Here is a 113,297-nt window from a genome sequence, read left to right as displayed (position 1 = left end):
CCACGGCATCGTGCTGGGCTCGGACGGACAGAAGATGTCCAAGTCCTTGCGCAACTACCCGGATGTCACCGAGGTCCTGGACCGCGACGGCTCCGATGCCATGCGCTGGTTCCTGATGGCCTCGCCGATCCTGCGCGGCGGCAACCTGGTCGTGACCGAACAGGGCATCCGCGATGGCGTGCGCCAGGTGCTGCTGCCGCTGTGGAACGTCTGGCACTTCTTCAACCTCTACACCAACTCCGCCAACAACGGGGCCGGCTACGAGGCCAAGCGCTCGATGGACTCCACCGACCCGCTGGACCAGTACATGCTGGCTGCCACGGGCCAGCTGGTGCGCGAAGTCACCGAGGCACTGGATTCCTACGAGGTCTCCGATGCTACCGAGGCCGTACGCCAGTACATGGACACCCTGACCAACTGGTACGTGCGCCGTAGCCGCCAGCGTTTCTTCGATGAAGACACCCAGGCCTTCGACACCCTGTACACCGCGCTGGAAACCCTGGTGAAGGTCACCGCTTCGCTGCTGCCGCTGGCCAGCGAAGAGATCTTCCGCGGGCTGACTGGCAAGCGCTCGGTGCACCTGGAGGACTGGCCGGACGCCAGCGAATTCCCAACCGATGCCGCGTTGCTGGAAACTATGGAAACCACCCGCAAGATCTGTTCCGTGGGCTCCTCGCTGCGCAAGGCCAAGAACCTGCGCGTGCGCCTGCCGCTGGCCGAGCTGAAGGTCGTGCTCACCGGCGCTGCCCGCCTGGAAGGCACCTACGCGTCGATCATCAAGGACGAGCTGAACCTGAAGGCCGTCACCCTGATCGATGCCGAAGGCGTCGACGCCGCCAGCTACGGCATCAGCCAGCAGCTGGTAGTGAACGCCCGTGCGGCCGGTCCGCGCCTGGGCAAGAACGTGCAGCAGGCGATCAAGGGCGCCAAGTCCGGGGACTGGTCGGTCACCGACGGGGTGGTCACCGCGGGCGGACTGGAACTGGCCGAGGGCGAATACACCCTGGACACCGTGGTGGATGCAGCAGGCGAAATTGCCGCGGCAGTCATCGACGGCGGCTTCCTGGTGCTGGATACCGAGGTCACCGAGGCACTGGCTGCCGAAGGCACCGCACGCGACATGATCCGCTCCATCCAGTCCGCCCGCAAGGACGCGGACCTGCAGGTATCGGATCGCATCCACACCGTGGTCACCGCCAACACGGCCGCCATCGCGGCACTGGAAGCGAACCGCGAGCTGGTGGCAGCTGAAACCCTGACCGCGCAGCTGGAACTTGTCGCCGATGATTCGGTAGATGGCGAGCAGGTCACCGTGGCCAAGCTGGATTCTGGCAAAGTCGAGGCCAACTAGTGAGCGAATTGGACCGCGTCTACGCGCAACTTCTCTCCCGTGCGCCGGAAAACAAGATGGAACCGCGCATGGATCCGATGTTCCGCGCGATGGAGATCCTCGGCGAGCCGAACAAGGCTTGCCCGGTCATCCACATCACCGGCACCAACGGCAAGACCTCGACCGCACGCATGATCGAGTCGCTGCTGATGGCGCACGACTTGCGCACCGGCCGCTACTCCTCGCCGCACCTGATCTCGGTCACCGAGCGCATCGCCATTGACGGTGCCCCGGTAGACGACGGGACCTTCGTGCGCGTGTGGGATGAAATCAGCCCGTTCCTTCAGATCGTGGACACCGAGCTCGTCGAGCGCGGCGAAAACAAGCTGACCTACTTCGAAGCTGTCACCATCCTGGCCTTCGCGGTTTTCGCCGAGGTTCCGGTGGATGTCGTGGTGCTCGAAGTCGGCCTGGGCGGCATCACCGACGCCACCAACGTGGCAGATGCCGACGTTTCGGTGATCACCCCGATCTCCTTGGACCACACCGATCTGCTGGGGGATACCCCGGGCGAGATTGCCGAAGAAAAGGTCGGCATCCTCAAGCCCGGCGGCTACCTGGTCTCTTCGGTGCAACCGGTGGATGCCGCCGACGTGCTGCTGGCTCGCGCCCGCGAGCTTGAGGTGCCGGCAGCTTTCGACAGCCTGGACTTCAAGCTCCTGGAACGCCAGCATGGCGTGGGCGGGCAGCTGCTGTCCATCCAGGGCCAAGCGGCGCGCTACGACGAGATCTTCCTGCCATTGTTCGGTGCCCACCAGGCGCAGAACGCCACCGTGGCCTTGGCTGCGGTGGAGGCCTTCCTGGGCGGCGGCCAGCGCGAGCTGAATGCCGATCTGGTCCGCGACGGCTTCGCGGCCGCCACCAGCCCGGGCCGCCTGGAACTGGTCCGCGCGGCACCGAGCATCCTGGTGGATGCCGGCCACAACCCGGATGGCATCCGCGTCACCGCAGAGGCGATCAAGGAATCCTTCGGCTTCACCCGCCTGGTGCTGATGGTTGGCATCTTGCAGGAGAAGGACGCCGAAGCAATGCTTTACACCATGCGCGAGCAGTACGGTGACATGGTTGAGGACATTTGCATCACCCAGTCGTCCTCGCCGCGGGCCATCCCGGCCGGCGAACTGTCCACCATGGCGATCGACGCTGGCTGGCCGGAAGAGGACATCCACGTCACCGAGGACCTGGAAGATGCCATCGAATGGTCGGTGGGCCGCGCCGAGGCAGGCAACGACTTGTCCGGCGGCGTGCTGGTGACCGGTTCGATTACACTGGTGGGCGAGATTTCACTGTTGCTCAAGGGAGGCGAATCCTGATGGCTAAACTCACCCGTGCCCAGCGCGAGTGGCGTCCTGGGATGAAGAAGAAGCAGCGCTCCACGAAAATGATGTTCGCATCAACAGTGCTGGTCTGCGAGGCGCTGCTGGCGGTGTTCGTCACCCTCGCGGCCTTCGGGCTCAAGCGTGGCGGAGAACCGGTGGTCGTGCTCAGCCTCGGCGCTGCCGTGGCGCTGCTGTGCATCTTCAACTGCGCCCTGCTGGGCAAGAAGATCGGCTACATCATCGGCTGGATCCTGCAGGTAGTGTTCTTCCTGTGCGGCTTCATCCTGCCGGACATGTTCTACCTCGCAGCGGCCTTCGCCCTGTGCTGGTGGTATGCGCTGAACAAGGGCGGCGAAATCGACGCAGTGAACAAGCGCCGCGCCGCCGCCCAAGAAGCCTGGGAAAAGGCGAACCCCGAGCAAGCCTGAGAACCTAAGAAGTACATCAACGATACGAAGAGGTAGTCACATGACTGAACGTACCCTGATCCTGGTCAAGCCAGATGGCGTCAAGCGCGGTCTGACCGGACAGATCCTTGGCCGCATTGAAGCCAAGGGTTACACCATTGCCAAGCTGCAGCAGCTGGAAGCTACTCGCGAGCTGCTCGCCGAGCACTATGCAGAGCACGAAGGCAAGCCATTCTACGAGCCGCTGGTTGAGTTCATGCTCTCCGGTCCGGTGGTGGCGATCGTGGCTGAAGGCCAGGGCGTTATCCCCGGCTTCCGTTCGCTGGCTGGCACCACCGACCCGACCACCGCGGCTCCAGGCACCATCCGTGGCGACTTCGGCCGCGACTGGGGCCTGAAGGTCCAGCAGAACCTGGTCCACGGTTCGGACTCCGTCGAGTCCGCCGAGCGCGAGATCGGCATCTGGTTCGGCAAGTAGATCGAAACGCGAAAATCCCGGCAGTTGGAAACTGCCGGGATTTTTCATGCCTGGAAGCGGGTCCTAGAACCAGTCATCCAAACTGTCCCGGGCGAGCATAGCTCCTTGCGGGCTAGCTGCCTGCTGCACCGAACTTCCGAGCGCCTGTGCGGTCGAGTCCAGCGGCAGCTGCTCTGCAGCGCCGATCCTGACCACCTGGTGGTGGTCGGTGATAGGGCCGACTATGTGCGAAAGATACTTATCTGCTCCGTCATTGCTGAATTCCAGCACGTGGATACCTCCCAGTCTTCAGTGCGCGTTAGCACATTGATTGCGGGCGAAGCGTGGCGCGGGTTTTCCCTGTTGGGGAAAACGAAGACATGCAGCAAAACTTCTCAAGGCGATTGCGCATCCCGCGTCGCTCCACTTCCATCACTTCAGTCACATTAAACACACAAACCACATCCACGGCAACGCGGGATCGGGTCCACCGGTCTTGTCCCCAGCGCGAAAACCCCGGGAAGCCGGGGCTGGATGAGGGTGTGAACTCTTTGAGAATTAATCGGAAATAATTCGATCAAGAGCATTTAAGTGGCAAAAGGAAGGACGCCCCTGACGTGCAGGAGCGCCCCAGCCGCAACAGCTACTCGGAATCCTTCAGGGATTCCTGGTGCTGTTCCTTCGCTTCGAGTTTGTCGAAAGCCGCTTGCTCTTCGCTGATCTCGACTTCAGACTTGATGTCCTCGCTGGCTTCAGCCACCGCATCGGATTTGTCGCGCCCGGTCCATACCTTGATCACCGCCCATGAAGCGGCCACCAGTGGCACCGCCAGGACGGCGCCAACGATGCCTGCCAGGACGGTGCCTGCGGTCAGTGCCATCAGCACGACCAGTGCATGCAGGCTCAGGGCGTTGGCCATGACGACCGGCTGCAGGAAGTTGCCCTCCAGCTGGTTCACCAGGATCACCGCAGCCAGCACGATCAGCGCCACCACAGGTCCGTTGGTAACCAATGCAATCAGCGTGGCCAGGATGCCGGCAACGGTGGCACCTACCATCGGCACGAAGGAACCGAGGAAGACAATGACGCCTAGCGGGATGGCCAATGGAACCTGCACGATCAGCAGCGTCGCGGTGATGCCCAAAGCATCCACCGCGGCCACGGTGGCAGTACCGCGGATGTAGCCGCCGAAGGTGCGCAGCGCGCGGTCGCCGGAAAGAATCCACTTGTTGCGGTAGTGGCGTGGAGTCCACGACACGGCAAAGGCCCAGATCTTGTCGCCGTCCTTCAGGAAGAAGAACAGGATCACCAGCAGCAGGACCAGGCCGGTCACGAAGCTGCCTGCTGCGCTCAGCGTGTTCAAAGCGCCGGTGCCGAACTGGGAACTGGTCAAGAAGCCGGTTACCGTTTCGACAACATTATCGATCTGGCTCTGGTCGACGCTGAAAGGCATCGTGCCGATGAAGCCCTGAACCATGTCGTTGAGCTGGTTGAAGCCCTCAACAGCTTGGTCAACGAGCTTTGGCCATTCCTTGATGACCGAGAAGACCAGGCCGGTGCCAATGCCTCCGAGGACCAATAGGGATCCGAGAAAAACGATCCATGCTGCCAGCATCGGGGAAACAAACTTGCGCAGCTTGACCACCAGGGGCCACAACGCACAGGAAATGATGACGGCCAGCAACGTCGGGATCACGATCATGGTCAAGCGGAGCATGCCGATGATGAGGAATGTTGCCAGCGCGCCAACTACCAGCAGCTGGGCGCTTCGAATGCCTAGGCGTCCTAGCAAGTCGGTCCACAGGCTGGTGACCGTGAAATCTGGTTTGGCGTCCCTGGCCGGAACACGGTGGTGCTCGGCAGGTGTCGGCTTGTCGTCCGGAGGTTGCTTTTTCAACAACGCGGCGGGCCTGACCTTACGGAAAAAAGCCATAGTCGCTCCTTGTAGCTGGTTCTGATAGCTCTAACAATAGGCTAACGACTTGACAAGGTCCCAAGGCAACACCGAAATGCTGATTTTTTGGCGTTCACACTGGCCACTAACCCGTTTTCGTGCCCGAATGCATCGATTCGTGCACCCACGGGCTGATTTCCCCGGCATTCCTGCGGCGTCGTCTCTGCAATGATGCTGGGCTTGAACTAGCGGGGGATCAATGCCGACGGGCATCGAAACCCGGTGGTCTTCTTTGAAACCAGTGGAAATAGCAGTGACGGAAGCCTCGGGCAGAAGTCCCGCGGCAAGTTGATTCGCCAAAATGTTCTTGCGCTCAAGGAATTGCTGCTCGGAATGGCATCGGGCGAAGTCCAACAAGAAGATCCAGAACGCTGGGAGGAAATCCCTCACCAGCCGGTGACGGGCTATCAGACCGATTATGCGGGTCTGGTCCAGAAGTGAACTGACGCAGCAGAGCTGGGGCCGCGCAATGCGCGGCCCCAGCTCTGTTAAGGTCTCGTTCTCTGCCTGTGCGGACTACTTGGCGTTGAAGTACTCCTTGGCCAGCAGGCCCATGATGATCTTGTCGTGGAACGACCCATCGTGGAATCCAGCCTGGCGCACTCGGCCCTCTTCGCGGAACCCTGCGCGGTTGAAGGTGCGCAGTGCGCGCTCGTTGTACGCCCAGGCGTTCAAGCCGATGCGGTTCAAGCCCATCTCGCGGAAGCCGTAGTCGATGATCATCTTGGTGGCCATGGTGCCATAGCCTTGGCCCACATTTGAACCACCGATCATGATCATCAATTCGGCGGAACGGGCCGGCGCGTTGTAGTCGTACAAAGCGGTGTGCCCGATCAGCGTGTCGTCGGGAAGCGTGATGGAAAGTCCCACGCCGTCGGTAGTGCCACGGTTGACGCTGCGCGACTTGAAGAGTTCTGCGGCTTCGGTGATCGGGTGGGGAAGTACCAGGTTGCCCTGCAGGGCCATGAATTCTGGGCTATTCCACCATTGGGTGAGGAACGCAAGATCTTCCTCTTGTAGTTCACGGAGCCGAAGGTGTTCGGAAATCAGCAGGTTGATTCCGTAGTCCTGGGCATTTTCTGTGTTCCATATGTCACTTGCCATGCTTCTAATCTACCGGGTCTAGCTGGACAGTATCCGGAAGATCGTTGACGGCGAACCCTTTCCGGCCTTGCCGATGGACGTTTTGACGCGGATCGGAGGCCGAAGCGGGATGTCTTGGCACCGGTGGCGCGCCGGGGTGCAACAAGCAGTGACACAAGGCCGGCCGACCTGGTTGGCGGCGGGGTGGGGGAGCGCCAGGAACAGCACTGCGGGGCCGCTACCGAAGTAGCGGCCCCGCAGGTGGGCATGGAAGCCGGGCTCTAGCCGAAGAAGGCGAGCGGGAAACGCAGGACGACCGATGCGGCAACGAGCGCCCAGATGACGGCGGTAATGATCCAGCTCCACTCGGCGAAGAACTTTTTCACGCCGGCTCCAGCAGGAATCACGCCGGTAAGCACATTGCGTGCGGTCGTGAACACGAACAAGGGAATCGTCATGGCCCACACGACCATGCAGTAAGGGCACAGGGCGTTGATTTCATACAGGGCCTGGGACCAGAACCAGATCACCACGCCCATAGCGGCGGTGATGCCCAGCTGGAAGCACAGCCAGAACCAGCGCTTCAGGTTTGTTGCGCCGGCCAGCAGGGCGAAGCCGATGGCGATAACAACAGCGAAGCAAACGATCCCGAAGAAGGGATTGGGGAATCCGAAGATTCCTGCCTGCTCGGATTTCATCACGGTGCCACAGGAGATCCAGGGATTGACGTCGCAACTGGTGATGTAGTCGGGGTTCTTGTACAACTCCAAGCGTTCCAGGACCAGGATTCCGGCGGCGAGCCAAGAGATCAATCCCGTAACGATGATGAACAGCCCGAAGCCGCGTTCCTTAGCCCACCAGGGCAACACGCCCGAGCCGTGGCTATTTTCTTGTGATGAAACCATGTTTTGACTATTCCATAAGTTCATAGGAAAGCGGGTTATTCCGCCAAGGCCTTTTTCATCCTAGGAAGCATTTCTGTGCATCTGGTGAGAAGCAATGAACAAGGCGTGAACGAAATATGAGAGAATGGGAGTGGTTGTTCGCGGATCCACAGTCTGCTTTCAACCCGACGATAGACTTTTGAAACAACAGATCGACAGGCGATGCATCGCTTCGGTTGAGTGCCCAATATGTGCGCCTCCCGGGGGAATACCGCGGATCGTAGGGCTGCAAAGGAAAGCAGCCGGTTTTCTTAGGCCACGTTGATCCGCAGGATTTGCGCCTGGTTCAGAAATTTGGACCAGCGTCGAACCCGCGGAAAATAGCGAGCTTTTGTGTCCGGACTACTGGAAGATAAGTAGGCCAAGCGACACGTGATGATTGTAGTTTCAGCAACGGCGCCGTCTGTGGAGGATGCCCGAGCGGGACATAGTAGGAGTACGCGAATTTAAATGAGCGCAGCAAATCAACGAAAGGGCGGAACGCAAGGTAATAAGCGGGGCAACCGTTCAACACGAGCCCGCCGTACCAGTGTTTCAACCACACCCGCGCGACCACTGCGTCGCGCCATGACCTTGGCCGAACTCAATGCCGCTGCCGGCGTCGAGGAAAGCCCATACCGCTGGCGGGCCACCCGCCGCACCCAGATTTCCACCCCTGATTCCACCAAGCGGGCCAGCCGCCAGGCCGAACGCCGGGCGCAGGCAGTGCGCAATACCGCGAATGACGAGGCCGTAGAGGTCGCCGCGGCCAAGCAGGAAGACGTCCAGGACAAGCAGGAAGACGTCCAGGAGCAGAGCGCTGAAATCGCTGCCCCGGCCGAGCAGGAAGTTGCACCGGTTGAGGAAGCGAACGACGTTGACCAGACCGGCATGCTGCTGGCCGAACACGGCAGCACCATGATCTTGAATCCTTTCGCCGTGCCGGAAACAGCTCAGGCTGTTCTGGCCCAGGCTGTTGCGAAGAAGCAGGAACCTGCTCGCCGCGCAGCTGCCGCAGATCCCGAGGCAGACGCCGATGCCGACGACGTGACTTCGCGCCGCCGCCGCCGCCGTCGCCGCGGGGAAGTGGATCTGGAACTTGAGGGCGGCTCGCAGGATGATCCGCCGAACACCGTTACCCGTGTGCGCGCCCCGCGTGGCAGTATCGAAAGCCACAGCTCGGTCAACGACAAGGTCGCTTCGGTGCGCGGTTCCACCCGATTGGAAGCCAAGCGCCAGCGCCGCCGCGAATCACGCGAAACCGGTCGCCGCCGCCAGGTGATCACCGAGGCCGAGTTCCTGGCCCGCCGCGAATCCGTCGAGCGCAAGATGATCGTGCGCCAGCGCGAGGACCGCATCCAGATCGGCGTACTGGAAGATGGAGTGCTTGCAGAGCACTTCGTCTCCAAGACCCAGCAGGATTCGCTGATCGGCAACGTGTACGTCGGCAAGGTGCAGAATGTGCTGCCATCCATGGAAGCTGCTTTCGTGGATATCGGCCGCGGCCGCAACGCCGTGCTGTACGCAGGCGAAGTGAACTGGGACGTAGCGGCTCTCGAAGGCGCGCCGCGCCGTATCGAGAACGCCCTGAAGGCTGGCGACTCGGTCCTGGTGCAGGTCACCAAGGACCCGGTAGGCCATAAGGGCGCCCGGCTGACCAGCCAGATCTCCCTGCCTGGCCGCTACCTGGTCTACGTGCCAGGTGGTTCGATGACCGGCATCTCGCGCAAGCTCCCTGATGTCGAACGCCAGCGCCTGAAGAAGATCCTGAAGGACCACCTGCCGGAAAACGCGGGCGTCATCGTGCGCACCGCCGCCGAAGGCGCTTCCGAGGAGGAACTGACCAACGATATCAACCGGCTGCGTGCGCAGTGGGAAGGCATCGAAGAGCAGGCCAACTCCACCAAGACCCTGGCTCCGGAACTGCTGTACTCGGAGCCCGATCTGACCATCAAGGTGGTCCGCGACGTCTTCAACGAGGACTTCACCAAGCTGATCGTCTCCGGTGACCACGCCTGGGACACCATCGAGGCCTACGTCATGTACGTGGCGCCGGATCTGATGGGCCGCCTGGAGAAGTGGGAAGCCGAAGAGGACATCTTCGCCAACTTCCGTGTGGACGAGCAGATCGCCAAGGCGCTGGACCGCAAGGTCTTCCTGCCTTCGGGTGGTTCGCTGGTCATCGACCGCACCGAAGCGATGACCGTCATCGACGTGAACACCGGCAAATTCACCGGTTCGGGCGGCAACCTCGAAGAGACCGTGACCAAGAACAACCTGGAAGCGGCCGAAGAAGTGGTCCGCCAGCTGCGCCTGCGTGACATCGGCGGCATCATCGTCATCGACTTCATCGACATGGTCCTGGAATCCAACCGCGATCTGGTGCTGCGCCGCCTGGTGGAGTGCCTGGGCCGCGACCGGACCAAGCACCAGGTTGCTGAAGTGACCTCGCTGGGTCTGGTCCAGATGACGCGCAAGCGCATGGGCACCGGCCTGCTCGAAGTCTTCGGTGAAGAGTGCGAGCACTGTGCAGGTGCTGGCTTCATCACCCACGAAGAGCCAGTTGAATCGCGCAAGACCTTCAACTCGCAGGGCGAAGCGCACAGCAAGAAGTTCAACGACAAGCCAAGCCGCAACTCCCGCCGCCGTCGTGGCGGCGAGAAGGACGAGCAGAAGCCAGTTGAGAAGCAGGAGCCGGCAGCAGGGGAGAAGGACGAAGCCACGCGCAACGCCCTGGCCAGCATTGCCGCCGCTTCGCACCTGGATGCCGCTGCTGAAAACGCAGTGAGCATCGAGGGCGAACAGATTCCTGTGGCCAAGTCCGCGGCGTCTGCGCAGGGCACCGAGGCCTCGGTTACCCTGGAAGCGCTGGAAGCAGCGTTGCCGGGCCAGGATGAGTCCAGCGACGAGCAGGACGGCAGCCGCAAGCCGCGCCGCCGTTCACGCTCCCGTGGACGCGGACGCAACCAGTCCGAGGAAAACGCTTCGGGCAACGAGGAAGCTCAGGCCAACCAGGAGCAGCAGGCTGCTCCTGAACCTGTTGCCGCCTCGACGTCCCAGGAGCAGCCGCGCAAGCGTTCACGCCGTGCTTCGCGTCCGCAGGAAGCGGCACAGCAGGACCAGCCGGTGCTCACCGGCCTGGCCATGCCTGCTGCCAGCGCCCCTGCTGAGTCCAGCAGCCCCGCGGCTTCCGTCCCAGTTGCCGCCACCGCGGCAGCCCCACAGAATTCCACGAAGCCAAAGCGTCGCAGTCGTCGGGCCACCTCGGTCCAGGGCGATGCGACTGCAGAGGTTCTCGTGGCAGAGGTATCCGCCGCTACCGGTTCGGTAGTTCAGATGGATGCCTCCGGTTCGCAGAAAGATAAGCCAGCTGAGCCTGCCGGGCAACCGGTAATGCTCGGTGTGGGTGTTCCAGTACGCGAACTGAAATAGATGAACTTGATCACGCTTCCCTCGCTGGGGCAGTTTGTATTTGCTCCAGCGGTGTGGACTAGCGTAATCTAGTTGATCGGTGCTAAACGCCAAGATCACGGACTTTTGGTCCGCTCGGCGTCAAGGCACAAGCGCATGAGATCCCCGGGATCGCATCCACTTTGTGGGTGTTCGGGTCGATATCTGCGCCGGTAAGACAATAAACGTCGAGTAGAAGTGAGTACCCACGTGGTGTACGCAATTGTCCGCGCAGGCGGCCACCAGGAGAAGGTTTCCGTTGGAGACCTCATCACCGTTGACCGTCTTCAGGCTGCCCCAGGCAGCTCCATCGAGCTTCCAGCTTTGCTGTTGGTAGATGGCGAGAAGGTAACTTCCGCAGCTGCCGATCTGGCTAAGGTCACGGTCACCGCTGAGGTTGTAGAAAACCTTCGCGGCGAGAAGATCGTAATCCAGAAGTACAAGAACAAGACCGGTTACAAGAAGCGCCAGGGCTTCCGTGCCGCTCTGACCAAGGTCAAGGTCACCTCGATCGCCTAATTCAGGCAATCGTAGAATCCATTTTTGTAGCGAAAGAGGCTAAAAGGCATGGCACATAAGAAAGGTGCGAGTTCCACTCGCAACGGTCGCGATTCCAACGCACAGTACCTAGGCGTAAAGCGCTATGGTGGACAGGAAGTCAAGGCAGGCGAAATCATCGTTCGCCAGCGTGGCACCCACTTCCACCCAGGCGCCGGCGTAGGCCGTGGCAAGGATGACACCCTGTTCGCATTGGCTGCTGGCGCAGTCGAGTTCGGCACCCGTCGTGGTCGCCGCGTGGTGAACATTGTGGCTGCTGCCTAATTCAGGCAACAGGCAAATTTTTTAGTACACAAGGGGTGGGCCGATTTCGGTCCGCCCCTTGCGTGCATAGTTAGACTTTTAAGCGAGTATCCCTCGCAACCCCGTACTAGGAGAAGATGGCCCCGTGGCTGCATTCGTTGATCGCGTAACCCTTCATGTCACCGCAGGTAATGGTGGCCACGGTTGTGTGTCCATCAAGCGTGAGAAATTCAAGCCGCTTGGCGGTCCCGACGGCGGCAACGGCGGCAAGGGCGGAGACATCATCCTGCGCGTCGACCCCCAGGTCACCACGCTGCTGGACTTCCACCACCTGCCGCACCGCAAGGCTGGCAACGGCGAGCCGGGCAAGGGCGGTCTGCACCCGGGCAAGAGCGGCGAGGACCTGGTCCTGGGCGTACCTGCCGGCACCGTCATCAAGACCAAGGACGGCGACATCCTCGGCGACCTGGTCAAGCCGGGCGATGAATACATCGCCGCAATAGGCGGCATGGGCGGCCTGGGCAATGCGTCCATCGCCTCGGACAAGCGCAAGGCCCCGGGCTTCGCGTTGCTGGGCATTCCCGGAACCGGCCAGGATATTGTCCTGGAACTGAAGTCCATGGCGGATATCGCGCTGGTGGGCTACCCATCGGCCGGCAAATCCTCGCTGATCGCCGCCCTGTCCGCGGCACGCCCGAAGATCGCCGACTACCCGTTCACCACCCTGGTGCCCAACCTGGGTGTCGTCGAAGCAGGCGAAACCCGCTTCACTGTCGCCGACGTGCCTGGCCTGATCCCTGGAGCCTCCGAAGGCAAGGGGCTGGGCCACGAGTTCCTGCGCCACGTTGAGCGCTGTGCCGCCATCGTGCACGTGCTGGACTGCGCCTCGCTGGAAGCGGACCGCGACCCAATCAGCGACCTGGACATCATCGAAGCAGAGCTGGCCAACTACGAAGCCGACTCCACCTTCGCCGGTACCGACGGCACCATCGTGCCGCTGATCGAGCGCCCGAAGCTGATCGCACTTAATAAGGTTGACATGCCAGACGGTGCCGACATGGCTGAATTCGTGCGCCCTGAGTTGGAAAAACGCGGTTACCGCGTCTTCGAGATCTCCGCGCTCTCGCGTAACGGATTGCGTGATCTGTCCTTCGCTATGGCTGAATTGGTAGAGCAGGCACGCGCTGAACAGGTTGTTGAAGCCCCAGTAGTCGAGGTGCCTGTGATTCGTCCACGTACCACCAAGCGTGCCGAGTTCACCATCCGCCGCGAGGAGCAGAACTTTGAGCCAATGTGGCGAGTTATCGGTGAAAAGCCGGAACGCTGGATTATGCAGACCGATTTCCGCAACGATGAAGCTGTCGGCTACCTGGCTGACCGCCTGGCCAAGCTGGGCGTCGAAAACCAGCTGTTCAAGGCCGGTGCCAAGCCAGGGGACGCGGTAATCATCGGCGCCGAGGACAACGCAGTGGTCTTCGATTGGGAGCCAACTATGGCAGCTGGCGCCGAACTGCTCGGCGGCAGCCGACGCGGCGAGGACATCCGCCTCGAGGATCGCGGCGATCGCAAGACCCGCGAGGAAAAGCGTGCCGAGCACGAAGAGCGCCGGGCGGCCAAGGCGTCGGCTCGCGCCGAACTGGAAGCCGAACGCAAGGCCGGCGTCTGGACCGAATCGGTTGACTCCAAGTACGGACGAAAGACTGCGGAACCAAAGGCAACCCAGGAGGAAAATTAAAGTATGAGTGAAAGTGCCACCAAAACAATTTCAGCCATTACCTCGCCCCACCAACTGCCTCAAGCCAAGCGCTTAGTGGTCAAAGTTGGATCCAGCTCGCTGACCACGGTCAGCGGCGGGATATCCCACGAGCGGTTGAAGTTCCTGGTGGACACTCTCGCTGAAACTGTCGACAACGGTACCGAGGTCATTCTTGTATCCTCAGGTGCCATTGCCGCCGGTCTGGCCCCGCTCGGGTTGGCCAAGCGTCCCAAGGACCTTGCCACCCAGCAGGCCGCGGCGGCCGTAGGCCAGGGTCTGCTGCTGGCGCAGTACACCCAGCTTTTCGATGAGTACGACCAGCGCGTAGGCCAGGTGCTGCTCACCGCCGACGACCTGATGCGCCGCTCTTCCTACACCAACGCGCTGCGCTCCCTGGTTCGCTTGCTGAACCTGGGCGTGCTGCCCATCGTGAACGAAAATGACGCGGTCGCCACCCGCGAAATCCGCTTCGGCGACAACGACCGCCTCGCCTCGCTTGTGGCCCACCTGGTCAAGGCCGACGCGCTGCTGCTCTTCTCCGACGTGGACTCGGTCTACGACGCGCACCCTGATGACGGCGGCAGCCGCATCACCACCATCGAGCACCCCGACGAACTCGAAGCGGTGGACCTGGGCACCCCGGGGGCAGCCGGAGTCGGCACCGGCGGCATGATCACCAAGGTCGATGCCGCGACCCTGAGCTCCTCGGCGGGCATTCCTACCCTGGTGACCAGCACCGACAATGCCGCCAAGGCGCTGCGCGGACAGGATGTGGGCACCTGGTTCGCCGCCCGCAACTCCCGCCGTTCGGCCCGCGACGTCTGGCTGGCCTACCTGGCTTCCATCGAAGGCAAGCTGATCCTGGATGCCGGCGCAGTCAAGGCCATCGAAAAGGGAACCAACTCGCTGCTGGCAGCCGGCATTACCGCCGTCCGCGGGGAATTCGAGGCTGGTGACGCCGTAGAGATCTGCGACGCGGAAGGAACCCCCTTCGCTCGCGGGCTGGTGAACTTCAGCTCCCTTGAACTGCCCGAGATGCTCGGACACAACACCACGGATCTGGTTGAAGAGCTGGGCGAAGGTTACGACAGATCAGTAGTGCATGTTGACGACCTAGCTTTGATCGAACCCATTTTCTAGAATGAGGAGCATGAGTATGGATGCCGTAAACACCGAAGAAACGACCACCGACGTCACCACCTCGGTCCACCAGCTGGCCGACCGTGCACGCCGCGCCGCACGGATCCTCAAGCGCGCCAACCGCGACTGGAAGGACCGCGCCCTCGCGGCCATGGCTTCGCGCATCGACCAGAACCGTGCGATGATCCTGCGCGCCAACGAGAAGGATCTGGCTGCCGGCCGCGCCAATGGCACCTCCGAGGCCCTGCTGGACCGGTTGAAGCTCGATGGCAAGCGCATCGACGGCCTGATTTCCGCGCTGCATGAACTCGCTGGCCTGCCCGACCCGGTCGGTCGCGTGGTGCGCGGGGAAACCCTGCCCAACGGCCTGCGCATGCGCCAGGTCAACGTCCCGCTGGGCGTTATCGGCACCATCTACGAAGCGCGTCCGAACGTCACCGTGGACATCGCCGGTCTGGCGCTCAAGAGCGGCAACTCGGTGCTGCTGCGTGGCGGTTCGGCGGCGCTGAACTCCAACCAGGCGCTGGTCGCGGTGATCCGCGACGCGCTGGAGTCCGTCTCCCTGCCCCGCGACATCGTGATCTCGGTCGACGAATTCGGCCGCGCCGGTGCCGACGCCATGATGGGCGCGCGTGGAAAGATCGACGTGCTCATCCCGCGTGGCGGCCGCGAGCTGATCCAGCGCGTGGTCACCACCGCCAAGGTCCCGGTAATCGAAACCGGCGAAGGCAATGTGCACATCTTCCTCGACGCGAGCGCCGACGAGGAAATGGCCGTCGATATCCTGCTCAACGCGAAAACCCACCGCCCCAGCGTCTGCAACACCGTGGAGACCCTGCTGGTCCACAAGGATGCCGCTGTGGCCCCGGCAGTGCTGCAGGCCCTGGCCGCAGCCGGCGTGAGATTGCACACGGACGACCGAGCCGCCGCGCTGGTTCCGCAGCTGCCGACCATCCCGGCGGGGGAGGATGACTGGCGCAACGAGTACCTGGACTTGGATATCGCGGTGAAGGTCGTCGATGGCATGGACCAGGCCCTGGAGCACATCCGCGCCTACTCCACCGGCCATACCGAGGCGATCATCACCTCCACGCTGGCTGCTTCCGAGCGGTTCGTGGCGGAGATCGACTCGGCTGCGGTGATTGTCAACGCCTCGACCCGGTTCACCGACGGCGGGCAGCTGGGCCTGGGCGCAGAAGTGGGCATCTCGACCCAGAAGATGCACGCTCGCGGCCCGATGGGCCTGGCCGAACTGACCACGACCAAGTGGATCGTCCAGGGCGACGGGCACATTCGCAAATAGTTTCTGACCGCCCTTTTCGGTACGATGTAGAAGAAACGTACCGTTACTTTTCGAGCTACTGATCCAGCCGCCCAGGTTGCTGGCTTAGCGAACTCGTGAAAACGACTGGAGAATTATCTTGAACGCGCTGATTTTGGCTTCGGAAGCCGCTTCCACCGGCATGGATCCTCACACTTTCGCTGTGATCGTCGGTGGTGGCATTTTCGCAGCACTGATGGTCCTGCTGCTGATTACCGTTTCCTACACCAACGTAGGCAACCGCCACGAGGCAAAGCCTGAACCAGAGGACACCCACCGCCAGTTCAAGACTCACGTACCACATAGCCACTAGTCTTGGCAGAGCAAAAGCCTCAAGACCGCCCATTGCGCCTCGGCGTGATGGGCGGTACTTTTGACCCCATCCACAATGGCCACTTGGTCGCTGCCAGCGAGGTAGCCGCCGAGTACGGCCTGGATGAGGTCGTTTTCGTGCCCACCGGCCAGCCTTGGCAGAAGGCCGATCGCCAGGTCACCAGCGCTGAGCACCGCTACCTGATGACCGTGATCGCCACCGCGTCGAACCCGCGCTTCACCGTAAGCCGGGTCGACGTCGACCGCGAAGGCGCCACCTACACGCGTGACACCTTGCTCGATCTGCGCGCCTTGCGCCCGGATGCGGAGCTCTTCTTCATTACCGGTGCCGACGCGATGAGCCAGATCATGAGCTGGCGCGACATCGACCAGGTCTTCGACCTCGCCCACTTCGTTGGCGTGAGCCGCCCTGGCTATGTCATCGCGGATGTGGGTCGCGACAATGTCTCGCAATTGGAAATTCCGGCACTGGCAATTTCCTCTACCGATTGCCGGGAGCGTGTCGCCACCGACAAGCCGGTTTGGTATCTTGTGCCGGACGGTGTGGTGCAGTACATTGCAAAATATGGGCTGTATACCGAGTCGTAACCTCACATAAGGTGGGGTAGCACGGCATAATCTCTAGGTAAGGGTGACGGTATTTGTCTATGCGGTCGGGAGAAGTATCAGGATGAGCGATAACTCGCAGCCGGTTTCAAGCAGGCGAGCTCTGCGCGAAAAACGACGTGCTGAGATGGAAGCTTTGCTGGCCAACAGCAAGGCCGAGCAGGCAGCCAAGGAGCACGCGTCGAAAAGCGCGGAAAAGGCCGAGGATTCGACGAAGCCAGCGAAATCTGACGCGACCCCAAAGGCCAAGCCGGCACCCAAGGCAGAGCCAGCCAAACCAGCTCCAGCCAAGCCGCAGCCGGCCAAGCCTGCACCCAAGCCAGAGCCGGCAAAACCAGCTCCAGCCAAGCCGCAGCCGGCCAAGCCAGCCGCCAAGGCCGCAGGTGCCAAGCCAGAAACGGCCAAGCCGGCTGGAGCCCCAGCCAAGGCTCCCAGCGCAAAGCCTGCAGCTGAGCCAGCTAGCGCACCACAGTCCGGAGAGTCCCTGGGTGAACGGGCGTCGTTGCGCCGTGCCCGTGACCGCGAGGCCTTGCGCGAGCGTCGTCGACTGGAAGAAGAGGTCGGCGCGCTGACCACTAATATTCCAACGGTCGCCCCCGCGGAGGAACCTAAGCCGCTGACCCGCCGTCAACTGCGCCTCCAGGCGCTGGCAGACCAGGGCAAGGCCGAGCCGAAGGCCCCGGCCGCCAAGAAGCCTGCGCCCAAGGAAGACGCCCCGGAGACTACAGTCATGAGCGTTGAGCAGGCGCTAGCCGCCCGCCGTGCCCACGCGCCGAAGACCCCGGTCGATCCAAACCTGCTGGGGGAGGACGACTCCGAGATCGATCTCGAAGTGCTCGCCCACCAGCGTGAAATGGCAGCCCGCGCGGCCATCATTTCCCGCCGTGCCGCGGAACGTGAACGCCTGCGCATCCAGAATGCCAACCAGGGCAAGGACGACAAGGCCTCCGATCCTTTCACCGGCGCCATGGGCAACATTCGCGAGGTCGAGGACCGCATCGCCAAAACCGGCGTGCAAGGGCCCAAGACCCAGAGTGTTTCGCTGGACTTCAACGCCGGCGGCAAGCTCAGCTCCAAGAAGGACGAAGCGGCACCAGCAGCCAAGAAGCCTATGGCCAAGCCGGCGCCCAAACCCGCAGCGAAGGCCCCCGCCAAGCCTGCGGCCAAGGCACCGGCCAAGCCTGCAGCCAAGCCAGTTGCAAAACCAGCCGCTAAGCCTGCGCCAAAGGCGCCGGCGGATCAGAAGGCTGAAACCAATACGGCCCAACCGGCCCCGGACGTTGACATGCCACGTATCGATGCGGTCAATGCACAGGGCTTGCAGCCACTTGACGTGCAGGCGCACGGCCTCCGCCGCGCCAATAACATGCTGATCGCGATGATCGTCGCCCTCAGCGTGGGCGGTGCAGCATTGATTGCTGGCTTGATCATGTTGCTTGGCAACTAGTTTTCGTAGGACAATTAGGTTCTCGATCTACACCTCTATAAGGAGACACTCCACTCTATGGGAGCACACGCAGAATCAATCGCCCTCGTGAAAGTTGCCGCGCACGCGGCTTCCGAGAAGATGGCAGAAAACATGGTCGCGCTGGACGTTGCCGACCGCTTGGGCGTCACCGACGCTTTCTTGATTGTCTCTGGTGGATCAGAACCTCAGGTGAACGCAATCGTCGATGAAATCGTCGCTGAGGTGCTCGACGAGTACAGCATGCGTCCGATTCGCCGTGAAGGCTTCGGCCAGGGCCGCTGGGTCCTGCTGGACTACGGCGACGTAGTCGTCCACGTTCAGCACCAGGAAGACCGCATCTTCTACGCGCTCGAACGCCTGTGGGCCGACTGCCCAGTCATCGAGCTGCCTGAGGAACTTTCTGAAAACCAGAAGTAACCCTCAATTTGCATCCTGATCAGGTAGTCATCTATGATTATGGAGTTGCCTGATCAGGGCAGCAATCCTTTTGGGGGTATGGCGCAGTTGGTAGCGCGTCTGCATGGCATGCAGAAGGTCAGGGGTTCGAATCCCCTTACCTCCACAAATTAAAATCCTGAAATTTCGGTTTATCCGAGATTTCAGGATTTTTTGTTTTCCACAAACCGTGTTGCCCACCGCCGGTGCCCGCGATGCCCACGGCATGCTGTATCCCATGAGCACAGTGACGGCACAAGCACTATCGAATCTGGTCGAGGCGGGCAAGCTAATCGCCTTGGCTACTTCGATCCTGTCCGGCGACGTACCGGCCGGCCACGCTGCGATATTCGCGCTGTATGTCGAGGAAATCAACCAAAAGCTCAGTCGGGCACAGATCCACGCAGCTCATGCCCTACGCCGCACCGGTGCACACAAACTTGATCAGGCCTCCTTCCAAGCGATCAGCGATGCTGGTGTCGATCCCACGCTGGAACAACTTGAAGCCGCCGAAGGACATGCCACTACCGGGCGCACCCATTTCAAAGACGCCAAAGGCATGATGACCGACTGGCTGAATATTCCGCGCGGCACTGCAGGAACTCGGCTAGTCCAAGCCGACTGCCTGCTAGGTGGTGTCGATCAAGCAGGGCAACCGGTAGAGCCGTGGCTCCCGGAGCTAGCCGCGCAATTCGAAGCCCCGAATGTGGACCCGCGATTGGTAGCTTCTACGGCCTTGAAGCTGCATTCGGCACGTAATGATTTCGGCGGCGATGAAACCGGCCAGGCGGAGAAAGCGCGATTGGAAGCAGAATCAGTCGCTTTCCTGCGCTCAGAACCCAAATCGGCTCGTAAGCACATCAATGACTTGGTGGCTCAGGTGAAAGCCGGCAAACGCCCGCTGAAAGCTCTGCTGGAGCGCATTGGCATCTTCAAGAAGGGCATGCGCCAGGGCCTGATCGAGTATACGCTTCGTGTGTTGCCCTCCCAGGCGGCGTATATCGAGGCCTACTTCGCGCAACTGGACAATCCTGCCACCGTGGCCGGGAACGGGGACGGCTTGAAAGACGCCGAGGCTCAATTCACGGGCCAGCAGGACTCCGGTTGGGACGATGCGGAGTCCAAACCGGACTGGGCAAAAGACGATCCGGTGGCGGACGAAGAAACCGAAGACGATAGTCCGCCGGCAGACAACAACGAACAAGTTTCGGAGACCTCGGATGACGAGGAAGAATGTTGCCGGCCGGGGGATCCTGAAGAACGTAATACTGAATCAGCTACCAATGGTGCAGTCACTCCATGGGAGGATTTGAAGCCCGAGCGACGCCGTTTAGTTGGATTCATGGCAATGCTGATGAGTGACAGGACGAGCACCAGTGACCCGCCGGGTCAACGTGCTGGGTTGGTCGCACCGCAGGTGAGCATCATTCTGAATTGGGACAAGATGCAAGAGCAAGCACAAGACTTCGCGGTCACCAGCAGTGGGATGTCCTTGTCTGCTGGCGAAGTCAGAACTGCGCTGTGCAATGCCGGAGTGTATCCGGTAGTGCTCAATGGCCAGAGCCTGCCCCTCGATTTAGGCCGGACGCAACGACTGTATTCGAAGTCCCAGCGCCGTGCGATCCGAGCCGCCTACCGGGGCTGTTCCTATCCTGGATGCAGCATGCCCGTAGAACGGTGCGAAATTGATCATCTGGACGCGTGGGAAAAGGGTGGACGAACGGATATCAAGTCTGCCGGGTTGAATTGCCTGATACACCACACTGCCCGGCATTGCGGGTTGTTCCACGCGGTGAAGATTCCGGAGAGCAGGCCGATGGTATTGCTTTCACCAGAATTGGATCCGGAACAGAAATTGCGGATCAATACGTATTTCATGACTCCCGCAGAGGCATTGGAAGCTGAAGCGTTGGCGGATGAAACGACAGCGAAGTGGCGCGCGGGGGAGCTGGACGTAGAAATCGTCGAACCTTGAGATCCCCCTAGCAAGATTCAGCCGCCGACGAGCGGAGGACCGTTTCAGCGCCGATATTCTCGCCGGAGTTGCGATACTTGAATGAACGAAGATCATTCAGGAGCAATATGTCACGTGTTCAACGCCGGGCTGCGAATTCCCGACCATTTTTCGGTACCCAGAATTCGTCGCATACCTCGATGGCTGTTCGCTATATTGATGATGGCAACGTGGAATCCGCTCCGGAAGGCACGAGCGCGGCCGATGCGCTGGCGTTCGGCCAGACTGGTGATCAGCGCATTGCTTTGTCCTTGTATCCCACACCAGATGAAGCTGACATCCACGATCTCACCGAGGCGTGGGAACTGCATCCAGTGCTGGCCGAAGACCTCGTGCACGCCCGCCAGCGGCCTAAACTCGAACGCTACGGCGAGGTGCTCCTACTGGTAGTTCGCTCAGCGTTGTACCTCGATGAATCCGAAGAAGTCGAGCTGTCCGAGTTCCACATCCTGATGCGCAAAGGCGCTGTGGCGGTGCTCTGCCAGGACCACCGGTGGATCGACGGCACAGACGGCGAGGAATTCGTCGAGTCAATCAGGAACGGCAAGCTTCGCAAGGACCAGGTGCTGCTCAAAGACCCGGAGCTGCTCCGGTTGGGCGCTGAAGCAGTGCTGTACCGGATACTTGATGCGATTGTTGATGGATACGCCCCCGTGCTCCACGGCCTGGGGATCGACAAGGAGCAGATCGAACGGCAAGTCTTCAGTGGCGATGCCGCAGTCACCGAACGCATTTATCGCCTCAGCCAAGAAGTGATCGACATGCAGCATGCGACCGCGTCATTGCTGGAGGTCGTGCAATCGCTCGACGACGGGTTCAAGAAGTACCCGGTGCCCGCTGAGCTGGAAACCTACCTGCAGGATGTCACTGACCACCTCACCCGCGCGCATACCCAAGCCGTGGAATACCGGGATGCGCTATCGCAGATCTTGAGCGTCAATTCCACCCTCGTAGCCCAGCGCCAAAACGAGGACATGAAGAAGATTTCCGGTTGGGCAGCGATCCTCTTCGCCCCGACCTTGATTGCAGCGATTTACGGGATGAACTTCGAGAACATGCCAGAACTGCATTGGACCTTCGGCTACCCGATTGCGGCCGGCCTCATGCTGGGATTTGCTGCCGCACTATATGGTGTATTCAAATGGCGCAAGTGGTTCTGAGCGGAAAGATTCCAGGGGAGACATTGACGGCGAAAATCGACTTCAAGAAGTCGCTGGACAGCTATCGGTCCGTGGCCGGGCAGTTCCGTGTCCTGCAGCTGCCAGCGATGCACTACCTGATGTTCGATGGATCAGGTGACCCGAATACCAGCAACTTGTACCAGCAAGCCCTGCAAACCTTGTATCCGGTGGCCTACAAACTCAAATTCGCGAGCAAGGCGCAGGGCAAGGACTATGTCGTCCCGCCGCTGGAAGGCTTGTGGTGGGCCGAGGACATGGCGGTCTTTACCGAACGGAGAGACAAGGAACAGTGGAGCTGGACCATGATGCTGATGGTCCCGGCGTGGATCAACGAGGACGACTACGCGACGGCTCTGGAAACCGCCCAGGCGAAGAAGCCGTTGCCTTGCCCTGGGCGCATCCGGTTCCAGTCGCTTGCTGAAGGCCAATGCGTGCAGACGCTGCACATTGGCCCCTACGATGCAGAAGCCGAAATCCTGGCCGCGATGCACCACGAATTCATACCCGGCCAGGGACTGCGCATGACTGGCAAGCACCACGAGATCTACCTCGGCGACCCTCGTAAGGTGGCACCGGAAAAGCTTCGCACGATCCTGCGCCAACCCGTTGAGCCCAACTAGCGAGAGGAAAATAGATGGAACTGGCACCCCAGAGCACAGTTGCCCAAGTGCAACAGGCACTGGCCGAGCTCGAAGACCCCAAGTACCGCGCGGTCAATGAGAAGCACGGCGATGATTTCGGCGTGAATCTAGGCAAGCTCCGCGCCTTGGCCAAGTCGTTGAAGAGCAACCAGGAGCTTGCCGAGGAACTCTGGGCCACCGGCGAAACCGCAACCCGGCTGGTCGCGCTGCTGATCGCCAAACCACGGAGCTTTACCTTGGAGCAGCTGCAGGTGTGGAGCCAAGGCGCCAGCACTCCCAAGGTCCAAGCATGGTTCCTGAGCTACATCGTCAAGAAATCCAAGCTGCTCGAGGAGCTCCGCCTGCTGCTCATGAGCCAGAGCGACCCGGTACAGCTGGCTGCCGGCTGGGAGCTGACTGCCCACCAGGTAGTCAAGGCCCCGGAACTGCTGGACCTGGAACAGCTGCTTGACACGATCGAAGCCCGAATGAGCGCCGCACCGGATCGCCTGCAGTGGGCGATGAATACGACCCTGGCGCACATCGGCATCGAGCATGAGCATTTGCGCCGACGTGCCCTGGCCATCGGCGAGACCTTGCAGGTGCTGGCGGACTACCCGACCTCCGCCGGGTGCATTTCACCATTCGCTCCCATATGGATCACCGAAATGGCCAAAAGAAAAGCCTAGGTCCAGCAATCGCTGGACCTAGGCTTCCGGGAGCTAGGCGTCCGCCGGTTCCTCGCGCTTATCGCGCAGCGCGATCTTGGAGATCACCCAGATCACGGCGGTCAGCCCGCCGGTGAGCAGCAGCTGGGTGCGCGCCGCGGGATCAGTCATCGCGATGGCGACAATCGCCGCAAGGACGATGATCGTAGCGATCGACAGGCCCGGGAAACCCCACAGCCGCAACGGCAGATGCCCGCCATCGCGGTCCGCGCGGCGACGCAGGATCAGCTGCGTCACGGCAATGAACGCCCAGATGAAGATGATGGTCGAACCCACCACGTTCAGCAAGATCGGCATCACAGCCTCGGGCCAGATCCAGTTCAGGCCCACGGCCAGGAAGGAGAAGGCCACGGAGGCGATCACGGCCTTCGACGGCACGCCCTTGCCGGTCACGTGGGTGACGGCGCTCGGGGCGAGCTTGCGCTGGCCCAGCGAGTACAGCATGCGCGAGGAACCGTAGATATTCGCGTTCATCGCCGAAAGCAAGGCGACCACGACCACGGCGTTCATCAAGAAGCCCACGCCTGGAATGTGCATGACATCCAGTGCAGCCGCAAATGGGCCGTCCACGATCGCCGGATCATTCCAGGGCACCAGGGCGACAATGACCAGGATCGAGCCGAGGTAGAAGAACAGGATACGCATCATCACGGACTTGACCACGCGCTTGATGTTGCCGGCCGGGTCCTTGGACTCGGCGGCCGCGATGGACACCACCTCGGTACCGCCGAAGGAGAAGATGACGATCAGGACTGCGGCGGCGATGCCGGCCATGCCACCGGGGGCGAAGCCGCCATGGGCGGCCAGATTGGCGAAGCCAACTGGTTCCGGCGTCGGGATCACCCGGGTCAGCACCAAGGCGCCGAAGACCAGGAACGCGATGATCGCAGCCACCTTGATCACGGCAAACCAGTATTCGAAACGGCCGTAATTCCTTACGCCGAGCAGATTCGCTCCGGTCAGGACCACCACGAAGCCGAGCACCCATGCCCACTGCGGGAAGGCCGGAACCCAGCCGGCAGTAATAGCCGCGGCCCCGGTAGCCTCGGCAGCGATCACCACGACCAGCTGGATCCAGTAGAGCCAGCCCAGGGTGGACCCTGCGCTGCGCCCCATGGCTTGGCCAGCGAAGGTGGAGAACGCGCCGGAGGACGGATTGGCGGCTACCATCTCCGCGAGCATGGCCATGATCACGATGATCACGGTTCCAGCGATCAGGTAGGAGACCAGCACTGCCGGACCAGCGATGGAAATGGCCTGGCCGGAGCCGACGAACAGGCCAGCGCCGATCGCGCCGCCCAGGCCCATCATGGAGATCTGGCGCCGGGTCAGCCCGGTATGCAGCTGCTCGGGGGCTTTGACTGCGCTCACGCGGTGGCCTCCTGGACGGACAGGGCCGCGAGCACGCGATCGACGTCGTGTGCGGTACCGGAGGAAATCCTCAACCCGTCTCCGGGGAAGGCGCGAACCACTACACCGCCGGCGGCGAGCTTGGCTTCAAGCTGTTCGGTTGACTCTCCGGCATCCACCCAGACGAAGTTCGCCTGCGACTTCACGACCGGGTACCCGGCAGCGGCCAGGCCCTCGTACATCCGCTCGCGCTGGGTGACGACTTCCTCGATGCGCAGCGACAGCTCGCCGATGGCGGCCAGCGAGGCCACCGCCGCGCGCTGTGCCAAGTCGGAGACGCCAAATGGCACGGCCACCTTGCGCAGGTTCCCGGCAACTTCCAGCGGGCTGATGGCGTACCCGACGCGCAGGCCAGCCAGGCCGTAGGCCTTGGAGAAGGTGTGCAGCACGGCCACATGCGGGTACTTGCGGAACAGCTCGATGCCATCGGCCCGCACGGCCGAGCGGTCGAAGTGCACGTAGGCTTCGTCGACGACGACCAGCACGTTGCGCGGCACGGCATTGATGAACTCATCCAGCGCGCGGGCCTCCACCACCGTGCCGGTCGGGTTGTTCGGGTTGCAGATGAAGACCAATCGGGTCTTATCGGTGATCGCGGCCAGCATGGCGGGCAGATCGTGGCGGCTATCGGCATCCAGGGGCACCTCGACCGGGGTTGCGCCGGCGATCCGCACCAGCGAAGGATACGCCTCGAAGGAGCGCCACGCGTAGATGACTTCGTCGCCCTCGGCGGCAACCGCATGGATGATCTGGGCCGCGACCTCGACCGAGCCCGCGCCCAGGGTGATGTGCTCCGCCGGGACGCCGAACTGCGAGCTGAGGGCGCCGGTCAATTCGGGCGCCGCGATGCTCGGGTAGCGGTGGATCGTGGCCAGGCCCTCCTGGATGCTGGACAGCACCGAGGGCAGCGGGCTATGCGGGGATTCGTTGGATGAGAGCTTGGAGGCTCCAGCGGCTGCGGGCTTGCCCTGCTTGTAAGCGGGCACTTCCTGCAAGGAGGGGCGCTGGTGAAGGGTCATGAGTTTCCTCTCTGACTGCCAGAGCTGCACGAGGTTGGCAATCGTTCGTATGACAAAGCCGTGGTGCGTGGTCAGCGGTGGCCCTGCTCATATCCTCGCGTGTCGCGATTCACAAGCATCGACTGTAGGTTGAATGAATCTGCCGGCGCAATCGCAAACTCTGTTTCTATGCAGGCTGCATAGCAATCGCCGCCAATCAACCCATTTTACTAGTCAATCTGCCCAGTGTTTTCCACTTCTGCCTCGGCCCTAGCGCACGCTGCGACCAGTGGCAGTGTCCTTCCCTGGAAATGCTCGTGCAGGGCGAAGGAGGATGAGGTCCTTGCCACACCCGGCACCTTGTTGATGCGGTTGAAAATCGCCTGCAGGTCCTCGGGGGTCCGGGCCACAACGCGCAGCTGCAAGTCCGAACTGCCGGTCACGGTGTACATGTCGAGGATTTCCGGGATGGATTCCTCCAATGCGCTCGCGACCGGATCGTGCCCGTAGCGCTGGATGATCTCCACCTGGCAGAACGCGACCAGCGTGTACCCGAACCCCGCAGGCTTGACCCGCGGGACGATGCCCTGGATGACGCCGGCCTCGTGGAGCCGGGCCAGCCGGCTGCTGATCGTGCCGCGGGCAACACCCAAGCGCCGGGCGCACTCCATCACCGGAAGCATCGGCGATTCGGTGAGCAGTTCGATCAAATCCGCGTCCAGGCGGTCAATGCGCACGGTCGTCCTTTCGACGAGTCGGTCCAATGATCCAAGGCTAGCGGTGTTTGCTGGGCGAGCTCGATGAAAATGAGCCAAGTGTAATCCGCGCCACAGGCTAGGCTGTTGCCATACTGATCCTCAAGGAGTTCACTGATGGGCAAGACACCTCTCCAGTCGGTAGCCGGTTTGCACGTCCTTGTCACCGGGGCCGCGCAGGGCATGGGTTTGCTTTTCGCCAGGCAGGCTTGCCTCGAGGGCGCGGCACGGGTGGTCATCTGGGACATCGACGCGGCCAAGCTCGACGCGGCTGCCGAGGAGCTGCGCCAGCTCGGCGGCACTGTCGAGACCCATGTGGTGGACCTTGCCGACCAGAGCCAAATCCAGCGCTACGCCGCCACGGCGGTGGAGGGCGGGGGAATCGACGTGCTGGTCAACAACGCCGGGGTGGTCACCGGCACCTCCTTCGCGAAGCACAGCACCGCGCAGATCACCGCGGCCATGCAGGTGAACGCACTCGCCCCGATGTACTTGACCCACGCCCTGCTTCCGCAGCTGGGCCGACGGGGCAAGGGCCGGGTGCTGACCATCGCCTCGGCGGCCGCGCTGGTGTCCAACCCGAATATGAGCGTCTACGCGGCCTCCAAGGCCGCGGCCCTGTCCTTCAGCGATTCGCTGCGGCTGGAGCTGGAAGGCAACGACCAGATCGCCGTGAGCACCATTTGCCCGACCTATATCAGCACCGGCATGTTCGCGGGCGCCAAGCCGATGCTGCTGACCCCGATCCTGGAGCCGGAAGTCGTGGTGGACCGGGCGTGGCGGGCGATGCTTGCCGGCACGCCGCTGGTGCTGATGCCGTGGACCAGCAAGCTGGGCCAGCTGCTGCGCGGCGTGCTGCCGCGACCGGCCTGGGATTTCGTGGCCGGTAAGGTTATCGGCGTATACCGCTCGATGGACGAGTTTACCGGGCGAACAACGCGGGACGAGCAGATGAATCGGGGCTGAAAGTTCGCTGGCCCATCTGTTGCTGGAGGGCCCTGCGGGGTAGCTTTGGAGCATCGCCCAGCTAGGAGGACCGTCATGCAAAAGCTCACCGTCAATCTATGGATGCAAGGCACTGCAGAGGAAGCGGGGGAATTCTATGCCCGCGCCCTGCCGGAGGCAAAAACCGAAGTCGAATCGCGCTATCCCACCGAGGGCCTGCTGGAATTCCAGGAACCCTTCGCCGGCAAGGCGCTGACCGTTTCGCTGTGGGTGCGGGGAACCAAGATCACGCTGATCAACGCGGGCCAGGAATTCATGCCCAATCCGGCGATCTCGATCATCGTGGTCTTCAACGCCGGCCAGCGCGAGTCCCTCGATGCCACCTGGGCCGCGCTGCTGGAGGGCGGCACGGCGCTGATGCCGCTGGACACCTACCCGTTCAGCGCGCGCTACGGCTGGGTGAACGACAAGTACGGCGTCTCCTGGCAGCTGATGGAGTCCGATGAGCCCGTTGAGCCGCGCGCCTCGGTCTTTCCTGCGCTGATGTTCGGCGGTGCGGCCCAGAACCGCGCGGTCGAGGCCATCGAGTACTACAGCCAGGTGCTCGGCGCGAAACTGGACAGCGCCTTCCCGTACGGGGAGCCGACCGAAGCCGCTACCGCCGAAGCGCTGATGTACGCCCAATTCACGCTCGGCGAGGATTGCGTTGCGGCCATGGATTCGGCCGTGCCGCAGGACTTCACCTTCACTCCCGGCGTCTCGCTGGAATGGCCATGCGATGGCCAGGCGGAGATCGACCGCGTCTGGGAGGCGCTGTCCGCGGTGCCTGAAGCCGAGGCCTGCGGCTGGCTGACCGACAAATTCGGGGTGAGCTGGCAGATCGTGCCCTCGAACATGGGCGAGCTGATGGAGCGACCCGGCGCATTCGAGCATATGCTGAAGATGAAGAAACTGGTGATCAACGACTTCTGAGCGGGGAACGATGCAGAGCGCTGCACGGCGGGCGGTAGTGGCAGGAGCCAGCGGGTTCATTGGCGAACGGCTGATCGCGCAGCTGCGCGGGGCTGGATACCAGGTGGCGGTCATCGGTCGCGGCCGTACAGCGGATGCGCAGTGGGGCGATGGCCCGGCGCTGGCGGCACTCATCGATGGTGCAGAACTGCTGGTCAATCTGGCCGGGAAGAATGTCGGCTGCCGCTATCACGAGGCGGCGCGCAACGAGATCCTCGCCTCGCGCGTGGACACGACCCGCGCGCTGCACGAGGCAGTGTCCCAGGCAGCTGATCCGCCGGCGCTGTGGCTGAACGCGTCCACCGCGACCATCTACGGGCACAGCATGGACGCGCCGAACACCGAGGACGGCCGGATCGGCGAAGGGTTCTCGGTGGATGTGGCGCGCAACTGGGAACGCGAGTTCTTCCGCGGCGAGCTGCCCACGCGCCGGGTCGCCCTGCGCATGGCCATCGTGCTCGGCGACGGCCCGGCTACGCGCAAGCTGCTTGCCGTCGCGCGGCTGGGGCTGGGCGGGGCGCAGCACGATAGCTGGTGGCCAGCGCATCGGCGCTACCGCGGCATCGGCCCGGATCCGAGCGGATCCGAACGCAGCGGCTGGCACCGCACGCGCGGGAACCAGCGCTTCAGCTGGATCCACGTGGATGATGCGATCGGCGCGATCGGGCATATCATGGATCACCCCGAAATCACCGGCCCGGTCAACCTCAGCTCGCCGAACCCGGTTGCCAACCGGGCGCTGATGGCCTCGCTGCGCCGCGCCACCGGCGCGAAATTCGGGCTGCCCGCGTATCGTTGGATGCTGGAGCCGGCCATGTTCGTGCTGCGCGTGGAACCGGAAATGCTGCTCAAGTCCCGCTGGGCGCTGCCCGGGGTGCTGCAGGGGACCGGGTACGAGTTCCGCTGGCCGCACCTGGATGCGGCGCTGGATGACGTGGCCGGGAACCCGGCTGCGAAGCAAGCACTTTAAGGACGCGCATTGGCACCGAGAATCCGCCGCTTCACCCTGCCCGAACTGGCCCCTGGCTACCGCGGGGATCTGGGCGATGACTACGTTGAACTGCTGCACTTCAGGGATTTCGATGAGCCGCTGGCGGCCGATGGCGCGCGGCTGGAGGAATGCCGTTTCAGCTCCGTGCAGATCGAGGCCTTGCGCAATGCCCGGCTGATCCAGTGCGAACTGGACCAATCCGGGGCTCCCGCCCTGCAAGCCGCTGGTGCGTTCCTCAACGATGTGCGGGTGACCCACAGCCGCTTCGGGTCTGCGGATTTCGCCGAGGCCCAGCTCGATGGCGTGGTATTCGAGAACTGCAAATTCGGCTGGCTGAATTTCCGCGGTGCAACGGTGCGCGATGTGCTCTTCGTCAATTGCCAATTCGAGGAGATCGACCTGGGCGGGCAGATCCAGCGCCTGGGCTTCGTCGATTCGCGGGCCGGGCAAATTACCGCTGCCGGGGCGCAATTGCGCGAGGTCGACCTGCAAGGGCTGGACTTCGCCCAGGTTGAGGGGGTCGATGGGTTGCGCGGCGCGCGGATCAGCTCACTGCAGCTGGGCCTGCTGGCAGAGGCGATGGCCAGCCACCTGGGGATCAAGCTAGGGAGTTGATTTGCCCGTGGCCGGCGGCCAGCTGCTGCGCGGTTTCGGCCAGCAGCTGCGCCATGGCCGCGGCGGCTCGGGTCAATGAGACATCGCGCCGGTGCGCCAGCCCGATTGTGCGGGCCAGCGGTTCGCGCAAGGCAATGGAGTGCACTCCCGGAGCGTCCAGCGCCACCGTCGCCGGAACCACGGCGACTCCGAGCCCGCGCTGCACGAAGCGCAGCACCGCGTCCATCTCCCCGCCTTCCACGACGATATTGGGCACCAGGCCGGCGTTCTTGTAGGCCAGGGCGGTGCTGGCGCGCAGATCGTAGCTGTGCGAGAAGGCCAGCTGGGGCACCGGAGCCAACGCGCGCAAATCAAGCTCCTGGCCAGCCAGGTGCGGGTGCTCCAGTGCGTCGATGACCACCAATTCCTCTTCGAGCAGCGGCAGGTTCTCCAGATGGTTGTCGTTCACCGCATGCTCCGAGGTCACGATGAGCGCCAGATCCAGTGCGCCGCCGTCCAGCTGCTCCAGCAGCTTGTGCGAGCCCGCTTCGAAAATCTGCAGTTGCACCCCGGGGTAGCGGGTGCGGAAGATGGACAGCGCCTCGGTGACCAGCGACACGCACAGGGTAGGCGGGGCGCCCAGGCGCACCCGCCCGCGATGCAGCCCGGCCAGGTCGGCCATTTCGGTGCGGATGGACTCCTCGTCGGCCAGCATCCGGCGCGCACGGGGCAGCAATGCCTGCCCGGCGGCGGTGAGCGTGATGTTGCCGCGGGCCCGGTGGAACAGCTCGGAGCCCAGTTCCTGTTCCAGCGTGGCGATCTGCCGGCTGAGCGATGGCTGGGCCAGGTGCAGCTGCTCGGCGGCCCGGGTGAAGTGCCCCACTTCGGCGATGGCGGTGAAGCCGCGCAATTGCTCCAAGTTCATGGTGCATAGCCTACTGCTATCAACATCATGCCAATAATTCATTGGACGTATTCTGGGCGCGGGGTGATGCTGGAAACCATGAGAAACGAACAGCAGATATCCACCTCCGTACTGGTCATCGGCACCGGTGGTTCAGGCTTGCGCGCGGCCATCGAGCTGGCAGAATCGGGCACCGACGTGCTGGCCGTGGGCAAGCGCCCGCGCCATGACGCGCACACCGCGCTGGCCGCCGGCGGCATCAACGCCGCACTGGGCACGATGGACGCCGAGGACAGCTGGCAGCAGCACGCGGCGGACACCATCAAGGAAAGCTACTACCTGGCCGATCCGCGCACCGTGCAGGTGGTCGCGCAAGGCGCGGCCCGCGGCATCGAGGACCTGGAACGCTACGGCATGAACTTCGCCCGCGAAACCGACGGCCGGATCTCCCAGCGCTTCTTCGGTGCCCACAAATTCCGGCGCACCGCCTTCGCCGGGGACTACACCGGGCTGGAAATCCAGCGCACCCTGGTCCGCCGTGCGCAGCAGCTGCAGGTCCCGATCCTGGATTCGGTCTATATCACCGAGCTGCTGGTCGCCGAGGGGCGGATCTTCGGCGCCTACGGCTTCGACGTCAACGACGGCACCGGGTACCTGATCCATGCCGACGCGGTCATCCTGGCCGCCGGCGGCCACACCCGCATCTGGCGGCGCAGCAGCTCGCGGCGCGACGAGAACACCGGCGACGCCTTCCGCCTGGCCGTGGAGGCCGGTGCCCGGCTGCGCGATGCCGAGCTCGTACAATTCCACCCCTCGGGCATCATCGAACCCGAATCGGTGGCCGGGACCCTGGTCTCCGAGGCGGCACGCGGCGAAGGCGGGATCCTGACCAACGCCCTGGGCGAACGCTTCATGGAGCGCTACGATCCCCAGCGCATGGAATTGTCCACCCGCGACCGGGTCGCCCTGGCCGCCTACACCGAGATCGCCGCCGGGCGCGGCACCGCCAAGGGCGGGGTCTGGCTGGATGTCTCGCACCTGCCCCGGGCCACCATCATGGAACGGCTGCCCCGGGTCTACCAGACGCTGCTCGAAGAGCAGATGCTGGACATCACCGAGCAGAAGATCGAGATCGCCCCGACGGCGCACTATTCCATGGGCGGGGTGCAGGTGGACCCGCTCACCCACGAGACGGCGGTCCCCGGCCTGTACGCGATCGGCGAAGCCTCCTCGGGCCTGCACGGGGCCAACCGGCTGGGCGGCAACTCGCTGATCGAGCTGCTGGTCTTCGGCCGGATCGTCGGGCAGGGAGCTGCCCGGTATTCGCGTGCGCTCACTGCCCAGCCGCGTTCGCAGGCGGCCATCGAGAAGGCGCGCGGGGAAGTGGACCGGCTGCTGGCCGCCGATGGGCAGGAAAATGTCCGGTCCCTGCAGCGGGCGATCCGCGACATCATGACCCAGCACGCCGGAGTCGTGCGCGAGGAGGCGGGGCTGAAGCTGGGGCTGGAGAAGCTGGCAGAGGTCGAAGCGCGGATGGCGCGGGTGGGCATCCACCCGGACATCGCCGGCTACCAGGACCTGTGCCACGCCTTCGACCTGAAGTCCTCGGCTCTGGCCGCGCGCGCCACCTTGGAGTCGGCGCTGGAGCGCCGGGAAACCCGCGGCTGCCATAACCGCAGCGACTATCCGCACACCGATCCGCAGCTACAGGTGAACCTCATCTGGTCGCCTGAGGGCATCACCCGTGAGCCGATCCCCGAAGTGCCTGCGGAAGTGGCCGCGCTGATCACCGAGGTATCGCAGGCAGGCAAGCTCGTGGAGTAATGAACCGGTGCGAACTTGCCAAAGCCCGGCGGCTGCGCTGAAACTGAGCTCAGTGGGCGACCGGCCAGGCGTGGGTGCCCTTCGCGAGTGGAGGATGAGATGGCCCATGTGGGGCTCGTATTCGTAGGACTGATTCTGAGTGTGAATGCGTTGGTGGGGCTGGGCCGGATTCCGGCCCGCTCGGCGGCGGTGCTCAACCTGATGGTCGGCGCGCTGCAGATCATGTTGCCGACCTTGATACTCAGCCAGGCAGGCAGCGATATCGCACTGGTCAATGCCACCTGGCCCAGCTACCTGTTCGGGATGACCTATCTGCTGGTCGGGTTCAACACCCTGTCCGGTTTCGACCCGGCCACGCTGGGCTGGTTCAGCGCGTTCGTAGCCGCGATCGCGCTCTACAAGAGCGTGCTGTCCATCGGCCCGGACCCGCTGTTCGCGGTCATCTGGCTGGCCTGGGCGCTGATGTGGCTGGGCCTGTTCCTCTCCGACGGGCTGGGGCTGCGCCGGCTCGGCCCGGTCCAGGTGCCCGTGGCCACCGCATGGTTGATGCTCAGCGCCGGCATCCCGAGCAGCACCATCCCGGCGCTGTTCGCGCAGAACGAGCGGTGGTCCACGTCGCCGGCTGCGGGTTGGACCGCCCTCTGCGTGCTGGCCGCGGCCGCCGGATTCAGCTGCTGGAAAGCCCGCAGCACCTGGCGCTCCATGCAGGAGGCAGCCTAGCGCTTGCGCTGCACCCGGGCCTCGTCCCAGACCGGCTCGTCGGACTCGTAGACGGTGCCGTCGGAGCCGAAGACCAGGAAGCGGTCGAAGCCGCGGGCGAACCAGCGGTCGTGGGTCACCGCCAGCACGGTGCCTTCGAAGGCATCGATGGCCCGTTCCAGCGCTTCGCCCGAATGCAGATCCAAGTTATCGGTGGGCTCATCGAGCAGCAGCAGGGTTGCCCCCGAGAGCTGCAGCAGCAGGATCTGGAAGCGCGCCTGCTGGCCGCCGGAAAGCGATTCGAACTTCTGCTCGGACTGCGCTGCCAGCCCGTAGCCATCCAGCGCTCCGGCCGCTGCCTCGCGCGGCATTCCGGAGCGGTGCTCGTCGCCGCGGTGCAGGATTTCGAGCAGGGTGCGGCCAAACAGGTCCGGGCGGCTGTGGGTCTGGGCGAAGTAGCCCGGGCGGATGCGCGCTCCCAGCTTCACCGTGCCGGCATGCGCCACCGGGGCGATCACCACATCGGAGACCGGCAGGTGCTCGCGCTCCGGATCGGATCCGCCGGAGGCCAGCAGGCGCAGGAAGTGCGACTTGCCCGAGCCGTTCGAACCCAGCACGCCCACCCGGTCGCCGAACCAGATTTCGGTATTGAAGGGCTTCATCAGGCCGGTCAGCTCGAGCTTTTCGGCCACGACCGCGCGCTTGGCGGTGCGCCCGCCCTTCAGCCGCATCTGCACGTTCTGCTCCAGCGGGATCGCCTGCGGCGGGCCGGCCTCCAGGAACTTCTCCAGCCGGGTGGTGGCCGCCTGGTAGCGGTTGGCCATGTCGGAGCGGAACGCGGCCTTGGTCTTGTACATGTTGACCAGTTCCTTGAGCTTGGCGTGCTCCTCGTCCCAGCGCTTGCGAAGCTCCTCGAAGCGCTCGTTGCGCTCCTTGCGGGCTTCCACATAGGAGCCGAACGCGCCGCCGTGCACCCAGGCGGTGGCCCCGCCGTGGCCCGGTTCCAGGGTCACGATGCGGGTGGCGGCGTTGTCCAGCAGCTCGCGGTCGTGGCTGATGAACAGCACGGTCTTGTTGGAGCGGGACATGATCTCTTCCAGCCAGCGCTTGCCGGGCACGTCAAGGTAGTTATCCGGCTCGTCGAGCAGCAGCAGTTCGTCGTTGCCTTCGAAGAGCGCTTCGAGGACCAGGCGCTTCTGCTCGCCGCCGGACAGGGTGCGCGCCAGCCGGTCCCGGGCCTTGTCGAACCCGATGCCCAAGGCGGCCATGCAGACCTTGTCCCAGGTGGTTTCCAGCTCGTAGCCGCCGGCGTCGCCCCACTCGATGATCGCCTCGGCGTAGCGCATGTGGACTTTCTCGTCCTCGCTGGTGAGCATCTTGGCTTCGTACTCGGCGACCTTGGCGGCGGCCTGGGCCAAAGCCGGTGCGGCGGTGGACAGCAGCAGGTCCTTCACCGTGGAGTCGTCGCGCACCTGCCCGACGAATTGGCGCATGATGCCCAGGGTGCCGGTGCGGTTGATGGAGCCTTCGTCGGCCTTCAGGTCTCCTGCGATGATCTTGAACAGGGTTGTCTTGCCGGTGCCGTTGGGTCCGATCAGCGCGGTCTTGGAGCCGGCGGTGACCTTGAAGGCCGCACCGCCCAGAAGCTGGGTGCCGTCGGAAAGGAAATACTGGATGTCTGTCACGTCTATATGGGCCACCTGGCAATCCTATCGGGTAGATTGCCGAACATGCAGATCACAGTAGAAATCTACGGAGCGCTCCATGCCTGCTGCCATTCAGCGTTTTCGGTAGGCGATCACGTGCGCTGGCAGCTGGCCCAGGTGCGCAATGGGCGCGGGGAAATTTCCTTCGAGCTCGATGACCACGGCACCTTCGATGGCACGGGGGTGCCCGTGGCAGCAGTCGCCGCCCGGGTGGTGCGCATCCAGTACCGGGATCATGAACGTGCGGCGAAGGCCGGGGGACTGGCAGGTGGCCCTGTCCCGGTGGTCGATACCCTGCATGTTCCCGAAGGCACGGATTTCGACCACGACTGGATCGTGGTGGGACTGGAAGTAGCGGATCCGAAGAGCCTTCCGCCGCTGGCCGACTGGGATGAGGGCGCGCCCCTGCCTGGTGGCGCGCCGCGCGGCGGCTAGTTGTACTTGTAGAACCCTTCGCCGGCCGCCGCGCCGAGCTTGCCCTGGTCGATGTACTGGGTCTTGAGCAGCTCGGCGAACTTCTGGCTGGTTGCATCGCCTGCACGGGAAATGTTGTAGGCGGTGTTCAGCCCCACGATGTCGTAGATCTCGAACGGCCCATGCGGTGCCCCGGTGCCCAGCTTCCAGGTCTTGTCGATGGTCTGCGCATCGGCGACCCCGTTGACCAGCAGGTGGCTGGCGGACTGCAGGAAGGGGACCAGCAGCGAGTTCAGCACGTAGCCCGGCTGCTCCTTGAGCACCCGGATCGCGACCAGCCCGGTACGCTCGGCGAAATCGACCACTGCTTCGTAGGCTTCGGGGGAGGTTGCTGGTGTGCCCATGACTTCGCCGGTGTTGTTGGACCAGATGTGGTTGGCATAGTGCAGGGCGAGGAATTGTCCGGGGCGGCCAGTGAATTCGGCGATATCCGAGGGCAGCAGGGTCGATGAATTGGTGGCGAATATGGCCTGTTCGGGGGCCAGCACGGCCAGCTTCCGGTAGGTCTGCGCCTTGATCTCCAGATTCTCGGGCACCGCCTCGATGACCAGGTCGGCCTCCCGCACCGCGTCGGCCAGATCGCTGGTCAGTTCGATGGACTCGCGGGCGGATTGGGCCTTCTGCGGGTTCCCGAAGTACTGGGCGTACTGCGCAACCAGGGCATCCAGCCGCTGGTTTGCGGCGGCCAGCGCTTGCTCGCTGATGTCGTAGCCGATGACAGGCAAGCCGTGGTAGGCGGTTTGGAAGATGATTTGTGCGCCGAGCACGCCAGTGCCCAGAACGGTGATGCGTTGCAGTTCCATGATTCTCCTTGGGGTATAGCTTCACTCTCCGCTTTTAGTTGCGCAATTTCAACTAAATGTGAGCGGGAGAACGCCCGACACCTGCTGGTTGGCTGCCAGTTGCCGAAGATTCACTTTCTGGCTAGGTGGTGCTGGAACTCTTGGGGAGTCATCCGCAACCAGCATGGGGGAGAATTACGTGCACCGCATATCCAAGAAGGCCCCGGGAGTCCTGGCCGCCGCCGTCATCGCCGCGAGCCTGTCGCCGCTAGCCGCCGCCGCGGACCCGCGTGAGTACTTCGAACGCGAGGCCACCTACCCGGTCTACCAGAACCATCCCGAGGGCGCCGCGGCCCAGACCGCCGCAGAAATCTCCACCGTATCGGCGGACGGTAACACGCTGATCTACTCCGATGCGCTCTCGCGCAGCGTCGGCTTCCTGGACATTTCCAACCCTGCCGCACCGAAGGGCCTGGGCCTGCTGGGCCTGCACCAGCTGGGCAGCGCCGAGGACGAGCCCACCAGCGTGGCCGCCTACGGCGACTACGTGTTCGTGGTGGTGAACACCTCGGCCAGCTACAGCGACCCCTCGGGACGGGTGGATGTGGTGCGGATTGCCGACCGCACGCTGGTGCACAGTTTTGCGCTGCCAGGCCAGCCCGATTCCATCGCGCTGTCTGCCGACGGTGCCTACGCGGGCATCGCCATCGAGAATGAACGCGACGAGGATGCCGGCGAAGGCGCGCTGCCGCAAGCCCCGGCCGGATCGATCGCCATCATGGACTTGCAAGGCGCGGACCCGGCCGGCTGGAAGCTGCGCGAAGTCCCGCTCACCTCCGGTTCGCGCACCGAACCGATTGCGCTGCCGCTGCTGGCCGCGGCCGGTCTCGACACCCCGCAAGACCCCGAGCCCGAGTACGTCACGATCAACGAGAAGAACCAGCTGGCGGCAACCCTCCAGGAAAACAACGGCGTGGTGCTGGTGGACCTGGCCTCGGGCGGGATTACCGGCGCCTTCAGCACCGGGACCGTGGATCTGGCGGGGATCGACACCGAAAAGGACGGCGTGCTCGATCCCAGCGGGGAGCTGAAGGGCGTGCCGCGCGAGCCCGATGCCATCGGCTGGATCCAGGACGGCTATCTGGCCACGGCCAATGAGGGCGACTGGAAGGGCGGCAGCCGCGGATTCACGATCTTCGATTCCGCCACCGGCGACGTGGTGTGGGATGCCGGCAATAGCTTCGAGCACCTCGCGCTATCCCAGGGCTTGTTCCCGGAGCAGCGCGCAGGGAAGAAGGGCGTTGAGCCCGAAGGGCTGGCCACCGCCGAATTCGGCGGCGTGGACTACGGATTCATCGCGGCCGAACGCGGGAACTTCGTGGCCGTGTACGACCTGTCCGAGCCATCCAGCCCGCGCTATCTGCAAAGCTTGCCGACTACCAACGGCCCGGAAGGGATCTTGCCGATCCCCGGGCGCAACCTGCTGGCCATCGCCTCGGAAACCGATGAGGGCCAGGTGCGCTCGGCGGTGTCCCTGTACTCCTTCGGTGCCGCCGCGCCGCAGTTCCCGCAGCTGTCCTCGGATGCCGCCGATCCGGTGCCTTTCGGTGCGCTCAGCGGCCTGTCGGCCAACCCGGCCGATGCTTCGCAGCTCTTCGCGGTCAGCGACAACGCGTACCAGCCGCGCATCTACACCCTGGAAACCGGGACCCCGGCCACCGTTGAATCCTCGATGGCGGTCACCTCGGCCAGCGTCGAACTGGATCTGGAAGGCATTGCCGCGCGCGCGGACGGCGGATTCTGGGCCGCCCATGAAGGGGAAACCGGGGCGGACAACCTGCTGGTGCTCATCGACGCGGCCGGTGCGGTGCAGGAAGAAATCGCGCTGCCTGCACTTTCAGGGCTGGGCAAGCACGGGCTGGAAGGCATCGCCGCGACCGGGTCCGGGAAGCAGGAAGAAGTGGTGTTCGCGGTGCAGCGCGAACTGCCCGGCGAGGACGTCGTCCGCCTGGGCAAATACCTCCCGTCCACCGGCGAGTTCAGCTGGTACGGCTACCAGCTGGACCCGGCAGCCGAAGGCGCATGGCATGGCCTGTCGGAAATCACCGCGCTGCCCGATGGCTCCTACGCGGTGATCGAGCGCGATAACCAGGTGGGGCCGGACGCCAAGCACAAGGCGGTCTACCAGTTCCGGCTTCCGCAGGCCCAGGCAGGAGAAGTGCCGCTGGTGCAGAAGAAGCTGGCGGCCGATGCGCTGCCGGTCCTGCAGGAAACCAGCGGCTGGACCCAGGAGAAGCTGGAGGGGCTGGCGGTAGCCGATGGCCAGGTCTACGTGGTGACCGATAACGATGCGGTGGATGAGGCCACCGGCGAGACCGTCTTCGCGAACCTCGGTGCGGCGGATGAAGTGTTCGATCTGGCCGGCCAGGCACCCAGCGAGGAGCCCGGCGAAGAAGAGGGCAAGGACCAGGACGAAGAGCTAGCCGCGGAACCAACCCGGAACCCGTCGCCGCAGCCGAGCGGGGAATTCCCTGCACAGGTCCCGGAGCCGACCCGGGAAGCCGGCCAGTCCCAGGCGCCCCAGGCGCCGCAGGAGACGCGGCCAGCCCAGCCGGAAGCCGGCGAAGAGCTCGCAGCCACCGGTGCGAACAGCTTCTGGCTGATTCCGGTGGGTGCAGTGATCGCGCTGCTCGGCGCGGCGGCGGCCCTCAAGACCGCACGGGCCCGCGCGAAGTAGGCCGCACGGAAGGTACCGGGAAAACAGCGAAGGCGTGGCACCTATGCAGGTGCCACGCCTTCGGGATTGACAGCTAGTTCTTCTTCTGCGAAATCACGACCGCGGCCACGACGGCGATGATCAGCGAGATGACCAGGAACTTGCCGCCATTGCCGGACTTCTTGTCCTGGGCGGCGAGGTTCTTCTGCGCGGCCTGCACAGCGCTCTCCACCGAGGCGCGGGCACGCTTGGCGGCCTTGGAATTCCCGCCGACATTCTCGATCAGGTTGGCGCCGGCCTTGCTGATGGCTTCAGTGTTGACACCGGAGACGGCCTCGTTCCAGCCGCCACGGATTTCCTTCGGCAGCTCTTCCTTGGCAGCCTTGGCGAGTTTCGCCAGCGACTTTTCAACTTGCTTCAAGCTCTTGGCAGTCTTCGACATGTTGTTCCTCTCTGATGGACCTTGAGTCTGGTGGACCTTGAGGTCTCAGCTCCCAGCCTAGCCATCCGGGGGTGGGCACTCAAGGCCGCGCCGTTGCGCTGACTGCGAACTGGGAATTTACTGGGAGGCTGCGGGCGGGCGCAGCTTGCGAATGCGGGTCCGCAGCGCGCTGAGCAGGCACAGCAGCATCAGGATCGCCGCGATCGAAAGCACCGTGGCAAACCCGGGAGAGGTGGCGTGGCCGGTGTAGCGGTCCACGATGATCCAGCCGATCACCCACAGCGCGCCGGCGTTCAGGTAGATCCCCATGGGATTCTTGAAGCTCACCGCGCTGAGGAACAGCGCCAGGAGCAGCACCGACAGGGCGCAGGCGCCCTTGAACATCAGGGAGCTGGCGTCGGCCCCGGACAGGGCGGCGAAGGCGACGGTTTCGGCCAGCACGATCACCGAAAGCCACCCGGTGAACAGCCCGAAACTGGCGCGGGTAATCCACCGGTCCACTTGCTGCAGGGCAGGGGTCTTGCCGATCATCACCACGATGCGGATCAGCAATGCCAGCAGGAGCAGGCCGAACACCAGCGAAGTGCCGATGCGGTCGCGCTCCAAGAACGCCACCCACAGCGCATTGCACAGCACCGCGCCGAGCACCCAGGGGCGCAGCCGCCGATGGAACCCGGTGCGTTCTTGCGGCAGGCATTGCCAAATCGCATAGAACGCCACTGCGGCCATCAGGCCGAACCAGGGCAGCTGCCCGATGCGCGGCACCGAGGTGACGGTGGCGTCCTGCCCCATCCACCCGCCGGCGAGTGTTTCCAGCCCGGCGGCGGAAAGCACCGCCCACGCCGCCCAGCCCAAGCCGAGCAGGATGATGGCGGCATAACCGCCGGTAACCAGCCTTCTTTTCACGATTCCGAAGGTACCACGCCGCAAGGGTTAAAACCGTTCGCCACGGTTAGAGTGGAGCCATGACAGATCTTTGGGTACGCCGTGCCATTTCCCTGCTCGACGCTGACGCGAACCGCAGCGCCGACACCCACCTGCATCGCTTCGAACTTCCCGCCCACTGGGGGATCGAGCTTTATTTGAAGGATGAGTCGGTGCACCCCACCGGTTCGCTCAAGCACCGGCTGGCACGCTCGCTGATCCTCTACGGGCTGGTCAACGGGAAGATCGGCGAAGGCACCACGCTGGTGGAGGCCTCCAGCGGATCCACGGCCGTTTCCGAAGCGTACTTCGCGCGGATGCTGGGGCTGGACTTCATCGCGGTGGTGCCCAAATCCACCAGCGGCGAGAAGATCGAGCTGATCGAGTTCTACGGCGGGCGCTGCCACCTGGTGGACGCGGCCGGCCAGGTCGATGAGGCGGCCCGCGCGCTGGCGGCCGAAACCGGCGGCTACTACCTGGACCAGTTCACCTATGCCGAGCGGGCGACGGATTGGCGCGGGAACAATAACATTGCCGAGTCGGTGTACGCGCAGATGGCCGCCGAAGCCCACCCGATACCCAGCTGGATCGTGGTCGGCGCCGGGACCGGCGGCACCAGCGCCACCTTCGGGCGCTATGCGCGCTACAAGCGGCACGAAACCAGGATCTGCGTGGGCGATCCGGAAGGCTCCTCCTTCTACGGGGGATGGCGCACCGGGGACATGGGCTACGCGACGGGGCAGGGATCGCGCATCGAGGGGATCGGCCGGCCCAGCGTGGAACCGAGCTTCGTGCCAGGGGTAATCGACCAGATGGTGCAGGTGCCCGATGCCGCCTCGCTGGCAGCCATGCATTTCCTGCGCGCCAAGACCCGCTACTTTGCCGGCGGCTCCACCGGGACCAACCTCTATGCGGCGTTCGGGATCATCGCCCAGATGCTCGAACGCGGCGAGCAGGGCTCGGTGGTGACGCTGATCTGCGACTCCGGCGAGCGCTACGCGAACACCTACTACAACGAGCAGTGGGTGGCCGAGCAGGGCCTGGACCTGGAGCCCTACGCCGCGCAGCTGGAGCGCTTCATCCAGACCGGGGCCTGGAGCTAGCTGCCACGCAGTGCGGGCATGAGCCCGGCCCGCTTCTTGCGCTGGTGCACCGAGAAGTAGCCCAGGCCCGCTTCGCCGGCCACGAAGCGCCGTTGGGAGCGGGCGGGCAGGTAGATGATGTCGCCGATGGCCAGCTCGATGGATCCGCTGGCGGTATGCAGCACCCCGGAGCCGGCGAAGACGTGCAGCACCACGTCCAGCTCCGGGCCCTGGTGCTCCCCGATCTCTCTGGACGGGGCCAGCGAGATCACGTTGGCGTCGAGGTCGCGCTGCCCGGGTTCCAGCTTCCAGATCGCTCCGTTGGTTTTTCCTGCGGCCAGCTCGGTGGTATTGGCCATGCGGCGCGGTTCGGGCATCGTCTCTCCTTGAAGTTCTCTGCTGCAGCTTCCAGCCTATCCAATGGCGGGCAGCGCCCCGGTCCACCCGGCGGTGACGCGGTGCGTGCCGAACTGAGCCAGTTGGCCACGCGGCCGCTCATCCTGGCCATGGCACTGGGAGCGCGGGTCAACGGGGGCACCTTCGCGGCGTTCACCTTCATTGCGCCGGTTGCGGCTATCACCGCCGGCGTGGCCGAGGGATGGGTTTGGGCCGCGCTGGTCCTGTTCGGGCTCGGATCCTTCCTCGGCGTAACCAGCGCAGGGCGCCTATCGGATCGGCGACCGGGCCTGGTGCTCTTCTCCGGAGGACCGCTGCTGCTGGCCGGTTGGGTCGTGTTGGCTTGGACCGCGTCGCATCCCATGGCGCTGCTCTGCCTTGTCTTCATCCAGGGTTTCCTGATTTTCGGCGTCGGCAGCACCGTGATTGCGCGGGTGCTCTACGCGGCCTCGGCATTGTCGGCGGCCGCTCCCTTGGCCATGCTGCTGAGCCGGCGCATGCTGTTGGATACCACGGCAGGCTCCCATCGATGATCCGCCGCGGGGTGCACCGGTGCGGGGTAGCCGGCGTTGCCCCGTAATTTGCGCTCGTTGCGTGCGCCACCTGCCGGTGTGTTGGGAGGAACCTGCGGCAGCGTCAAAAACCCATGACACAAGGTGGCTGGCGCAGTAGGGTGAAGAATAGACCCACTGGAAAATTGTGTGCAGGAGGAATGTTTTGCCTACCGTAGCCGACCACCTGATTGAACAGCTCGATACCCAGGGAGTGCGCCGGATTTACGGCCTTCCGGGGGATTCCCTGAACGGCTTGACCGATTCATTGCGGGAGAACGGGCGGATCGAATGGGTCCACCACCGCCATGAGGAAGCCGCTGCCTTTGCCGCGGCGGCCGAAGCCGGAATCACCGGAGAGCTGACGGTATGCGTCGGCTCTTGCGGACCGGGGAACCTGCACCTGATCAACGGGCTGTACGACGCGAACCGCTCGCGCGTGCCGGTGCTGGCGATTGCAGCGCACATCCCTACCGAGGAGATCGGTTCCAACTACTTCCAGGAGACCCACCCGGTGGAAGTCTTCCGTGGCTGCTCGGTCTATGCCGAACAGGTTTCCGACCCCAAGCAGATGCCGCGCATGCTGCGCATTGCGATGCGCGAGGCCATCGAGAAGCGCGGCGTGGCAGTACTGGTGATTTCCGGCGATGTCGCGTTGGCGGAGATGGAACGCACGCCCACCCAGGAAATCACCAAGACCAACCCGCGGGTGCTGCCCAATGAAGACGAGCTGGAGCGTACCGCAGAGATCCTCGAAGGCTCGCGCAAGGTCACCATTCTGGCCGGTGCGGGCGTGGCAGGAGCTCATGACGAGGTGATCGCGCTGGCTGGCAAGCTCGGGGCGCCGATCGTGCATGCGATGCGAGGCAAGGAGCATATCGAGTACGAGAACCCCTTCGATGTGGGCATGACGGGCCTGCTGGGTTTCGCTTCGGGCGCCAAGGCGATTGCCGAATGCGACGTGCTCCTGATGCTGGGCACCGACTTCCCCTACCAGCAGTTCTACCCGCACGACGCGACCATCATCCAGGTGGATATCCGCGGCGAGCAGATCGGCAAGCGCACCCGGGTGGACATCCCGCTGGTGGGCACCGTGAAGGACACCGCGGCGGCTCTGGATGCGCTGCTGCCGGTGCAGACCCACCGCAAGCACCTGGAGACAGCGGTGGAGCATTACCGCAAGACCCGTACGAAGCTCGACGAGCTCGCCACGCCCTCCAAGCCGGGTGCTGCAATCCATCCTCAGTATCTGGCTCGGCTGATCGACCAGCACGCAGATGAGGATGCGATTTTCACCGCCGATGTGGGATCCCCGGTGATTTGGGCGGCCCGCTACCTGACCATGACCGGCGAGCGACGGGTGCTCGGCTCCTTCAACCACGGTTCCATGGCCAACGCACTGTGCCATGCCCTGGGCGCCCAGGCAATTGACCGGCAGCGTCAGGTTATCGCCTTCGCCGGGGACGGCGGATTGGCCATGATGCTCGGTGAGCTGCTGACCGCCACGCAGAACAAGCTGCCGATCAAGATCGTGGTGTTCAACAACTCCTCGCTGAATTTCGTGGAACTGGAAATGAAGGCCGCCGGGTTCGTCACCTACGCCACCGATCTGCACAACCCCGACTTCGGGGCCGTGGCTACCGCCTCGGGGCTCAAGGGCTACCGGGTAGATGATTCGGCGCAGCTTGAAGCCACGGTGCAAGAATTCCTGGCCCATGACGGTCCTGCGCTGCTGGATGTAGTGACCGACCGCCAGGAGATGTCGATGCCACCGGAAATCAAGTTGGAACAAGCCAAGGGATTTGCCTTGTATGCCATACGCACCGTGCTCTCCGGGCGTGGCGACGAGCTGCTGAATCTGGCTAAAACCAATTGGCGGCAATTGTTCTAGCCCTTTTATGCCTATGCTTGTTGCTGGTGCCCTTGGCACCAGCAACACGTTTGTGACATCAAGAAAGTTGGCGCTTTGGCTTCGCAACTTGCCGCTACCCACGCGGCCACCATCGAGGATTTCACCCGCAACCTGGCTGCTGTCAACCAGAAGATCGCCGCGGCGGCGCTGGCCGCCGGCCGCGACGCTGGCTCAGTTCGGCTGCTGCCGGTCACCAAAACCATCGATTTCGATCGCTTGGCATTGGCCATTGCTGCCGGTGTGGACACGCTGGGGGAGAACAAGGTCCAAGAGGCCCAAGGCAAGTACGAGCACTTCTGCGAGGATTTCCCGCACCTGCGTTATGCGATTATCGGTCCCTTGCAGACCAACAAGGCGAAGTTCGTGGCGAAGTTCGCTGATGAATTCCATGCCCTGGACTCGCTGAAACTGGCACAGACCCTGCAACGCCGTTTGGAGGCAGAGGATCGGACGCTTGAAGTCTTCATCCAGGTCAATACCTCCGGCGAGGAAAGCAAATCAGGCATCGAAGCTGCCGGGGCAGCGGACTTGCTTGGCGGCTTGGCGCCGCTGGATCGCTTGACGCCAGTGGGCTTGATGACCATGGCCGCAAATACCAAGGACGAAGCATCCATCCGTGGCAGCTTTGCGTTGCTGCGCGAAACCCGTGACCAATTGCAACAGGATGCTCCTGAAAGCTTCCAGCACCTGTCCATGGGCATGAGCGGCGACTACGAGCTGGCCATCGCCGAGGGGGCCACCGTCGTGCGTGTAGGCCAGGGAATCTTCGGTGCCCGCGCCTACCCGGCCTAAGACGCTTCTGCGTCGCCACTGAGCTTCGTTGCAAGGGCAGCTGGCAAATCGCCAGCTGCCCTTGCTGCGCGTTCTCCACAGCCGGCCGCGCGTCGGCCAAACTGTGGGTGCCAGGGGCGACACTACATGTAGTGGTGCACACCGTGTACCCCGAACTACATGGAGGGTGCAGAACACGCCGACGAACATCTCACAAGAAGAATTTTTAACCCACAGCGGACTTCTGCCAACCTGTGGACAAAGGTCTCGAGTCCGCGAGAAATCGCGGTTTAATCGGGGGTTAATATCCACAGTTCCTGTGGACGTTGCCGTGGATGAATGACATACTTGTAATACATCATGTTGTGGCCGCTTGACCCGCCAAACACAAGATGTAGTATTGAACCCGTCGGTGCGGCTCGCACCAGAAGCACCTCGAAACAGTGGTTTTGAGGCATCCGAGAGGATGGCTAGGACTTTTCCGAAAATCCGGGATCCTAGCCGAAACAAAGACTTTTTAAAGGGGATCAGGGACATGGCCATCACGGTTTACACGAAGCCTTCCTGCGTTCAGTGCAACGCTACGTACCGCGCGCTGGATAAGAAGGGTGTCGAGTACAACAAGGTAGACATCTCTCAGGATGCGGCAGCCTTGGAGCACGTTCGTGGCTTGGGCTACATGCAGGCACCAGTCGTAATCACCGATGACGATCACTGGTCGGGCTTCCGCCCAGACAAGATCGAGCTGCTGGCTCCAGCCAACTAATCAAGAATTCCATCCGCTAGCTTGTAGTGGAGGCGAAAAGCAATGTCACCTGCAGCGCTTGCCGATAGGCAAAATGCTGAGGCCCAGGAACCGCTGGAACTCACCGATTCGAAACTGATCTATTTTTCATCTGTTTCGGAGAACACCAAGCGTTTCGTGGACAAACTTGAGATGGATGCCGCACGGATTCCGGTCTATGCGACCGAACCGCAGCTGATCTCAACTGCACCATACGTGCTGCTCATACCCACTTATGGCGGAGAGCGTGGCAAGCGCTCGATCATGCCGCAGATCATGAAGTTCCTGCGGCATGAAGCGAACCGCGTGAATCTTCGCGGCGTGATCGGTGCAGGGAACACAAACTTTGGCGAGTACTACTGCATTGCGGCAAAACGCATTGCCGAGAAATGCAACGTACCCGTGCTTTACACATTCGAAATTATGGGAACCTCAGAAGACGTTCTCAACGTCAAAGAAGGGCTTGAAACCTTTTGGACACCAGCGTCGCAGAACCGGCAGCAACGATGAATAGCTCAAAGGAGCTCCCAGCCCAGTTCCAGGGCTTGAGCTACAACGACCTCAACGCCATGCTGAACCTTTACGGACCAGATGGAAAGATCCAGTTTGAGGTGGACCGCTACGCGGCTCGCCAGTACTTCTTGGACCACGTGAACAACAACACCGTGTTCTTCCATGACCTCGATGAGAAGCTTGAATATCTGGTCAAGCACGAGTACTACGAGCGTGAAACCCTCGATCAGTACTCGATGAACTTCATCCGGGATTTGTTCAAGCACGCCTTCGGCAAGAAGTTCCGTTTCGAAACCTTCTTGGGCGCCTTCAAGTTCTACACCTCGTACACGCTGAAGACCTTCGATGGCAAGCGCTACCTGGAACGCTACGAAGACCGCGTATGCATGGTTGCCCTGCACCTGGCACGTGGCGATGAAAAGCTGGCCATGCACCTGGTCGATGAAATCATTGAAGGCCGCTTCCAGCCTGCCACCCCAACCTTCCTGAACGCCGGCAAAGCACAGCGTGGCGAACTCGTCTCCTGCTTCCTGCTGCGCATCGAAGACAACATGGAATCGATTGCCCGCGCAGTCAACTCGTCGCTTCAGCTGTCCAAGCGCGGAGGTGGCGTTGCCCTGTCGCTGACCAACCTGCGTGAGCACGGTGCGCCGATCAAGCAGATCGAGAACCAGTCTTCCGGCGTCATCCCGGTGATGAAGCTTCTTGAAGATTCCTTCTCCTATGCAAACCAGCTCGGTGCACGCCAGGGCGCAGGTGCCGTTTACCTGAACGCACACCACCCGGATATCTACCGCTTCTTGGACACCAAGCGCGAAAACGCTGATGAGAAGATCCGTATCAAGACCCTGTCCTTGGGTGTTGTTATTCCGGATGTCACCTTCGAGCTGGCTCGCAAGAACGAAGACATGTACCTGTTCAGCCCGTACGACGTCGAGCGCGTCTATGGCGTACCGTTCAGCGAAATCTCCGTCACCGAGAAGTACTACGAGATGGTAGACGACGCTCGGATCAAGAAGACGAAGATCAGCGCCCGCGAGTTCTTCCAGACCCTGGCCGAGATCCAGTTCGAGTCCGGTTACCCGTACATCATGTTCGAAGACACCGTGAACAAGGCCAACCCGATTGCCGGCCGCATCACCATGTCGAACCTGTGCTCGGAAATCCTCCAGGTTTCCTCCGCTTCGGAGTTCTCTGACGATCTGAGCTACAAGACCGTCGGCAAGGACATCTCCTGCAACCTCGGTTCGATGAACATCGCCAAGGCCATGGACGGCAAGGATCTGGCTACCTCGGTAGACATCGCCATCCGTGCCCTGAGCGCAGTCTCGGACATGTCCTACATCGCCTCGGTTCCTTCGATTGCTGACGGCAACAGCAAGTCGCACGCCATCGGCCTGGGCCAGATGAACCTGCACGGCTTCCTGGCCCGCGAGCACATCTACTACGGCTCCGAAGAAGGCATCGACTTCACCAATATCTACTTCTACACGATCCTGTTCCATGCACTGACTGCATCGAACAAGATCGCCATGGAGCGCGGCGAGACCTTCGATAACTTCGAGAACTCGAAGTACGCCTCCGGTGAATTCTTCGACAAGTACACCGAGCAGGAATGGGCTCCAGCTACCGAGCGCGTCCGCGAGCTGTTCGACGGCATGCAGATTCCTACCCAGGAAGACTGGAAGGCGCTGAAGGCTTCTGTCATGGAGCACGGCATCTACAACCAGAACTTGCAGGCAGTTCCTCCCACCGGTTCGATCTCGTACATCAACAACTCGACTTCCTCGATCCACCCGGTCGCAGCGAAGATCGAGATCCGCAAGGAAGGTAAGATCGGCCGCGTTTACTACCCGGCTCCTTACATGAACAACGAGAACATCGACTTCTACGAAGACGCTTACGAAATCGGCTACGAGAAGATCATTGACACCTACGCTGCCGCAACCCAGCACGTAGACCAGGGCCTGTCGCTGACCTTGTTCTTCAAGGACACTGTCACCACCCGTGACATCAACAAGGCTCAGATCTACGCATGGCGCAAGGGCATCAAGAGCCTGTACTACATCCGCCTTCGCCAGCTTGCGCTGGAAGGCACCGAGGTTGAAGGCTGCGTTTCCTGCGCACTGTAAGACCTTGATCCATTGACCGGTTGGCCGGGCAATGGCATCACGCAACAGCTGCCGCATGGTTTCGTCCAACGGCAGCTGTTGCATATCAAAACGACCTCAGATCGTGTCAGCGATCTGACAATAACTTGGGGCCTTGCTGTACAGGTGGCGTTCGAAAGAACGGTAGAGTTGTAAGCAAAGTTCTTAATACGATTTAGCTTTTCGATGAGGGGCAATGACCGAGAAGATTCAGCTCACCAACAAGGTTGAGGCAATCAACTGGAACCGTATCCAGGACGACAAGGACGTAGAGGTCTGGAACCGTCTCGTCAATAACTTCTGGCTGCCGGAGAAGGTGCCGCTGTCCAACGACATCCAGTCGTGGGGAACCCTGACCGAAGACGAGAAGCTGCTGACCATGCGCGTCTTCACCGGTCTGACCCTGCTTGATACCTTGCAGGGCACCGTTGGCGCTGTTTCGCTGATTCCAGATGCGATCACCCCACACGAAGAAGCCGTGTACACCAACATTGCCTTCATGGAATCGGTACACGCAAAGAGCTACTCCTCGATCTTCTCGACCTTGGCATCGACCAAGGAAATCGACGAAGCCTTCCGCTGGTCCACTGAAAATGTGAACCTGCAGAAGAAGGCTCAGATCATTGAGAGCTACTACCACGGCGAAGATCCACTGAAGCGCAAGATTGCTTCGACCCTGCTCGAATCGTTCTTGTTCTACTCGGGCTTCTACCTGCCAATGCACTGGTCCTCGCATGCGAAGCTGACCAACACTGCAGACCTGATCCGCCTGATCATCCGCGACGAAGCTGTTCACGGTTACTACATCGGATACAAGTTCCAGAAGGGTCTGGAAAACGAGACCGAGGAGCGCAAGCAGGAGCTGAAGGACTACACCTTCGAGCTGATGTATGAACTGTACGAAAATGAAGTCCAGTACACCCACGATCTCTATGATCCGGTAGGCCTGTCCGAGGACGTCAAGAAGTTCTTGCACTACAACGCCAACAAGGCGCTGATGAACCTGGGCTATGAGGCAATGTTCCCGTCGACCGTGACCGATGTGTCGCCAGCGATTTTGGCTGCGTTGAGCCCGAACGCTGATGAGAACCACGACTTCTTCTCCGGTTCCGGTTCGTCGTACGTGATCGGCAAGGCAGTGAACACCGAAGACGAAGACTGGGATTTCTAATCTAGAAAATCTTCAGCCTAATTGGTGATGGCCAGCAGGCCTGGACTCATGCAGAGTCCGGGCCTGCTGGCATTTAAACAGTTCCGAACTTGACGTATCCGGCTGGGCTAACGGTACGTCAGCGGTGTACCGAGCAAGAACTTGGGGCTCCTGTGGTGTTGGAACCGCCAATAGTTATCACGTGCGAACCCGGTGCGTGGACAAATGTCCCGTTTGCGCGGTGAGCAGCGGTTATGAAATCTGGAACTCGTTCTCGCAGTACCCCCATCGAGACAAGGACAACCGCCAGATCGCGGTGAATTATGGCTTGGGCGGAAGCAACCTGGCCCGCAACCGCAGATGAACGCGAAATGGCGAGATTTCGCAGGTATCGTGAGCAACGGGGTTTGACTAGCATCCACGCGAGTCCAGCCTCTTAAGGCAAAAACTCCTTCGGCCACAAAAGCAGAAGAGAGAGACCTCAGCACGGCGGTCGAATAATCAGATCGCTGCATCATTATGGTTCTCTGCCAAAGCAAGAATGGGGGTCCAAATGCCTAGCTTGCCAGGCAAACTGGAGCGATTGAAACACCAATTATCGGGGCTTGGCGAGGTCTTTATTGTGCCTCCTGCTGAAGATGGATACGTATTCTTGCGGTATGCCGACTCCCAAGAGCTATACGCATTCGACTGCACTTTCGAAGAAGTGCTCAATCACGCGGCTCAACCTGGTGGCGAAGAGTTCTGGCCTCAAATGGAACCATTTGAAGCTCAAGTGGCGCTCTTCGCGGTGCACGTTATGGAAACGATCGAGACTGCGCCGGACAAGGCACGTATTTTGAGCTTTGGAGGCAGTGGTCTTGAGACAGTGAAGGGTAAGCTGCCTGCGGCAGCGATTCGCGAAAACGAGTAACTTGAGTAGGCGTAATAGCAATCTCGGTATGCTTCCACAGGAGCATGCGCCGCCGTTGCCCTATTCGAAAGGACCGATCTCACATACGGGTCCGAAATTTTGCGCCTTCGCCGACGGCTCAGCCAAGCTGGGGTCTGAAGACCGCGAGATGGACTCCAATCCGGAGCCGCAGAGGTGTTCGCTGTTGATGTGAACCGTGAACTTAAAGTGGGACTGCCTGCTGACCCGGCAGAGCGATACGCCAGTATTATTCGAGCGTCGAAAGATGCGGATCCGCAACCAATGTGAGTTACCCAGCCCATTGAATTGGAAATTCATGGGGATGCGACCACTCCGGCTATAGCCCAGCTTCGGTGGGTCCATAGTCATGCACAGCGGCGCACTTAATGCTCGGAGATAAATAGTAGATACTTAGACAGTACAGGTAGCTATAAATGCGGGGGAGTCAATGTGCAGATCGAATCCACTTCGGATGAACAGCGTTCATTGGATGACCAGCAGATTCAGCGGATTCGGCGCAAGTCGATTTCCGTCCTCGCTGCGGGACAAATTCTTGGAGGTCTAGGCGGTGGCGCAACCCTGACTTTGGGGTCGCTGCTGATCGTAAGCATTTCCGGACTCGATGCATTGGCTGGCATGGCCGCGACCATGAATACTTTAGGTGCTGCCGTCATGGCGTTGCCTTTGGCATTGCTTGCCCAGAAGTTCGGCCGGCGTATTTCGCTGTCGACCGGCGCATTGCTGGCAGCCAGCGGTGTTGTCGTCATCATTGCCGCAGCTTTTCTGAGATACTGGCCGTTGCTGCTGCTTGGAATGCTGGTTCTGGGAACAGGTTCGGCAATGAACCTCCAATCTCGATTCGCTGCCACCGACTTGTCCACCACGGCTACACGAGGCCGTGACCTTTCCCTGGTTGTGTGGTCAACAACTGCGGGTGCAGTCATCGGCCCGAATTTATTTGAACCTGGAGAAGAGCTAGCGCAGTTCATTAGCCTTCCACCGTTTACCGGCGGCTTTCTTATTGCGATGTGCGCCCAGCTGGTAGGGGTTCTTGTTTATTGGCTGGGCTTGCGTCCCGATCCGTTGCAGATCGCACAGCGTCAGGCGGCTGCCCAAGCGAGCGAGGTTCAGCTTCGCCGCCGCGGCTGGAGCATCCTAAGAAACACTCCTGCTGCCAGGCATGCCGTGCTTACCGTCGCCTTGACTCATCTTTATATGGTGTCCATGATGTCGATGACTCCAATTCACATGCAGCATCAAGGGGCAAGCCTCACGCTCATCGGGATCACCATTTCGGTCCATGTTGCGGGAATGTATGCGCTCTCACCAGTCTTTGGCTGGCTCACAGATATGCTAGGTCCACGAACGGTCATCTTTACCGGGCAGGCGTTGCTGGTTACCGCAAGCATCTTGGTATGGAGCAATGCAGAGAACCATACCGTGACAACTTTGGCGTTGCTTAGCCTAGGCCTCGGTTGGTCGGCGTCGACGGTTGCAGGCGCAACGATGATTACTGGATCAGTTGGCCTTGCTGAACGTCCGAAGTTGCAGGGCACGTCGGACCTCTGCATGAATCTGGCTGGTGTGCTTGGCGGTCTCACCGCTGGCCCAATTTTGGCAGCTGTAGGGTTCCGCGGACTGGCCGTGGTGCTGTTGATTTTCGCGATGTTCATGATCGCTGTGAATATGAAGTCTAATAGCGCTGGAACTGTTCACGAGTAGGGTGCAAATCCAATTCGGTAATAGGCACTTCAAATGAAGGAGAGCATATTCATGGCAGGCAGAAGGCAGTCAATCAAAGTTGGGGGAGGGCCGGCTGGAATGGCCGCCGGTTTAATGCTGCTCGCAGCGGTGTGCCAGTAGCGGTTCATGAAAAGCACCGTGAGTTCCTCAGGGACTTTCGCGGTGGCACCATCTGTCCGTCAACTTTGCACGTGCTCGATGAACTGGGACTGGTGGGCGAATTCGAAGAATCGGGTTCAGCAAAGTTACCCAGGCAAGTAGTCCGGTCTCCAACGGATCGCCGGCAACCGTTCCTAACCTGTCGCGAATGCAGCTCCCTTTTCGATTCATTGCCGTGGCGCCACAGTGGAGTTTCCGCAATCTACTAGCCCGTGCAGTTGATAGTCGAATTCCGAGCTGAATTCCGGCTACCGATGCCGATAGCTGCTGCTTTCCGCTTGCCCCCGAAGCAGACGGAACTGCCAGGTAGATTGCTTGGCGTTGGGGTTCTTCGCGAACGACCTCCGGTCGAAGCCTGCAGCTAAGAACCGGTTAAAAGCAACAAAGGTGCAGTTCCAACCTTGCGGGGAACTACACCTTTGAAGAAAGTCTCTTAGCGAGCCTGGATGTTGGTTGCCTGTGGGCCCTTTGGACCAGCTTCCAGGGTGTACTCAACAGTCTGGCCCTCTTCGAGGCTACGGAAACCGAAGCTCTGGATTGCGCTGTAGTGTGCGAAGACGTCAGCCGATCCATCCGAAGGAGCGATGAAGCCGAAGCCCTTTTCAGCGTTGAACCATTTCACGGTGCCAGTGGCCATAGTGTTATATCCTTATTTATTGATTGGCCACGATGTGGCCTGGTTGCCGATCCGAAGTTCCGAATCGGAAAATTTAGGGGTTACCTCGCGCAGAGCTGCCGAGAACGATTCGCCTGCCGTCGATACGGAGAATCGAATACTGATTTTGCCGGTATCGGCCAAAACGGGGGTCGCTGCACTTGCTTAAACATCGTCGGATTCCAGGCTGCTAACGGGTAATGACCCCACGCTAGCGGAGTAGAACAAGGAATCCACAGAAAAGTGACGTACGGAGTCGTCGAGATGTTTTATCTGCAGTGAAGAAGAGAAGATGAAGAATTCGTTTCGATAGGAGCTCATTCGATCTGAAGATCGATGAACCGATTTGTAAAGCACAGACGATTTGTTGGCTGTGCTACAAATCCTACTGCTAACAATTACTGGCGGGGACTCACACCTGCAACCGTTGAGGTAACAAATCAAGCGTACCATTGATCGCTGGTCCGTGGGGCGTGATGCGTGATACTTGGGCGTTTTGGCAATGCAAATCGTTGCATCGACATTCGTTATTTGCCTGTTGACTAGTGTTTTAGTAAATATTATTTTTCCGGAAAATTGATGCGGGCTATTTTCATGCTCACCCTGCGGCCCTGGCTCTACCCCGTTTGGGCCGGTGCCCGAAGGGGTAGAGCCAGCAGTTACGGATTCGCTTGCGCCTGGACCTTAGCTAGCTGATTTCCGAGCAGATCCGCATTTATGGCTGCTCCGGCGATCGTTCCGGCTGCGGCTGCTGCCATGACCATCGCGCCTAGGTTGCTGGCATTCCCTGCCGCATAAACCCCTGGCAGGGCTGTGGCACCCATTTCATTGACCTGGATGAAGGTGCCAAGCGGGTGCTCGGCAAGCTGTCCGCCGAGCTTGAGATAGAGCGAGGCTTGTGCGTTCATTCGGCTTGCAACTACCAGAGCTTGAGCGCTGATCTTCTGGCCGTCTGCGAGCGTGACTGAATCCAGAGTCCCCTGGGTGTCGAAACCGATTGCTTTCACTGGCTGCTCAACCACCGGTATTCCCAATGCGGCAAGTGTCGCGCGATTTTCATCGTTCAATGCATCCGGGGTGTGGTTGACGAAGGTGATCTTCGAGCTGAGCTGGCTGAACATCATTGCTTGGTGCGTGCTCATGGGGCCGATTCCGAGTACCAGGATCTCCTGGTCACGCACTTCCCAGCCGTGGCAGTATGCGCAATGGATCGCGGTATCACCCCATGCTTGGGCCAGCCCCGGAATCGACGGCAAATCATCAATGAGGCCCGTTGCCAGCACGATTCTTTCGGCACTAAAGGTATTCCCTGCAGCAGAGACGCTGAATCCGGTGTCCAGCGAACCGGTGAGGTTCTCCACCCCGCCTTCGATGATCCGCGCACCATAGCCAATCGCTTCCTGCCGTCCGCGGGCCAGGAGGTCCAGCGGGTTGATGCCCTCGTTTCCCAGAACGTTGTGGGCATGCTGCGCTGCCGCGTTTCGCGGATTTCCCTCGTCGATGACCAGGACGGTACGCCGTGAGCGGCCCAATGCGACTGCGGCCGCGAGCCCGGCACTGCCGCCGCCGATAATGATCGCTTCGAAATGTTCCATGATTCCTCTCCCTGCTATTTGTGATGTTGTGTCCACGGTATCGACGTTTTGCGCTGTGGAGTGTACCGTTTTGCGCATGACGCAAGAATTTGAAGTTGACCAAGTCATCCGCCAGCGCATAAGAACGTTGCGGCAGAACCTAGGCTGGTCGTTGGAATCGTTGGCGAGCAAGGCTTCCCTGAGCGTTTCCACGCTCAGCAGGATTGAAACGGGAGGCCGGCGTATTGCCCTTGACCAGCTGGTTCCAATAGCCAAGGCACTGAATACCAGCTTGGATGAGCTCGTATCGACCTCTGAAGCCGAGATTATTATCCGCCCGGAGCCGATTTCGATGCCCGGGATAACCATGTGGAAGCTGTCCACCGATGACGCAGTTAACGGGGTGAATGTGTCGAAAATGCGTTTCGACCCTTCGCAGGCGCCTGCTCCCACCGAGCTGCGTATTCATCCGGGCAAGGAATGGTTCACAGTGCTCCTCGGAGAAATCCAGCTAAAGCTAGGAGATCGCACCTATCACGTGAAGGCGGGGCAATCTGCGCAGTTCGACACAATGACTCCTCATGCCCTGTGGGCGGTCAATGGCATTGCCGAGGTGCTCGGAATCATGGATCATGCAGGCCAACGAGCCCATGAGCACGACACAGCCAGCTAGTTTAGTGATTTCAATTACTCTTGGATAACCTGAGGGCAGAGTATTGAACACTGCGAGGCCAGGAGGGCAACGATGACGCACCAGCTCAACGAGGAGCTTGAACAGGTCCTAGCTGATGGCAATTTCTATTTCGAAGCACTCGGTGAAGGTCGCTATCGATCGTCGTGGCATTCCCAAGGTGCGTGGAATCCCCAGGAGCAGCACATGGGTCCTGCCTCTGGAATCTTGGCCTACGCCTTGGAAAATTTCCAGCCTCGTGAAGACATGCGCATCGCACGGATCAGCTATGAGATCCATGGCCTTATTCACGCCGGAGAATTCGAGATCTCAACGCGAATGGTCCGTCCCGGCCGGACGATCGAATTGATCGAGGCCGAAATGACGGCCAAGGGCCGCACCAGCATCGTTGCGCGCGCATGGCGGGTGATTACGGGTGACACCAGTGCTGTTGCAGGGGTTGAAGACAAGGAAATCCCAGGCCCAGAGGCCTGCGCGGTGCGCGAAATCAGTGAGCAGTGGCCCGGCGGCTACATCAAATCCATCGAGATGCGCGCCAATGATGAGCTGCGGCCGGGTCGAGGTTTTGCGTGGCTGCGTACTCCTTATGACCTCGTCGACACAGGAGACGCCACAGCGTTGTCCAGCTTGGTGGGAATGATCGACACGGCAAACGGTGTGGTGCCGCGCGTGGATCCGGGGGAAGGAACCTGGATCTACCCGAACGTGGATCTGCAGATCCACATGTACCGCAAGCCCGAGGGCAAGTGGCTGGGCCTGGATGTCCAGCAGAGCTTCGGCACTGACGGCATCGGCCTGACCTCAACGGTATTGCACGATGAAGCAGGCCCTTTCGGCCGTGCTGAACAGATCCTGACGGTCCGTTCGCGCTAGCTCGATGCGCCGGTTGAAAGCTTGGCCAGCAGCTTCTTGAGCTCAGGCTTGGACTTCAGCGTGAACTGGCGCTGGCGGTACTTTTCCCGGTCTGCACCGTGGGCCCGGAAAAGTGCATAGCCGCGCTTGACCAAGAACAGGACCGGTTTCCGGCGCTGTGCTACATCGCGCACGAACCGTCGAAGAGCAGTTACCAATGCCGGTTCGTCCACGTAATACGCTTGGACGTTAATGCCCTTGGCGCGCAGCGGCTCAAGAATTTCGTAGAGGAAGATGCCTTCGGCGACAATCGGCCCGTCTGCGCAAGCGATTTCACGATGCCCGTTGTAGCTCGAGGTCGTGATCGAGTAGTTAGGGACCCGAGTGGTACCACGGTGGAGCAAATCATCGATAGCCTGCAGTGCGGCTTCCTGATTCCAGGTAGCCGAATTGTCCCAATCGATTTCGCCGTAACCGGTACGGGGGAAATCAACGGGATTCCCGTCTTCGCTAATCTGGCGGTAGAACTCGTCCAGCGGCAGGTGGGGTCGGCCGAATTTCGACGCGAGATAGGACTTGCCGGAGCCGGACGGTCCGCCGATCAGGATGACAGGGGTAGAAGAATTTGGCACGCCTTTTATTATGGCCCAGAAACCTCGGCCATCGGCAATCGGATGCTGTGACATCTGCTCCGCCTGGAGCGAATTGCTGAATTAGACTCAGATTTATGAGTTTGTGGAACCCCCAGTCAGATGCGCCGTTATCTGTGGAAATCGAAAATCCTAGCGGAGACCCGGCTGCTGACCTAGAACGTGGAGTGCAACTGCTGCGCAGCGTCCAATCTGGCGAAAGCGGCGCGCTGCTACGGCTCTATCGTCCGGACCCGACCCTGGCCTTCGGCCAGCGCGATGTGCGGCTAGAGGGCTATGAGGCGGCTCGTGACGTAGCGCAGCAGCAAGGCTTTGCTCCTTTGGTGCGCAAAGCTGGAGGCCGGGCCGCCGCGTATCACCGGGGTACATTGATCGTTGATCATATTGAGCCCGAAGCCGAGGCGGTGATGCGCCAGCAGAATCGCTTCGAGGTCTTCGCGAGGGTGTATGCCAACGCTTTCCAGCGCCTTGGCGTGAATGCGCAAGTCGGGCCAATCCCGGGGGAGTATTGCCCGGGAGATCATTCGGTGCATGGCCTCCCTGATGGGAAATCGCCGCGCAACTATCCAGTGAAGCTGGTAGGCACAGCTCAGCGTGTGGTTTCCGGGGCATGGCTGTTCTCTTCGGTCTTTGTTGTCGAGGATTCCGCGCCGTTGCGGCAAGTCCTCGATGGGGTCTACCAAGCAATGGGCATTCCAATGGATCCCACGACGGTAGGCGCGGCTAATGATCTGCTCGCCGCTGTCACCACCGAAGCATTTATTTCAGCGCTGCTCGACGAATATAGCGAGCACGCCACGCTGCAAGGCATCTAGCACAGCTTAAAAAAGAATCGGCACCCGATGCGGGTGCCGATTTTGGTTCGCGGCCAGATCTAGGCGCCGACTCGCTCAACAACCTCGTCAATGCGCGGGTTGGTGGCTGCGGTGCCGTCCGGGAAGATCAGGGTTGGCACGGTTTGGTTGCCGTTGTTGAACGCCTCGACGATCTCTGCGGTGCCTTCGACTTCTTCGATATTCACCTCGGTGTATGCGACACCCTTCTGGTCCATCAGGCGCTTGAGGTTGCGGCAGTAGCCGCACCAGCTGGTGGTGAACATGGTGACTCCGCCGGCAGCGGGAACGTACTGGTCAAGCTTCAATTCGTTGCTCATACATGGTGTAACGGCAATGATGTTTACTTTGTTCCCGGAGGGGTAGAAAAAGTTCGCTGGATTCTTCTGCTCCGCTCGCTAGACTGGGGAGCAGATTTTCCTTGATGCCGGTTCTAAGGGGTAGGCGATGTGCGGACGATATGTGATGGCCAAAGCCATCGGCGATCTGGTGGCAGAGGCCGAGGCGGAAGCGGACGCCAATCTGGAACTGCGCCAGTCCTGGAACATTGCTCCGACTACCGACGTGCCGGTTGTGCTCGAGCGGCTGATCGACGATGAGCTGCACCGCCAGATCCATGTAGCACGGTGGGGGCTGGTGCCAGGATGGGCCAAGGAGCTCGCGGTCGGGGTGCGCGCCTTCAATGCGCGCAGCGAGACGGCCAGCACCAAGCCGACCTTCCGTTCGGCGGTGAAGAAGCGCCGTGCCGTCGTCCCAGTGGAAGGGTATTACGAATGGAAAAAAGAAGGCAGCAAAAAGCGCCCCTTCTACGTGCATCGCGAGGATGGAAAGCTGATCTTCTTCGCCGGCCTCTACGAATGGTGGAAGGACCAGGACGGGTCCTGGATTCTTTCCACCTCGATCATGACCATGGATTCACCTTCGGCGGAAGAGCCCGGGGTGCTCGGCGAACTTGCGGGCCTGCATGATCGCCTGCCCATTCCGTTGGGCAAGGAGATGATGGGCCGGTGGATGAACCCTGCCGAGGAAGACGGTGAAGGGCTGATCGAGCAGATTCGCGCCGAAGCTTTCGATGTGGCTTCCCAATGGACTATGCATGAGGTCGATACCGCTGTTGGCAATGTGCGCAATAATTCGCCGGAGCTGATTGCGGCGCACAGCAACTCGCTGTTTTAGCCGCGGATGGCTGAGCCGCTGGGCTTGGACCCGAGCCGGAACCCCAGGTAGCTGCTGGCCAGCAGGGTTCCTGCCACAAGTCCCAGCTCGCCCATGACGTGGGCTGCGCTGTCAGGAACGAATGCTGCTTCGCTCAGCGGGGCATAGGCGAACCAGCCGAAGGTTCGAACCTGGTTGTAGTCCCATAGCAGTGCTCCGATGCCACCTGCTGCCAACAGCAGCCCGGCGATCAGGAACCAGGCCTTGAACCGAGCGAGCTGGCGAAGCGATAAGCCGCCGGCAATCCCCAGCGCGCCAACGCCGAGCAAAGCCAGCACCCAACCGAGAAATTCGGCGGGACCCGGGCCAAAGTAGATTTCAGAGTCTTCGACCAGCGGTACATAGGATCCAGAGTAGAAAACTACTTCTTGTTGACTGTCCCACCACAGCACGACGATGCCGACGATGATGAATACTGCTGCGCCCAGGAATAAGGCAGTGGCGGACTTGTAGCGTTTATCTGAAGGCATGTATTTAATCTTGCCATCACCAGATGTTTTGCGCATCAACTTTAAACACGAGCGGCAGCCGGCTCTAAAGGCCTGCTGCCGCTCGATGCGTGGTGCTTAGTGACCGCGCTTGATCCATTCATCCAGGTTCGGCGCTTCTGCACCGATGGAGGTGGCATCGCCGTGGCCGGTATTGACCACGGTTTCAGCTGGCAGGACCAGCAGCTTGGTGCGGATCGACTCGACGATCGTCTCGAAGCTGGAGTAGCTGCGACCGGTAGCACCCGGGCCGCCGTTGAACAGGGTGTCGCCGCTGAACAGTACACCGAGGTCTTCAGCGTAGAAGCAGGTTGAGCCCGGAGAGTGCCCCGGGGTGTGCAGGGCGGTCAGCGTGGTGCCGGCGATGGTGAATGAATCGCCTTCGCTGATTTCTGCGTCCACATCGCGCTCGGGGTAGACAGCTTCCCAGAGCATGCGGTCTTCCGGGTTCAAGAACAGCGGTGCATCCACGGCGTCGGCGAATTCGCCAGCCGCGCGGATGTGGTCATCGTGCCCGTGGGTAAGCAGCACGGCCATGACTTCTCGATCGCCCACAGCTTCGCGGATCTTGGCTACATCATGTGCCGGGTCGATGACCATCACCTCGGAATCATCGCCGACGATCCAGACGTTGTTATCGACATCCCACGTCCCGCCATCCAGGGAGAAGGTGCCGGAAGTGACGACGTTCTCGATGCGGGCGGCCACTAGAGCTCCACCACCGAACGAAGCACGGTGCCTTCATGCATCTTGGTGAACGCGTCTTCGATTTCATCGATCGTGATGCGTTCGGTGACAAAGGCATCCAGATCCAGGCGGCCGAGCTTGTACTGCTCGACGAGCATCGGGAAGTCGTGGCTCGGCAGGCAGTCGCCGTACCACGAGCTCTTCAGCGAGCCGCCGCGGCCGAAGACATCGAGCAGCGGCAGCTCGAGCTTCATCTCCGGAGTTGGCACGCCTACCAATACGACGCGGCCAGCAAGATCGCGGGCGTAGAAGGCCTGCTTGTAGGTTTCCGGGCGGCCCACCGCGTCGATGACGACGTCGGCGCCGAAGCCGCCGGTCAGCGCCTGGATGGCTTCCACGGCGTCGACCTTGGAGGAATCCACGGTGTGGGTGGCGCCGAACTTCTTGGCGCCTTCCAGCTTGTCCGGGTTCACGTCCACCGCGATGATGGTTGTTGCGCCGGCCAGCTGCGCGCCGGCGATGGCAGCAGCGCCCACGCCACCGCAACCGATCACTGCGACGGACTCGCCGCGCTTGATCTCGCCGGTATTGATCGCTGCCCCGATGCCGGCCATGACACCGCAACCGAGCAGGCCTACTGCGGCCGGGTCGGCTTCTTCATCCACGATGGTGCACTGGCCGGAGTGGACCAGGGTCTTTTCGGCGAAGGACCCGATGCCCAGCGCTGGGGAAAGCTCGGTGCCATCTTCCAGGGTCATCTTCTGGGTGGCATTGAAGGTGTTGAAGCAGTACTTCGGCTCGCCCTTGGCGCAAGCGCGGCACTGGCCGCAGACTGCACGCCAGTTCAGGATCACGCGGTCGCCGACCTTGACGTTGGTGACGTTCTCGCCGATCTGGCTGACTACTGCGGTGGACTCGTGGCCCAGCAGGTACGGGTACTCGTCGCCAATTCCGCCGAGCTTGTAGTGCAGGTCGGTGTGGCAGACACCGGTGGTGAGCACATCGACAACTACTTCTCCGGGACCCGGATCCGGAACGATGATGTCTACGACCTCTACGGGTGCGTCCTTGACGCGGGAAATAACGGCTTTGACCTTATGGGACATGGGATTTAGCTCCTGGAACGATTGGCTAGTGCTCTCTCGATGCTATCGGTGTCTCAGGTGCTAATCGAGCATTCGAGACACAATGACGCAGGCAGTTTCGCGCAGAGCCAATTTGTGCAGGTCGATCACGGGTTGCCCCCGGAATGGATGTGACGGGGCAGGAGTGCTGCATCCAGCTCAAACACCGCTGAGCAGGAGGACAGCGCCTAGGCCGGAACCCAGTGCTCGCGCGGCATTGGCCCTGATCCACCGTGGCTCATATTTCGCCCAAGCCAACGAATTCTGTTCCAGTCGCCGATTGAGCGGAACATTGACTCCGATGGTGAGCAGGGCACCGCTAAGCACCAGTGCCGCTCCGATCGATATGCGGATATTCTCGTGGACGATGGAGAGGGCAAGGCACCCGGTGCTGGCGAGCAAGCCGAGGAAGAACAAGCTCAGGAATGGGGGCCGTTGGGCGTATCTGTTCACGTGGACCATGAACGTGCTTGCGGAGCGATTATCCATTCGCGCTAACGCAGGGAAAACCACGAGGGTGAAGGAAACGTAGAATCCGGCAATGATCAAGCCGGTGGCAATTGTCAGCAGCGGCAGGAAAATAGTAAGCAACGGCAGGTTCATGATTTCATTCAACAGATGTTGGGCTGGATTTTGAATGCTCAAGGCTCGACAATGCATACGCAATCGTCCAGAGTGGTGGCGTGAGACCCGATGCATTTTTCCCTTCTGGCCCACGGGCTCGTGAAGCCTTCATTCTCCGCATGTGCATGGAGGGCCAGTGGAGTGTTGCTGTTCGCGATCATTGCCCGCTGACGATTTTGGCGGTGCGCTCGGGATCCTGCAGGGTGCAACGAGGACAAAAGTCCGTGGTGGCGCGGCAAGGGGAACTGGTCGTCATTTGCGGATCAGCCTCCTATGAGGTTCGCTCGGCCAGCGCCCAGACCCTTCCGGGCGCGGCGCCTTGTAATTATGCCATTGCCCCGGGCCAGCAATGCCTGGGGCCATCGGGCCGAGCCATGGTCCAAGAGTTGCGCCATGGGGTGCGTGCATGGGGCAATTCGCCTAATGGCCCCGACCAGCTACTGGTTGGCACCTTCACTACGACCAGCGCTGTCGCTGATCTTGTCTGCGAGGGTACCGATCTGGCAGTTATCGATGACGGCGCGGCGTGGCGATGGGCTGAACTGCTGGCGACCGAAGCCGAAAGTGCGGGTCCCGCCCAGCAGGTGGTATTGGACCGGCTGCTGGATATTCTGGCGATCTGCGCCTTGCAGCACTTGCCGGGAACCAGGGTGCTTCGCTCGGCGGCGCCAGGCATTGGGGTGGCGGTGGGGGCGATGTGGGCGCAACCAGCTAGAGCGTGGAGCGTGGAGGGGCTGGCCAGAACAGCTGCGATGTCCCGTTCGGCTTTTTCGCCAGCCTTCCGCCAGGCCATGGGCACCGCACCCATGGGGTACCTCACCAAATTGCGTCTGGCATTGGCTCATGATGCGCTGCTCGCCAGCGATGCACCGCTGTCGCAGATTGCCCGGGATGTCGGATATTCTTCACCCTTTGCGCTCAGCGCTGCCTTTCGCAGGGCTTATTCAACCAGTCCGTCGGCGCTGAGATCCGCTGCACTTGGCTAACCCAAACTGTCGGTCGCGCTGACTAGTGTAACTGTCATTCGAACACGTGTTCGAATAGAATGGTTCTACTAAGTAAGGAGTGCACACGTGGGGATGTTCACCGAGTCGATCGAGGTTACTCGTGCAGCTGATGGAATACCGTTGCGCGTGAGCTGGCAAGGGCAGGGCTATCGCTTGGTGGCCGAGCCTCAGCGCTGGTTCGAACGCCGCAAATGGTGGGATGAAAACCTGCGGATTCCTCGCGGCGCCGGTGCGGGGATTGCCGACTATGAGATGTGGCGCCTGCAACTGGTCGCGGTGCGCGGATCCCGGCAAGTGCACAGCGTTGATGTGAGTTTTGATGCGCAAACCGAACGGTGGCGTCTGGTGCGTGTGCATGAGTCGCTGGCCCGCAGCGCCTAATTCCCCTGCAGGGGAACATATATTCGAAGGACCTCCATGAGCTTCACCCACCTGAACGTCAGTTCTTCCTATAGCGCCCACTACGGAGTCTCGCACCCAAAGCGGCTGGCCCAAGCGGCCAAAGCGCAGGGTGCCCAGATGCTCGCGCTGACTGACCGGGATGGGCTCTATGGAACGGTCAAGCATGTGGCGGCCTGCATGGCAGAAGGGCTGCACCCGATTCTCGGGGTGAACCTTGCCGTGCTCGATAACCACGGAGAAACCCAAGGGCGGATTGTCCTGCTGGCCCGTGGGCGCTGCAATGGCGCAGGGTATGCGGCGCTGTGCCGAGCCATCACCCTCGCGCACAGCACTGCGCACGGGGTTCCGGGGCTGAAAACCGAGCAGCTGGCACACCTGGGTGCTGCCGGGAACCTGATGATCCTGCTCGGCGGCGAATCAGACGTGGCCCGCGCAATCCTCAAGGGAAGCTACGCCCAAGCCCGGGCACTGCTTGCCAGCTGGAAGAAGCGGCTGGGAAAGATGCTGCGAGTGGAAATCACCACGCACCTCTCCAGCCCTGGATCGCGCTACAGCCTCGGTGAAGCAGCCCGCTTGCTGCGCTACGCCCAGGAGCGGGGGATCAGGGCCGTGCTCACCAACGCCGTGCGCTACGTGGACCCCGATGGAGCGGTTACCGCAGACATCCTGGACTCGGCGCGCGCCCTGCATAGCCTGAAGAACCTGGACTCCTGCCAACCCAATGGCCAAGGGTGGCTGAAAACCCCGCCCCAGATGCGCCAGCTGGCCAAGGAGATCGGCCAAGCCACAGAAAGGAGCTGGGCGCAGCAGCTTTTGCGGGAAACTGAAGCGCTCGCCGAATGGGCAGCGGCGGACCCGGTAGCCGATCTTGGATGGAAGCAGCCGGTGATCCCCGAAGCGAAGATCATCGGCCTGCACCGTCCGGCCATGCAAGAACTCACCGAGCGAGTCCATGCAGCGGTGCCTGGGCTCTTGCCGCACGCCAATCCCAGCCTCATTGAAAGACAGCTGGCTCTGGAACTTGGGGTGATCGACCGGCTGGACTTCGCCGGGTATTTCCTGACCGTCGCCGAAACCGTCAAGCTGATCACCGGCATGGGAATCCGCGTGGCCGCCCGCGGCTCCGGTGCTTCCTCGCTGGTGAACTACCTGCTGGGCATCAGCCAGGTGAACCCGCTGGCCCACGACCTGGTGTTCGAACGCTTCCTCTCCGATACCCGCACCACCCTGCCGGATATCGACATCGACGTGGAATCCGCACGCCGCCACGAGATCTACCGCGAGATCTTCTCCAGCTTCGGGGAAGAGCGCGTCAGCCTGATGAGCATGCAGAACGCCTACCGTGCGCGCGGCGCGGTCCGTGATGCAGGAGCCGCCCTCGGGGTAGAGCAGGAGCAGGTGGATGAGATCGCGAAGCAGCTCTGGCGCTTCTCCGCATCCTCTTTCCGCGAAGCGCTCACCGAGAAGCCGGAGCTGGCCGCATTGGCAGAACGCATTACCGATGACACCCAGCTCGATATCCTCATCGACGCTACCGAGCGCCTGGACCGGCTGCCCCGGCATATCTCCATGCACCCCTGCGGGGTGATCCTCTCCGACGCGAGCCTGCTGGACCGCACCCCGGTCCAGCCCTCGGGCATCGGACTGCAGATGAGCCAGTTCGACAAGCATGACATGGACCTGATGGGCTTGATCAAGCTCGACGTGCTCGGTGTGCGCATGCAATCGGCCATCGCCTACACGCTCGAGGAGATCGCCCGCATGCACCCGGATAAGCAAGCGGCCGCCCGCGCCGGAGGGCACGCCGACGACAGCTATATCTCCGCTACCGGAGCGATAGACCTGTCCAGGGTGCCACTGGATGACGAACCAACTTTCGAATTGATCCGCTCCACCCATACGCTGGGCTGCTTCCAGATCGAATCCCCGGGGCAGCGCGAACTGATCGGCAAGCTCGCGCCCCGCGAATTCAACGACCTGATCATCGATATTTCCCTGTTCCGCCCGGGTCCCATGCAGTCGAATATGGTCAAGCCCTACCTGGAGCACCGCCACGGATTCGCCCCTGCCCAATACCTGCACGAGGATCTGATTCCGGCGCTCGCCGAAACCCACGGGGTGACCGTCTTCCATGAACAGGTGCTGCGCATGCTTGATGTGCTCACCGGATGCGGATTGGGCATGGCCGATGTCTACCGGCGCCTGCTGGGCAACCCGGAGAAGGAACCAGCCGTAGAACGTTATGTGCGCGCTGAAGCGGCCAAGCGCGGTTATAGCCAGGAAACCATTGACCAAGTCTGGGAGGTGCTCTCCGGCTTCGGCTCCTTCGGATTCTGCAAGGCCCACGGGGCTGCCTTTGCCGTACCCACCTACCACTCAGCCTGGCTCAAGGCGCACCACCCCGAAGCTTTCCTTGCGGGGATCTGGGAGCACGACCCGGGCATGTACCCCAAGCGGCTGCTGGTTTCCGAAGCACGCAGAATGGGCGTTCCCATCCTTCCGCTGGATATCAACCGATCCACCGGGCACTACCGAGTCGAACGAATATTCGAATCCGCTCCAGCGAAGGTTCCTGTGGTGCCCCGCGCACCCAGCTCGCTGCGCCCTGGGCGCTATGGAATCCGCCTGGCCTTCCGCGATATCCACCAGATGAGCGAACGCGAAGTACAACGCCTGGTCGCAGGCCAGCCCTATGAGCACCTCGCCGATGTCCGCGCCCGCGCAGGACTCTCGCGACGCACCTACCAGAACCTTGCAGCACTCGGAGTGTTCGATTCCCTATTGGCCGGGACCTCCCGTGCCGACACGATCGCCCACACGCAATCCATGGCGCACAGCTCCCTTCCGGCCAAATACCGGCCGGGACCCGGGCAACTTGCCCTGGATCTGGGGCAGATCGAATATATCGACCAGACCGGCAAAGCACTGGATCCCGCGGAAGTAGTACGTACCGAATTGGACCTCATGCATCTGGACGCCAGCGAGCATCTGATCACCTCGTACCGCCAACGGCTGGCGCACCTGCCCATTACGCAGGCAGCCGAGCTGCTGCACCTGCGCAACGGAACCGAAGTTCTGGTCGCCGGGGTACGGGTGGCCACTCAGACTCCTCCCATGCGCGGAGGCAAGCGTGTGGTCTTCATTTCAGTGGATGATGGGACTGGCTGCATCGACGCCACCTTCTTCGATGACACGCAGCAGCGCACAGCGCCCTTGCTCTTCTCCACACGCATGCTGCTCATCCACGGGGTCACACGCCGTACCGGACCGCGCGGCATCTCCCTCCAAGCGCTGAACGCCTGGGACCTGCATCAGCCGGAGACCCTGCCTGCTGCAGGCTACCTCGCGGAGCTCACCCGGCCGCAACCAAACTATCGGCCAAACCTCGGCGAGGGAGCACGCAAGATCGAAAGTGTCGGGGAACTTGCCAAACGGATGGAAGCTGAAGGCCTGGACCAGAGAGGGGCCTGATGAGCTAGTTCGCTGACAGGGTTTACCTAACAGATGCATCGGGTCCAATAGGAGAGCTACCTGATGTGAGGGGAGAACGGGCGTAAGCGCAGATGATTGGTGGCTCACTGCAGGTGCACTATCCCAAACAGTTTGGAACGTGCTCGAAGGCAAAGATCCGCAAAGAGGAATTCGTGACTACGACTTCATCTACTTCGATGAAGATACGTCCTGGGAGGCCGAAGATGCGCTCATTCGTGGAGCCAAAGTACTCTTCAAGGGCATGGACGCAGAAATCGAAGTACGCAACGGAGCATGCGTCCAACTTTGGTACGAAGAGCCCTTTGGGGCGCCGGCTATTCCATTCCTCAGCGTCACGGACGCCATCGACCATTTCGCAGCGAAGGCCTGCTGCTTTGCAGGCACTAGTGATGAGCCTGGGCAAATTAGCACCTATGAACCCTGGCCTGAACGGGAGGCATCAAGGAAGATCACTGAAAACTGATAATTCTCAAACCGAGGAAACATGCCCATCGGCGTCGACGACAAATGATGGGTTGTGCACAAAATCCCAGCGGAAGCCATCCGGATCAGCCACACAAGCACTCTTGCCACCCCACGGCTGCACCGTCGGTTCGGTGACAGAAGTCGCTCCCGCATCCAGCGCTCGCCGGTAGTGTCGGTCCACTTCTGCGTCAGAGTGCACGTTGTGTCCCAGTGAGATCGGTGGCGCCAGCTGGCTATGCCCGACGTCGCCGTACTCGCTGGGCATCTGCTTCACATCCCAGAGGGCGAGCATCAAGCCATAGCCGGCACGGACAAAAGCGATTTCCGGGTGGGCTGGCTGAACCAGCTCAAACCCCAGGCCCTCGGTGTAGAACTTCGTGGAAGCACCGACATCGCGCACTCCGAGGGTAATGGCACTGATGACAGGTGGGGCCGGTTTGTTCATATTCCTAGGGTAGGAGGGGTTGAAAATGAAAGCCATGGGTTAGCGGATCTTCCAAGACTTTTCCTGCCTCCTTATAGATAGATCCATTGCTCGTTGCGCAGCGCTTGATACCTCGCCTGGGCAACTGCATCGTCGGCTTGGTGCGTCAACGCAGAAGCATGGCGGTATCTTTTTTCGCTGCTGAAGATTCGCTTCCGGGCTGATCGCTTGAGCCGGGAATCGCTGGGCGACGTGGGATCGGAATTCACTTTGGATACTCCTATTCGGTGGAGGCCGTTGGGGCGGGGGATTGTTGAGGGGCGGATGCGCTGGTGAGTTCGGGCGATGCCGCCATCCAATGCTCAGGACGGGGTATGCGCCGTACCTGCGGTGAGAGCCAGGCCAAGACTGCTGCTAAGGAAACGAATGCCCCGAAAAATATCAGCGTTGGTCCCATGCCGACCGATTCCAGACCAAATCCGGTAAGCAGCGGAGATAAGGGCAAAGCGGCCAGTGCCATAAAGGTGATTAGGGAATTAGCGCGCCCAGACATTTGCTTCGGAATGGAGGCCATGAAGTATCCACCCACCGCAGCGTTGAGAGCTGGAACGCTGAGGAAGCTGATCATCAGCATGGTCCCCATCCAGAGCAGGTTCGTATTAAACCCGATGAGCAGCATGGCTACACCCAAAATGGTGAGACAGGTGCAGGTCAGTAAACCACTGCGGAATTTATCGATGAGCTTCGTTGCGACCAACGATCCGAGCAGCATTCCAACGCCCATGAAGGTAGAAGTTAACCCGATAACCCAGGGTTCTTCGGAACGCTGTTGAAGTCCGTAGATCAGCGTTGTCATCAGCCCGTTGACGCCGATGTTGACGACCGTAATCAAAATCAGCAGAGCGCGCAGCTGTGGCCGGGAAAAGCACCAGTGCATGCCTGCCAGAATTCCGTGGGCCACTTCCTCTTCGGAATCATTGCTGGTGCCATTGGAATCTTGCCGAGATAGCTTGGCTGCCCGCCATGGACGACGCAGTGCAAATCCACTGGCCGCAGCGATCAGATTCAGGACACTGACGATGAGCAGGGCAATGCCACCGCCTAATCCCAGAAGCACGCCGCCCAGGGGAGCGGAGCCGAGCATCAGCACCGAGTCGCGGCCTTGATTCGCCGCCATCGCGCGGCCGAGCTGTTTGGGGTGTACAAGATCCTTTAGGGCGGCATTAGTTGTCGACCCAAAGTACCCGCCGCGCAGTTCCATAAGGATGTGGGCAAGGCATAAGGAGGCAACCGGCAGTGAACCGACGCTGCTGCCCAGGGCCATGGCTGCCGTGATTGCAGCACCGACGAAACTTCCTATGAGAATCATCCGAGCCTTGTCGGTACGATCCGCCATGGCTCCGCCGGCCAAAATTACGCTCGCCCGTGCTGCCATTCCCACTGCGGCCAGGGTTCCGGCCAAAACCGGGGACCCCGTAGCGGACAGCAAGATCAAAGGAAAGATGAACCCGTAAATACTGCCCGACAGCAAAGCCGTTGAGTCCGCCAGCACCCACATCCGGTAGTTGCGCTGCACGCGCAAAGGCGGCAAAGGCTCCGTGATAATCGCTGTGGTGCCTGATGGATCGTTGGCCTGGATGCTGGTCATGGCACCAACTATAGATTCGCAATTAAAGTTGCGCAATAGAATTTGCGCAACTTTATTTGTGGGATTGCTATGCTGTGCTTATGAGCAACCATGAGCCACCGGTCACATTCACCACCCCCATGCTCAAGGCCATCGCAAACCCCTTGCGTCGGCAAATCCTTGACGCGCTTTCGGCAATGGAAACCGCACGCGCGGCAGACCTCGCGCAGGCTCTTGGCGTACCCGCGAACAAGGTCAGTTTCCATCTGCGTGAGCTGGCCAAAGCCGACATGATCGTTGAAGTTCCGGAACTGGCGCGCGATAGGCGTGACCGCGTATGGAAACCTGCGGCTCGCGGCTATACGACCGGCAAAGTGGGAGAGCGCCCGGAGGACCAGACCGGGACGGCTATGGATGCCTACCTCAGCCAAGTGGTCCATGACGAGCAACGCCGCCTGCAAGCGACGCTTCGGTATGCAGAAAGGCACTATCGCGGCGAAGAGTCCGGGGAGATTAAAGCGCAGATGCAAACGAGCAACCTGATGCTTACCCAAGATGAATGCGACGAACTCATGCGTCGCATGGAAGAAGTGATTCCGGCTTTCCGCGAGGATCTGAAAAACGGTAAAGTCACCAGTTCGCAGCCCGCGGGCGATCGTGAAATCTGGCATGTCATGAGCCTGTTCAACGCAGATTCGCTGTTGAACGAGTCACAAGAGGGCGATCAATCTTCGTAAAACCCGAGGTAAACGCACGCTGAGGTGGGGTCCTGAACTAAACTGGATTCTGGCTGGCTGTGGCCAAGGTATGCCACAAGCTATGAAGCCATCACAGATTGAAAGGTAGAACCCGATCTCATGAACGAGCAGCTGACTCTCACCATTGACGGCGAGCAGGTACAGGTGGACGCGGGAACGACCGGTCTGCAGCATTTTGCCAACGATAAAGACGTGGTTGTCATGCACGTCGATGGCGTATTGCGCGACCTGGCCCGCGAATTGGAAGCCGGAACCACTGTCACCCGCGTAACCATCAATGATCCAGAAGGATTGGAGGTGCTGCGCCACTCGACCGCCCACGTGATGGCCCAGGCTGTGCAGCAGCTGCGCCCGGACTCCAAGCTGGGAATCGGCCCCTACATCACCGACGGTTTCTACTTCGACTTCGATGTCGAGGACCCATTCACCCCAGAAGACTTGAAGCAGCTGGAAAAGATGATGCAGAAGATCATCAACCAGAACCAGCTCTTTGTCCGCCGCGAAGTTTCCCCGGAGGAAGCCAAAGCTGAAATGGCCAACGAGCCATACAAGTGCGAGTTGTTGGCCAAGGCCGACTCCGCCGACACTTCCGGCGAAGGCGTCACCGTTGAGGTGGCCGCTGGCGAAACCACCATCTACGACAACGTGGACCGCAAGTCCGGCGACACTGTCTGGAAGGACCTGTGCCGCGGACCGCACCTGCCGAACACCAAGCTGATCAAGAACGCCTACGCGCTGACTCGCTCGGCTGCCGCCTACTGGCTGGGCAGCGAGAAGAACAAGCAGCTGCAGCGCATCTACGGCACCGCATGGCCAACCAAGGACGACCTGAAGGCCTACCAGGAGCGCCTGGCCGAAGCTGAGCGCCGCGACCACCGCAAGCTCGGTGCCGAACTGGACCTGTTCTCGTTCCCCGATGAGCTGGGCTCGGGCCTGCCGGTGTTCCACCCCAAGGGCGGCATCATCAAGCGCGAGATGGAAGACTACGTGCGCGACCGCCACGTCGAAGAAGGCTTCCAGTACGTGGGCACCCCGCACATCTCCAAGGATGGGCTGTTCCACACCTCGGGCCACCTGCCGTACTACGCGGACACCATGTTCCCGGCGCTGCACATCGATGAAGAGCGCGATGAAGATGGCAACATCACCAAGCAGGGCCAGGAATACCGCCTGAAGGCCATGAACTGCCCGATGCACAACCTGATCTTCCGCGGCCGCGGACGTTCATACCGTGAATTGCCGCTGCGCCTATTCGAATTCGGCCACGTCTACCGCTACGAGAAGTCCGGCGTGGTCCACGGCCTGACCCGCGTGCGCGGTTTCTCCCAGGACGACAGCCACTCCTACGTCACCAAGGAGCAGGCACCGGCCGAGGTTGAGCACCTGCTGAACTTCATGCTCTCGCTGTTGCGCGACTTCGGCATGGACGACTTCTACCTGGAGCTGTCCACCCGTGATCCGGAGTCGGACAAGTTCATCGGCTCGGATGAGCAGTGGGATGAAGCTACGGCCGTGCTGGAGCGCGTCGCCACCGAATCCGGCGTCGAACTTGTTGCCGACCCAGGCGGAGCCGCATTCTACGGTCCGAAGATCTCGGTCCAGGCCAAGGATGCCATCGGCCGTACCTGGCAGATGGGCACCGTGCAGTACGACTTCAACCAGCCAGCGCGCTTCGGTTTGGAGTACCAGGCTGCCGACGGTTCCCGCCAGGAACCAGTGATGATCCACGCTGCGAAGTTCGGTTCCATCGAGCGCTTCCTGGGCGTGCTCACCGAGCACTACGCAGGTGCCTTCCCCGCATGGCTCTCGCCGGTACAGGTTCGCGCGATCCCAGTGGCCGAGGCTTTCAACGACTACCTCGGTGAAGTTGTTGCCAAGCTCAAGGCGCAGGGTGTCCGCGTGGAACTGGATGACTCGACGGATCGCTTCCCGAAGAAGATCCGCAACGCGTCCAAGGACAAGGTTCCATTCGTGCTCATCGCCGGTGGCGAAGATGCCGATGCAAACGCCGTGTCCTTCCGCTTCCGCGATGGCAGCCAGGAGAACCAGGTTCCAGTCGACGATGCGGTAGCCCGCATCGTTGAAGCCATCAAGAGCCGCGACAACAACAACTAGTTCGGATAGGGAGTCCACCAAGCATGCAGGAACAAGCAGACCGGTCCGTCACCGACGACTTTGAACTCGCCGGAGTGCCGGATTCGTTCCAGCGCCTGTGGACTCCCTACCGGATGGCTTATATCAAGGGCGGACAGGACCAGGTCAAGGATGAGGCCAGTTGCCCATTCTGCGCCGGTCCTGGGCGTACCGACGAAGAAGCGCTGATCGTGCACCGTGGCAAAACCTGCTACGTGATCCTGAATCTGTTCCCGTACAACCCGGGCCACCTGCTCGTGTGCCCGTACCGCCATGTGCCCAACTACACCGATATCACGGTGGAGGAAACGGCCGAAATGGCAGCGTTGGCGCAGCAGTCAATGCGCGTGCTGCGCAAGGTCTCCAACCCCGCCGGTTTCAACCTGGGCATGAACCAGGGCGAAGCCGGGGGAGCAGGCATCGCCGCGCACCTGCATCAGCACATCGTGCCGCGCTGGAACGGGGATGGGAACTTCTTCCCTATCATCGCGCAGACCAAGGCGATCCCGCAGACCTTGTCCGAGGTTCGCAGTGCCATTGCCGAAGCGTGGGACAGCGAAACCCCGAACTAGGCAATAGCTGGTACTTGGGCCCGGCAGAACATGGAAATGTTCTGTCGGGCCCAACGTCATTTAATGCAAAAGCCACGATGTTGGCCTGCTGCAATGCAAGACCAAATAGACTGTTGCGGCATGTTGGAGCAACTTCTTTCTGAAATGAGCATCATTGAATATTCCCAGGTCCCCTGAACCAATCGGCACCATCGAAGAAATCCGCGACTGGATTATTAGTGGATCCGAGCATGAAATGCGTTTCGCCATCCAAGGTGCAGCCCGCTACTCAATCGGCATGATTGATCAGCTGCTTGAAGACCTGAGCTACGAGCATGATGCAAACTGCGACAGGTTCCTGCGCGGTTGGCTCGATACCCTGGATCCGCTGGAACGGCTCGCGGCGGCTGTGGCCACCGAGCACCACTACCAATTGAGCCTAGTTGCGATCTCGCAAGCGGCGGACCGGGCATTGGTGCAGGTGATGGAGTCAGTTAAACCGGCAATCGAGGACCTTGCCAAAAATTTTGAATCCGTCCATCAGCGTGCCAGCGACCCGGACCCCTCCTACACCAAACACTTCACTCCGCGATTGCTGGCATATGCGCAGCAATTGCGCTCCGTAGCCGAAGATATCAACGGCGACGTTCCGCTGGTGCAATTTATGTCTGAGGAAGTGGCGCGCATTGAAGCAGCTAATCCTGAAGGCTACGGTCAGCCAGCAAAATATCAAGTGTCGGATGCAATAGCGTCACGCCAAATATTCACCGGCAAAAAGCACTCTGACTAGTTGTTTAGTAGAGATTGCCAATGTTACGCACTAACTCGTAACTGATGGATAAATCTACTATCTGCCAATTATGACGCAACACGCGAGGTAATAAAGCAAAGCGATCCTACGATTACTGGCGTACCACCTCGCTTATATCCCCGAAATTCTGGGGCAAAAACGAGTCACCGCAGTGTCGAAAGGAACCCCTCCTCACCATGTCTACGAACAACCAGAACTCCGTCGTCGGTTCGGACCGCGTCAAGCGCGGCATGGCCGAAATGCTCAAGGGCGGCGTCATCATGGACGTAGTCACCCCAGAGCAGGCACGCATCGCTGAAGATGCAGGTGCCGTGGCCGTCATGGCTCTGGAGCGCGTTCCTGCGGACATCCGTGCCCAAGGCGGCGTCTCGCGCATGAGCGACCCGGACATGATCGACGGCATCATCGCCGAGGTCTCCATCCCGGTAATGGCCAAGGCGCGCATCGGCCACTTTGTCGAGGCGCAGATCCTGCAGTCCCTCGGCGTCGACTACATCGACGAGTCCGAGGTCCTTTCGCCAGCAGATTACGAGAACCACATCGATAAGTGGCCTTTTACCGTTCCATTCGTTTGCGGTGCCACCAACCTCGGTGAGGCATTGCGCCGAATCAACGAAGGTGCCGCAATGATCCGCTCGAAGGGCGAAGCCGGCACCGGCGATGTTTCGAACGCCACCGGGCACATGCGCAAGATCCGTGCAGAGATCGCCAAGCTGGCCGCATTGCCGGAAGATGAGCTGTACGTGGCCGCCAAGGAGCTGCAGGCACCGTATGAGCTGGTCAAGGAAATCGCGCAGACCGGCAAGCTGCCGGTAGTGCTGTTCACCGCTGGCGGCATCGCCACCCCGGCCGACGCTGCGATGATGATGCAGCTGGGCGCCGACGGCGTGTTCGTCGGCTCGGGTATCTTCAAGTCCGGCAACCCAGTGCAGCGCGCCGAGGCCATCGTGAAGGCAACCACCTTCTTCGACAACCCGGACGAGCTGGCTAAGATCTCCCGCGGTCTGGGCGAAGCAATGGTCGGCATCAACGTCGCCGACGTGCCAGTGCCTCACCGCCTTTCGGAGCGCGGCTGGTAGGAACTGCGCTGAGTAGCTGATGACGAGGCCGAAGAAGTGGACAGATCAGTCCATTTCTTCGGCCTCGCTGCTTCTGTGCTGCCGGTAGTGATGCAGGGGCCCGATACGGAACGAGACTACGATCTAGCCTTTGCCTCCAAGTGTTCTTTCCAGCCAGCATGAATCAACTGATTCCAGGTGGTGCGTTTACGAGCAGCAATCCGTCTCCGGCCCCGCCCAACCAGATCCGCTGCCTGGAATCGCGAGTATCTCGGCGCACCACGATCACTTACTGCTCGACCGGAGCCGGTGGGACATCGATGGCGACCTGCTGGTGGTGCAGCCCTGGAGCAGGCATGCCGGTAGCGAAGTGCACCCGGAGCCGTGAGCAATTTTCCTGTGGCAGACTATGTGCCATGAGCGAGATTATCTTCGATGCCGCGGTCAGTCTCAATGGATACTTGGCCGACGAGAACCATAGCCTGCAATGGCTCTTTGATGTTCCGGGGTCCCAAGAGCCTGATCCGGAACTATTGCCTGAAAACGTTGGTGTGCATGTCGAAGGCGCGAACACCTATATGTGGATGATCGAGAATGAACAGCTCATGGAAAATCCGCAAAAGTGGCATGAATACTATCCGGGGGTCAAGACCTATGTCTTCACTTCGAGGGAGTTGCCCATTCCAGAAGGGGCTGATGTGCAGCTGCTGAACGGGGCAGTTGCGCAGTTCTTGCCGGCAATTCGTGACAGCGCAGGGGAGAAGAATGTTTGGGTACTTGGCGGCGGTGAACTGCTGGGGCAATTCCTGGATGCCGATGCCCTCGACGTCTTGGCATTGACTATCGCCCCGGCCGCGCTATCGTCGGGTGCGCCCGTATTGCCACGAACTATTTCCAGCGAGAGCCTCGAACTGGTTGAAGCGCGGCAAGCCGGACCTTTCGCCCGGCTTGTCTTTCGAGTCAACAAATCGCGGTAAGGCCATTCGAGAAAACCCAGCCGGTCACGGAACGTCCCGTGACCGGCTGAGCTTTCTCGTTATCAGTGGCTGGCTACTGGTTCCAGGAGCGCAGAACCATATGGCGTCCTCGTCCCAGTAGCTTCAGGCCGTTCGCACTGAAGAAATCGGCACTAGACGGAGTCGCCGCTGCCAATAGCTCCTGAGGTACCTCATCGTCTGGCGGCGACAGCGGATTGATCATTGATCGCGACAGGCCATGAAGCAAGGCAGTGCCAACGCCATGGCGGCGATGTTCCTTGCCTACGGCCAAGGAATGCACCATGAGCTGGCCGTTCAGGCCCTGCTGGGCAAAGCCCCGGCCCACGATCTCTCCCTCGTCGGTACGAGCCAAGGCATGCTCGACGCGGCGCAATGCCGGATGCCCGCTGGAGAGCTGGGTGCTGGTCTCGCGCCAAAGGTTCGTCACGTTCAGCTCGGCCGCATCAGCTCCCGTGGCCTCAGGCACGTTATTGCCCAAACGGATCTTGCCGGTCCAACGATCCATTGGAATGGCCAATGGGCCAGCATGCCAGGAAACCTGGGCATTATCGGAGAAACCGGTCGCCCTCAGCTCATCTGCGTGGGCGCCTGAATTAACCCAAGCTTCCACGCGCCGGGCGCCGAGCCGATGGCCTTCGGCTAGCGCCGGACGCAGGCCCGCCTGTTCTGGCTGTTCGGGGAACAGCAGGATCAGCCGCTTGCGTACTGGCTGCCATGCCCATGAGCATCCGTGGGTGGTAAAGATCTTGCCGCCGGTGGCGACTGCAAGTGCCTGATGCCAGTGGCTTAGTGCTTCCTGTGCGGAGGCAATAGTGGTCATTATTCTGCGTTCACCAATCCTCGACGGCGCAACAACGGTTCAACCAATGCGGTGCGGCCGCGGAATAATTCGTAGGACTCAAGGGGATCGCGCGTATTGCCGCGCGAAAGCAGTTCCTCACGGAACCGATTACCATTTTCGCGCATTAAGCCCCCATTTTCCTCGAACCACTGCACAGTGTCGGCATCGAGCACCTCACTCCAGATGTAGGAGTAGTAGCCAGCGGAGTATCCATTGGCGAAAATGTGCTGGAAATAACCGGTGCGGTAGCGAGGCGGAATCATTGCGGAGTCGAAGCCGGCGCCCTGAAGCACGTCCTGTTCGAACTGCAGCGGATCCTCGATAACAGTCCCGGCGCTGATGGTGTGCCAGGCCCAATCAAGGACACTGGCGGCAAGGTACTCAGTGGTTGCAAAACCCTGGCCCCATAGCGAAGCCGCGCGGATCTTCTCGATCAGCGCATCGTCCAAGACTTCGCCGCTCTGGTGGTGGATAGCATAACCGGATACGACATCCTCGTGGAGCATCCACATCTCGTTGACCTGCGATGGGAACTCCACGAAATCGCGGGGGACCGAGGTGCCAGAAAGCGAAGCGTACTTTCCGCTGGAGAACATCCCGTGCAGCGCATGGCCGAACTCGTGGAACAGCGTATTTGCCTCATCCATGGACAGCAGAACCGGATCACCCGGCGCAGGCGGGGTGATGTTCAAGGTGTTGGTGACGATTGGCCGCTCGTCCAGGAACGAAGCGGCATCGCGCAGGCTGGTCATCCATGCACCGCCCTTCTTGGTATTCCTGGTCAGGTAGTCGCCGGTGTAGAGCGCCAGCGGCTTGCCATCGGCGTCGAAAACTTCGAAGACGCGAACATCCTGGTGGTAGGTGGGAAGGTCGAACCGCTCGCTGAAGGTAATGCCAAACAGCTTGGTAGCGGTCGCGAAGACCCCATCGACCAGGACCCGGTCTAATTCGAAGTAGTTGCGCAGTGCCTCGGAATCCACCGAGTACTCCTCACGCAAGACCTGGTTGGAGAAGTATTTCCAATCCCACGCGTTGATTTCGGCACCGGCGATCTTGCCCAGCACCTGGGCTTCCTGGCGGGCATTTGCGGTGGCGGCCTTGGTTAGCTCGGCCAGCCGTTCTTCCACCGCAGCGGTGGAAGGTGCAGTGGCCTGGGCGAGCACGGTTTCTGCATGGTTGGCGAATCCGAGCAGAGCGGCGCGTTCAGCGCGAAGCTGTGCCATTTCGGCGGCCACATGGATGGTCGCGTTTTCCTCGGTGCCACGGCTGATCGAGGCATTGAACACCTTGCGGCGGGACTGGCTTGACGCGAGCGACTCCAGGACCGGTTGCTGGGTAGGCGAAACCAGCGTCAGCAAGTATCCCGATGCGTGGCCTGCTTGCTTGGCGGCTTGCGCAGCGGACTCGATCGCTTGGCTGGAAAGACCTGCGAGTTCCTCAGCATCGTCGAAGTGCACAGCGTGGGCATTCTGATTTTCCAGGACGAGGTCAGCGAACTGCGTGGAAAGCTCAGCGAGTTTGGCGTTCAGTGCTTTCAACTGGTCCTTTTCGGCGTCGCCCAAGCCTGCGCCGGCCAACTGGAAATTCTTCAGCGTTTGCTCGGCTAGACGGGCATCTTCACCCTGGAGACCCTCATAATTCAAAGCTTGTAGACGCAAGTACAAGGTTTGGTTTAGGTAAATCTCATCTTCCTGCCTAGTCCAGATCGAAGAAATCTCCGACTGAATCGCCCGCAGATCTTCGGTGCCGTGGGCGGAAATCACCGAGAAATACGTCATGAGCGCACGGCGCAGGGTCTGCCCGCTGGCTTCCAGCGCCAAGAAAGTGTTCTCAAAAGTGGGAGCCTGGGCATCGTCGATGATGCGCTGCAGCTCCTCACGCTGTTCGGCTGCGCCGAGCCGGACTGCCTCCAGGTAATGCTCAGCGGTGAGCTGGTCGAAGGCTGGCCATTGGTAGGGCCTGGTACTGGGAGTCAGAAGCGGGTTTTGCATAGGCCTAGGTTTTCATGGAAAACGTGATTTAGCTTGCATTTACACCCCAGATGCCCAGCTGAGCTAGGCTCGATGCATGCCCCAACGTGCACTGCCTGCATTTCTTCCGCTGAGCTCAACGCTGCTGGCCGCATTGCTGATTGGCGGTTGCTCTGCAGTCCCAAGCGATCACGCAGAACCAGCAACCCCGCAGCCTTCCGTCCAGGCCAGCGTTCCTGCCTCGCCGGAACCGGCTCCGAGTTCAGCCATAGCGGATGCCTCGGCCGCACCTTCGGCGCCCGAAGAGCTATCGCTGATGGTTACCGGCGATGTACTGCTGCATCCGCAGCTATTGGATGAAGCGAAGCAAGCGGCTGGAGCGGAAACGGGCAACGGCGGCGACTACGATTTCAGCCCCTTGCTTGCGGGCCTGGCACCCTACGTCCAGGACGCAGATGTGGCGCTATGCAATCTGGAAACACCGATTGGTGTCCCTCCGTATTCGGGGTATCCGCGGTTCACGGTCCCAGATCGAATCCTGGCCGACCTCGGCGCTATTGGCTACGACGGATGCACCACTGCCACCAATCACACGGTAGATGCCGGGACGGCCGGAGTAGAGCGAACGCTGGACGCTCTGGAAGCGAATGGGCTTTTCGCGACCGGCTCCTACCGCAGTGAAAAAGAATCCGAGAAGCCATCGATCCTGGACATGGAAGGCGTGAAGCTCGGTGTAGTAACCAGCACCTATTCGCTCAATGGCTTGCCGGAAGAAGCTGACTGGCAAGTCGATACCGGGGTGGATGCGCAGCAACTGATCGTCAGGGGCAAGGCAACGCGCAAGGCGGGAGCGGACATCGTCGTGGCTGCCGTGCACGATGGGGCTGAATACAGCACCGAACCGACAGCGTCCCAGAAAAGGCTCGGTCGAGCCTTGGCAGAGTCCGGTGTCTTCGATTTCATCTACATGCACCACACCCACTCGGTATTGCCCATTGAGAAGCACGACGGAACCTGGATCGTCTACGGTTTGGGCAATTCCGTGGCAAAACACGCCACACCAACCATTCTCAACCGCGAAGGCATCAGCGTAAAGGCAACGTTTACCCAGAGAGCGCCCGGCGAATGGGATGTCAGCGAATTGCGGTGGGTACCGCACCAGCTCTCAAATGAACCTGTGGCCTGGTGCCAAGTCTTCGATGCTGCTGGATGCATACGGGAAGATGAAGCAAAAGCCTCCTTGAAGCGCAGCGAGGCCACAGTGAATGCCTATGGCGCATTCGACGACGGACTTCGAGAGTGGACGCTGGACTGACCTAGCGCAATGGCCAAGGTGCCCACACGCGGCTTGAGGGAAGAATTGCGCGTGCTCTGGCTAGCCGTGCCGGCGATATGTCTTCGAGGCCGCGGGACTGCTCGCCGAATCCTGTCCCGTCAACGTCGAAACAGTGCACGAGGCGGTCCATGCCTCGATCCAGGAACTCGCCGAATCCTCCGGACGCGGCGGCACTCACCTGGATCTCGAGTTCCTCAAGGATTTCTGGGACAACTTCGTCGCATCCATCGCAGCCGCACGGCGGAAATGTCGCGCGGTACAACGCGCCGAGCTCCAGGTGCACCGCGGGAAACGTGGCGAAGACCATGCCCAGTGGCGCGCAGCGCGAATCCATCGGAAATACGCGAACAGAGCGCACCACATGGCCCGGTTGAATCCGCATTTGCTTGGCCAGCCCGGGATCTTCGAAGCAACGCACCTCGAACTGCTCGCGCAGGCAATCCAGCAACGCCTGGGCTACCTGCGGCACCGGGGCAAAGCGTTGCACATGGGAGGTCAGCGAATAGCTCTCCGCTGGAGGCTGCTCATCCCAGCGCTGGCCGTAGGGGATCAGCGCACCGTGCTCGTCGAAGTAATCCGCCACTTCGATATCTGGGCGCTGGTAGCCGTGAAGCATGTTTGGGTTCTCCGTTTCTGCCGCATGCAGGTATTGCGGGAATTCAGTGCCCGAACTCATCCGAATCGGTGAAGGGGCCAGCACCAGTATCCATGGCATTGATGGCGGCCATTTCCGCCTGGGTGAGCTGGAAGTCGAAAATGTCCAGGTTCTCGCTCTGCCGCCGCTGGTCTGCCGATTTCGGTGCCGCTGCCCGCCCGGACTGGACATGCCAGCGCAAGGTCACCTGCGCGCTGCTCTTCCCATGCGCTTGGGCGATCCGGACCAGGGCAGGATGTGAAAGGAGTCCAGATTTCTTGCGTCCGAGCGGGGAATAGGCTTCGGTCCGAACGCCATGCTCGGTGTTGAAACCTTGCCAATCGACGCTTTGCCGTTCAGGATCAACCTGGATCTGGTTCAGCGCCGGCACGAGCCCCGAATCTAGGACGTTCTGCAGCTGGTAGGGCTTGAAGTTCGAGACTCCCGCAGCCCGGATCTTGCCCTCGTCTACTAGTTTGCCCAGCTCAGTGAAGGCTTCGACATAGGTGTTCTGCTGGGGGTTGGGCCAGTGGATCAAGAACAGATCCACATACTCAAGACCCAAGCGGTCCAGTGAGTTCTCCAACGCCTGGCGCACGCCTTGGGTCGAATGCCATTGCTTGTTGAATTTGGTGGTTACGAAAATTTCATCGCGATGAAGCCGGCTCTGTGCCAGGGCCTTGCCCACGGCGTCCTCATTCTCGTAGTTCTCCGCTGTATCAATGCGGCGGTAGCCCACGTCGAGGGCGGACAGCACCGCTGCGGCCGCCTCTTGTCCACGCATGGGCCACGTGCCCAAACCGATCGAGGGCATGCTCACGCCACCGGCAAGTTCGAGGGAAGAAATATCAGCAATCATGTCCTTGAACCTACCAAGTTCCACCACTTGCCCGGAGGCGGCGTCGAAGAATCCGCGACACACCGGGAAACAAAACAGGCGCACGGCGTCTCTGGGTTTAACGTTATTTCGGCGCATTTTTCGTGCTGCCAACCACTGAACACCATGAAGGTTAGAACCATGCCGAAAATAGGCGTCCTCGCTCTGCAAGGGGATTTTCGCGAACATCTGGCCTCTTTGGAACGGCTCGGGCAGCGCACGCACATGGTGCGCACCGTCGTCGATTTGGAGCAGGTTGACGCGCTGGTGATTCCCGGCGGCGAGTCATCGGTGATTGACCGGCTGTCCCGCAACTACGGGCTAGCTGGTCCCATTAAGGAGCGCATCGCAGCAGGCATGCCAGCCTACGGCTCCTGCGCCGGAATGATCATGCTGGCCGATCGCATCGAGAACCCTGCAATCTCGCGAGATGGCGCGGTACAGCAAAGCTTCGGCGGCATCGACATGACGGTCAAGCGCAACGCGTTCGGGCGCCAGATCGACTCATTCGAGCACCAGCTGGACTTCAACGGGCAAAATCTCGAAGCGGTGTTCATCCGCGCACCGGAAGCCGTGCAAATTGGCCCGGACGTGCAAGTGATCAGCACCGTTCAAGCGGGGACGGATCACGAACAGGGTAGAATTGTTGCAGTACGCCAGGGAAAATTGTTGGCAACCAGCTTTCACCCGGAAGTCACCGGCAGCACCGCTATCCACCAATTTTTCATCAATCTCACGCGAGGAGACGCTTAAAGCATGTCAGGCCACTCCAAATGGGCAACTACCAAGCACAAGAAGGCCGCGATCGACGCCAAGCGCGCCAAGGCCTTCGCAAAATTCATCAAGGGCATTGAAGTTGCCGCCCGTGCCGGCGGCGCCGACATGGCCGGCAACCCGGCACTGGAACTTGCTGTCAGCAAGGCCAAGAAGAACTCCGTGCCGATCAACAACATCGACCGCGCCGTCAAGCGCGGCGCAGGCCTGACCGGCGAGGTCGTCGACTACACCGAGATCATCTATGAAGCACGCGGCCCGCAGGGCTCGGCCCTGCTGATCGAGTGCCTGACCGACAACAAGAACCGTGCAGCCTCCGAGGTGCGCGTGGGCATCACCCGCAACGGCGGCACCATCGCCGACCCGGGTTCGGTCGCCTACCTGTTCAACCGCCAGGGCGTTGTCCGCCTGCCCAAGGGCGAGTTGACCGAAGACGACCTGCTGATGGTCGTGCTGGACGCCGGTGCCGACGAGATCATGGACGAGGACGAGAACTTCGCCATCGTCTGCGATCCTTCGGACCTGCGCGCTGTGGCCACTGCACTGGATGAAGCGGACATCGCCTACGAGTCCGACGAAATGGAATTCATTCCATCGATGAAGGTCGACCTGGACGTTGATGGAGCTCGCAAGTTCCTCAAGCTCTACGACGCGCTGGAAGAACTGGATGATGTCCAGGGCATCTACACCAACGCTGATCTGTCCGACGAGGTTCGCGCCGCGCTGGACGAAGAGCAGTAAGGCTTGGCCTTACGTGTTGTTGGCGTCGATCCCGGCCTGACCCGTTGCGGTCTTGCCGTGGTCGACGTCGCTGCAAACAGGCAAGTTTCGCTGGTGGACGTCACCGTCGCCGGCACCCCTCCGGGCACTCCGCTCGATGCCCGGCTCTTGAAGATCGCCAACGCCATCGACGAATGGCTGGATCTTCATCAGCCCGATGTGCTCGCCTTGGAACGCGTGTTCGCTTCGGCGAACGTCTCCACGGTCATCGGCACCGCGCAGGTCACCGGTGTTGTCATCACCGCGGCAGCGCGACGCGGAATACCCGTGGCCCTGCACACGCCGACCGAGGTCAAGGCGGCGGTTACCGGTTCGGGACAGGCCACCAAGGCGGCGATCGGCAAGATGGTTGCCAAGATCTGCCGGCTCGATGAACCGCCTAAGCCTGCCGACGCCGCTGATGCGGTGGCTTTGGCGATTACCCACGGTTGGCGCGGTGCGGCCACCGGCTCGAATGCCTCGGCCTCCGCGGCTAATGCCGGTGGTTCGTCGCAGCTGACCGGTGCGCAGCAGGCGTGGATTGCCGCCGAGGCGTCGGCCAAGCGCCGCGCAGTGCGCCGCTAGCCGGCCAGCACGGCAGCGGCCTCGACCCACCGGGGAACGCGGCGGATCGATATTCGTAGGTATCTTCGATAAACTGGGTTCGATCGAACATATATCCCAAGGAGTGGCATGATCAGCTCATTGACCGGCACCGTGCAGGCGGTAGCCCTGAACACCGCGGTAATTGACGTTAACGGCTTCGGGATGCTGGTCAATGCCACCCCCGGGACGCTGTCCACCCTGCAGGCAGGACGCGAGGCTACGGTATTCACCTCCATGGTGGTCCGCGAGGATTCGATGACCCTCTTCGGCTTCGCCACCGCAGAGGAACGCGATGTCTTCGAGGTCCTGGTTTCCGTATCGGGCATCGGGCCGCGCACCGGCTTGGCCATCTTGGCGGTGCACTCTCCGGAGGAAGTCCGCATCGCGGCGAACACCAAGGACACCGCCGCTTTCACCAAGGTATCGGGCATTGGCCCCAAGGGCGCGAGCCGCATCGTGCTGGAACTGAACGGCAAGCTGATCCCGACTGGCGCGCCAGCGGCCCCGTCTACCGGCGGCGGCAACGCGAGCGTCTGGGAACCGCAGGTGATCGAGGCGCTGACCGGCCTGGGCTGGAGCGAAAAGGATGCAACCAGCACCCTGAAATCGCTGTCCAAGGCTGATCCAGATGTCGTTGCCACCGGCAACGTCGCAGAAATCTTGCGTGCTGCACTGCGCAGCATGTCCAGCGGAACCCGCGCCTAAGCGGTCTGCGAGAGGATCAACTGATCATGAATGACTCCACCGGGCTCACGAATGCCGGCAGCGAACCCGAGGAACGGGTAATCGAAGCGGCCCTGCGCCCGCGGAACCTCGACGACTTCGTGGGCCAGTCCCGAGTGCGCCAGCAGCTCTCGCTGGTGCTTGAAGCAGCGAAAATCCGCGAACGCACCGCGGACCACGTTCTGCTCTCTGGCCCGCCGGGCCTGGGCAAGACCACCTTGTCGATGATTATCGCCGCCGAGATGAACGCGCCATTGCGCATTTCCTCCGGCCCAGCGATCCAGCATGCCGGTGACTTGGCCGCTATCCTCTCGTCGTTGACCGAAGGCGAGGTGCTGTTCCTCGATGAAATCCACCGCATGTCCCGGCCGGCCGAGGAAATGCTCTACATGGCCATGGAAGACTTCCGCGTAGATATCATCGTCGGAAAGGGCGCCGGCGCCACGGCCATTCCGCTGGAGCTTCCGCCCTTCACCCTCGTTGGCGCAACCACGCGCGCCGGACTATTGCCCGGCCCGTTGCGTGACCGCTTCGGCTTCACTGGCCATCTGGAGTTCTACGCGGTCAAGGAGCTTGAACTGGTTTTGCGCCGTTCGGCCATGATGCTTGATCTGAGCGTCACTTCGGCCGCGTTCACCGAGATCGCCGGACGCTCCCGCGGTACGCCCCGTATCGCCAACCGCCTGCTGCGCCGCGTGCGTGACTGGGCGCTGGTGCATAAGCTCGAAGAGATCGATGCCAAGGCGGCCGAGGCCGCCTTGGACATGTACGAGGTCGATGCACGTGGCCTTGATCGCCTGGACCGGGGTGTGCTCGAAGCCTTGTGCACCAAATTCGGCGGGGGACCGGTGGGGCTATCGACCCTGGCCATCGCCGTGGGTGAAGAAACCGAAACCGTCGAGACCGTCGCAGAGCCATACCTGGTGCGTGAAGGGCTGATGGGCCGGACCCCGCGCGGTCGTATTGCCATGCCCGGGGCCTGGGCGCATTTGGGCTTGGCGATGCCAAAGGATGCGATCTTCGCCAGTGCGCAAAGCTATGAAAACGATGAGGATTAGGCAAGCATTACTTCACTGCCCGCGTAAATGGTCTGCCGGTTCACCGTGACGCATTAGACTAAAGACGCCCGACCTATGCCCGTTTCGGGGCGAGGTGGGGCGTCTTTGCTGTATTACGCCAGAAATAGCCGCAACAGCATCCCAGAACTTCAGATCAAATCGCAACAATTCGTTAGCAGGTAAATACGTGAATCCCCTCGTAATCGCTCAGGCCGCTGGTGGCGGCTTCAACCCTTCGCTGATCCTGATGGTCGCGCTGTTCGCAGTGCTGATCTTCATGATGTTCCGTGGCCGCAAGAAGCAGTCCGCCCAGCAGGAGAAGCTGAAGAACAACACCGTGCCAGGCGCCAAGGTGATGACCAACTCGGGTATCTTCGGCACCGTCGTCGGCGTTGACGCAGAGGATCGCGTCCAGGTCGAGGTCGCACCGGGCGTAGTGCTGAACCTGCACCGCCAGGCCATTGCCACCTTCCTGGACAAGGATGCAGCAACCCCGGCCGTGGCCGACGGCGCTGCAGAATCCGCCAGCACCACCGAAACCCCGGAAGAGTCCCTGCGTCGCCTGAACGATGAGGGCAAGGACGAGCGCAACGCCTAAGTCCCGGGCAGCATAGCGGTGGCCTGAAGGCTAAGCCACCCAAACCAGAAAGCACAATAGATGTCATCAATCAGACCTGTTAAGCAGGCGCGCAAGGCGTTGCTATGGTTGCTGATCGTCTTCATCATCGCAACCGGCGTGTTGGTAGCCGGTGCAGCGAACGGTAAAACCGGATGGGGACCGAAGCTCGCCCTCGACCTCGAAGGCGGTACCGAGATGATCCTGGCCCCTCGGGTCCAGGGCGACGAAGCAATCAACCAAGAACAACTGGACCAAGCGGTTGAGATCATCCGCCAGCGTGTGGACGGTTCCGGTGTTACCGAATCGGAAATCACCACCCAGTCCGGTCGCAACGTTGTGGTCTCGATGCCCGGCACCCCGGACCAGACCACTCGCGATTTGATCCAGGCCTCGGCCAACATGGAGTTCCGCCCGGTGCTGATCACCGGCAGCTACGCAGCCACCCCTGAGGAAGATCGCACTCCCAAGGAAGACCTGCCAAAGCCTGAGGGCAAGCCAGAGAACCCATCGGACACCAACTGGATCACCGCAGAGCTCTTCCAGGAGTTTGAAGGCTACGACTGCGAAACCGAGCTCAAGGACCGCGGAGGCGACGCTGCGGACCCGGCCAAGCCAATGATCTCCTGCGATACCGACATGGGCGTCAAGTACATCCTTGGCCCACAGGAAATCTCCGGCGACAAGATCAAGGACGCATATGCGCAGCTCGCTCGCGGCGTCAATGGTTCGGTCACCGGCGAATGGGTCGTCGTCATCGAATTCGATGCCGAAGGCACCAAGATCTTCGCCGATACCACGCAGCGTCTGATTGCCCTGCAGGGTTCGCAGAACCAGTTCTCCATCGTGCTTGATGGCGAAACCATTTCGGCGCCAACCACCAATGCGGTGATCTCCGATGGCCGTCCGCAGATTTCCGGTGGCTTCACCCAGGACACCTCGCAGGCGCTGGCCGAGCAGCTGAAGTACGGCGCACTGCCAATCAGCTTCGACATCCAGTCAGAGCGCCAGGTTTCTGCAACGCTGGGTGCTGACCAGCTGACCGCGGGCCTCATTGCCGGTGTTATCGGCCTGGTCCTGGTATTCATCTACTCGCTGTTCCAGTACCGCGCCCTGGGCTTGGTGACCATCGCTTCGCTGCTCGTCGCCGGTGTGCTGACCTACCTCTGCCTGGTCCTGCTTGGCTGGGGCATGAACTACCGCCTGTCGCTGGCGGGCGTGGCTGGCTTGATCGTAGCGATCGGCCTGATCGCGGACTCGTTCATCGTGTACTTCGAGCGTGTTCGAGATGAGCTGCGCGAAGGCCGGCCATTGGCAAGCGCCGTGGACATCGGCTGGAAGCGTGCCAAGCGCACCATTCTGGCCTCCAAGGCCGTGAACGTGTTGGCTGCAGTAGTGCTCTACATCGTTGCCGTGGGCAACGTGCGAGGCTTTGCCTTCACCTTGGGCCTGACCGCAATCGTTGACCTCGTGGTCGTGTACGGACTGACCCATCCAACCTTGGTCCTGCTGGCACGCACCAAGTTCTTCGCCAACGGCCACCCGCTCTCGGGCATGGATCCATCGTTGCTTGGCGTCAAGCCGCTGTACCAAGGTGCAGGCAAGGTTCGCCGCTTCGATGAAAACGTTGTGGCAAACCGCGGCAAGAAGAATGCGAAGGCCTCGGCTGAGGCCGCCAAGCGCATGACGATTGCCGAGCGTCGCCGTGCACAGGCCGAACAGCCAGCCAGCACGCAGGCCAAGGCCCAGGAGGAGAACAATGAATAAGCTAGTCACTTGGGGCAACGAGCTCTACACCGGCAAGCGTTCCTACCCGTTCACCTCCAAGTACCGGTTGTGGTTCCTGATCGCCGGTATTCTGGTGATGCTGTCGATCCTGCTTCCAGTGGTCAAGGGCGGCTTCAACCTGGGCATCGACTTCCGCGGTGGTTCTGAATTCACCGTTTCGGATGTGCAGAACACTGATATCTCGATTGGTGAAAAAACTGTTAGCTCGGTGGCTTCGGGTTCCGAGGCAACGGTCACCAACATTGCTCCGGGCACCATGCGCGTGCAGACTGAGCGTTTGAGCGATGACCAGACCTTGGCCATCGCCGGCCAGCTCGCGGAGAACTACGGCGTCTCCAGCGATGAAGTTACCAGTAACTTCATCGGCCCAACCTGGGGTGAAGACGTTTCGCGCCAGGCACTGGTTGGCTTGGTAGTCTTCGTGGTCCTGGTGGGCTTGCTGATGGCTGCCTACTTCCGAACCTGGAAGATGTCGCTGGCAGCGATCGTCGGACTGATTACCGTGGTGATCGTGACTGCGGGCATCTACTCGCTGTCCGGTTTCGAAATCACGCCCAGCGCGATCATCGGCTTCCTGACCATTCTGAGCTACTCGCTGTATGACACCGTGGTGGTTTTCGACAAGGTCCGCGAAAACACCAAGGACTACACCCAGCAGTCCAAGCGCACCTTCGAGCAGCTGGTGAACCTCGCTGTGAACCAGACCCTGGTTCGCTCGATCAACACCTCGGTCGTTGCCGTGCTTCCAGTGGCCGCGATCCTATTCATCGGTTCCTACCTGCTGGGTGCCGGTACGCTCAAGGACCTGTCCTTGGCGCTGTTCGTCGGTATCATCGTCTCGGCCCTGTCGACCTTGTTCGTGCAGGCGCCAATGTTCCATTGGCTCCGCCACAAGGACGACGACGTGGTAGCGCACGATAAGAAGATGGCTGCTGCCTAAACCGATCCGAAGATCTGAATTTGGTGCTCCCAGCATTTGCTGGGGGCACCAATTCGCTTAAGCGGGAAGATGCGTAATTAGTTGTCACCGCCCGAACGTGCTATAACGTTTGAACTAAAGAAGGTGTTTTTTCAGTGCACGGCTACCAGTGATCTGGTGGCCCGGAACTACCGTTGGATTCCGTCGGGCTTCACGCAGGCTCGGGAAAGAATCCAACGGCAACGGGAAGGAGCGGGGCATGGCGAATACGCCTAACCTGAACAATTCGAAACGACGCTCTATCTCTCGTTTGGTGCGCTTTGCTGGCCGGGGGAGCACCCCGAGCACATCGCCGACCCTTGAACCGCTATTGCGCACGGTCAAGTCCAAGCATCCGAAGGCGGATCTGGACCTGCTGGTCCACGCCTACGAGGTCGCCGAAAAGTACCATGAAGGCCAGAAGCGCAAGAGCGGCGACCCGTACATAACGCACCCGGTCGCCGTCGCCACGATCCTGGCGGAGATGGGGATGACCGGCTCGATTCTTGCCGCCGCCTTGCTGCACGACACCGTTGAAGACACCGATTACTCCCTGGAGTCGGTTAAGAAGGAATTCTCCGAGGAAATCGCCATGCTGGTCGATGGCGTGACCAAGCTGGACAAGGTCACCTATGGCGATGCGGCCCCGGCAGAGACCGTGCGCAAAATGGTCGTGGCCATGTCCCGCGACATCCGCGTGCTGCTGATCAAGCTGGCCGACCGCCTGCACAATGCCCGTACCTGGCGCTACGTATCCCCGGAATCTTCCTCGCGCAAGGCGAAGGAAACCCTGGAGATCTTCGCACCGCTGGCACACCGTCTGGGCATGAACACCGTCAAGTGGGAGCTGGAGGACCTGTCCTTCGCTGCCTTGCACCCGAAGGTCTACCAGGAGATCGTCCGCATGGTGGGCGATCGCACTCCGGAACGTGAAAAGTACCTCTCCTCGATCCGCCAGACCCTTTCGGGCGATCTCGGCGATGTCGCCATCCATGCCTCGGTTTCCGGACGGCCAAAGCACTACTACTCGATCTACCAGAAGATGATCGTGCGCGGCAAGGACTTCGACGATATCCATGACCTCATGGGCGTGCGCATCCTGGTGGATACCGTCAAGGACTGCTACGGCGCCCTGGGCGTCGTGCACGCGGAGTGGAATCCACTGCCTAACCGCTTCAAGGACTACATTGCGATCCCGAAGCTGAACCTCTACCAGTCGCTGCACACCACGGTGATGGGTCCTGAAGGCAAGCCGGTAGAGATCCAGATCCGCACCCACGATATGCACGTACGCGCCGAATACGGCGTAGCAGCGCACTTCCAGTACAAGCATGGGCAGACCGATAACTCCATGCTTTCGCCGGAACAGAATATGGATTGGCTGCGTTCCTTGATGGAGTGGCAGGCGGATACCGCCGACTCCGAAGAGTTCCTGGACGGCCTTCGCTACACGATCAGCTCCGCTGAAGTCTATGTGTTCACCCCCAAGGGCGACATCATGTCCTTGCCGGTTGGTGCCACACCGGTGGATTTCGCCTACTCGATCCACACCGACGTCGGCCACCGCACCATCGGCTCCCGCGTCAATGGCAAGCTCGTCCCACTGCATACCGAGCTCAAGCAGGGCGATGTGGTGGAGGTCTTCACCTCGAAGGCCGAAGGCGCTGGCCCATCCCAGGATTGGCAGAACTTTGTCCGCTCGCCTCGTGCCAAGGCAAAGATCCGCGGTTACTTCTCCAAGGAACGCCGCGAGGAGGCCATCGAAAAGGGCAAGGAGCTGCTGACCAAGGAACTGCGTCGCAACCAGCTGCCATTGCAGAAATTGATGACTCACGACCTGCTCACGGCGGTAGCCAACGAACTGCACCACACGGACATTTCGGCCCTGTACCAGTCCGTGGGTGACGGCCATACCAGTGCACAGAACGTCATTGAGCATTTAACGGCCCTGATTGGCCCTCCAGAAGCCGAACAGGTCGATGAGGAAGCGGTAGTCCGCCCAATGGCTCCCAGCCCGGCTACGGGCAACGACGCCGGCGTGATCGTCGAGGGCCTGGGGGATGTGCTGGTGAAGCTGGCGCGTTGCTGCACCCCAGTGCCGCCAGATGAAATCCAGGGTTTCGTAACCCGTGGCGCCGGAGTCTCGGTGCACCGCACCGACTGCCTGAATCTGACGCAGCTCGCCGAGCAGCCGGATCGACTGGTCAATGTCACGTGGGCCACCAAGCACCATGGCGTGTTCCTGGTGGAGATCCAGGTCGAAGCATTGGACCGCAAGTCGCTGCTCTCCGACGTCACCCGGATCCTCTCCGAAAGCCACTTGAACATCCTTTCGGCCAGTGTGCAGACAAGCAAGGACCGTGTGGCAATCTCCCGTTTCTCCTTCGAAATGGGCGACCCCAAGTTCCTGAGCCACGTGCTGAACCAAGTACGCCGCATCGATGGCGTCTACGATGTCTACCGCACCACCGCAGGGTCCCGCCGCTAATAGCGCGGTGCACCCCGCGGCGGCAGCCTAGGCCGCTTGCGCCGTATCGGAGAAGGACTGGACCAGGCGCAGGGCTCGGGATCGCTCGGGTGAGGGAACCTCGGATGCCAGGGCTTGTTTGATGGCGTCCAAAGTCAGGTAGGGATCTGCCAGGGCCGCGACTGTGCCCAGAACGCGGCTGGCAATGGGCAATGGATCGTATTTCGCGCAGTCGCAGGCGCTGCGCAATGCGGTGGTCACCCTGATGCGGCTGCGGAACACCATGTCCGTATCCGGCACCTGCATTTGGGCGAATTCCGCCCTCAGCCCGTGCCCGGGGTAGAACGGCCGATGGTAGCTCTTGGCGTAGATGCACAATGTGGACACTGACGGCAAGAGCCCATGGATCCAGGCTGCAGTTTGGCGAGCTAGCACCGCATCGCGGGCCAGCTCGCGGCCACAGGCGAAACCCGCAATCCGTGCCCGCACCGACGCGTTGACTCGGATGCTGCTGGGCAAAAAATAATCACCGAGGACCTCGAGCAGCAGGCCGTTGTGGGCCATGGCGTGCAGCTCGTTGCGGGTGAACATCTCACCAGCGATCCACAGGTCCCCGGGAACGCGCAACGCGGCGGCGCGAGGTCCGGTAGCTGGGGAATTTCTCGTTTCCATAGAGCTACTGAACCAGTTCGCGCCGCCGCGTTGGCGGTGTGCAAGCGATCTGTGGATTACTTACTGGAAGTCGGCAGCCGACTTCTCCAAGGTGCTCAGCCACATGCGGCGTGCATCCAGGGCCTCCTGGGCTGTCGCGATCTGCTTGGCGTTGCCCTTGGCCTGTGCTGCTGCCAGATCATCTTCCAAGGCGGAGATGGTGTCCTGCAGCTGCGAGAGCATCGAGTTGGAGCGGGCCTTGGTCTCCGGGTTGGAACGGCGCCACTGCTCGTCCTCGGCCCCCTTGACCGCGTCCTCGACCTGGCGCAGAGCCGACTCGATGCGCTGCAGGTCATTGCGCGGCACCTTGCCGGCAGCTTCCCAACGGGTGCGGATCGAATCCAGCTTGTTCTTGGCAACAGCCAGATCCTTGATGGGAAGCAGCGCGCGCGCCTCTTCCAGCAGGGCTTCCTTCACCATGAGGTTCTGGGAGTACTCTTCATCGATCTTGGCGTTGGCCGCGGCGCGGGCCTGGAAGAAGACATCCTGGGCGGCACGGAAGCGGCTCCAGAGCTGGTCGTCGTCCTTGCGCGAGGCACGGCGCGACTTCTTCCACTCGTCCATGAGCTTGCGGTATTCGGCGGCGGTAGCGGTCCAGTCGGTGGACCCCTGCAGCACCTCGGCGCGAGCGATCAGCTCTTCCTTCACTTCCTTGGCGGCCGCGTTGGTCGAATCCAGCTGCGAGAAGTAGGCCCGGCGATGGCGGTCGAAGGTGGTGCGGGCGGAGCGGAATCGCTTCCACAGCGCATCTTCGGTGGACCGTGGCAGGCGCACCGAGGAACGCTGCGAACCCTTCCAGGCGTCGAACAGCTCGTTCATCGCCGCCGAAGCGGTCTTCCACTGGATCTGCTCCGGGCGCTTGCCGGCCAGCTCTTCAGCCTGTTCGACGATGGCTTCGCGGGCAGCGAGCTGTTCCGCGCGAGCCTCGTCGTTGGCCTTGCGCTGTTCGCTGGTCAATGCCTCGACGGCTACGCGGGCATTCTCGAGGCGCGTTTCCAGCGCCGGGATGTCGCCGACCATATGGCGTTCGGCAACGGTGGCCGAGAGCGCCTGCACAGCCTTGCTGAGCTCGCCGGCCGGGGCCTTGGCAACGACACGCTGCTCCAGGAGCATCAGCTGCGAGAGCGCGTCGTCGTATTTGCGCACGAAGTAGCCCAGGGCTTCGTCCTGCGTTGCGTCGGGGTATTGGCCCACTGGGAATTCGGCGCCGTCAATGATCACGAAGACGTGGCCGTCCTCGGTCACACGGGCGAACTTTGCCGCTTCGTCGAGGGGAGTGGTATGTGCGACGCTTGGCGCTACAACCGGCTTTGCGGCAGGCTTCTGGGCCTGTGGCAATGGGGTCTTCTGGCTGTCGTCGGATTGCTGACTGGTGGTCACCGCTGAAACTCTTTCACTTTACGAGCACTTGCTTTAGCCAACTCTACCTGTGACCTCCGCTTCTTAGTAAGCCGACGTGCACAGGTTTCTCGGGTTTCGGGCTATAAGATGGGTAGGTAGCCCAATTTGCACTAAGGAGTTTCATGGCACGCAAGGCCTCACTATCAGGTTTCCCGGAATGGCTTCCCGCCGAACGGGCAGTTGAACAGCATGTGCTCGATACCTTGCGCCACGTCTTCGAACTGCATGGATTCGCCAACATCGAGACCCGTGCGGTGGAAACCCGAGCGCAACTTCTGCGCAAGGGCGAAATCGACAAGGAAGTCTACGGACTGTCCCGGCTGGCCGCGGAGGATGAGAAGAACGATCCCAACGCGTTGGCCCTGCACTTCGACCTCACCGTGCCTTTCGCGCGCTACGTGGTGGAGAACGCAGGCCACCTGGCCTTCCCCTTCCGCCGCTACCAGATGCAGAAGGTCTGGCGTGGCGAACGCCCGCAGGATGGCCGCTTCCGCGAATTCACCCAGGCCGACATCGATGTCGTGGGCGATGGCACCTTGCCTTTCAGCTACGACGTGGAGCTGGCGCTGACCATTGCCGACGCGCTGTCCGCCCTGCCGATCGGCGATTTCCGCCTGCGGGTGAATAACCGCAAGCTGGCCGAGGGCTTCTACCGCGGCCTGGGCCTGGAAGATCCGGATGCAGTCCTGCGCGCCATCGACAAGCTGGAAAAGATCGGCGATGACGCCGTTGCCAAGATCCTGGTCGAAGAAGTCGGCGCCACCGCGCAGCAGGCCGCCGCCGCCCTGGCCCTGGCCAAGATCCGCACCATGGACACGTCTTTCGCGGAGCAGGTCCGCGCACTGGGCGTCAGCCACGAACTGCTGGATACCGGCTTGGATGAGCTCTCGCAGGTCATCGATGCCGCATCCAAGCGCGCGCCGGGCAAGGTCATGGCCGATTTGTCCATCGCCCGCGGGCTGGACTACTACACCGGCACCGTGTACGAAACCGTGCTGGTGGGCCACGAATCCCTGGGTTCGATCTGCTCGGGCGGGCGCTACGAATCGCTGGCTTCCAAGGGCAAGAAGAACTACCCGGGTGTGGGCTTGTCCATCGGCGTCACCCGCCTGGTCTCGCGCATCCTTGCAGAAGAGTCCGTGACCGCAAGCCGTTCGGTGCCTTCGGTGGTATATGTCACCTTGGCCAACGACGAGTCCTGGCACGAAGCGCAGGATGTAGCCTCGCAGCTGCGCGAGCGCGGCATCGCCTGCGAGGTAGCAGCCAGCGCGGAGAAGTTCGGCAAGCAGATCAAATTCGCTGATCGACGCGGGATTCCGTTCGTCTGGTTCACCCATGCCGATGGCGCCCACGAGGTCAAGGACATCCGCTCCGGCGAGCAGGTCGCCGCGGATCCGTCCACCTGGATGCCGGCCGAAGCGGACCTGAAGATCGCCATCAGCTAGTTCTCGGGCTTGATCGCCCGCCCGCGCACCAATCACGGTGCACTAAACTTCATGGGAAGAAACTTTCCCAACCGACCGAAAGGATCGTAGTGCTACGCACTCATCAGCTGGGCGTCTTGAACGCCGAGCACATTGGACAGCAGGTCACACTCACCGGTTGGGTCGCGCGTCGCCGCGACCACGGTGGTGTCGCCTTCCTGGATTTGCGTGATGCTTCGGGCGTGGCCCAGGTCGTCGTGCGCGATGAAGAGGACTTCCATCCGCTGCGCAATGAGTTCGTGCTGCAGATTCTCGGCACCGTCGAGCGCCGCCCGGAGGGCAACGAGAACCCGAACCTGCCTACCGGGCAGATCGAGGTCATCGCTGAGACCGTGACCGTGCTGAACACCGCAGCCCCGCTGCCATTCCAGGTCGACGAGCACGTCGAGGTCGGCGAGGAAGCGCGCCTGCGCCACCGCTACCTGGACCTGCGCCGCCCGACCCCGGCCCGCAACATCCGCCTGCGCTCCGAGGCCAACCGCGTGGCACGCAACCTGCTGCACGACCAGGGCTACATCGAGATCGAAACCCCGACGCTGACCCGCTCCACCCCGGAAGGCGCCCGCGACTTCGTCGTGCCGGCCCGCCTGACCCCGGGCAGCTGGTACGCCTTGCCCCAGTCCCCGCAGCTGTTCAAGCAGCTGCTGCAGGTCGGCGGCTTCGAGAAGTATTACCAGATCGCCCGCTGCTACCGCGATGAGGACTTCCGCGCGGACCGCCAGCCGGAGTTCACCCAGCTGGACATCGAAGCATCGTTCGTCGAGGAAGATGACATCATCGAGCTCGGCGAAAAGCTGGTCACCGAACTGTGGAACCTGATCGACGTGCAGGTCCCGACCCCGATCCGCCGCATGGCGTACTCGGAGGCCATGGCCAAGTACGGTTCGGACAAGCCGGATCTGCGCTTCGGCCTGGAACTGACCGAAATGACCGAGTACTTCGCGAACACCTCCTTCAAGGTCTTCCAGTCCGAGTACGTCGGCGCCGTGGTCATGCCTGGCGGCGCATCGCAGCCGCGACGCACCCTGGATGCCTGGCAGGAATTCGCCAAGCAGCGCGGTGCCAAGGGCCTTGCCTACGTGCTGATCAAGGAAGATGGCGAGCTGGCTGGCCCAGTGGCCAAGAACCTGTCCGACGAAGAGAAGGCCGGACTGGCCGCAGCTACCGGCGCAGCCGCCGGAGACTGCATCTTCTTCTCCGCCGGCAAGAAGAACGAATCCCGCGCACTGCTCGGTTCGGTCCGTGTCGAGATCGGCCACCGCACCGGCCTGATCAAGGAAGGCGACTGGGCCTTCGTCTGGATCGTCGACGCACCGATGTTCGAAGCTGCCTCCGACGCTGTCGCTTCGGGTGACGTGGCCGTGGGCGCTGGCGCTTGGACCGCTGTGCACCACGCGTTCACCAGCCCCAAGCCGGAGTTCATGGACACCTTCGACACCGATCCTGCATCGGCCCTGTCCTACGCCTACGACATTGTCTGCAACGGCAACGAAATCGGCGGCGGTTCGATCCGTATCCACCAGCGCGACGTCCAGGAACGCGTCTTCAAGCTCATGGGCGTAACCCAGGAGCAGGCTGACACCCAGTTCGGCTTCCTGCTCGAGGGCTTCAAGTACGGCGCCCCACCGCATGGCGGCATCGCTCTGGGTTGGGACCGCGTGCTGCAGCTGCTGACCAACTCGGAGTCCATCCGCGACGTCATCGCCTTCCCGAAGACCGGTGGCGGTTTCGATCCGCTGACCGCGGCTCCTGCGCCAATCACCCCGCAGCAGCGCAAGGAAGCAGGCATCGACTTCAAGCCTGAGAAGAAGAAGGCCGAAGAGAACGAAGCCAAGTAGGCTCACGCAGCTTCGCAATGCCGGATGGAACGCTTGAATGCGTTCCATCCGGCTTCTTTTTAACCTGGAATTAGCTCTTTTGGTGGACTATGAGTGTTTTTAATACTAGGTTTGTTTTTGACTTAGTTTGCAGAACCAGTTCTCACGACCACTTTGGAGCGATACGTGCCAGCAGAAGAACCACACGATATCATCGAACGTTACCCAGAAGCGGACCAGGAATGGGCTAAAACCTTTTTCGCTTCAATGGTGTGGAACGACCTCACCAATGCGCAGGTGGCGCTCGAACTGGACCGCACCCTGAGCATGGTTCGCGATAGCGGGCAGCGGGCCGAGGAACTCTTTGGCCATTCGGGCGAATATGGTGCGACGCGGGCTCAATGTCTATTGACGCCAGAGCAACGCGCGGACGCGGAACTTCCCGTCGAATCAAGTACTGCGCTATTGGCGGTTGTTGGGATGCTTGTTGGCCTGCTGTGCACTGGATTTGGAATCTGGATTGGGTTCCGCGATGGGTGGACCTCGAGTTCGTGGCACTACTGGCAGCTTTCTGCTCTAACTGCCGGGGCAGGGATCGCACTATCGGGATACCTGTGGTGGTTTAACCGATTGAAGGGGAAATTCGGCCTGTCCTGGATACTGGGACCGGTAGGTATCCTCGTGTCGGTTGGAGCTGCCGCTCTAATCGTGCAGATAGGAGGAAGCAATAATCTGCTGCCCCTGCCAAATTGGTTAGCTCCAATTCTTGGCGCAGCGCTGGTGGTTGCTTGCTTCTATCTGATGCCTGCCTATAAAGCGCAGAAAGCCGCTGGCGGGCAACAAATCCTTCTCGGCACCGACGAGTGGTTCGCGGAAACCACCAGACTGCTGCGCGGACGCTACGGCATGAGTCACAAGGAAGCCAACGAGTCGCTGAGTACTGCGCGAGAACATCTCGATGATGCGGCGACCCGAGGCGAAAAAGCTGACCCAAACCTTGAATTCGGAACGCCCAATGAATTCGTGATTGGGCTGGCAGTGAACACCGAAAAGGCGCTCAAGCGTCGTTGGCTTCTACGCCGCATGGCCACCTTGGCCGTAGTCGCTTTATTCGTGGTCGGCGCGGTCGCTGGCCTGATGGATCCAGCGCGAAATGGCGGGGATATTTTCTTTGGGGTCGCAGTGCTGGTGTTTGCCGCGGTGAGCGTTTACGAGCTGCGTCCGGCTGACCGCAAGGCCTACGTCCAAGAGAAGCTCAAGGAACGAGCAGCCAATGCCCGGGCACTGCAGGAGCGCGACGATGACTAAGCCCGAAGGCTTTCGGGGTAGCTGGCAACGCGCCATGTTGCCGATGCTCTTACTCGCCGAACTCTCGGCTGGCCAGGCCCACGGTTATGCACTGGCGAAATCCCTGCAGGAACGCGGTTTCGGGCCGATCAAGGGAGCCACGCTCTACCCCGCACTGGCCAAACTCGAGGCCTCGGGTTTTGTTGAAACCCGCTGGGAAGAAGGCCAAGGTGGCCCGGGGCGAAAGGTCTACGAACTCTCCGCCACCGGCCGGGTGGAACTAGCCGAGCAACGAGCCAGCTTCGAACAACTGACCCAACTGGTACAAAGCACCGGCCGCTAGGGGAGGTCTGCCGAGTCTACGATCATCGTGAACGGTCCGGTATTGGTCAGCGAGACATTCATCATCGCGCCAAATACACCGGTCTGAACGCTCGCACCCAATTCGCGCAGGTGCTCCACGAAGTAGTCGTACAGAGGTTCGCTGATAGGACCGGGTGCCGCATTGGACCAGGATGGGCGGCGGCCCTTGCGCACCGAACCGTACAGGGTGAACTGGCTGATCACTAGCAGTGGTGCATTCACCCCGGCTGCGGAGGTTTCATCCTCCATGATCCGCAGCTGCCAGATCTTTTCGGCCACCTTGCGTGCGATCGCCTGATCATCCTCATGGGTCACCCCAAGTAGGATCACCAAACCGGGGGAGTCGAGCTGGCCGGTAATCTGCCCTTCAACCTCAACATGGGCGGTGGAAGCGACCTGGACGACAGCGCGCATATGGCGGACCTTTCAAAAGACGGTGGGGCTTCCAGAATATCGGTAGGCTTAGGGGGTGAGCGATTTGTTCGATTCCCTGTCCGATGAGCCACGCGATGCGCGTGAGCCCCAAGTCAACCGGCCCCGTCCGCCACTGGCGGTGCGCATGCGCCCGAAGACCTTGGATGAGCTCGTCGGCCAACAACACCTGCTAGGCCCGGGTTCACCCTTGCGGCAGCTGGCCGAAAACCCTGAAACCGGGTTGGCTGGACCTGCCAGTGTGATCCTCTATGGCCCTCCGGGAATTGGCAAAACCACCATCGCCCACGTGATCGCCCGCGCCACCGACCGCAAATTCGTGGAACTTTCGGCCATCACCGCCGGTGTCAAAGATGTCCGGCGAGTCATCGAACAGGCCAAGGATGACCGCGATCTGCGCGGGATTACCACCGTGCTCTTCCTCGACGAGATCCACCGCTTCAACAAGGCCCAGCAGGACGCACTGCTGCCCGGCGTGGAAAACCGTGTCGTCGTCCTGGTAGCTGCGACGACGGAAAATCCCTCCTTCTCGGTGATCTCGCCGCTGCTTTCGCGCTCTTTGCTGCTGACCTTGCGTCCGCTGACCGACGGCGACCTGTCCACCTTGCTCGAGCGCGCTGTGGCCGACGAGCGGGGTTTCGACGGCCAGGTGCTCCTCAAGGAGGAGCAGCGCGACGCCATTGTCCGCCTGGCCCAGGGCGATGCCCGACGCTCGCTGACCGTGCTGGAAGCAGCCGGCGCGGTGGCTTGGAACGCCGCGGGCGCCGGCATCGATCCACCGGTGCTGATTACGGACGACCATGTGCAGCTGGCCATGGACCAGGCGGTCCAGCGCTACGACAAGGATGGCGACCAGCACTACGACATCATCTCCGCGTTCATCAAGTCCGTCCGCGGTTCGGATGTGGACGCGGCCCTGCACTACCTGGCGCGAATGCTCTCTGCGGGGGAGGACCCCCGGTTCATCGCCCGCCGCCTGATGATCTCGGCCTCGGAGGATATCGGCATGGCCGATCCCACCGCACTTCCCGTTGCCGTAGCAGCCGCCCAATCGGTGCAGCTCACCGGCATGCCGGAAGCACGGATCATGCTCGGGCAGGCAACGGTTCATCTGGCTACGGCCCCGAAGTCCAACGCCTCGTACAATGCGATCAACGCCGCCCTGGCCGACGTATCCGAAGGCAAGGGATCGCTGGTTCCCGACCACCTGCGTGACGCGCACTATCCCGGCGCCAAGCAGCTGGGCCATGGCGTGGGCTACATCTACGCCCATGATGCTCCGCACTCCATCGCAACCCAGCAGTACCTGCCCGATGATCTGGTGGGCACCGACTACTACACGCCGACCAATAACGGTGCGGAAAAAACCATAGGGTCCCGCCTGTCCCGTTTGCGTGAAATCATCCGGGGCAAGGATCCGCAGCGCTCCAAGGGCAAGCGCTGATTGTGCGCTAGGCCTCAGAGAAAGCTGCTGCCGTTTCGTGTAAACTTGATCTTTGGCTGGCAAGCCTTGTCCCGCATTCGAGTCATCGAGCGTGGAGGCAGGGTTGAAGTGAAGCAGGGACGCGACGCCCACACACTCTCCCACCTGGAGGCCAGTAGATACCGTCGCTAATCGAAAGGGACACATTATGGCTAACGCCCGTGCCCGCCGCACCGTACGCCTTTCGCGTGCGCTCGGCCTTGCATTGACTCCAAAAGCTGAAAAGTACATGGAGCGCCGTCCATACGGTCCAGGCCAGCACGGCCGCGCCCGTAAGAAGCAGGACAGCGACTACGCAGTACGTCTGCGCGAAAAGCAGCGTTTGCGTGCCCAGTACGGCATCCGCGAAGCTCAGATGCTGAGCGCCTTCAAGGAAGCTAAGCGCCTCGGCGGCGAAACCGGCGGTAACCTGCTGGCTCTGCTCGAGTCCCGTCTGGATGCCCTGGTTCTGCGTGCAGGCTTCGCCCGCACCATCCAGCAGGCCCGCCAGATGGTTGTTCACCGCCACATCCTGGTCAACGGCCAGCGTGTAGACCGTCCGTCCTTCAAGGTACAGCCGGGTCAGCTGATCCACGTACACGAGAAGAGCGAGAAGATGGTTCCATTCCAGATGGCTGCAGCAGGTGAGCACTCGAAGGTGCTGCCAGCCGCTCCTGCTTACCTGGACGTAAAGCTGGAAGCCCTCCAGGCTACCTTCGTGCGCACCCCAGAGCGCACCGAAATCCCAGTGACCTGCGAAGAGAACCTCGTGGTCGAGTACTACGCACGCTAAATCCGTGCGCTAGTTCCAAGCCCGCAACCGGAAACGGTTGCGGGCTTGTCGCTTAACTACCTATCTGGGCTCTGACTTCGATAAGGTGGACTGGCACCAAAAACCCAAAGCAGAAGAGGAAGCACATGTCGGGTTCGGATATTGCAGGGCTCATCGCCGCCGGCGCGTTTGTTGTACTAGTTGTGCTGCTGGCAGTGCCGATCATTAAGTTGGGCAAGGTGTTCGACGAGCTGCGCAAATCGATCAAGGACCTGGCTGACGGAACCACTCCGCTGATCGGCGAAGTCGCCAACACCGTGGCGACCACCAACGACCAGCTCAAGAAGGTCGATGCCATCACCAGCAACGTTTCTGACACCACCGCCAATGTGTCCGCGCTGTCCTCGCTGGTAGCAGCCACCGTTGGCAAACCGCTGATCAAGGTTGCCGCGTTCACCGAAGGCGTGAAGGTCGCGATGAACACCAAGCCAAGCGGCAAGGCTCGCCGCAGCCGCTAAGCAAGCAACGCTGTTTGATCGAACACGTATCGGCGCGCTGAATAGGATACGGCCAACTGGTGGCCGCCAAGGAGACTAGAATGAAAAAGCTCTTGTGGGTTTCGATTGGAGTGGGCGTTGGCGTGCTCGCGTCCAAGAAATACGCTGAAGTTTCATCCGGGGCGGCGCTAAACCGCCAGGTCGGCAAGTACACCGACCGCGCCTCGGAATATTGGGAAGCCTTCCGCCAAGGAATGAGCTCCCGCGAAGAAGAATTACGTTCCGCCTTGGGCGTGGACGCCGCTAAGTGAAGGGATCATCCGTAACACGATGAAAACGCAGGAAATTGCCCGTCGTTGGGTCGACTTTTTCGTCTCGAAGGGCCATACGGCGGTACCTAGTGCCTCGCTGGTCTCGGCCGACCCTTCGCTGTTGTTCACGGTGGCCGGCATGGTCCCGTTCATCCCTTACCTCACCGCGCGCGAAGAGCCCCCGTACTCCCGTGCGACCTCCGTGCAGAAGTGCATCCGCACCGGCGATATCGAAGAAGTGGGCAAGACCGCGCGTCACGGCACCTTCTTCCAGATGTGCGGCAACTTCTCCTTCGGCGACTACTTCAAGAACGAAGCCATCCACTTCGCCTGGGAGCTGCTGACCAGCTCCGTCGAAGACGGAGGCTACGGCCTGGACAAGGAACGCCTGTGGGTCACCGTCTACGAAGACGGAGACGAGAAGGACCTTGAAGCCCGCCGCATCTGGGAAGAAGAGATCGGCATGCCTACCGAGCGCGTCGTAGGCACCGGCAAGGAAGACAACTACTGGAATACCGGCCAGCCCGGCCCCGGCGGTCCATGCTCCGAGATCTACTACGACCGCGGCCCCGCCTACGGTGTCGAGGGCGGCCCAGCGGTCGACGAGACCCGCTACGTGGAAATCTGGAACCTCGTGTTCATGCAGTACCGACTCTCCGCGGTACGTTCCAAGACCGACTTCGATGTGGCCGGCGAACTGCCCAAGCGCAACATCGATACCGGCCTGGGCCTGGAACGACTAGCCATGATCCTGCAGGGCGTCGAGAACATGTACGAGACCGACCAGGTCCGTCCGGTGCTCGACAAGGCCGCCGAGCTTGCCGGCGTCACCTACACCTCCACCGAGGATCCAGCCGACCCGAACCACGCCACCGACGTGCGCCTGCGCATGATCGCGGACCACATCCGCTCCTCGCTGATGCTGATCTCCGACCAGGTCACCCCGGGCAATGAAGGCCGCGGCTATGTGCTGCGCCGGCTGATCCGCCGTGCCGTGCGCGCAATGCGCCTGATGGGCGTGGACACCGAGGTGCTCCCCGAGCTGCTCCCGGTATCGCGCGACGCCATGAAGGGCGTCTACCCCGAGGTGGAGGCCGATTTCGAGCGCATTGCCCGCATCGCCTACGCCGAAGAGCGCGCTTTCCGCCGCACCATCGCTTCGGGCACCACCCGCCTGGACGAGGCACTGGGCCACGCCAAGGAGGAAGGCAAGAACCTCTCGGGCGATGACGCCTTCACCCTGCACGACACCTTCGGCTTCCCGATCGACCTCACCTTGGAGATCGCCGCCGAAGCAGGCCTGTCCGTTGACGAGTCGCGTTTCCGCGAACTGATGAACGAGCAGCGCACCCGCGCCCAGAAGGACGCCAAGGCCAAGAAGGCCGGCCACGCCGACCTGTCGGTGTACACCCAGCTGGCCGAGGCCGGCAACGTGCACTTCACCGGCTATGACACCCTCGAAGGCGAATCCTCCATCCGCGGCATCATCCGCGATGGCCAGGTTGTGCCATTCGCCGAGCAGGGCCAGGAAATCGACCTGGTGCTGAACGAAACACCGTTCTATGCCGAGTCCGGCGGCCAGGCAGGCGACAGCGGCCTGATCACCGGCGACGGCTTCGTGCTGGAAGTCACCGACGTGCAGGCCCCGGTCAAGGGCCTGAACGTGCACAAGGTCATCGTGCGCGAAGGCGAATTGCCAGCCGAAGCACTGGTTCGGACCCAGGTCGACGCGGTGCGCCGCCGCTCCGGCGAGCAGGCGCACTCCGCCACCCACCTGGTGCACGCCGCGCTGCGCGAGCTGCTTGGCCCAACGGCCACCCAGGCCGGTTCCTTCAACAAGGCCGGCTACCTGCGCTTCGACTTCTCCTGGGCCGAGGCGCTATCCGCCGCGGCACGCAGCGAAGTCGAAGAGGTAGTGAACCTGGCCATCGCCTCGAACTACCAGGTCGTCACCAATGAGATGGCACTGTCCGAGGCGAAGAAGCTGGGCGCCATGAGCCTGTTCGGGGAGAAGTACTCCAACGACGTGCGCGTGGTCGAGATGAACGGCGACTGGTCGCGCGAGCTGTGCGGCGGTACCCACGTGGACACCACCGCGCGCATCGGCCAGCTGACCTTGCTCTCGGAGGCTTCGGTCGGTTCGGGCAATCGCCGCGTCGAGGCCCTGGTCGGCATGGAAGCCTTCCGCCACGGAGCCGCCGAGCGCGCCCTGGTTTCCGAGCTCTCGGGCCTGTTCCGCGTTCCATCCAGCCAGGTGTCCGAGCGCGTCAACGACACCGTTGCCAAGCTGAAGGCCGCCGAGAAGCAGATCGCCGAGCTCAAGAGCCAGGCCATGCTGGCCCAGTCCGCAGCGCTGCTGCAGAAGGTCGCCACCATCGGCAGCACCCGACTGCTGGCCCACAACGCCGGGCAGATCGACTCGGCTGACGCCCTGCGCATCATGGCACTGGACCTGCGCGCCAAGCTGGGTTCCGAAGCCGCAGTCATCGTGCTGATCGGCGTGGCCAACGGCCGCCCGCTGGTGCTGGCTGTGACCAACGACGAGGCCCGCGCCAACGGCTTCAAGGCCGGCGCGCTGGTGCGCACCGCTACCGGCGTGCTCGGCGGCGGAGGCGGCGGCAAGGACGATATGGCACAGGGCGGTGGCCAGGACGCATCGAAGATCGATGACGCACTGGCTGCAATCCAGGCGGCACTGGCCAATGGCTAATGCCGCTCTCGGCGTCGACGTGGGCCTGGCCCGCGTCGGCGTCGCCGCATCTGATCCCTCCGGAATCCTCGCCACTCCGGTGATGACCCTGCGCCGGGATGCGAAGAAGAACTCGGATCTGCGGATGCTTCTGCGCATCATTGCCGATCGCGGCGTCACCGAGGTATTCATCGGGGAGCCGAAATCACTGGCTGGAAACGCGACCGAATCCACTAAAATGGCACGTGACTACGCGATTGCCTTGGCTCAGGAAGCTGCAAGCGCTAATATCGAGCTTGAGGTTTTCATGGTCGACGAACGCCTGAGCACCGTGAACGCGCATCGCTCGTTGCACGCCTCGGGCAAGAAGATGGAAGATCACCGCAAGGTGGTCGACCAGGTCGCGGCCACTGAGATCTTGCAGCAAGTGCTGGAAATGCGACGCAACAATGTGCGCGTACAAGCCAGCCGGATTGTGCTGCGCTAGCCCACAACCGCTAGGGCACCACAAAGACCCGAGAGATGAGAGTTGATGCGAGAAGAAGCCCGCCATGAACGGCAACGCGAAACGCATCGCGCGCTATACGAACGCTTTGCCGCCGGCACTGGCTTGCCGATCGAACAACCCTCAGAACCGGAACTGACCGGCACCGGGCATTACCGCCAATCGCTGGCGGCGGCCGAGGACAGCTGGCAGGAGCCCGCAGACCAGGAAGCCCCGGACGGGGAAGGAACCGACGCCAGGTTCCTCCCCGCCCAGGCAGCCGCCGCCTCCGATGCGCCAGCATTTGCCGGGCACGAGGATGCCGCCCAGGAGCACTACCCGGAAGAGCCCGAAGCCGCGCAGCAGTCCGCGGTGCTCAGCGGCGATCCCCACGATGACCAAGCTGCCCAGGCCGCCGCCGCCGGCAAGGCCCAGCGGCGCAAGCGCACCAAGCGCAAGCGCAACCTGGTCATGCTGGCCACCGTGCTGATCTTCGCACTGGTGGTCGCCGGCTCGGTCTACTTCGTCAAGTCCGTGCTCAAGCAGTTCAACCCGGACGACTATCCAGGCCCAGGCGGCGCCGCGGTGGAATTCACCGTGGAAGATGGCTGGGGCTTGAAGATCATTTCGCGCAAGCTCGAAGAGCTCGATGTCGTCTCCAGCGACGGCCTGTTCACCGACGCCGTCGCGGACTCCGAAGCGCAGAGCAAGCTGATCCACCCCGGCACCTACCTGCTCAAGAAGCAGATGCCAGCGGCCGACGCGGCAGATATCCTCGTGAACCAGCGTCCGGACAAGGTCTTCTACATCGGGCTGAAGGCCAATATGCGCCTGGACGCGGCGATCAAGGAGATTGCCAAGGGCTCGGGCCTGGCGGAAAAGGATCTGCAGGAGCTGGCCAAGAAGCCGCAGCAATTCGGCCTGCCTGCCTCGGTGCCGAGCCTCGAAGGCTGGCTGCACCCGGGGGAGTACCGCTTCCCGCTGAACTCCGACGCTGAAGAAGTCCTGGGCGAACTGGTCAAAGCCACCAAGGCTTCCCTGGAGCAGGCCGGCATCACCGACCTCGAAGAGGGCTACCGCACCCTGAAGGTCGCCTCGATCCTGCAGGCCGAGGCACGCACCCCGGACTACGCCACGGTCGCCGGCGCGATCGAGAACCGCCTGGACCCGGGCAACCGCGAAACCCACGGGCTGCTGCAGGTCGACTCCTCGGTGATCTACGGGCTGGACCGCTACTCGCTGCAGTTCAGCGCCCAGGAGAAGCAGGACGCGTCGAACAAGTACAACACCTATGTGCACACCGGCCTGCCGCCAACCCCCTTGGGCTCGCCGGCGAATTCCGCGATCGAGGCTGCTGCCCATCCGGAAAGCAACGGCTACTACTACTGGGTGACGGTCAACATCGAAACCGGTGAAACCAAGTTCGCCTCGACCTACGCTGAGCACCGGCAGAACCAGGCGGAATTCCGCGCCTGGTGCAACCAGAATCCAGGAGTCTGCTAGCGCGGATTCCCGTGCTTGCCAGTCGCGCTGCTGCCGCTGTGCGGGCAGCCACAAGCAGAAAGTCCATGAAGCCATGAAGCAGGCAGCCGTTCTCGGCCACCCCATCAGCCACTCCAAGTCGCCGGTGCTGCACCGCGCCGCCTACCAGCTGCTCGGCGTGCCGATCAGCTACAGCGCGATCGATCTGGAACCGGGGGATGCTGCCGGGCACGCGGCCGCGCTGCGCGCAGGAAACTGGGCGGGCTGCTCGGTCACCATGCCGCTGAAGGATGCGTTCGTGCCGCAGATGGACGAGCTATCCGCCCGCGTGCAACGCCTTGGTGCGCTGAACACCGTGGTGGTCCGCGAAGACGGCACCCTCTACGGGGAAAACACCGACATCGACGGCCTGGTCCAGGCCCTGGCGGATTTCGGGCTCGCCCGCAGCGCGCAAGCGATGGTCCTGGGTTCGGGCAACACCGCGCTGGCCGCCATCGAGGCCGCCGCAGAAGTCGGCGCCCGGCAGCTGACGCTGGTCGTGCGCGCAGCCCCCCGTGCCGCCCGCGCTGTCGAATTGGCCCGGGAGCTCGGGATGGAAACGTTCGTCCACGAGATTTCGGAGATCGGCCAGGAGCTGGCCGCCACGCTCAACGAGATTCCGCTGGTCTTCTCCACCCTGCCGCCGCACGCGGCCGATGACTGGGTGCCGGCGATCGGCGCAGGCACCGGAATCCTGCTGGATGTCGCCTACGATCCGTGGCCTTCGGCCCTGGCCCGGTCTTGGCAGGGAACCGTGATCAGCGGGCTGCACATGCTGGTGCACCAGGCGGTGGAACAAGTGCGGCTCTTCAGCGCCGGTGCATGGGAGGAATCGCGTCGCATGGACGTCACAAATGCGATGTATGACTCTTTGGGTCTGGCCCGACACCAGTAATCAGTTCGTGCCATGGCAAAATAGATGACATGTTGCGTTGGTTGACCGCGGGCGAATCGCATGGCCCGGCACTTGTTGGAATTCTCGAAGGACTACCCGCCGGAGTATCGGTGGATAGCGAAGCAGTGCGAGAGGCACTGGCGCGCCGACGCCTCGGCTATGGCCGCGGCGCGCGCATGAAGTTTGAAAAGGACCAGGTCACCTTCCTTGGCGGTGTCCGCCATGGCAAGACCCAGGGCGGCCCGGTAGCCATTGAAATCGGCAACACCGAATGGCCCAAGTGGGAACGCGTGATGAACGCTGATCCGGTGGACCTGGATGAACTGGCCTCGATGGCGCGCAATGCGCCACTGACCCGGCCGCGTCCGGGGCACGCCGATTTCACCGGCATGCAGAAGTACGGCTTCGAGGACGCCCGCCCGATCCTGGAGCGCGCCAGCGCCCGCGAAACCGCGGCCCGTGTCGCCTTGGGCACCGTGGCTTCCCGTTTCCTGAACGACTTGGGCATCCAGCTCGTTTCGCACACCACCGCCGTCGGCTCCGTGGCTGCTCCAGCCGATGCGCCGCTTCCCACGGCCGCCGACGTTGCGGCGCTGGATAACGACCCGCTGCGCTGCTTCCACCAGGAAACCAGCGAGTCGATGGTCGCCGAAGTCGATGACGCGCACAAGGCAGGGGAGACCCTGGGCGGCATCGTCGAGGTCCTGGCCTACAACCTGCCTCCGGGCATCGGCTCCTACGTGCACTGGGACCGCCGCCTGGACGCACGCCTGGCCGCGGCCCTGATGGGCATCCAGGCAATCAAGGGCGTGGAGGTCGGCGACGGCTTCGCCACGGCCGCCCGCCGCGGCTCGGCCGCCCACGACGAGATCGTGCACGCCGAAGACGGCAGCATCAAGCGCAACTCGAACCGCGCCGGCGGCATCGAGGGCGGCATGAGCATTGGCGAGGTGCTGCGCGTGCGCGCCGGCATGAAGCCGATCGCCACCGTGCCCCGCGCCTTGCGCACCGTGGACACCGCCACCGGCGAGGACACCACCGCGCACCACCAGCGTTCGGATGTCTGTGCGGTGCCGGCAGCCGGCGTCGTGGCAGAAGCAATGGTCGCCCTGGTGCTCGCCCAGTCCCTGCTGGAGAAGTTCGGCGGCGACTCGGTGGCCGAAACCAAGCGCAATATCGAGTCCTACCTGGCGAACATCCCGGGCAACCTGGGTTCGACCGGCGTCTAGGAAGCGCGCTTCAATGATCTACCTCATTGGTCCGATGGCCAGTGGCAAGTCCACCGTGGGCAAGTCACTGGCCACGGCCCTTTCTACGAGCTTTGCGGATTCGGACGCGGCCATCGTCGCCCACCATGGAACCATCGCGCAGATCTTCGCCGAGCACGGCGAAGCGCATTTCCGCGACCTGGAAGTCCAGGCGCTGTGCCGGCTGCGCACCGGCGTGGTCGCCACCGGGGGAGGCGCAGTGCTGCGCGAAGAGAACCAGCAGCTGCTTTCGCGCGGGACGGTGATCTACCTGGAGCTGGGTGAACAGGCCGCAGCCGAGCGCATCAAGGGCGACGGGCACCGCCCGCTGCTGGCTGGTGACCAAGCCCTCAACAGCTGGATCTCCGTTTACGAAAAACGCCGCCCCATCTACGAAATGCTCGCTGACGTGCACGTTCTGGTGGATGGAAAGTCCGTTCCGCAAATTATCGACGAGCTTTTGCCGCAGCTGGACGCCCTGTGATTAGCCTCACGAGATGCAACTTCTGGCCGAACGCACGCGTACGCTAGAAAAATCACCACCATCAGGAGGAACTAGACTGATGCCTATCGCACCGACCACTCTGAAGGTCACCGGAAGCACCCCAGGGGAGTCATACCCTGTCATGGTCGGCAACGGCCTGCTGGGCCACTTGCCCGAACTGCTTGGCCCCGCGGTCAAGAAGGTCCTGGTCATCCACCCGCGGGCCCTGCGCGCCACCGGCGACGTCGTGCGCGACGAACTGGCGAAGTCCGGCCTGGAAGCATTGACCGCAGAGATTCCGGACGCCGAAGAAGGCAAGCACATCCAAGTCGCGTCCTTCTGCTGGGAAGTGCTGGGCAAGAACGATTTCACGCGTTCCGATGCCGTGATCTCCGTGGGCGGCGGCGCCGTCACCGACGTCGCAGGTTTTGTCGCAGCCACCTGGCTGCGCGGCGTGAAGGTCATCCATATCCCTACCTCGCTGCTGGCCATGGTCGACGCTGCCGTAGGCGGCAAGACCGGGATCAACACCGCCGAAGGCAAGAACCTGGTTGGCGCCTTCCACCCGCCAGCAGGCGTGCTCGCCGATCTGGACGCGCTGGCCACCTTGCCGAAGAACGAGCTGGTGACCGGCATGGCCGAGATCGTCAAGTGCGGATTCATCGCCGACGAGCGCATCCTGGAACTGATCGAAGAAGATCCAGCCGATGCCATCGACCCGGCCAGCGACCGCTTGCGCGAACTGGTCGAGCGCACCATCGCGGTGAAGGTCGACGTGGTTTCCCGCGACCTGAAGGAAGCCGGCGACCGCGAATTCCTGAACTACGGCCACACCCTGGCCCACGCCATCGAGCTGTCCGAACGCTACCAGATGCGCCACGGTGCCGCCGTGTCCATCGGGCTGGCCTTCGCCGCCGAATTGGGCCGCTCGGTTGGCTACACCTCCGACGCGGTGGCCGATCGCCACGTCGCGATCCTCAAGTCCCTTGGCCTGCCGACCACCTACCGCAATGACCGCTGGGCTGCACTGCTCGATGGCATGAAGCGCGACAAGAAGGCCCGCGGCAGCCAGCTGCGCTTCGTCGTGCTGGAAGAAATCGGCAAGCCGCGCATCTACGAAGTCCCCGATAACTCGCTGCTCTTCGCCGCCTACCAGGAAATCGGAGAGTAACTACATGGTCGACTACACCGCATACGCCATTGACGTCGCATCGGTAAACCGCGAAGGTGTCGGCACCGCCGTAGAGGGCGTGCTGATCGACCCCCAAACGCTGAAGCCCTACATCGCCGACGAGGCCGCGGCCGAGCAGCAGCTGCTGGTCGGTTCCCCTACCGACCAGGTCATGGTGCTGCTGGCGCGTGGGGAGCTGGTGAAAGCCGGCGAGCTGATCGCTGAATCGCGTTTCGTGGATCCAACCAACGCCCACCTGCGCGTGCTGGACACCGAGCTGACCCGCATGCAGGGCGACTTCGATCGCGCGATCAACCGCCTGCGCAAGCTGGCCGAGGAATTCGCCGGCACGGCATACGAGCCGCTGATCCACCACCACGCTGGCCTGTCCTTCTTCGCGAAGGGCGATTTCAAGGCGGCGGCAACCCGTTTCCGCAAGGCCCTCGATCTGCGCATCGCGCTGGACGACGACGCGTACCTGGTCAACGCCGCAAGCACCTGCATGCAAATTGCCGAGGAGCGCGCCGCGCAGTAATGCGCGCCACCGTGTGAAACCCTTTGTACCGCATGGTGCGTAGGGTAAACTTGGAGATGGATTTTTGATAATGCCGGCGCTAGCTGGCGAAAATAGAGGATTGAGGAACCGTGGCGGATACAACTGACATCAAGAATGGACAGGTCATCAAGATCGATGGCCAGCTTTGGACCATCATTGACTTCCAGCACGTCAAGCCAGGCAAGGGCGGCGCATTCGTTCGCACCAAGATGCGCAACGTCATGTCCGGGAAGGTCTTGGACAAGACCTACAACGCTGGCACCAAGATCGAGCTGGCCACCGTTGACCGCCGCGACTACCAGTACCTCTACCAGGATGGCGAAGACTACGTCTTCATGAACCTGGAAGATTACGACCAGATCACCGTGTCCGGCACCACCGTTGGCGATGCAGCAGGCTTCCTGCTGGAGAACCAGGAACTGACCATCGCCATGTACGATGGCAGCCCGCTGTACCTGGAACTGCCAGCTTCGGTCATCCTGGAAATCACCTACACCGAGCCAGGCCTGCAGGGCGACCGCTCGTCGGCTGGCACCAAGCCGGCAACCCTGGAAACCGGCAAGGAAATCCAGGTTCCGCTGTTCGTTGAGCAGAACACCAAGGTCAAGGTCGACACCCGCACCGGCGACTACCTGGGTCGTGTCAACTAGTGAGAGCCCGCGCCAAAGCCCGTCGCCGAGCTCTTGAGTTCCTGTTCGAAGCCGAAGCCCGCGATGTCAATCCGCTGGCCGTAGCCATCGCACGACGGGAAAACTCGGATATCGTACTCAACGAGTACTCGCTGACGATCATCGAAGGCGTTACCGCACACCTGGACCGCATTGACGAAGTTCTCGAGAGCTACGTCAAGGACTGGACCATCGAGCGCATGCCAGCGGTTGACCGCAGCGCACTGCGCATCGGTGTGTGGGAGCTGCTTTACAACGATGACGTTCCCGATGCAGTAGCCGTGGCTGAAGCCGTGGTGAACGTCCGGGAATTGTCCACCGATGAATCGCCGGAGTTCGTCAATGGCGTTTTGGGTCGCATCCAGAGCGTCAAGGACACCCTGGTCGACTAATTCGATCCTCATCATTCCGAGCCCGGGCCGGAACCCCTTTCATGGGGTTCCGGCCCCGACTTTTTTGCGTTAAGCCGTTGCCTGTCGCGGCTCGGCCCCGGGCAGGATCACGGCGAAGCAGGCGGAGCGGGCTACCTGCACGGCGACCTGCTGGCCGCGGGCTCGAATGCCGGGGGCTGGATGCTTTGCTGCTGTCCACGCGTTCGGTTCTGCTTTCCACGCTCGGACTGCTTGTCCTGCCGCACCATCTAGGTGAAGCGGAGCGGAACTGGGACCTGGATATCCCGGGCTGATCCGGCGGGCAGGAACTCGGGTCCGCCGGGATCCGAGTTCGACGGAGCGGCGCAAATCCTGCACGAGCAGTACGCGCGGCATAGCGGGCCTGCGGATCTGCTGCGCGAATGCCTTGCCCGGGCCTGCGGGCCGATCATGCACGAGGAATCCCGGGCCCACGCCACTTCGCGGGTGTGTCGATCGCAACACATCTGCGCGCGGGGCCAAGGCCAAGCGCAGGGATCTGCGTGGTTCTGCCGGTCGCACGAAGCCGCCGGCCGATCGCTGTGACCGATCCCATGCCCTATTCAGTGTCATGCATAGGTTTCCGCTAGGGAATCAGCTCCCGCTCGTGATAATTTGAGTTAGCAATATTCCTTTAAATCCCGTCCCGTGAGGCGGAGAAGGGAGAGGTGCACAGCATGAATGAAAATTCAGTGCCAGATGCTGCCCGCACGGTATTAACCGGCGACGACATCGAACGTGTACTCACTCGCGTAGCCTTCGAAATCATCGAGGCCAACAAGGGCACCGACGACCTGGTGCTCCTAGGCATTCCCAGCCGGGGTTTCCCGCTGGCACAGCGGCTGGCAGCGCGAATCGCGGCTACCGCCCCGGGCAACCTGGACCCGGCATCCCTGGTAGGCCAGCTCGACATCACCATGTACCGTGATGATCTGCGCCACTCCACTACCCGCACCCCGTCGCCGACGCGCCTGCCAGCAGGCGGCATCGAAGGCAAGGTCGTGGTCCTGGTTGACGACGTCCTGTACTCCGGACGCACCATCCGCGCCGCCCTGGATGCCCTGGCAGACTGGGGCCGCCCCCGCATCGTGCGGCTGGCCGTCCTGGTTGACCGCGGGCATCGGGAACTGCCGATCCGCGCCGATCATGTGGGCAAGAACCTGCCGACAGCCAAGAGCGAAAAGGTGCGCGTGCACTTGGCGGAAATCGATGGGAAAAACGAAGTCGTGATCGAGGGCGCCGCGTGAAACACCTGCTATCCACCGCGGACCTGACCCGCGAAGAAGCCATCGCCATCCTTGATATTGCCGAAGAGATGCGCGAGTCCTCGACCCGTGCCATCAAGAAGCTTCCGGCCCTGCGCGGTCGCACCGTGGTGAACCTCTTCTTCGAGGACTCCACCCGCACCCGGATTTCCTTCGAGG

At 61.7% G+C, this 113,297-nt stretch carries 110 protein-coding genes, 1 tRNA gene and 2 pseudogenes (2 of these 113 running past the window's edge); 82 read left to right on the top strand and 31 right to left on the bottom strand.

Going from position 1 to position 113,297, the window contains the following annotated elements; all coding sequences use genetic code 11:
* The 4 genes in view from ileS to ndk are tightly spaced (at most 56 nt apart) and all read left to right on the top strand, a layout consistent with a single transcriptional unit that may run on beyond the window.
* Positions 1-1,351, top strand: the final stretch of a protein-coding gene (ileS, locus tag ACIQTS_RS10905; protein ID WP_400288019.1) for an isoleucine--tRNA ligase. It extends 1,910 nt beyond the left edge of the window; 1,351 of the gene's 3,261 nt are visible here — the last part of the coding sequence; the start codon falls outside the window, past its left edge; it ends in the stop codon at positions 1,349-1,351.
* 56 nt (positions 1,352-1,407) lie between these two features.
* Positions 1,408-2,703: a bifunctional folylpolyglutamate synthase/dihydrofolate synthase gene (locus ACIQTS_RS10900; RefSeq protein ID WP_388022955.1), complete on the top strand. Its 1,296-nt coding sequence runs from the start codon at positions 1,408-1,410 to the stop codon at positions 2,701-2,703.
* Positions 2,703-3,137 carry a DUF4233 domain-containing protein gene (locus tag ACIQTS_RS10895; protein ID WP_105658487.1) on the top strand — a complete coding sequence of 145 codons (435 nt, stop codon included), beginning with the start codon at positions 2,703-2,705 and terminating at the stop codon, positions 3,135-3,137. The genes ACIQTS_RS10900 and ACIQTS_RS10895 overlap by 1 nt, the downstream gene beginning before the upstream one ends.
* Before the next feature lie 40 nt (positions 3,138-3,177).
* On the top strand, positions 3,178-3,594 hold the full coding sequence (ndk, locus tag ACIQTS_RS10890; RefSeq protein ID WP_105658488.1) for a nucleoside-diphosphate kinase: 417 nt from the start codon (positions 3,178-3,180) through the stop codon (positions 3,592-3,594).
* 63 nt (positions 3,595-3,657) lie between these two features.
* On the opposite strand, the gene ACIQTS_RS10885 is transcribed toward ndk, so the two are convergent.
* Positions 3,658-3,864, bottom strand: a complete 207-nt coding sequence (locus ACIQTS_RS10885; protein WP_402473329.1) for a hypothetical protein — start codon at positions 3,862-3,864, stop codon at positions 3,658-3,660.
* 352 nt (positions 3,865-4,216) lie between these two features.
* Complete coding sequence (locus ACIQTS_RS10880) at positions 4,217-5,506, bottom strand: AI-2E family transporter (RefSeq protein WP_402473326.1); 1,290 nt, start codon at positions 5,504-5,506, stop codon at positions 4,217-4,219.
* Positions 5,507-5,749: 243 nt separating this feature from the next.
* Between ACIQTS_RS10880 and ACIQTS_RS10875 the strand changes: the two genes are divergently transcribed.
* Positions 5,750-5,968: a hypothetical protein gene (locus ACIQTS_RS10875; protein ID WP_332489125.1), complete on the top strand. Its 219-nt coding sequence runs from the start codon at positions 5,750-5,752 to the stop codon at positions 5,966-5,968.
* 75 nt (positions 5,969-6,043) lie between these two features.
* Here ACIQTS_RS10875 and ACIQTS_RS10870 read toward each other — a convergent pair whose 3' ends face one another.
* Both ACIQTS_RS10870 and ACIQTS_RS10865 read right to left on the bottom strand, forming a co-directional pair.
* Positions 6,044-6,631, bottom strand: a complete 588-nt coding sequence (locus ACIQTS_RS10870; protein WP_332489126.1) for a GNAT family protein — start codon at positions 6,629-6,631, stop codon at positions 6,044-6,046.
* Positions 6,632-6,891: 260 nt separating this feature from the next.
* On the bottom strand, positions 6,892-7,515 hold the full coding sequence (locus ACIQTS_RS10865; protein WP_332489127.1) for a vitamin K epoxide reductase family protein: 624 nt from the start codon (positions 7,513-7,515) through the stop codon (positions 6,892-6,894).
* 606 nt (positions 7,516-8,121) lie between these two features.
* On the opposite strand from ACIQTS_RS10865, the gene ACIQTS_RS10860 reads away from it, so the two are divergent.
* The 15 genes from ACIQTS_RS10860 to ACIQTS_RS10790 all read left to right on the top strand — a co-directional run bounded on the left by ACIQTS_RS10860 (position 8,122) and on the right by ACIQTS_RS10790 (position 23,347).
* On the top strand, positions 8,122-10,965 hold the full coding sequence (locus tag ACIQTS_RS10860) for an Rne/Rng family ribonuclease (RefSeq protein ID WP_332489128.1): 2,844 nt from the start codon (positions 8,122-8,124) through the stop codon (positions 10,963-10,965).
* Positions 10,966-11,193: 228 nt separating this feature from the next.
* A complete protein-coding gene (rplU, locus tag ACIQTS_RS10855) occupies positions 11,194-11,502 on the top strand; it encodes a 50S ribosomal protein L21 (protein ID WP_013349163.1) in 309 nt (102 codons plus the stop codon).
* Between the two features lie 48 nt (positions 11,503-11,550).
* Positions 11,551-11,805 (top strand): 50S ribosomal protein L27, encoded by a 255-nt coding sequence (gene rpmA, locus ACIQTS_RS10850; protein ID WP_013349162.1) that lies wholly within the window; start codon positions 11,551-11,553, stop codon positions 11,803-11,805.
* 124 nt (positions 11,806-11,929) lie between these two features.
* Positions 11,930-13,519: a GTPase ObgE gene (obgE, locus tag ACIQTS_RS10845; protein ID WP_400288012.1), complete on the top strand. Its 1,590-nt coding sequence runs from the start codon at positions 11,930-11,932 to the stop codon at positions 13,517-13,519.
* Between the two features lie 3 nt (positions 13,520-13,522).
* On the top strand, positions 13,523-14,680 hold the full coding sequence (gene proB, locus ACIQTS_RS10840; RefSeq protein ID WP_402473321.1) for a glutamate 5-kinase: 1,158 nt from the start codon (positions 13,523-13,525) through the stop codon (positions 14,678-14,680).
* A 16-nt stretch (positions 14,681-14,696) separates the two neighbouring features.
* Entirely contained in the window at positions 14,697-15,983 is a 1,287-nt protein-coding gene (locus ACIQTS_RS10835; protein WP_332727761.1) for a glutamate-5-semialdehyde dehydrogenase, read from the top strand.
* Positions 15,984-16,101: 118 nt separating this feature from the next.
* A complete protein-coding gene (locus ACIQTS_RS10830; protein WP_105658498.1) occupies positions 16,102-16,314 on the top strand; it encodes a hypothetical protein in 213 nt (70 codons plus the stop codon).
* Positions 16,315-16,316: 2 nt separating this feature from the next.
* Entirely contained in the window at positions 16,317-16,922 is a 606-nt protein-coding gene (nadD, locus tag ACIQTS_RS10825; protein WP_402473318.1) for a nicotinate-nucleotide adenylyltransferase, read from the top strand.
* An 82-nt stretch (positions 16,923-17,004) separates the two neighbouring features.
* On the top strand, positions 17,005-18,387 hold the full coding sequence (locus ACIQTS_RS10820) for a hypothetical protein (protein WP_402473316.1): 1,383 nt from the start codon (positions 17,005-17,007) through the stop codon (positions 18,385-18,387).
* A 57-nt stretch (positions 18,388-18,444) separates the two neighbouring features.
* Positions 18,445-18,825 carry a ribosome silencing factor gene (gene rsfS / locus ACIQTS_RS10815; RefSeq protein WP_105658500.1) on the top strand — a complete coding sequence of 127 codons (381 nt, stop codon included), beginning with the start codon at positions 18,445-18,447 and terminating at the stop codon, positions 18,823-18,825.
* A gap of 72 nt (positions 18,826-18,897) precedes the next feature.
* A tRNA-Ala gene (locus ACIQTS_RS10810) sits at positions 18,898-18,970 on the top strand.
* 111 nt (positions 18,971-19,081) lie between these two features.
* Complete coding sequence (locus ACIQTS_RS10805; protein WP_402473313.1) at positions 19,082-20,818, top strand: DUF222 domain-containing protein; 1,737 nt, start codon at positions 19,082-19,084, stop codon at positions 20,816-20,818.
* Between the two features lie 179 nt (positions 20,819-20,997).
* Positions 20,998-22,017 (top strand): magnesium and cobalt transport protein CorA, encoded by a 1,020-nt coding sequence (locus ACIQTS_RS10800; RefSeq protein ID WP_332488796.1) that lies wholly within the window; start codon positions 20,998-21,000, stop codon positions 22,015-22,017.
* Positions 21,999-22,658, top strand: coding sequence for a GyrI-like domain-containing protein (locus ACIQTS_RS10795; protein ID WP_332595112.1), 660 nt, complete (start codon positions 21,999-22,001; stop codon positions 22,656-22,658). Before ACIQTS_RS10800 ends, ACIQTS_RS10795 begins: the two co-directional genes overlap by 19 nt.
* A 14-nt stretch (positions 22,659-22,672) precedes the next feature.
* Positions 22,673-23,347, top strand: a complete 675-nt coding sequence (locus ACIQTS_RS10790; protein WP_105658503.1) for a DNA alkylation repair protein — start codon at positions 22,673-22,675, stop codon at positions 23,345-23,347.
* Positions 23,348-23,380: 33 nt separating this feature from the next.
* Here ACIQTS_RS10790 and ACIQTS_RS10785 read toward each other — a convergent pair whose 3' ends face one another.
* The 3 genes from ACIQTS_RS10785 to ACIQTS_RS10775 form a co-directional block, all read right to left on the bottom strand.
* Complete coding sequence (locus tag ACIQTS_RS10785) at positions 23,381-24,757, bottom strand: amino acid permease (protein ID WP_105658504.1); 1,377 nt, start codon at positions 24,755-24,757, stop codon at positions 23,381-23,383.
* Positions 24,754-25,815 (bottom strand): histidinol-phosphate transaminase, encoded by a 1,062-nt coding sequence (gene hisC / locus ACIQTS_RS10780; RefSeq protein WP_332499062.1) that lies wholly within the window; start codon positions 25,813-25,815, stop codon positions 24,754-24,756. The genes ACIQTS_RS10785 and hisC overlap by 4 nt, the downstream gene beginning before the upstream one ends.
* A 209-nt stretch (positions 25,816-26,024) precedes the next feature.
* Positions 26,025-26,558 (bottom strand): Lrp/AsnC family transcriptional regulator, encoded by a 534-nt coding sequence (locus tag ACIQTS_RS10775; RefSeq protein WP_286172087.1) that lies wholly within the window; start codon positions 26,556-26,558, stop codon positions 26,025-26,027.
* A 108-nt stretch (positions 26,559-26,666) separates the two neighbouring features.
* Here ACIQTS_RS10775 and ACIQTS_RS10770 point away from each other — a divergent pair, with 108 nt between their 5' ends.
* From ACIQTS_RS10770 to ACIQTS_RS10755, 4 genes are all read left to right on the top strand, one after another.
* Positions 26,667-27,515, top strand: a complete 849-nt coding sequence (locus ACIQTS_RS10770) for an SDR family oxidoreductase (protein WP_105661416.1) — start codon at positions 26,667-26,669, stop codon at positions 27,513-27,515.
* A 75-nt stretch (positions 27,516-27,590) separates the two neighbouring features.
* Complete coding sequence (locus ACIQTS_RS10765) at positions 27,591-28,466, top strand: VOC family protein (RefSeq protein WP_105661415.1); 876 nt, start codon at positions 27,591-27,593, stop codon at positions 28,464-28,466.
* A gap of 10 nt (positions 28,467-28,476) precedes the next feature.
* Positions 28,477-29,475, top strand: coding sequence for an epimerase (locus ACIQTS_RS10760; RefSeq protein ID WP_402473307.1), 999 nt, complete (start codon positions 28,477-28,479; stop codon positions 29,473-29,475).
* Positions 29,476-29,484: 9 nt separating this feature from the next.
* On the top strand, positions 29,485-30,111 hold the full coding sequence (locus ACIQTS_RS10755; protein ID WP_402473305.1) for a pentapeptide repeat-containing protein: 627 nt from the start codon (positions 29,485-29,487) through the stop codon (positions 30,109-30,111).
* Here ACIQTS_RS10755 and ACIQTS_RS10750 read toward each other — a convergent pair.
* Positions 30,095-31,015: a LysR family transcriptional regulator gene (locus ACIQTS_RS10750; protein WP_402473302.1), complete on the bottom strand. Its 921-nt coding sequence runs from the start codon at positions 31,013-31,015 to the stop codon at positions 30,095-30,097. The two genes, ACIQTS_RS10755 and ACIQTS_RS10750, sit on opposite strands and share 17 nt — an antisense overlap.
* A 78-nt stretch (positions 31,016-31,093) precedes the next feature.
* Between ACIQTS_RS10750 and ACIQTS_RS10745 the strand changes: the two genes are divergently transcribed.
* The gene (locus ACIQTS_RS10745) at positions 31,094-32,818 is read left to right on the top strand and encodes an FAD-dependent oxidoreductase (RefSeq protein ID WP_402473299.1); all 1,725 of its coding nucleotides are present in this window, start codon (positions 31,094-31,096) and stop codon (positions 32,816-32,818) included.
* Between the two features lie 99 nt (positions 32,819-32,917).
* Positions 32,918-33,538, top strand: coding sequence for an AmiS/UreI family transporter (locus ACIQTS_RS10740; RefSeq protein WP_400287998.1), 621 nt, complete (start codon positions 32,918-32,920; stop codon positions 33,536-33,538).
* Here ACIQTS_RS10740 and ACIQTS_RS10735 read toward each other — a convergent pair.
* Complete coding sequence (locus tag ACIQTS_RS10735) at positions 33,535-35,217, bottom strand: ABC-F family ATP-binding cassette domain-containing protein (RefSeq protein ID WP_402473296.1); 1,683 nt, start codon at positions 35,215-35,217, stop codon at positions 33,535-33,537. The genes ACIQTS_RS10740 and ACIQTS_RS10735 overlap by 4 nt on opposite strands.
* A gap of 30 nt (positions 35,218-35,247) precedes the next feature.
* Between ACIQTS_RS10735 and ACIQTS_RS10730 the strand changes: the two genes are divergently transcribed.
* Positions 35,248-35,658: a hypothetical protein gene (locus tag ACIQTS_RS10730; RefSeq protein ID WP_332595379.1), complete on the top strand. Its 411-nt coding sequence runs from the start codon at positions 35,248-35,250 to the stop codon at positions 35,656-35,658.
* On the opposite strand, the gene ACIQTS_RS10725 is transcribed toward ACIQTS_RS10730, so the two are convergent.
* On the bottom strand, positions 35,655-36,500 hold the full coding sequence (locus ACIQTS_RS10725; RefSeq protein WP_181148916.1) for a 3-hydroxyacyl-CoA dehydrogenase: 846 nt from the start codon (positions 36,498-36,500) through the stop codon (positions 35,655-35,657). The genes ACIQTS_RS10730 and ACIQTS_RS10725 overlap by 4 nt on opposite strands.
* 178 nt (positions 36,501-36,678) lie before the next feature.
* Here ACIQTS_RS10725 and ACIQTS_RS10720 point away from each other — a divergent pair, with 178 nt between their 5' ends.
* The gene (locus ACIQTS_RS10720) at positions 36,679-39,216 is read left to right on the top strand and encodes an esterase-like activity of phytase family protein (RefSeq protein WP_402473292.1); all 2,538 of its coding nucleotides are present in this window, start codon (positions 36,679-36,681) and stop codon (positions 39,214-39,216) included.
* A 73-nt stretch (positions 39,217-39,289) separates the two neighbouring features.
* Here the strand turns inward: ACIQTS_RS10720 and ACIQTS_RS10715 are convergent, their stop codons facing one another.
* Together ACIQTS_RS10715 and ACIQTS_RS10710 are read right to left on the bottom strand one after the other, a co-directional pair.
* Complete coding sequence (locus tag ACIQTS_RS10715) at positions 39,290-39,637, bottom strand: hypothetical protein (protein ID WP_105658525.1); 348 nt, start codon at positions 39,635-39,637, stop codon at positions 39,290-39,292.
* Positions 39,638-39,754: 117 nt separating this feature from the next.
* A complete protein-coding gene (locus ACIQTS_RS10710) occupies positions 39,755-40,543 on the bottom strand; it encodes a hypothetical protein (protein ID WP_105661401.1) in 789 nt (262 codons plus the stop codon).
* Between the two features lie 59 nt (positions 40,544-40,602).
* On the opposite strand from ACIQTS_RS10710, the gene ACIQTS_RS10705 reads away from it, so the two are divergent.
* On the top strand, positions 40,603-41,664 hold the full coding sequence (locus ACIQTS_RS10705; protein WP_332488758.1) for a PLP-dependent cysteine synthase family protein: 1,062 nt from the start codon (positions 40,603-40,605) through the stop codon (positions 41,662-41,664).
* Here the strand turns inward: ACIQTS_RS10705 and ACIQTS_RS10700 are convergent.
* Positions 41,661-42,020, bottom strand: a complete 360-nt coding sequence (locus ACIQTS_RS10700) for a cupin domain-containing protein (protein ID WP_400289285.1) — start codon at positions 42,018-42,020, stop codon at positions 41,661-41,663. The genes ACIQTS_RS10705 and ACIQTS_RS10700 overlap by 4 nt on opposite strands.
* Positions 42,021-42,104: 84 nt before the next feature.
* Here ACIQTS_RS10700 and ACIQTS_RS10695 point away from each other — a divergent pair.
* The 9 genes and pseudogenes from ACIQTS_RS10695 to ACIQTS_RS10655 form a co-directional block, all read left to right on the top strand.
* A pseudogene (locus ACIQTS_RS10695) lies at positions 42,105-42,491 on the top strand (Cmx/CmrA family chloramphenicol efflux MFS transporter); the annotation flags it as partial.
* Between the two features lie 265 nt (positions 42,492-42,756).
* Positions 42,757-44,481, top strand: coding sequence for a ubiquinone-dependent pyruvate dehydrogenase (poxB, locus tag ACIQTS_RS10690; RefSeq protein ID WP_402473287.1), 1,725 nt, complete (start codon positions 42,757-42,759; stop codon positions 44,479-44,481).
* Between the two features lie 75 nt (positions 44,482-44,556).
* Entirely contained in the window at positions 44,557-45,294 is a 738-nt protein-coding gene (locus ACIQTS_RS10685; protein WP_402473284.1) for a YggS family pyridoxal phosphate-dependent enzyme, read from the top strand.
* A gap of 514 nt (positions 45,295-45,808) precedes the next feature.
* Positions 45,809-46,039, top strand: coding sequence for a glutaredoxin-like protein NrdH (gene nrdH / locus ACIQTS_RS10680; RefSeq protein WP_013349130.1), 231 nt, complete (start codon positions 45,809-45,811; stop codon positions 46,037-46,039).
* A 42-nt stretch (positions 46,040-46,081) separates the two neighbouring features.
* The gene (gene nrdI, locus ACIQTS_RS10675; RefSeq protein ID WP_105658531.1) at positions 46,082-46,567 is read left to right on the top strand and encodes a class Ib ribonucleoside-diphosphate reductase assembly flavoprotein NrdI; all 486 of its coding nucleotides are present in this window, start codon (positions 46,082-46,084) and stop codon (positions 46,565-46,567) included.
* Entirely contained in the window at positions 46,564-48,702 is a 2,139-nt protein-coding gene (gene nrdE / locus ACIQTS_RS10670) for a class 1b ribonucleoside-diphosphate reductase subunit alpha (RefSeq protein WP_105658532.1), read from the top strand. Before nrdI ends, nrdE begins: the two co-directional genes overlap by 4 nt.
* A 214-nt stretch (positions 48,703-48,916) precedes the next feature.
* Positions 48,917-49,891, top strand: a complete 975-nt coding sequence (gene nrdF, locus ACIQTS_RS10665; RefSeq protein ID WP_105658533.1) for a class 1b ribonucleoside-diphosphate reductase subunit beta — start codon at positions 48,917-48,919, stop codon at positions 49,889-49,891.
* A gap of 532 nt (positions 49,892-50,423) precedes the next feature.
* Positions 50,424-50,783, top strand: a complete 360-nt coding sequence (locus tag ACIQTS_RS10660) for a hypothetical protein (protein WP_402473280.1) — start codon at positions 50,424-50,426, stop codon at positions 50,781-50,783.
* Between the two features lie 450 nt (positions 50,784-51,233).
* Complete coding sequence (locus tag ACIQTS_RS10655) at positions 51,234-52,505, top strand: MFS transporter (protein WP_402473278.1); 1,272 nt, start codon at positions 51,234-51,236, stop codon at positions 52,503-52,505.
* A gap of 613 nt (positions 52,506-53,118) precedes the next feature.
* Here the strand turns inward: ACIQTS_RS10655 and ACIQTS_RS10650 are convergent.
* Both ACIQTS_RS10650 and ACIQTS_RS10645 read right to left on the bottom strand, forming a co-directional pair.
* A complete protein-coding gene (locus tag ACIQTS_RS10650; protein WP_013349123.1) occupies positions 53,119-53,322 on the bottom strand; it encodes a cold-shock protein in 204 nt (67 codons plus the stop codon).
* A gap of 677 nt (positions 53,323-53,999) precedes the next feature.
* Positions 54,000-54,935 (bottom strand): NAD(P)/FAD-dependent oxidoreductase, encoded by a 936-nt coding sequence (locus tag ACIQTS_RS10645; RefSeq protein WP_402473275.1) that lies wholly within the window; start codon positions 54,933-54,935, stop codon positions 54,000-54,002.
* On the opposite strand from ACIQTS_RS10645, the gene ACIQTS_RS10640 reads away from it, so the two are divergent.
* Together ACIQTS_RS10640 and ACIQTS_RS10635 are read left to right on the top strand one after the other, a co-directional pair.
* On the top strand, positions 54,934-55,587 hold the full coding sequence (locus ACIQTS_RS10640) for a helix-turn-helix domain-containing protein (protein WP_402473272.1): 654 nt from the start codon (positions 54,934-54,936) through the stop codon (positions 55,585-55,587). The two genes, ACIQTS_RS10645 and ACIQTS_RS10640, sit on opposite strands and share 2 nt — an antisense overlap.
* A 72-nt stretch (positions 55,588-55,659) precedes the next feature.
* Complete coding sequence (locus ACIQTS_RS10635) at positions 55,660-56,478, top strand: thioesterase family protein (RefSeq protein WP_402473270.1); 819 nt, start codon at positions 55,660-55,662, stop codon at positions 56,476-56,478.
* Here ACIQTS_RS10635 and ACIQTS_RS10630 read toward each other — a convergent pair.
* Positions 56,475-57,089 carry a uridine kinase gene (locus ACIQTS_RS10630; RefSeq protein ID WP_402473267.1) on the bottom strand — a complete coding sequence of 205 codons (615 nt, stop codon included), beginning with the start codon at positions 57,087-57,089 and terminating at the stop codon, positions 56,475-56,477. The two genes, ACIQTS_RS10635 and ACIQTS_RS10630, sit on opposite strands and share 4 nt — an antisense overlap.
* 95 nt (positions 57,090-57,184) lie before the next feature.
* Between ACIQTS_RS10630 and ACIQTS_RS10625 the strand changes: the two genes are divergently transcribed.
* Positions 57,185-57,922, top strand: coding sequence for a lipoyl protein ligase domain-containing protein (locus ACIQTS_RS10625; RefSeq protein WP_105658251.1), 738 nt, complete (start codon positions 57,185-57,187; stop codon positions 57,920-57,922).
* A 59-nt stretch (positions 57,923-57,981) separates the two neighbouring features.
* Here ACIQTS_RS10625 and ACIQTS_RS10620 read toward each other — a convergent pair whose 3' ends face one another.
* A complete protein-coding gene (locus ACIQTS_RS10620; protein WP_105658252.1) occupies positions 57,982-58,260 on the bottom strand; it encodes a glutaredoxin domain-containing protein in 279 nt (92 codons plus the stop codon).
* Positions 58,261-58,387: 127 nt separating this feature from the next.
* On the opposite strand from ACIQTS_RS10620, the gene ACIQTS_RS10615 reads away from it, so the two are divergent.
* The gene (locus ACIQTS_RS10615) at positions 58,388-59,116 is read left to right on the top strand and encodes an SOS response-associated peptidase (RefSeq protein ID WP_105658253.1); all 729 of its coding nucleotides are present in this window, start codon (positions 58,388-58,390) and stop codon (positions 59,114-59,116) included.
* Here the strand turns inward: ACIQTS_RS10615 and ACIQTS_RS10610 are convergent.
* From ACIQTS_RS10610 to ACIQTS_RS10595, 4 genes are all read right to left on the bottom strand, one after another.
* On the bottom strand, positions 59,113-59,625 hold the full coding sequence (locus tag ACIQTS_RS10610) for a hypothetical protein (protein WP_402473263.1): 513 nt from the start codon (positions 59,623-59,625) through the stop codon (positions 59,113-59,115). The genes ACIQTS_RS10615 and ACIQTS_RS10610 overlap by 4 nt on opposite strands.
* A gap of 96 nt (positions 59,626-59,721) precedes the next feature.
* Positions 59,722-60,351, bottom strand: coding sequence for an MBL fold metallo-hydrolase (locus ACIQTS_RS10605; protein WP_105658255.1), 630 nt, complete (start codon positions 60,349-60,351; stop codon positions 59,722-59,724).
* Positions 60,351-61,436, bottom strand: a complete 1,086-nt coding sequence (locus ACIQTS_RS10600; RefSeq protein WP_105658256.1) for an S-(hydroxymethyl)mycothiol dehydrogenase — start codon at positions 61,434-61,436, stop codon at positions 60,351-60,353. Before ACIQTS_RS10600 ends, ACIQTS_RS10605 begins: the two co-directional genes overlap by 1 nt.
* A gap of 177 nt (positions 61,437-61,613) precedes the next feature.
* Complete coding sequence (locus ACIQTS_RS10595) at positions 61,614-62,057, bottom strand: DUF1772 domain-containing protein (protein ID WP_181148903.1); 444 nt, start codon at positions 62,055-62,057, stop codon at positions 61,614-61,616.
* 80 nt (positions 62,058-62,137) lie between these two features.
* On the opposite strand from ACIQTS_RS10595, the gene ACIQTS_RS10590 reads away from it, so the two are divergent.
* The 4 genes and pseudogenes from ACIQTS_RS10590 to ACIQTS_RS10575 all read left to right on the top strand — a co-directional run.
* Positions 62,138-63,064, top strand: a complete 927-nt coding sequence (locus ACIQTS_RS10590; RefSeq protein WP_402473259.1) for an AraC family transcriptional regulator — start codon at positions 62,138-62,140, stop codon at positions 63,062-63,064.
* 93 nt (positions 63,065-63,157) lie between these two features.
* Positions 63,158-63,466, top strand: a complete 309-nt coding sequence (locus ACIQTS_RS10585; protein ID WP_402473359.1) for a hypothetical protein — start codon at positions 63,158-63,160, stop codon at positions 63,464-63,466.
* A 36-nt stretch (positions 63,467-63,502) separates the two neighbouring features.
* Entirely contained in the window at positions 63,503-66,958 is a 3,456-nt protein-coding gene (locus ACIQTS_RS10580; protein WP_402473257.1) for a DNA polymerase III subunit alpha, read from the top strand.
* 103 nt (positions 66,959-67,061) lie between these two features.
* Positions 67,062-67,442 (top strand): annotated as a pseudogene (locus ACIQTS_RS10575) (nucleotidyltransferase family protein); the annotation flags it as partial.
* Positions 67,443-67,448: 6 nt separating this feature from the next.
* Here ACIQTS_RS10575 and ACIQTS_RS10570 read toward each other — a convergent pair.
* Positions 67,449-67,889 carry a VOC family protein gene (locus tag ACIQTS_RS10570; RefSeq protein WP_105658261.1) on the bottom strand — a complete coding sequence of 147 codons (441 nt, stop codon included), beginning with the start codon at positions 67,887-67,889 and terminating at the stop codon, positions 67,449-67,451.
* A 259-nt stretch (positions 67,890-68,148) separates the two neighbouring features.
* The gene (locus ACIQTS_RS10565) at positions 68,149-69,516 is read right to left on the bottom strand and encodes an MFS transporter (protein ID WP_402473254.1); all 1,368 of its coding nucleotides are present in this window, start codon (positions 69,514-69,516) and stop codon (positions 68,149-68,151) included.
* A gap of 80 nt (positions 69,517-69,596) precedes the next feature.
* Here ACIQTS_RS10565 and ACIQTS_RS10560 point away from each other — a divergent pair, with 80 nt between their 5' ends.
* The 5 genes from ACIQTS_RS10560 to pdxS all read left to right on the top strand — a co-directional run bounded on the left by ACIQTS_RS10560 (position 69,597) and on the right by pdxS (position 74,827).
* A complete protein-coding gene (locus ACIQTS_RS10560; protein WP_402473251.1) occupies positions 69,597-70,232 on the top strand; it encodes a winged helix-turn-helix domain-containing protein in 636 nt (211 codons plus the stop codon).
* A gap of 120 nt (positions 70,233-70,352) precedes the next feature.
* Positions 70,353-72,368 (top strand): threonine--tRNA ligase, encoded by a 2,016-nt coding sequence (thrS, locus tag ACIQTS_RS10555; protein WP_402473249.1) that lies wholly within the window; start codon positions 70,353-70,355, stop codon positions 72,366-72,368.
* Between the two features lie 23 nt (positions 72,369-72,391).
* Positions 72,392-72,958 carry an HIT domain-containing protein gene (locus ACIQTS_RS10550; RefSeq protein ID WP_105661379.1) on the top strand — a complete coding sequence of 189 codons (567 nt, stop codon included), beginning with the start codon at positions 72,392-72,394 and terminating at the stop codon, positions 72,956-72,958.
* A 154-nt stretch (positions 72,959-73,112) separates the two neighbouring features.
* A complete protein-coding gene (locus ACIQTS_RS10545) occupies positions 73,113-73,727 on the top strand; it encodes a hypothetical protein (RefSeq protein ID WP_105658266.1) in 615 nt (204 codons plus the stop codon).
* Between the two features lie 197 nt (positions 73,728-73,924).
* A complete protein-coding gene (gene pdxS / locus ACIQTS_RS10540) occupies positions 73,925-74,827 on the top strand; it encodes a pyridoxal 5'-phosphate synthase lyase subunit PdxS (RefSeq protein ID WP_105658267.1) in 903 nt (300 codons plus the stop codon).
* A gap of 268 nt (positions 74,828-75,095) precedes the next feature.
* Here the strand turns inward: pdxS and ACIQTS_RS10535 are convergent, their stop codons facing one another.
* Positions 75,096-75,224, bottom strand: coding sequence for a hypothetical protein (locus ACIQTS_RS10535; protein ID WP_286172092.1), 129 nt, complete (start codon positions 75,222-75,224; stop codon positions 75,096-75,098).
* On the opposite strand from ACIQTS_RS10535, the gene ACIQTS_RS10530 reads away from it, so the two are divergent.
* Positions 75,223-75,783 carry a dihydrofolate reductase family protein gene (locus tag ACIQTS_RS10530; RefSeq protein WP_400342404.1) on the top strand — a complete coding sequence of 187 codons (561 nt, stop codon included), beginning with the start codon at positions 75,223-75,225 and terminating at the stop codon, positions 75,781-75,783. The two genes, ACIQTS_RS10535 and ACIQTS_RS10530, sit on opposite strands and share 2 nt — an antisense overlap.
* Positions 75,784-75,856: 73 nt before the next feature.
* Here ACIQTS_RS10530 and ACIQTS_RS10525 read toward each other — a convergent pair whose 3' ends face one another.
* Both ACIQTS_RS10525 and ACIQTS_RS10520 read right to left on the bottom strand, forming a co-directional pair.
* On the bottom strand, positions 75,857-76,624 hold the full coding sequence (locus tag ACIQTS_RS10525; RefSeq protein WP_105661377.1) for a GNAT family N-acetyltransferase: 768 nt from the start codon (positions 76,622-76,624) through the stop codon (positions 75,857-75,859).
* Complete coding sequence (locus tag ACIQTS_RS10520; RefSeq protein WP_332727547.1) at positions 76,624-78,636, bottom strand: M3 family metallopeptidase; 2,013 nt, start codon at positions 78,634-78,636, stop codon at positions 76,624-76,626. The genes ACIQTS_RS10525 and ACIQTS_RS10520 overlap by 1 nt, the downstream gene beginning before the upstream one ends.
* A 76-nt stretch (positions 78,637-78,712) precedes the next feature.
* On the opposite strand from ACIQTS_RS10520, the gene ACIQTS_RS10515 reads away from it, so the two are divergent.
* Positions 78,713-79,930 carry a CapA family protein gene (locus ACIQTS_RS10515; protein WP_402473244.1) on the top strand — a complete coding sequence of 406 codons (1,218 nt, stop codon included), beginning with the start codon at positions 78,713-78,715 and terminating at the stop codon, positions 79,928-79,930.
* Position 79,931: 1 nt separating this feature from the next.
* Here ACIQTS_RS10515 and ACIQTS_RS10510 read toward each other — a convergent pair whose 3' ends face one another.
* Positions 79,932-80,567: a DUF6226 family protein gene (locus tag ACIQTS_RS10510; RefSeq protein WP_402473241.1), complete on the bottom strand. Its 636-nt coding sequence runs from the start codon at positions 80,565-80,567 to the stop codon at positions 79,932-79,934.
* A 43-nt stretch (positions 80,568-80,610) separates the two neighbouring features.
* Positions 80,611-81,444, bottom strand: coding sequence for an aldo/keto reductase (locus tag ACIQTS_RS10505; RefSeq protein ID WP_332730706.1), 834 nt, complete (start codon positions 81,442-81,444; stop codon positions 80,611-80,613).
* Between the two features lie 159 nt (positions 81,445-81,603).
* On the opposite strand from ACIQTS_RS10505, the gene pdxT reads away from it, so the two are divergent.
* The 9 genes from pdxT (at position 81,604) to ACIQTS_RS10460 (ending at position 91,232) form a co-directional block, all read left to right on the top strand.
* Positions 81,604-82,215: a pyridoxal 5'-phosphate synthase glutaminase subunit PdxT gene (pdxT, locus tag ACIQTS_RS10500; protein ID WP_105661372.1), complete on the top strand. Its 612-nt coding sequence runs from the start codon at positions 81,604-81,606 to the stop codon at positions 82,213-82,215.
* A 3-nt stretch (positions 82,216-82,218) separates the two neighbouring features.
* Complete coding sequence (locus tag ACIQTS_RS10495; protein ID WP_400289246.1) at positions 82,219-82,977, top strand: YebC/PmpR family DNA-binding transcriptional regulator; 759 nt, start codon at positions 82,219-82,221, stop codon at positions 82,975-82,977.
* 3 nt (positions 82,978-82,980) lie between these two features.
* Positions 82,981-83,580 (top strand): crossover junction endodeoxyribonuclease RuvC, encoded by a 600-nt coding sequence (gene ruvC / locus ACIQTS_RS10490; RefSeq protein ID WP_105658276.1) that lies wholly within the window; start codon positions 82,981-82,983, stop codon positions 83,578-83,580.
* A 108-nt stretch (positions 83,581-83,688) separates the two neighbouring features.
* A complete protein-coding gene (gene ruvA / locus ACIQTS_RS10485) occupies positions 83,689-84,306 on the top strand; it encodes a Holliday junction branch migration protein RuvA (protein ID WP_402473237.1) in 618 nt (205 codons plus the stop codon).
* A 26-nt stretch (positions 84,307-84,332) separates the two neighbouring features.
* A complete protein-coding gene (gene ruvB / locus ACIQTS_RS10480) occupies positions 84,333-85,382 on the top strand; it encodes a Holliday junction branch migration DNA helicase RuvB (protein ID WP_402473234.1) in 1,050 nt (349 codons plus the stop codon).
* A 187-nt stretch (positions 85,383-85,569) separates the two neighbouring features.
* On the top strand, positions 85,570-85,980 hold the full coding sequence (gene yajC / locus ACIQTS_RS10475) for a preprotein translocase subunit YajC (RefSeq protein ID WP_105658279.1): 411 nt from the start codon (positions 85,570-85,572) through the stop codon (positions 85,978-85,980).
* Between the two features lie 60 nt (positions 85,981-86,040).
* Positions 86,041-87,765, top strand: coding sequence for a protein translocase subunit SecD (gene secD / locus ACIQTS_RS10470; RefSeq protein WP_402473231.1), 1,725 nt, complete (start codon positions 86,041-86,043; stop codon positions 87,763-87,765).
* Positions 87,758-88,726 (top strand): protein translocase subunit SecF, encoded by a 969-nt coding sequence (gene secF, locus ACIQTS_RS10465; protein WP_105658281.1) that lies wholly within the window; start codon positions 87,758-87,760, stop codon positions 88,724-88,726. Before secD ends, secF begins: the two co-directional genes overlap by 8 nt.
* A gap of 238 nt (positions 88,727-88,964) precedes the next feature.
* Complete coding sequence (locus tag ACIQTS_RS10460) at positions 88,965-91,232, top strand: bifunctional (p)ppGpp synthetase/guanosine-3',5'-bis(diphosphate) 3'-pyrophosphohydrolase (protein WP_105658282.1); 2,268 nt, start codon at positions 88,965-88,967, stop codon at positions 91,230-91,232.
* A gap of 27 nt (positions 91,233-91,259) precedes the next feature.
* Here ACIQTS_RS10460 and ACIQTS_RS10455 read toward each other — a convergent pair whose 3' ends face one another.
* Both ACIQTS_RS10455 and ACIQTS_RS10450 read right to left on the bottom strand, forming a co-directional pair.
* Positions 91,260-91,883 carry a hypothetical protein gene (locus tag ACIQTS_RS10455; protein ID WP_402473227.1) on the bottom strand — a complete coding sequence of 208 codons (624 nt, stop codon included), beginning with the start codon at positions 91,881-91,883 and terminating at the stop codon, positions 91,260-91,262.
* A gap of 60 nt (positions 91,884-91,943) precedes the next feature.
* Positions 91,944-93,302 carry a DUF349 domain-containing protein gene (locus ACIQTS_RS10450; RefSeq protein WP_402473226.1) on the bottom strand — a complete coding sequence of 453 codons (1,359 nt, stop codon included), beginning with the start codon at positions 93,300-93,302 and terminating at the stop codon, positions 91,944-91,946.
* Positions 93,303-93,445: 143 nt separating this feature from the next.
* Between ACIQTS_RS10450 and hisS the strand changes: the two genes are divergently transcribed.
* The 4 genes from hisS (at position 93,446) to ACIQTS_RS10430 (ending at position 98,254) form a co-directional block, all read left to right on the top strand.
* Positions 93,446-94,768: a histidine--tRNA ligase gene (gene hisS / locus ACIQTS_RS10445; RefSeq protein WP_402473223.1), complete on the top strand. Its 1,323-nt coding sequence runs from the start codon at positions 93,446-93,448 to the stop codon at positions 94,766-94,768.
* An 89-nt stretch (positions 94,769-94,857) separates the two neighbouring features.
* Entirely contained in the window at positions 94,858-96,645 is a 1,788-nt protein-coding gene (aspS, locus tag ACIQTS_RS10440; RefSeq protein WP_402473220.1) for an aspartate--tRNA ligase, read from the top strand.
* Between the two features lie 165 nt (positions 96,646-96,810).
* Positions 96,811-97,932 carry a hypothetical protein gene (locus ACIQTS_RS10435; protein ID WP_402473217.1) on the top strand — a complete coding sequence of 374 codons (1,122 nt, stop codon included), beginning with the start codon at positions 96,811-96,813 and terminating at the stop codon, positions 97,930-97,932.
* Positions 97,925-98,254, top strand: coding sequence for a PadR family transcriptional regulator (locus ACIQTS_RS10430; protein WP_402473214.1), 330 nt, complete (start codon positions 97,925-97,927; stop codon positions 98,252-98,254). The genes ACIQTS_RS10435 and ACIQTS_RS10430 overlap by 8 nt, the downstream gene beginning before the upstream one ends.
* Here ACIQTS_RS10430 and dtd read toward each other — a convergent pair.
* Complete coding sequence (dtd, locus tag ACIQTS_RS10425; RefSeq protein WP_105658289.1) at positions 98,251-98,688, bottom strand: D-aminoacyl-tRNA deacylase; 438 nt, start codon at positions 98,686-98,688, stop codon at positions 98,251-98,253. The two genes, ACIQTS_RS10430 and dtd, sit on opposite strands and share 4 nt — an antisense overlap.
* Before the next feature lie 55 nt (positions 98,689-98,743).
* Between dtd and ACIQTS_RS10420 the strand changes: the two genes are divergently transcribed.
* From ACIQTS_RS10420 to ACIQTS_RS10345, 16 genes are all read left to right on the top strand, one after another.
* Complete coding sequence (locus tag ACIQTS_RS10420; protein WP_400289235.1) at positions 98,744-100,150, top strand: replication-associated recombination protein A; 1,407 nt, start codon at positions 98,744-98,746, stop codon at positions 100,148-100,150.
* Between the two features lie 184 nt (positions 100,151-100,334).
* Positions 100,335-100,961, top strand: coding sequence for a 30S ribosomal protein S4 (rpsD, locus tag ACIQTS_RS10415; protein ID WP_105658291.1), 627 nt, complete (start codon positions 100,335-100,337; stop codon positions 100,959-100,961).
* Positions 100,962-101,086: 125 nt separating this feature from the next.
* Positions 101,087-101,458, top strand: coding sequence for a DUF948 domain-containing protein (locus ACIQTS_RS10410; protein WP_400289118.1), 372 nt, complete (start codon positions 101,087-101,089; stop codon positions 101,456-101,458).
* Between the two features lie 80 nt (positions 101,459-101,538).
* Positions 101,539-101,748, top strand: a complete 210-nt coding sequence (locus tag ACIQTS_RS10405) for a hypothetical protein (RefSeq protein WP_105658293.1) — start codon at positions 101,539-101,541, stop codon at positions 101,746-101,748.
* Positions 101,749-101,767: 19 nt separating this feature from the next.
* Complete coding sequence (alaS, locus tag ACIQTS_RS10400) at positions 101,768-104,458, top strand: alanine--tRNA ligase (RefSeq protein WP_402473209.1); 2,691 nt, start codon at positions 101,768-101,770, stop codon at positions 104,456-104,458.
* Positions 104,451-104,924 (top strand): Holliday junction resolvase RuvX, encoded by a 474-nt coding sequence (gene ruvX / locus ACIQTS_RS10395; protein WP_219844133.1) that lies wholly within the window; start codon positions 104,451-104,453, stop codon positions 104,922-104,924. The genes alaS and ruvX overlap by 8 nt, the downstream gene beginning before the upstream one ends.
* 45 nt (positions 104,925-104,969) lie before the next feature.
* Positions 104,970-106,424 carry an endolytic transglycosylase MltG gene (gene mltG, locus ACIQTS_RS10390; protein WP_402473206.1) on the top strand — a complete coding sequence of 485 codons (1,455 nt, stop codon included), beginning with the start codon at positions 104,970-104,972 and terminating at the stop codon, positions 106,422-106,424.
* A 73-nt stretch (positions 106,425-106,497) separates the two neighbouring features.
* Positions 106,498-107,337, top strand: coding sequence for a shikimate dehydrogenase family protein (locus tag ACIQTS_RS10385; RefSeq protein WP_400289111.1), 840 nt, complete (start codon positions 106,498-106,500; stop codon positions 107,335-107,337).
* A 29-nt stretch (positions 107,338-107,366) separates the two neighbouring features.
* On the top strand, positions 107,367-108,566 hold the full coding sequence (aroC, locus tag ACIQTS_RS10380) for a chorismate synthase (protein ID WP_402473204.1): 1,200 nt from the start codon (positions 107,367-107,369) through the stop codon (positions 108,564-108,566).
* 13 nt (positions 108,567-108,579) lie between these two features.
* On the top strand, positions 108,580-109,068 hold the full coding sequence (locus tag ACIQTS_RS10375) for a shikimate kinase (RefSeq protein ID WP_105658299.1): 489 nt from the start codon (positions 108,580-108,582) through the stop codon (positions 109,066-109,068).
* A 79-nt stretch (positions 109,069-109,147) separates the two neighbouring features.
* Positions 109,148-110,239 (top strand): 3-dehydroquinate synthase, encoded by a 1,092-nt coding sequence (aroB, locus tag ACIQTS_RS10370; RefSeq protein WP_105661293.1) that lies wholly within the window; start codon positions 109,148-109,150, stop codon positions 110,237-110,239.
* 4 nt (positions 110,240-110,243) lie between these two features.
* On the top strand, positions 110,244-110,774 hold the full coding sequence (locus ACIQTS_RS10365) for a tol-pal system YbgF family protein (RefSeq protein WP_105658301.1): 531 nt from the start codon (positions 110,244-110,246) through the stop codon (positions 110,772-110,774).
* A gap of 110 nt (positions 110,775-110,884) precedes the next feature.
* Complete coding sequence (efp, locus tag ACIQTS_RS10360) at positions 110,885-111,445, top strand: elongation factor P (protein WP_013349066.1); 561 nt, start codon at positions 110,885-110,887, stop codon at positions 111,443-111,445.
* Positions 111,445-111,855 (top strand): transcription antitermination factor NusB, encoded by a 411-nt coding sequence (gene nusB, locus ACIQTS_RS10355; RefSeq protein WP_105658302.1) that lies wholly within the window; start codon positions 111,445-111,447, stop codon positions 111,853-111,855. Before efp ends, nusB begins: the two co-directional genes overlap by 1 nt.
* 695 nt (positions 111,856-112,550) lie before the next feature.
* Positions 112,551-113,120, top strand: coding sequence for a bifunctional pyr operon transcriptional regulator/uracil phosphoribosyltransferase PyrR (gene pyrR, locus ACIQTS_RS10350; protein ID WP_105658359.1), 570 nt, complete (start codon positions 112,551-112,553; stop codon positions 113,118-113,120).
* On the top strand, positions 113,117-113,297 hold the beginning of the coding sequence (locus tag ACIQTS_RS10345) for an aspartate carbamoyltransferase catalytic subunit (RefSeq protein WP_105658303.1). 782 nt of this gene lie beyond the right edge of the window; 181 of the gene's 963 nt are visible here — the first part of the coding sequence; the start codon lies at positions 113,117-113,119; its stop codon lies off the right edge, out of view. The genes pyrR and ACIQTS_RS10345 overlap by 4 nt, the downstream gene beginning before the upstream one ends.

This window comes from Glutamicibacter sp. NPDC090743, from assembly GCF_044769125.1.
GTDB lineage: Bacteria > Actinomycetota > Actinomycetes > Actinomycetales > Micrococcaceae > Glutamicibacter.
The sequence above is the reverse complement of the archived record's forward strand: the minus strand, read 5'-3'. Positions and strand labels throughout refer to the sequence as shown.

What these genes read in the sequence shown, in the direction of transcription:
- ACIQTS_RS10900 (WP_388022955.1), top strand. Translation starts at nt 1,408, where the DNA reads ATGGAACCGCGCATGGATCCGATGTTCCGCGCGATGGAGATCCTCGGC.
- ACIQTS_RS10895 (WP_105658487.1), top strand. Translation starts at nt 2,703, where the DNA reads ATGGCTAAACTCACCCGTGCCCAGCGCGAGTGGCGTCCTGGGATGAAG.
- ndk (WP_105658488.1), top strand. Translation starts at nt 3,178, where the DNA reads ATGACTGAACGTACCCTGATCCTGGTCAAGCCAGATGGCGTCAAGCGC.
- ACIQTS_RS10880 (WP_402473326.1), bottom strand. Translation starts at nt 5,506, where the DNA reads ATGGCTTTTTTCCGTAAGGTCAGGCCCGCCGCGTTGTTGAAAAAGCAA.
- ACIQTS_RS10870 (WP_332489126.1), bottom strand. Translation starts at nt 6,631, where the DNA reads ATGGCAAGTGACATATGGAACACAGAAAATGCCCAGGACTACGGAATC.
- ACIQTS_RS10865 (WP_332489127.1), bottom strand. Translation starts at nt 7,515, where the DNA reads ATGGTTTCATCACAAGAAAATAGCCACGGCTCGGGCGTGTTGCCCTGG.
- ACIQTS_RS10860 (WP_332489128.1), top strand. Translation starts at nt 8,122, where the DNA reads ATGACCTTGGCCGAACTCAATGCCGCTGCCGGCGTCGAGGAAAGCCCA.
- rpmA (WP_013349162.1), top strand. Translation starts at nt 11,551, where the DNA reads ATGGCACATAAGAAAGGTGCGAGTTCCACTCGCAACGGTCGCGATTCC.
- proB (WP_402473321.1), top strand. Translation starts at nt 13,523, where the DNA reads ATGAGTGAAAGTGCCACCAAAACAATTTCAGCCATTACCTCGCCCCAC.
- ACIQTS_RS10835 (WP_332727761.1), top strand. Translation starts at nt 14,697, where the DNA reads ATGGATGCCGTAAACACCGAAGAAACGACCACCGACGTCACCACCTCG.
- ACIQTS_RS10820 (WP_402473316.1), top strand. Translation starts at nt 17,005, where the DNA reads ATGAGCGATAACTCGCAGCCGGTTTCAAGCAGGCGAGCTCTGCGCGAA.
- rsfS (WP_105658500.1), top strand. Translation starts at nt 18,445, where the DNA reads ATGGGAGCACACGCAGAATCAATCGCCCTCGTGAAAGTTGCCGCGCAC.
- ACIQTS_RS10805 (WP_402473313.1), top strand. Translation starts at nt 19,082, where the DNA reads ATGAGCACAGTGACGGCACAAGCACTATCGAATCTGGTCGAGGCGGGC.
- ACIQTS_RS10800 (WP_332488796.1), top strand. Translation starts at nt 20,998, where the DNA reads ATGGCTGTTCGCTATATTGATGATGGCAACGTGGAATCCGCTCCGGAA.
- ACIQTS_RS10795 (WP_332595112.1), top strand. Translation starts at nt 21,999, where the DNA reads ATGGCGCAAGTGGTTCTGAGCGGAAAGATTCCAGGGGAGACATTGACG.
- ACIQTS_RS10790 (WP_105658503.1), top strand. Translation starts at nt 22,673, where the DNA reads ATGGAACTGGCACCCCAGAGCACAGTTGCCCAAGTGCAACAGGCACTG.
- hisC (WP_332499062.1), bottom strand. Translation starts at nt 25,815, where the DNA reads ATGACCCTTCACCAGCGCCCCTCCTTGCAGGAAGTGCCCGCTTACAAG.
- ACIQTS_RS10770 (WP_105661416.1), top strand. Translation starts at nt 26,667, where the DNA reads ATGGGCAAGACACCTCTCCAGTCGGTAGCCGGTTTGCACGTCCTTGTC.
- ACIQTS_RS10765 (WP_105661415.1), top strand. Translation starts at nt 27,591, where the DNA reads ATGCAAAAGCTCACCGTCAATCTATGGATGCAAGGCACTGCAGAGGAA.
- ACIQTS_RS10760 (WP_402473307.1), top strand. Translation starts at nt 28,477, where the DNA reads ATGCAGAGCGCTGCACGGCGGGCGGTAGTGGCAGGAGCCAGCGGGTTC.
- ACIQTS_RS10750 (WP_402473302.1), bottom strand. Translation starts at nt 31,015, where the DNA reads ATGAACTTGGAGCAATTGCGCGGCTTCACCGCCATCGCCGAAGTGGGG.
- ACIQTS_RS10745 (WP_402473299.1), top strand. Translation starts at nt 31,094, where the DNA reads ATGAGAAACGAACAGCAGATATCCACCTCCGTACTGGTCATCGGCACC.
- ACIQTS_RS10740 (WP_400287998.1), top strand. Translation starts at nt 32,918, where the DNA reads ATGGCCCATGTGGGGCTCGTATTCGTAGGACTGATTCTGAGTGTGAAT.
- ACIQTS_RS10730 (WP_332595379.1), top strand. Translation starts at nt 35,248, where the DNA reads ATGCAGATCACAGTAGAAATCTACGGAGCGCTCCATGCCTGCTGCCAT.
- ACIQTS_RS10725 (WP_181148916.1), bottom strand. Translation starts at nt 36,500, where the DNA reads ATGGAACTGCAACGCATCACCGTTCTGGGCACTGGCGTGCTCGGCGCA.
- ACIQTS_RS10715 (WP_105658525.1), bottom strand. Translation starts at nt 39,637, where the DNA reads ATGTCGAAGACTGCCAAGAGCTTGAAGCAAGTTGAAAAGTCGCTGGCG.
- ACIQTS_RS10705 (WP_332488758.1), top strand. Translation starts at nt 40,603, where the DNA reads ATGACAGATCTTTGGGTACGCCGTGCCATTTCCCTGCTCGACGCTGAC.
- ACIQTS_RS10700 (WP_400289285.1), bottom strand. Translation starts at nt 42,020, where the DNA reads ATGCCCGAACCGCGCCGCATGGCCAATACCACCGAGCTGGCCGCAGGA.
- nrdH (WP_013349130.1), top strand. Translation starts at nt 45,809, where the DNA reads ATGGCCATCACGGTTTACACGAAGCCTTCCTGCGTTCAGTGCAACGCT.
- nrdI (WP_105658531.1), top strand. Translation starts at nt 46,082, where the DNA reads ATGTCACCTGCAGCGCTTGCCGATAGGCAAAATGCTGAGGCCCAGGAA.
- nrdE (WP_105658532.1), top strand. Translation starts at nt 46,564, where the DNA reads ATGAATAGCTCAAAGGAGCTCCCAGCCCAGTTCCAGGGCTTGAGCTAC.
- nrdF (WP_105658533.1), top strand. Translation starts at nt 48,917, where the DNA reads ATGACCGAGAAGATTCAGCTCACCAACAAGGTTGAGGCAATCAACTGG.
- ACIQTS_RS10660 (WP_402473280.1), top strand. Translation starts at nt 50,424, where the DNA reads ATGCCTAGCTTGCCAGGCAAACTGGAGCGATTGAAACACCAATTATCG.
- ACIQTS_RS10650 (WP_013349123.1), bottom strand. Translation starts at nt 53,322, where the DNA reads ATGGCCACTGGCACCGTGAAATGGTTCAACGCTGAAAAGGGCTTCGGC.
- ACIQTS_RS10640 (WP_402473272.1), top strand. Translation starts at nt 54,934, where the DNA reads ATGATTCCTCTCCCTGCTATTTGTGATGTTGTGTCCACGGTATCGACG.
- ACIQTS_RS10645 (WP_402473275.1), bottom strand. Translation starts at nt 54,935, where the DNA reads ATGGAACATTTCGAAGCGATCATTATCGGCGGCGGCAGTGCCGGGCTC.
- ACIQTS_RS10635 (WP_402473270.1), top strand. Translation starts at nt 55,660, where the DNA reads ATGACGCACCAGCTCAACGAGGAGCTTGAACAGGTCCTAGCTGATGGC.
- ACIQTS_RS10625 (WP_105658251.1), top strand. Translation starts at nt 57,185, where the DNA reads ATGAGTTTGTGGAACCCCCAGTCAGATGCGCCGTTATCTGTGGAAATC.
- ACIQTS_RS10620 (WP_105658252.1), bottom strand. Translation starts at nt 58,260, where the DNA reads ATGAGCAACGAATTGAAGCTTGACCAGTACGTTCCCGCTGCCGGCGGA.
- ACIQTS_RS10615 (WP_105658253.1), top strand. Translation starts at nt 58,388, where the DNA reads ATGTGCGGACGATATGTGATGGCCAAAGCCATCGGCGATCTGGTGGCA.
- ACIQTS_RS10610 (WP_402473263.1), bottom strand. Translation starts at nt 59,625, where the DNA reads ATGCCTTCAGATAAACGCTACAAGTCCGCCACTGCCTTATTCCTGGGC.
- ACIQTS_RS10600 (WP_105658256.1), bottom strand. Translation starts at nt 61,436, where the DNA reads ATGTCCCATAAGGTCAAAGCCGTTATTTCCCGCGTCAAGGACGCACCC.
- ACIQTS_RS10595 (WP_181148903.1), bottom strand. Translation starts at nt 62,057, where the DNA reads ATGAACCTGCCGTTGCTTACTATTTTCCTGCCGCTGCTGACAATTGCC.
- ACIQTS_RS10585 (WP_402473359.1), top strand. Translation starts at nt 63,158, where the DNA reads ATGTTCACCGAGTCGATCGAGGTTACTCGTGCAGCTGATGGAATACCG.
- ACIQTS_RS10580 (WP_402473257.1), top strand. Translation starts at nt 63,503, where the DNA reads ATGAGCTTCACCCACCTGAACGTCAGTTCTTCCTATAGCGCCCACTAC.
- ACIQTS_RS10570 (WP_105658261.1), bottom strand. Translation starts at nt 67,889, where the DNA reads ATGAACAAACCGGCCCCACCTGTCATCAGTGCCATTACCCTCGGAGTG.
- ACIQTS_RS10565 (WP_402473254.1), bottom strand. Translation starts at nt 69,516, where the DNA reads ATGACCAGCATCCAGGCCAACGATCCATCAGGCACCACAGCGATTATC.
- ACIQTS_RS10560 (WP_402473251.1), top strand. Translation starts at nt 69,597, where the DNA reads ATGAGCAACCATGAGCCACCGGTCACATTCACCACCCCCATGCTCAAG.
- thrS (WP_402473249.1), top strand. Translation starts at nt 70,353, where the DNA reads ATGAACGAGCAGCTGACTCTCACCATTGACGGCGAGCAGGTACAGGTG.
- ACIQTS_RS10550 (WP_105661379.1), top strand. Translation starts at nt 72,392, where the DNA reads ATGCAGGAACAAGCAGACCGGTCCGTCACCGACGACTTTGAACTCGCC.
- pdxS (WP_105658267.1), top strand. Translation starts at nt 73,925, where the DNA reads ATGTCTACGAACAACCAGAACTCCGTCGTCGGTTCGGACCGCGTCAAG.
- ACIQTS_RS10530 (WP_400342404.1), top strand. Translation starts at nt 75,223, where the DNA reads ATGAGCGAGATTATCTTCGATGCCGCGGTCAGTCTCAATGGATACTTG.
- ACIQTS_RS10535 (WP_286172092.1), bottom strand. Translation starts at nt 75,224, where the DNA reads ATGGCACATAGTCTGCCACAGGAAAATTGCTCACGGCTCCGGGTGCAC.
- ACIQTS_RS10525 (WP_105661377.1), bottom strand. Translation starts at nt 76,624, where the DNA reads ATGACCACTATTGCCTCCGCACAGGAAGCACTAAGCCACTGGCATCAG.
- ACIQTS_RS10520 (WP_332727547.1), bottom strand. Translation starts at nt 78,636, where the DNA reads ATGCAAAACCCGCTTCTGACTCCCAGTACCAGGCCCTACCAATGGCCA.
- ACIQTS_RS10515 (WP_402473244.1), top strand. Translation starts at nt 78,713, where the DNA reads ATGCCCCAACGTGCACTGCCTGCATTTCTTCCGCTGAGCTCAACGCTG.
- ACIQTS_RS10510 (WP_402473241.1), bottom strand. Translation starts at nt 80,567, where the DNA reads ATGCTTCACGGCTACCAGCGCCCAGATATCGAAGTGGCGGATTACTTC.
- ACIQTS_RS10505 (WP_332730706.1), bottom strand. Translation starts at nt 81,444, where the DNA reads ATGATTGCTGATATTTCTTCCCTCGAACTTGCCGGTGGCGTGAGCATG.
- pdxT (WP_105661372.1), top strand. Translation starts at nt 81,604, where the DNA reads ATGCCGAAAATAGGCGTCCTCGCTCTGCAAGGGGATTTTCGCGAACAT.
- ACIQTS_RS10495 (WP_400289246.1), top strand. Translation starts at nt 82,219, where the DNA reads ATGTCAGGCCACTCCAAATGGGCAACTACCAAGCACAAGAAGGCCGCG.
- ruvA (WP_402473237.1), top strand. Translation starts at nt 83,689, where the DNA reads ATGATCAGCTCATTGACCGGCACCGTGCAGGCGGTAGCCCTGAACACC.
- ruvB (WP_402473234.1), top strand. Translation starts at nt 84,333, where the DNA reads ATGAATGACTCCACCGGGCTCACGAATGCCGGCAGCGAACCCGAGGAA.
- secD (WP_402473231.1), top strand. Translation starts at nt 86,041, where the DNA reads ATGTCATCAATCAGACCTGTTAAGCAGGCGCGCAAGGCGTTGCTATGG.
- secF (WP_105658281.1), top strand. Translation starts at nt 87,758, where the DNA reads ATGAATAAGCTAGTCACTTGGGGCAACGAGCTCTACACCGGCAAGCGT.
- ACIQTS_RS10460 (WP_105658282.1), top strand. Translation starts at nt 88,965, where the DNA reads ATGGCGAATACGCCTAACCTGAACAATTCGAAACGACGCTCTATCTCT.
- ACIQTS_RS10455 (WP_402473227.1), bottom strand. Translation starts at nt 91,883, where the DNA reads ATGGAAACGAGAAATTCCCCAGCTACCGGACCTCGCGCCGCCGCGTTG.
- hisS (WP_402473223.1), top strand. Translation starts at nt 93,446, where the DNA reads ATGGCACGCAAGGCCTCACTATCAGGTTTCCCGGAATGGCTTCCCGCC.
- ACIQTS_RS10430 (WP_402473214.1), top strand. Translation starts at nt 97,925, where the DNA reads ATGACTAAGCCCGAAGGCTTTCGGGGTAGCTGGCAACGCGCCATGTTG.
- dtd (WP_105658289.1), bottom strand. Translation starts at nt 98,688, where the DNA reads ATGCGCGCTGTCGTCCAGGTCGCTTCCACCGCCCATGTTGAGGTTGAA.
- ACIQTS_RS10410 (WP_400289118.1), top strand. Translation starts at nt 101,087, where the DNA reads ATGTCGGGTTCGGATATTGCAGGGCTCATCGCCGCCGGCGCGTTTGTT.
- ACIQTS_RS10405 (WP_105658293.1), top strand. Translation starts at nt 101,539, where the DNA reads ATGAAAAAGCTCTTGTGGGTTTCGATTGGAGTGGGCGTTGGCGTGCTC.
- alaS (WP_402473209.1), top strand. Translation starts at nt 101,768, where the DNA reads ATGAAAACGCAGGAAATTGCCCGTCGTTGGGTCGACTTTTTCGTCTCG.
- ruvX (WP_219844133.1), top strand. Translation starts at nt 104,451, where the DNA reads ATGGCTAATGCCGCTCTCGGCGTCGACGTGGGCCTGGCCCGCGTCGGC.
- mltG (WP_402473206.1), top strand. Translation starts at nt 104,970, where the DNA reads ATGCGAGAAGAAGCCCGCCATGAACGGCAACGCGAAACGCATCGCGCG.
- ACIQTS_RS10385 (WP_400289111.1), top strand. Translation starts at nt 106,498, where the DNA reads ATGAAGCAGGCAGCCGTTCTCGGCCACCCCATCAGCCACTCCAAGTCG.
- aroC (WP_402473204.1), top strand. Translation starts at nt 107,367, where the DNA reads ATGTTGCGTTGGTTGACCGCGGGCGAATCGCATGGCCCGGCACTTGTT.
- ACIQTS_RS10375 (WP_105658299.1), top strand. Translation starts at nt 108,580, where the DNA reads ATGATCTACCTCATTGGTCCGATGGCCAGTGGCAAGTCCACCGTGGGC.
- aroB (WP_105661293.1), top strand. Translation starts at nt 109,148, where the DNA reads ATGCCTATCGCACCGACCACTCTGAAGGTCACCGGAAGCACCCCAGGG.
- ACIQTS_RS10365 (WP_105658301.1), top strand. Translation starts at nt 110,244, where the DNA reads ATGGTCGACTACACCGCATACGCCATTGACGTCGCATCGGTAAACCGC.
- pyrR (WP_105658359.1), top strand. Translation starts at nt 112,551, where the DNA reads ATGAATGAAAATTCAGTGCCAGATGCTGCCCGCACGGTATTAACCGGC.